Annotated in this window: 112 protein-coding genes, 1 pseudogene and 1 riboswitch (2 of these 114 only partly in view); of the genes and pseudogenes, 51 read left to right on the top strand and 62 right to left on the bottom strand. The window is 69.5% G+C overall.

Annotated elements, in window-relative coordinates; all coding sequences use genetic code 11:
- The 3 genes from AORI_RS56385 to AORI_RS56375 form a co-directional block, all read left to right on the top strand.
- Positions 1-472, top strand: partial view of an MFS transporter gene (locus tag AORI_RS56385; protein ID WP_016333434.1) — the 3' end only. 788 nt of this gene lie to the left of the window's left edge; the window shows 472 of its 1260 coding nt (coding positions 789-1260); the start codon falls outside the window, past its left edge; it ends in the stop codon at positions 470-472.
- A 338-nt stretch (positions 473-810) separates the two neighbouring features.
- Positions 811-2109 (top strand): GGDEF domain-containing protein, encoded by a 1299-nt coding sequence (locus AORI_RS56380; protein ID WP_420806978.1) that lies wholly within the window; start codon positions 811-813, stop codon positions 2107-2109.
- Between the two features lie 639 nt (positions 2110-2748).
- Positions 2749-3966: an HNH endonuclease signature motif containing protein gene (locus AORI_RS56375; RefSeq protein WP_167337793.1), complete on the top strand. Its 1218-nt coding sequence runs from the start codon at positions 2749-2751 to the stop codon at positions 3964-3966.
- Between the two features lie 373 nt (positions 3967-4339).
- Here AORI_RS56375 and AORI_RS56370 read toward each other — a convergent pair whose 3' ends face one another.
- The 10 genes from AORI_RS56370 to AORI_RS83880 all read right to left on the bottom strand — a co-directional run bounded on the left by AORI_RS56370 (position 4340) and on the right by AORI_RS83880 (position 13231).
- The gene (locus AORI_RS56370; protein ID WP_043848765.1) at positions 4340-5167 is read right to left on the bottom strand and encodes a carbohydrate ABC transporter permease; all 828 of its coding nucleotides are present in this window, start codon (positions 5165-5167) and stop codon (positions 4340-4342) included.
- 2 nt (positions 5168-5169) lie between these two features.
- The gene (locus AORI_RS56365) at positions 5170-6063 is read right to left on the bottom strand and encodes a carbohydrate ABC transporter permease (RefSeq protein WP_016333430.1); all 894 of its coding nucleotides are present in this window, start codon (positions 6061-6063) and stop codon (positions 5170-5172) included.
- The gene (locus tag AORI_RS56360; protein WP_016333429.1) at positions 6060-6821 is read right to left on the bottom strand and encodes a DeoR/GlpR family DNA-binding transcription regulator; all 762 of its coding nucleotides are present in this window, start codon (positions 6819-6821) and stop codon (positions 6060-6062) included. The genes AORI_RS56365 and AORI_RS56360 overlap by 4 nt, the downstream gene beginning before the upstream one ends.
- Before the next feature lie 110 nt (positions 6822-6931).
- Positions 6932-8116 carry an RNA polymerase sigma factor gene (locus AORI_RS56355; RefSeq protein ID WP_016333428.1) on the bottom strand — a complete coding sequence of 395 codons (1185 nt, stop codon included), beginning with the start codon at positions 8114-8116 and terminating at the stop codon, positions 6932-6934.
- The gene (locus AORI_RS56350; protein WP_016333427.1) at positions 8113-8472 is read right to left on the bottom strand and encodes a YciI family protein; all 360 of its coding nucleotides are present in this window, start codon (positions 8470-8472) and stop codon (positions 8113-8115) included. Before AORI_RS56350 ends, AORI_RS56355 begins: the two co-directional genes overlap by 4 nt.
- Positions 8473-8503: 31 nt before the next feature.
- The gene (gene glmS / locus AORI_RS56345) at positions 8504-10324 is read right to left on the bottom strand and encodes a glutamine--fructose-6-phosphate transaminase (isomerizing) (RefSeq protein ID WP_016333426.1); all 1821 of its coding nucleotides are present in this window, start codon (positions 10322-10324) and stop codon (positions 8504-8506) included.
- 42 nt (positions 10325-10366) lie between these two features.
- Positions 10367-10639, bottom strand: a complete 273-nt coding sequence (locus AORI_RS56340) for a hypothetical protein (protein ID WP_038522954.1) — start codon at positions 10637-10639, stop codon at positions 10367-10369.
- A 65-nt stretch (positions 10640-10704) separates the two neighbouring features.
- Positions 10705-11781 carry a M20 family metallopeptidase gene (locus tag AORI_RS56335; protein ID WP_016333424.1) on the bottom strand — a complete coding sequence of 359 codons (1077 nt, stop codon included), beginning with the start codon at positions 11779-11781 and terminating at the stop codon, positions 10705-10707.
- Positions 11778-13076, bottom strand: coding sequence for a glycosyltransferase family 2 protein (locus AORI_RS56330; protein WP_016333423.1), 1299 nt, complete (start codon positions 13074-13076; stop codon positions 11778-11780). The genes AORI_RS56335 and AORI_RS56330 overlap by 4 nt, the downstream gene beginning before the upstream one ends.
- The gene (locus AORI_RS83880; RefSeq protein WP_162836908.1) at positions 13076-13231 is read right to left on the bottom strand and encodes a hypothetical protein; all 156 of its coding nucleotides are present in this window, start codon (positions 13229-13231) and stop codon (positions 13076-13078) included. The genes AORI_RS56330 and AORI_RS83880 overlap by 1 nt, the downstream gene beginning before the upstream one ends.
- A 253-nt stretch (positions 13232-13484) precedes the next feature.
- Here AORI_RS83880 and wecB point away from each other — a divergent pair, with 253 nt between their 5' ends.
- The 4 genes from wecB (at position 13485) to AORI_RS56310 (ending at position 18390) form a co-directional block, all read left to right on the top strand.
- Positions 13485-14699, top strand: a complete 1215-nt coding sequence (wecB, locus tag AORI_RS56325) for a non-hydrolyzing UDP-N-acetylglucosamine 2-epimerase (RefSeq protein ID WP_016333422.1) — start codon at positions 13485-13487, stop codon at positions 14697-14699.
- A 4-nt stretch (positions 14700-14703) separates the two neighbouring features.
- Positions 14704-16419 carry a DUF2334 domain-containing protein gene (locus tag AORI_RS56320; RefSeq protein ID WP_016333421.1) on the top strand — a complete coding sequence of 572 codons (1716 nt, stop codon included), beginning with the start codon at positions 14704-14706 and terminating at the stop codon, positions 16417-16419.
- Between the two features lie 148 nt (positions 16420-16567).
- Positions 16568-17389, top strand: a complete 822-nt coding sequence (locus AORI_RS56315; protein ID WP_016333420.1) for a cytochrome P450 — start codon at positions 16568-16570, stop codon at positions 17387-17389.
- Positions 17390-17475: 86 nt separating this feature from the next.
- Positions 17476-18390: a helix-turn-helix domain-containing protein gene (locus tag AORI_RS56310; protein WP_016333419.1), complete on the top strand. Its 915-nt coding sequence runs from the start codon at positions 17476-17478 to the stop codon at positions 18388-18390.
- Here AORI_RS56310 and AORI_RS56305 read toward each other — a convergent pair.
- The 4 genes from AORI_RS56305 to AORI_RS56290 all read right to left on the bottom strand — a co-directional run bounded on the left by AORI_RS56305 (position 18377) and on the right by AORI_RS56290 (position 22422).
- Positions 18377-19150, bottom strand: a complete 774-nt coding sequence (locus AORI_RS56305) for a hypothetical protein (protein WP_016333418.1) — start codon at positions 19148-19150, stop codon at positions 18377-18379. The genes AORI_RS56310 and AORI_RS56305 overlap by 14 nt on opposite strands.
- A 9-nt stretch (positions 19151-19159) precedes the next feature.
- Positions 19160-19828, bottom strand: a complete 669-nt coding sequence (locus AORI_RS56300; protein WP_016333417.1) for a papain-like cysteine protease family protein — start codon at positions 19826-19828, stop codon at positions 19160-19162.
- A gap of 151 nt (positions 19829-19979) precedes the next feature.
- Positions 19980-21557 (bottom strand): adenylate/guanylate cyclase domain-containing protein, encoded by a 1578-nt coding sequence (locus AORI_RS56295; RefSeq protein WP_016333416.1) that lies wholly within the window; start codon positions 21555-21557, stop codon positions 19980-19982.
- Positions 21558-21618: 61 nt separating this feature from the next.
- Entirely contained in the window at positions 21619-22422 is an 804-nt protein-coding gene (locus AORI_RS56290) for a class I SAM-dependent methyltransferase (protein WP_043848049.1), read from the bottom strand.
- A 77-nt stretch (positions 22423-22499) separates the two neighbouring features.
- Here AORI_RS56290 and AORI_RS56285 point away from each other — a divergent pair, with 77 nt between their 5' ends.
- Positions 22500-22961: a peroxiredoxin gene (locus tag AORI_RS56285; RefSeq protein ID WP_016333414.1), complete on the top strand. Its 462-nt coding sequence runs from the start codon at positions 22500-22502 to the stop codon at positions 22959-22961.
- A 160-nt stretch (positions 22962-23121) separates the two neighbouring features.
- On the opposite strand, the gene AORI_RS56280 is transcribed toward AORI_RS56285, so the two are convergent.
- Complete coding sequence (locus AORI_RS56280) at positions 23122-23817, bottom strand: MerR family transcriptional regulator (protein ID WP_016333413.1); 696 nt, start codon at positions 23815-23817, stop codon at positions 23122-23124.
- A gap of 80 nt (positions 23818-23897) precedes the next feature.
- On the opposite strand from AORI_RS56280, the gene AORI_RS56275 reads away from it, so the two are divergent.
- From AORI_RS56275 to AORI_RS56265, 3 genes are all read left to right on the top strand, one after another.
- Positions 23898-24347: a DUF6194 family protein gene (locus tag AORI_RS56275; protein ID WP_016333412.1), complete on the top strand. Its 450-nt coding sequence runs from the start codon at positions 23898-23900 to the stop codon at positions 24345-24347.
- An 18-nt stretch (positions 24348-24365) separates the two neighbouring features.
- Positions 24366-25100: a TioE family transcriptional regulator gene (locus AORI_RS56270; RefSeq protein WP_016333411.1), complete on the top strand. Its 735-nt coding sequence runs from the start codon at positions 24366-24368 to the stop codon at positions 25098-25100.
- Between the two features lie 188 nt (positions 25101-25288).
- Positions 25289-26446, top strand: a complete 1158-nt coding sequence (locus tag AORI_RS56265; RefSeq protein ID WP_016333410.1) for a S1 family peptidase — start codon at positions 25289-25291, stop codon at positions 26444-26446.
- 51 nt (positions 26447-26497) lie between these two features.
- Here AORI_RS56265 and AORI_RS56260 read toward each other — a convergent pair whose 3' ends face one another.
- Positions 26498-26977, bottom strand: coding sequence for a DinB family protein (locus AORI_RS56260; protein WP_016333409.1), 480 nt, complete (start codon positions 26975-26977; stop codon positions 26498-26500).
- A 36-nt stretch (positions 26978-27013) separates the two neighbouring features.
- On the bottom strand, positions 27014-27952 hold the full coding sequence (locus AORI_RS56255; protein ID WP_016333408.1) for an alpha/beta fold hydrolase: 939 nt from the start codon (positions 27950-27952) through the stop codon (positions 27014-27016).
- Between the two features lie 108 nt (positions 27953-28060).
- Between AORI_RS56255 and AORI_RS56250 the strand changes: the two genes are divergently transcribed.
- Positions 28061-28630 carry a helix-turn-helix domain-containing protein gene (locus AORI_RS56250; protein WP_016333407.1) on the top strand — a complete coding sequence of 190 codons (570 nt, stop codon included), beginning with the start codon at positions 28061-28063 and terminating at the stop codon, positions 28628-28630.
- Here the strand turns inward: AORI_RS56250 and AORI_RS56245 are convergent.
- Complete coding sequence (locus tag AORI_RS56245) at positions 28627-29229, bottom strand: response regulator transcription factor (protein WP_016333406.1); 603 nt, start codon at positions 29227-29229, stop codon at positions 28627-28629. The genes AORI_RS56250 and AORI_RS56245 overlap by 4 nt on opposite strands.
- Positions 29226-30329 (bottom strand): sensor histidine kinase, encoded by a 1104-nt coding sequence (locus AORI_RS56240; RefSeq protein ID WP_016333405.1) that lies wholly within the window; start codon positions 30327-30329, stop codon positions 29226-29228. The genes AORI_RS56245 and AORI_RS56240 overlap by 4 nt, the downstream gene beginning before the upstream one ends.
- A gap of 118 nt (positions 30330-30447) precedes the next feature.
- Between AORI_RS56240 and AORI_RS56235 the strand changes: the two genes are divergently transcribed.
- From AORI_RS56235 to AORI_RS56225, 3 genes are read left to right on the top strand one after another with little or no spacing between them, the layout of a single operon-like run.
- Entirely contained in the window at positions 30448-31323 is an 876-nt protein-coding gene (locus AORI_RS56235) for an ABC transporter ATP-binding protein (RefSeq protein WP_016333404.1), read from the top strand.
- A 14-nt stretch (positions 31324-31337) separates the two neighbouring features.
- Positions 31338-32057 (top strand): ABC transporter permease, encoded by a 720-nt coding sequence (locus tag AORI_RS56230; RefSeq protein WP_016333403.1) that lies wholly within the window; start codon positions 31338-31340, stop codon positions 32055-32057.
- On the top strand, positions 32054-33487 hold the full coding sequence (locus AORI_RS56225) for an alpha/beta hydrolase (protein ID WP_016333402.1): 1434 nt from the start codon (positions 32054-32056) through the stop codon (positions 33485-33487). Before AORI_RS56230 ends, AORI_RS56225 begins: the two co-directional genes overlap by 4 nt.
- Before the next feature lie 7 nt (positions 33488-33494).
- On the opposite strand, the gene AORI_RS56220 is transcribed toward AORI_RS56225, so the two are convergent.
- The 6 genes from AORI_RS56220 to AORI_RS56195 form a co-directional block, all read right to left on the bottom strand.
- Complete coding sequence (locus AORI_RS56220) at positions 33495-34952, bottom strand: alpha/beta hydrolase (RefSeq protein WP_043848047.1); 1458 nt, start codon at positions 34950-34952, stop codon at positions 33495-33497.
- A 251-nt stretch (positions 34953-35203) separates the two neighbouring features.
- Positions 35204-36457 (bottom strand): HNH endonuclease signature motif containing protein, encoded by a 1254-nt coding sequence (locus AORI_RS56215; RefSeq protein WP_016333400.1) that lies wholly within the window; start codon positions 36455-36457, stop codon positions 35204-35206.
- A gap of 204 nt (positions 36458-36661) precedes the next feature.
- Positions 36662-37450: an ABC transporter permease gene (locus tag AORI_RS56210; protein WP_016333399.1), complete on the bottom strand. Its 789-nt coding sequence runs from the start codon at positions 37448-37450 to the stop codon at positions 36662-36664.
- The gene (locus tag AORI_RS56205; protein ID WP_016333398.1) at positions 37447-38397 is read right to left on the bottom strand and encodes a daunorubicin resistance protein DrrA family ABC transporter ATP-binding protein; all 951 of its coding nucleotides are present in this window, start codon (positions 38395-38397) and stop codon (positions 37447-37449) included. Before AORI_RS56205 ends, AORI_RS56210 begins: the two co-directional genes overlap by 4 nt.
- A gap of 11 nt (positions 38398-38408) precedes the next feature.
- Positions 38409-39254, bottom strand: coding sequence for a DUF4097 family beta strand repeat-containing protein (locus AORI_RS56200; RefSeq protein WP_016333397.1), 846 nt, complete (start codon positions 39252-39254; stop codon positions 38409-38411).
- A gap of 51 nt (positions 39255-39305) precedes the next feature.
- The gene (locus tag AORI_RS56195; RefSeq protein WP_043848046.1) at positions 39306-39821 is read right to left on the bottom strand and encodes an Arc family DNA-binding protein; all 516 of its coding nucleotides are present in this window, start codon (positions 39819-39821) and stop codon (positions 39306-39308) included.
- Positions 39822-40169: 348 nt separating this feature from the next.
- Here AORI_RS56195 and AORI_RS56190 point away from each other — a divergent pair, with 348 nt between their 5' ends.
- The gene (locus tag AORI_RS56190) at positions 40170-40793 is read left to right on the top strand and encodes a helix-turn-helix transcriptional regulator (protein ID WP_043848045.1); all 624 of its coding nucleotides are present in this window, start codon (positions 40170-40172) and stop codon (positions 40791-40793) included.
- A gap of 6 nt (positions 40794-40799) precedes the next feature.
- On the opposite strand, the gene AORI_RS56185 is transcribed toward AORI_RS56190, so the two are convergent.
- Positions 40800-41390, bottom strand: coding sequence for a response regulator transcription factor (locus AORI_RS56185; protein ID WP_016333394.1), 591 nt, complete (start codon positions 41388-41390; stop codon positions 40800-40802).
- Positions 41391-41483: 93 nt separating this feature from the next.
- Here AORI_RS56185 and AORI_RS56180 point away from each other — a divergent pair, with 93 nt between their 5' ends.
- From AORI_RS56180 to AORI_RS56165, 4 genes are all read left to right on the top strand, one after another.
- Entirely contained in the window at positions 41484-43739 is a 2256-nt protein-coding gene (locus tag AORI_RS56180; RefSeq protein WP_016333393.1) for an ATP-binding protein, read from the top strand.
- The gene (locus AORI_RS56175) at positions 43736-44383 is read left to right on the top strand and encodes a TetR/AcrR family transcriptional regulator (RefSeq protein WP_016333392.1); all 648 of its coding nucleotides are present in this window, start codon (positions 43736-43738) and stop codon (positions 44381-44383) included. Before AORI_RS56180 ends, AORI_RS56175 begins: the two co-directional genes overlap by 4 nt.
- 156 nt (positions 44384-44539) lie before the next feature.
- Positions 44540-45205 (top strand): helix-turn-helix transcriptional regulator, encoded by a 666-nt coding sequence (locus tag AORI_RS56170; RefSeq protein WP_016333391.1) that lies wholly within the window; start codon positions 44540-44542, stop codon positions 45203-45205.
- A gap of 134 nt (positions 45206-45339) precedes the next feature.
- Entirely contained in the window at positions 45340-46560 is a 1221-nt protein-coding gene (locus AORI_RS56165; protein WP_043848044.1) for a glycosyltransferase, read from the top strand.
- Between the two features lie 278 nt (positions 46561-46838).
- On the opposite strand, the gene AORI_RS56160 is transcribed toward AORI_RS56165, so the two are convergent.
- A complete protein-coding gene (locus tag AORI_RS56160; protein ID WP_016333389.1) occupies positions 46839-47708 on the bottom strand; it encodes an NAD(P)H-binding protein in 870 nt (289 codons plus the stop codon).
- 101 nt (positions 47709-47809) lie between these two features.
- Between AORI_RS56160 and AORI_RS56155 the strand changes: the two genes are divergently transcribed.
- Positions 47810-48700, top strand: a complete 891-nt coding sequence (locus AORI_RS56155; protein ID WP_016333388.1) for a LysR family transcriptional regulator — start codon at positions 47810-47812, stop codon at positions 48698-48700.
- Here AORI_RS56155 and AORI_RS56150 read toward each other — a convergent pair.
- Positions 48688-49269, bottom strand: a complete 582-nt coding sequence (locus AORI_RS56150; protein WP_016333387.1) for a TetR/AcrR family transcriptional regulator — start codon at positions 49267-49269, stop codon at positions 48688-48690. The two genes, AORI_RS56155 and AORI_RS56150, sit on opposite strands and share 13 nt — an antisense overlap.
- Before the next feature lie 80 nt (positions 49270-49349).
- Between AORI_RS56150 and AORI_RS56145 the strand changes: the two genes are divergently transcribed.
- Together AORI_RS56145 and AORI_RS56140 are read left to right on the top strand one after the other, a co-directional pair.
- Positions 49350-50900: an MDR family MFS transporter gene (locus AORI_RS56145; RefSeq protein WP_016333386.1), complete on the top strand. Its 1551-nt coding sequence runs from the start codon at positions 49350-49352 to the stop codon at positions 50898-50900.
- Positions 50897-51358 carry a universal stress protein gene (locus tag AORI_RS56140; protein WP_016333385.1) on the top strand — a complete coding sequence of 154 codons (462 nt, stop codon included), beginning with the start codon at positions 50897-50899 and terminating at the stop codon, positions 51356-51358. The genes AORI_RS56145 and AORI_RS56140 overlap by 4 nt, the downstream gene beginning before the upstream one ends.
- A gap of 57 nt (positions 51359-51415) precedes the next feature.
- On the opposite strand, the gene AORI_RS56135 is transcribed toward AORI_RS56140, so the two are convergent.
- A complete protein-coding gene (locus AORI_RS56135) occupies positions 51416-52573 on the bottom strand; it encodes a serine hydrolase domain-containing protein (RefSeq protein ID WP_046199782.1) in 1158 nt (385 codons plus the stop codon).
- 93 nt (positions 52574-52666) lie between these two features.
- Entirely contained in the window at positions 52667-53026 is a 360-nt protein-coding gene (locus AORI_RS56130; protein WP_016333383.1) for a nitroreductase family deazaflavin-dependent oxidoreductase, read from the bottom strand.
- A 62-nt stretch (positions 53027-53088) separates the two neighbouring features.
- On the opposite strand from AORI_RS56130, the gene AORI_RS56125 reads away from it, so the two are divergent.
- Positions 53089-53730 carry a TetR/AcrR family transcriptional regulator gene (locus tag AORI_RS56125; protein ID WP_043848043.1) on the top strand — a complete coding sequence of 214 codons (642 nt, stop codon included), beginning with the start codon at positions 53089-53091 and terminating at the stop codon, positions 53728-53730.
- A 1-nt stretch (position 53731) separates the two neighbouring features.
- Here AORI_RS56125 and AORI_RS56120 read toward each other — a convergent pair whose 3' ends face one another.
- Complete coding sequence (locus AORI_RS56120; RefSeq protein ID WP_016333381.1) at positions 53732-54367, bottom strand: TetR/AcrR family transcriptional regulator; 636 nt, start codon at positions 54365-54367, stop codon at positions 53732-53734.
- A 78-nt stretch (positions 54368-54445) separates the two neighbouring features.
- Between AORI_RS56120 and AORI_RS56115 the strand changes: the two genes are divergently transcribed.
- The 4 genes from AORI_RS56115 to AORI_RS56100 all read left to right on the top strand — a co-directional run bounded on the left by AORI_RS56115 (position 54446) and on the right by AORI_RS56100 (position 59254).
- Positions 54446-55402: a zinc-binding dehydrogenase gene (locus tag AORI_RS56115; protein ID WP_043848762.1), complete on the top strand. Its 957-nt coding sequence runs from the start codon at positions 54446-54448 to the stop codon at positions 55400-55402.
- Positions 55403-55484: 82 nt separating this feature from the next.
- A complete protein-coding gene (locus AORI_RS56110) occupies positions 55485-56552 on the top strand; it encodes a hypothetical protein (protein ID WP_016333379.1) in 1068 nt (355 codons plus the stop codon).
- A 45-nt stretch (positions 56553-56597) separates the two neighbouring features.
- The gene (locus AORI_RS56105) at positions 56598-58181 is read left to right on the top strand and encodes a phytoene desaturase family protein (RefSeq protein ID WP_016333378.1); all 1584 of its coding nucleotides are present in this window, start codon (positions 56598-56600) and stop codon (positions 58179-58181) included.
- 11 nt (positions 58182-58192) lie between these two features.
- Entirely contained in the window at positions 58193-59254 is a 1062-nt protein-coding gene (locus AORI_RS56100) for an NAD-dependent epimerase/dehydratase family protein (protein WP_016333377.1), read from the top strand.
- Positions 59255-59448: 194 nt separating this feature from the next.
- On the opposite strand, the gene AORI_RS56095 is transcribed toward AORI_RS56100, so the two are convergent.
- The 3 genes from AORI_RS56095 to AORI_RS56085 all read right to left on the bottom strand — a co-directional run bounded on the left by AORI_RS56095 (position 59449) and on the right by AORI_RS56085 (position 61974).
- Positions 59449-59892: an SRPBCC family protein gene (locus AORI_RS56095; RefSeq protein WP_016333376.1), complete on the bottom strand. Its 444-nt coding sequence runs from the start codon at positions 59890-59892 to the stop codon at positions 59449-59451.
- Between the two features lie 84 nt (positions 59893-59976).
- Positions 59977-61026 (bottom strand): tartrate dehydrogenase, encoded by a 1050-nt coding sequence (locus AORI_RS56090; protein WP_016333375.1) that lies wholly within the window; start codon positions 61024-61026, stop codon positions 59977-59979.
- 72 nt (positions 61027-61098) lie between these two features.
- Positions 61099-61974, bottom strand: coding sequence for a LysR family transcriptional regulator (locus AORI_RS56085; RefSeq protein WP_016333374.1), 876 nt, complete (start codon positions 61972-61974; stop codon positions 61099-61101).
- A 144-nt stretch (positions 61975-62118) separates the two neighbouring features.
- Here AORI_RS56085 and AORI_RS56080 point away from each other — a divergent pair, with 144 nt between their 5' ends.
- Positions 62119-63456 (top strand): GntP family permease, encoded by a 1338-nt coding sequence (locus AORI_RS56080; RefSeq protein WP_016333373.1) that lies wholly within the window; start codon positions 62119-62121, stop codon positions 63454-63456.
- A 10-nt stretch (positions 63457-63466) separates the two neighbouring features.
- On the opposite strand, the gene AORI_RS56075 is transcribed toward AORI_RS56080, so the two are convergent.
- From AORI_RS56075 to AORI_RS56055, 5 genes are read right to left on the bottom strand one after another with little or no spacing between them, the layout of a single operon-like run.
- Positions 63467-63868 carry a hypothetical protein gene (locus AORI_RS56075; protein WP_016333372.1) on the bottom strand — a complete coding sequence of 134 codons (402 nt, stop codon included), beginning with the start codon at positions 63866-63868 and terminating at the stop codon, positions 63467-63469.
- Between the two features lie 20 nt (positions 63869-63888).
- Entirely contained in the window at positions 63889-66825 is a 2937-nt protein-coding gene (locus AORI_RS56070; RefSeq protein ID WP_016333371.1) for a WXG100 family type VII secretion target, read from the bottom strand.
- Positions 66825-67136 carry a hypothetical protein gene (locus AORI_RS56065; protein ID WP_016333370.1) on the bottom strand — a complete coding sequence of 104 codons (312 nt, stop codon included), beginning with the start codon at positions 67134-67136 and terminating at the stop codon, positions 66825-66827. Before AORI_RS56065 ends, AORI_RS56070 begins: the two co-directional genes overlap by 1 nt.
- Positions 67137-67141: 5 nt before the next feature.
- Positions 67142-67405 (bottom strand): acyl carrier protein, encoded by a 264-nt coding sequence (locus AORI_RS56060; RefSeq protein ID WP_016333369.1) that lies wholly within the window; start codon positions 67403-67405, stop codon positions 67142-67144.
- A complete protein-coding gene (locus tag AORI_RS56055) occupies positions 67398-69047 on the bottom strand; it encodes a fatty acyl-AMP ligase (RefSeq protein ID WP_016333368.1) in 1650 nt (549 codons plus the stop codon). Before AORI_RS56055 ends, AORI_RS56060 begins: the two co-directional genes overlap by 8 nt.
- 187 nt (positions 69048-69234) lie before the next feature.
- On the opposite strand from AORI_RS56055, the gene AORI_RS56050 reads away from it, so the two are divergent.
- A complete protein-coding gene (locus AORI_RS56050; RefSeq protein WP_016333367.1) occupies positions 69235-70359 on the top strand; it encodes a S1 family peptidase in 1125 nt (374 codons plus the stop codon).
- 70 nt (positions 70360-70429) lie between these two features.
- On the opposite strand, the gene AORI_RS56045 is transcribed toward AORI_RS56050, so the two are convergent.
- The 4 genes from AORI_RS56045 to AORI_RS56030 all read right to left on the bottom strand — a co-directional run bounded on the left by AORI_RS56045 (position 70430) and on the right by AORI_RS56030 (position 72949).
- Positions 70430-71131 (bottom strand): hypothetical protein, encoded by a 702-nt coding sequence (locus AORI_RS56045; RefSeq protein WP_016333366.1) that lies wholly within the window; start codon positions 71129-71131, stop codon positions 70430-70432.
- Between the two features lie 22 nt (positions 71132-71153).
- The gene (locus AORI_RS56040; RefSeq protein WP_016333365.1) at positions 71154-71525 is read right to left on the bottom strand and encodes a hypothetical protein; all 372 of its coding nucleotides are present in this window, start codon (positions 71523-71525) and stop codon (positions 71154-71156) included.
- A gap of 25 nt (positions 71526-71550) precedes the next feature.
- Positions 71551-71919: a roadblock/LC7 domain-containing protein gene (locus AORI_RS56035; protein WP_016333364.1), complete on the bottom strand. Its 369-nt coding sequence runs from the start codon at positions 71917-71919 to the stop codon at positions 71551-71553.
- Positions 71920-72109: 190 nt separating this feature from the next.
- On the bottom strand, positions 72110-72949 hold the full coding sequence (locus tag AORI_RS56030) for a helix-turn-helix transcriptional regulator (protein WP_016333363.1): 840 nt from the start codon (positions 72947-72949) through the stop codon (positions 72110-72112).
- A 117-nt stretch (positions 72950-73066) separates the two neighbouring features.
- Here AORI_RS56030 and AORI_RS56025 point away from each other — a divergent pair, with 117 nt between their 5' ends.
- Positions 73067-74125, top strand: a complete 1059-nt coding sequence (locus AORI_RS56025; RefSeq protein WP_016333362.1) for an aldo/keto reductase — start codon at positions 73067-73069, stop codon at positions 74123-74125.
- A gap of 12 nt (positions 74126-74137) precedes the next feature.
- Here AORI_RS56025 and AORI_RS56020 read toward each other — a convergent pair whose 3' ends face one another.
- Together AORI_RS56020 and AORI_RS56015 are read right to left on the bottom strand one after the other, a co-directional pair.
- Complete coding sequence (locus tag AORI_RS56020) at positions 74138-74764, bottom strand: response regulator (RefSeq protein WP_016333361.1); 627 nt, start codon at positions 74762-74764, stop codon at positions 74138-74140.
- Positions 74761-75930, bottom strand: coding sequence for a sensor histidine kinase (locus AORI_RS56015; RefSeq protein WP_016333360.1), 1170 nt, complete (start codon positions 75928-75930; stop codon positions 74761-74763). The genes AORI_RS56020 and AORI_RS56015 overlap by 4 nt, the downstream gene beginning before the upstream one ends.
- Before the next feature lie 186 nt (positions 75931-76116).
- Between AORI_RS56015 and AORI_RS56010 the strand changes: the two genes are divergently transcribed.
- The 3 genes from AORI_RS56010 (at position 76117) to sigJ (ending at position 78562) form a co-directional block, all read left to right on the top strand.
- Positions 76117-76668, top strand: coding sequence for a GlcG/HbpS family heme-binding protein (locus AORI_RS56010; RefSeq protein WP_016333359.1), 552 nt, complete (start codon positions 76117-76119; stop codon positions 76666-76668).
- Positions 76669-76817: 149 nt separating this feature from the next.
- Positions 76818-77393, top strand: coding sequence for an ankyrin repeat domain-containing protein (locus tag AORI_RS56005; protein WP_016333358.1), 576 nt, complete (start codon positions 76818-76820; stop codon positions 77391-77393).
- 257 nt (positions 77394-77650) lie between these two features.
- Positions 77651-78562 (top strand): RNA polymerase sigma factor SigJ, encoded by a 912-nt coding sequence (gene sigJ / locus AORI_RS56000; RefSeq protein ID WP_016333357.1) that lies wholly within the window; start codon positions 77651-77653, stop codon positions 78560-78562.
- Between the two features lie 3 nt (positions 78563-78565).
- Here sigJ and AORI_RS55995 read toward each other — a convergent pair whose 3' ends face one another.
- From AORI_RS55995 to AORI_RS55970, 6 genes are all read right to left on the bottom strand, one after another.
- On the bottom strand, positions 78566-79000 hold the full coding sequence (locus tag AORI_RS55995) for an ester cyclase (RefSeq protein WP_016333356.1): 435 nt from the start codon (positions 78998-79000) through the stop codon (positions 78566-78568).
- Positions 78997-79467, bottom strand: a complete 471-nt coding sequence (locus tag AORI_RS55990) for a carboxymuconolactone decarboxylase family protein (RefSeq protein ID WP_016333355.1) — start codon at positions 79465-79467, stop codon at positions 78997-78999. The genes AORI_RS55995 and AORI_RS55990 overlap by 4 nt, the downstream gene beginning before the upstream one ends.
- 74 nt (positions 79468-79541) lie before the next feature.
- Positions 79542-80849 carry an MFS transporter gene (locus AORI_RS55985; RefSeq protein WP_043848761.1) on the bottom strand — a complete coding sequence of 436 codons (1308 nt, stop codon included), beginning with the start codon at positions 80847-80849 and terminating at the stop codon, positions 79542-79544.
- 5 nt (positions 80850-80854) lie between these two features.
- On the bottom strand, positions 80855-82003 hold the full coding sequence (gene dgoD, locus AORI_RS55980; protein WP_016333353.1) for a galactonate dehydratase: 1149 nt from the start codon (positions 82001-82003) through the stop codon (positions 80855-80857).
- Positions 82004-82013: 10 nt separating this feature from the next.
- Positions 82014-82610, bottom strand: coding sequence for a 2-dehydro-3-deoxy-6-phosphogalactonate aldolase (locus AORI_RS55975; RefSeq protein WP_016333352.1), 597 nt, complete (start codon positions 82608-82610; stop codon positions 82014-82016).
- Entirely contained in the window at positions 82607-83587 is a 981-nt protein-coding gene (locus tag AORI_RS55970) for a 2-dehydro-3-deoxygalactonokinase (RefSeq protein WP_016333351.1), read from the bottom strand. The genes AORI_RS55975 and AORI_RS55970 overlap by 4 nt, the downstream gene beginning before the upstream one ends.
- A gap of 55 nt (positions 83588-83642) precedes the next feature.
- Here AORI_RS55970 and AORI_RS55965 point away from each other — a divergent pair, with 55 nt between their 5' ends.
- Entirely contained in the window at positions 83643-84404 is a 762-nt protein-coding gene (locus AORI_RS55965) for an IclR family transcriptional regulator (protein ID WP_016333350.1), read from the top strand.
- 12 nt (positions 84405-84416) lie between these two features.
- Here the strand turns inward: AORI_RS55965 and AORI_RS55960 are convergent, their stop codons facing one another.
- The gene (locus tag AORI_RS55960) at positions 84417-85580 is read right to left on the bottom strand and encodes a TetR/AcrR family transcriptional regulator (RefSeq protein ID WP_016333349.1); all 1164 of its coding nucleotides are present in this window, start codon (positions 85578-85580) and stop codon (positions 84417-84419) included.
- Positions 85581-85736: 156 nt separating this feature from the next.
- Between AORI_RS55960 and AORI_RS55955 the strand changes: the two genes are divergently transcribed.
- The 3 genes and pseudogenes from AORI_RS55955 (at position 85737) to AORI_RS55945 (ending at position 89553) form a co-directional block, all read left to right on the top strand.
- The gene (locus AORI_RS55955; protein ID WP_016333348.1) at positions 85737-87305 is read left to right on the top strand and encodes a long-chain-fatty-acid--CoA ligase; all 1569 of its coding nucleotides are present in this window, start codon (positions 85737-85739) and stop codon (positions 87303-87305) included.
- Between the two features lie 8 nt (positions 87306-87313).
- A pseudogene (locus AORI_RS82180) lies at positions 87314-88504 on the top strand (oxygenase MpaB family protein).
- Between the two features lie 188 nt (positions 88505-88692).
- Complete coding sequence (locus tag AORI_RS55945) at positions 88693-89553, top strand: poly(ethylene terephthalate) hydrolase family protein (protein WP_016333347.1); 861 nt, start codon at positions 88693-88695, stop codon at positions 89551-89553.
- A 34-nt stretch (positions 89554-89587) separates the two neighbouring features.
- Here the strand turns inward: AORI_RS55945 and AORI_RS84675 are convergent, their stop codons facing one another.
- Positions 89588-91864 (bottom strand): ATP-binding protein, encoded by a 2277-nt coding sequence (locus tag AORI_RS84675; RefSeq protein WP_016333346.1) that lies wholly within the window; start codon positions 91862-91864, stop codon positions 89588-89590.
- A 77-nt stretch (positions 91865-91941) separates the two neighbouring features.
- On the opposite strand from AORI_RS84675, the gene AORI_RS55935 reads away from it, so the two are divergent.
- Complete coding sequence (locus AORI_RS55935; RefSeq protein ID WP_016333345.1) at positions 91942-92493, top strand: RDD family protein; 552 nt, start codon at positions 91942-91944, stop codon at positions 92491-92493.
- Here AORI_RS55935 and AORI_RS55930 read toward each other — a convergent pair.
- Positions 92448-92912: a cupin domain-containing protein gene (locus tag AORI_RS55930; RefSeq protein WP_043848041.1), complete on the bottom strand. Its 465-nt coding sequence runs from the start codon at positions 92910-92912 to the stop codon at positions 92448-92450. The genes AORI_RS55935 and AORI_RS55930 overlap by 46 nt on opposite strands.
- A 79-nt stretch (positions 92913-92991) precedes the next feature.
- Between AORI_RS55930 and AORI_RS55925 the strand changes: the two genes are divergently transcribed.
- The gene (locus AORI_RS55925) at positions 92992-93441 is read left to right on the top strand and encodes a MarR family winged helix-turn-helix transcriptional regulator (RefSeq protein WP_043848759.1); all 450 of its coding nucleotides are present in this window, start codon (positions 92992-92994) and stop codon (positions 93439-93441) included.
- Between the two features lie 46 nt (positions 93442-93487).
- Positions 93488-94102 carry a carbonic anhydrase gene (locus AORI_RS55920; protein ID WP_016333342.1) on the top strand — a complete coding sequence of 205 codons (615 nt, stop codon included), beginning with the start codon at positions 93488-93490 and terminating at the stop codon, positions 94100-94102.
- A 3-nt stretch (positions 94103-94105) separates the two neighbouring features.
- Here the strand turns inward: AORI_RS55920 and chrA are convergent, their stop codons facing one another.
- From chrA to AORI_RS55905, 3 genes are read right to left on the bottom strand one after another with little or no spacing between them, the layout of a single operon-like run.
- Positions 94106-95272, bottom strand: coding sequence for a chromate efflux transporter (gene chrA / locus AORI_RS55915; RefSeq protein WP_016333341.1), 1167 nt, complete (start codon positions 95270-95272; stop codon positions 94106-94108).
- Positions 95269-95652, bottom strand: coding sequence for a VOC family protein (locus tag AORI_RS55910; RefSeq protein WP_016333340.1), 384 nt, complete (start codon positions 95650-95652; stop codon positions 95269-95271). Before AORI_RS55910 ends, chrA begins: the two co-directional genes overlap by 4 nt.
- Positions 95649-96425, bottom strand: coding sequence for an arsenate reductase/protein-tyrosine-phosphatase family protein (locus tag AORI_RS55905; RefSeq protein WP_046199781.1), 777 nt, complete (start codon positions 96423-96425; stop codon positions 95649-95651). Before AORI_RS55905 ends, AORI_RS55910 begins: the two co-directional genes overlap by 4 nt.
- 84 nt (positions 96426-96509) lie before the next feature.
- On the opposite strand from AORI_RS55905, the gene AORI_RS55900 reads away from it, so the two are divergent.
- The gene (locus AORI_RS55900) at positions 96510-96731 is read left to right on the top strand and encodes a three-helix bundle dimerization domain-containing protein (RefSeq protein WP_016333338.1); all 222 of its coding nucleotides are present in this window, start codon (positions 96510-96512) and stop codon (positions 96729-96731) included.
- Here the strand turns inward: AORI_RS55900 and AORI_RS55895 are convergent.
- Positions 96716-97051, bottom strand: coding sequence for a DUF6223 family protein (locus tag AORI_RS55895; RefSeq protein WP_016333337.1), 336 nt, complete (start codon positions 97049-97051; stop codon positions 96716-96718). The two genes, AORI_RS55900 and AORI_RS55895, sit on opposite strands and share 16 nt — an antisense overlap.
- Before the next feature lie 193 nt (positions 97052-97244).
- On the opposite strand from AORI_RS55895, the gene AORI_RS55890 reads away from it, so the two are divergent.
- The 6 genes from AORI_RS55890 to AORI_RS55865 all read left to right on the top strand — a co-directional run bounded on the left by AORI_RS55890 (position 97245) and on the right by AORI_RS55865 (position 103388).
- Positions 97245-98342 (top strand): sensor histidine kinase, encoded by a 1098-nt coding sequence (locus AORI_RS55890; RefSeq protein ID WP_016333336.1) that lies wholly within the window; start codon positions 97245-97247, stop codon positions 98340-98342.
- Positions 98339-98995 carry a response regulator gene (locus tag AORI_RS55885; RefSeq protein WP_016333335.1) on the top strand — a complete coding sequence of 219 codons (657 nt, stop codon included), beginning with the start codon at positions 98339-98341 and terminating at the stop codon, positions 98993-98995. Before AORI_RS55890 ends, AORI_RS55885 begins: the two co-directional genes overlap by 4 nt.
- Before the next feature lie 53 nt (positions 98996-99048).
- Complete coding sequence (locus AORI_RS55880) at positions 99049-101349, top strand: phosphoketolase family protein (protein ID WP_016333334.1); 2301 nt, start codon at positions 99049-99051, stop codon at positions 101347-101349.
- Positions 101346-102437, top strand: a complete 1092-nt coding sequence (locus AORI_RS55875) for an acetate/propionate family kinase (protein WP_228688354.1) — start codon at positions 101346-101348, stop codon at positions 102435-102437. Before AORI_RS55880 ends, AORI_RS55875 begins: the two co-directional genes overlap by 4 nt.
- Before the next feature lie 435 nt (positions 102438-102872).
- Positions 102873-103127 carry a hypothetical protein gene (locus tag AORI_RS55870; RefSeq protein WP_016333332.1) on the top strand — a complete coding sequence of 85 codons (255 nt, stop codon included), beginning with the start codon at positions 102873-102875 and terminating at the stop codon, positions 103125-103127.
- 78 nt (positions 103128-103205) lie between these two features.
- Positions 103206-103388, top strand: a complete 183-nt coding sequence (locus AORI_RS55865; RefSeq protein WP_016333331.1) for a hypothetical protein — start codon at positions 103206-103208, stop codon at positions 103386-103388.
- A gap of 5 nt (positions 103389-103393) precedes the next feature.
- On the opposite strand, the gene AORI_RS55860 is transcribed toward AORI_RS55865, so the two are convergent.
- Together AORI_RS55860 and AORI_RS55855 are read right to left on the bottom strand one after the other, a co-directional pair.
- Positions 103394-104491, bottom strand: coding sequence for an Rv2629 family ribosome hibernation factor (locus AORI_RS55860; RefSeq protein WP_043848758.1), 1098 nt, complete (start codon positions 104489-104491; stop codon positions 103394-103396).
- Positions 104492-104649: 158 nt separating this feature from the next.
- Positions 104650-105060 carry a hypothetical protein gene (locus AORI_RS55855; protein ID WP_043848040.1) on the bottom strand — a complete coding sequence of 137 codons (411 nt, stop codon included), beginning with the start codon at positions 105058-105060 and terminating at the stop codon, positions 104650-104652.
- Positions 105061-105265: 205 nt separating this feature from the next.
- Here AORI_RS55855 and AORI_RS55850 point away from each other — a divergent pair, with 205 nt between their 5' ends.
- Positions 105266-105844: a hypothetical protein gene (locus AORI_RS55850; RefSeq protein WP_016333328.1), complete on the top strand. Its 579-nt coding sequence runs from the start codon at positions 105266-105268 to the stop codon at positions 105842-105844.
- A 6-nt stretch (positions 105845-105850) separates the two neighbouring features.
- Here AORI_RS55850 and AORI_RS55845 read toward each other — a convergent pair whose 3' ends face one another.
- A complete protein-coding gene (locus tag AORI_RS55845) occupies positions 105851-107584 on the bottom strand; it encodes a cation:proton antiporter (RefSeq protein ID WP_043848757.1) in 1734 nt (577 codons plus the stop codon).
- A 369-nt stretch (positions 107585-107953) separates the two neighbouring features.
- Positions 107954-108697 carry a class I SAM-dependent methyltransferase gene (locus AORI_RS55840; RefSeq protein ID WP_016333326.1) on the bottom strand — a complete coding sequence of 248 codons (744 nt, stop codon included), beginning with the start codon at positions 108695-108697 and terminating at the stop codon, positions 107954-107956.
- A gap of 23 nt (positions 108698-108720) precedes the next feature.
- Positions 108721-108874: riboswitch (cobalamin riboswitch) on the top strand.
- An 80-nt stretch (positions 108875-108954) separates the two neighbouring features.
- Here AORI_RS55840 and AORI_RS55835 point away from each other — a divergent pair.
- The gene (locus tag AORI_RS55835) at positions 108955-110463 is read left to right on the top strand and encodes an ABC transporter substrate-binding protein (protein ID WP_016333324.1); all 1509 of its coding nucleotides are present in this window, start codon (positions 108955-108957) and stop codon (positions 110461-110463) included.
- A gap of 1 nt (position 110464) precedes the next feature.
- Positions 110465-111383, top strand: partial view of an ABC transporter permease gene (locus AORI_RS55830; protein ID WP_016333323.1) — the 5' portion only. Its footprint extends 23 nt past the window's final position; only the first 919 of its 942 coding nucleotides appear in the window; its start codon is at positions 110465-110467; its stop codon lies off the right edge, out of view.

Here is a 111383-nt window from a genome sequence, read left to right as displayed (position 1 = left end):
GGTGCTCGGCGGTCTCCTGCTGAGCCGGATCCCGCGCGAACGGCAGATCCGGGTGCTGGGCGCGCTGACGGTGGCGAGCAGCCTGGTGCTGATCCCGACCGGCTGGGCTCCGGGCCTGGTCACGATCGTCGTGCTGTGGACGATCTCGGGAGTGTTCTCCGCGCACGACATGATCACGCAGACGCAGTACAGCCTCGCCGCGCCGCCCGCCCATCGCGGCCAGGTGATCGGCGTCGCGATCGCGGCGTTGCGGGCGGCTCAGGCGGCGGGGATCGCGTTGGCCGGGCTGCTGGCCCAGGTCGTCGCGCCGACCACCGTGGTCACCGTCGCGGCGATCGCCGGCGTGGTGGTCGCGTTCGTCGCCGGAGCCGGCTGGTCACGGGCGGTGTCGTCCCGCCGCGGCCCTGAGGAACCCGAAGATCCCGTGGGTCCGGTCGGCGGGACGACACCCGTTGGCGAACACGGTTCCTGACACATCACGTCCAGTTGTTGTCACGACGGGTCGTCCAGTTGTTGTCACGCACTACGTTCACCTCCCTTCGCGAAGCCGCGCTCGTGGGCGAGATCACTCACGTCCAGTTGTTGTCACGCCGAGTGGTCCAGTTGTTGTCCCGCATGTAGTTCACCTCCCTCGAAATAGCGATCTATCCGGCAAAACACTCACCAGTTGTTGTCCTGCATCGGTGCACCTCCCTCGTTTTGGTTGGGCTGTCCGGGGGAATTCGGGGCCACGACTCTCATCGTCCGGACAACGACGGTCGTCGCAGTCCCGGTTCGATTACGGTGTAGATCACCGACGGAAGAGGGTGCGTGGACGGACGACTCGGCGGCGCGCGGCGGCGGCTCAGGGCCTGGCACCTGTGGAGCCTGCCGCGACCTGTGCGTTCCTACGTCCTGGTCGTGAATCTCATCGCAGTCCTCTCGACCGCCGCCACGGCCCGGCTGGTCCCGGTGACCGGTACCGATCTCGTCCGGTTCGGCGTCTTGACGCTGTGCGCGGCCATCGCGATCGAGGGCACCCGGCAGATCGAACGCCAACGGGAGTACGACAGAGCCCCGTCGGTCGCCTACGTCGACACCAAGGCGGTCTGGAGTGTCGCCGCCGTCATCGCGCTGCCGCCGGTGCTCGCCGCCGCGATGGTCGTGGTGACCTACACCATCGCATGGCTGCGGATCTGGCCACACCAACGGCCGGTTCTCCCCCATCGGTGGATCTTTTCCGCCGCGACGGTGCTTTGCGGGACGCAGGCCGCCGTCGTCGTGCTCAGCCTCGGCATGCGCCACTACCCAGGCGCGCCCGACTCCGGACTGCTTGCCGGGCTGGGCGACCTCGCCGTCATCATCGTGGCCGCGGCCCTGCGCTGGGCGATCAACACCGTGCTGGTGATGGTCGCGATCGCGCTCTCTTCACCACCGAAATCGATCGGCGAATTGTTCTCCGGGTTCGGCGACCAGATCCTCGAGGCGGGCGCGCTCGGCCTCGGCCTCGTGACAGCCGTCGTCCTCGTCCAGGCCAACCCGCTGGTGCTGGTCGGCGTCGTCATCGCGCTGGTCGCGCTGCACCGCGGACTGCTGCTGACGCAGTACCGGCGCGACGCGCACACCGACGCCACCACCGGTCTCGTCACGAAACGCCGCTGGCGTCAGCTGGCCGAAGAACAGCTGGGCCGCACGCGCGCCGGTCGCAAACTCGGCGTGCTGTTCCTCGACCTCGACAACTTCAAGACGATCAACGACACCTACGGCCATCCCAACGGCGACCTCGTCCTGCGCGCGGTCGGCGACGCCCTCCTCGCCGAGGTCCGTGAACAGGACATCTGCGGGCGGTGGGGCGGCGAGGAATTCGCGATCGTCATCCCGGACATCCACGGCGAGGAGACGCTGCGCCAGGTGGCCGAACGGATCCGGCACCAGGTGGCGGTGGTCTCGGTCGCGCTGCCCGATCGCGACACCGTGCTGACCGACCTCACCGTGTCGATCGGCGGGGCGCTGTACCCGGCGGCCAACATCACCAGCGTCGACGACCTCCTCGTCGCCACCGACACCGCGCTCTACCGGGCGAAGCAGGGGGGCCGCAACAGGGTCGAATTGGCACCGCCCGCGCAGTAGGATTCGCCGCGTCTGGGGAGGCGCGATGGAGCGATTCGCTCGGGGTCCGGTCGGTCTGGTGGTCGCGATCCAGGTCTTGGTGCTGACACTCGTGCCGGCCGCGCCGGCCTGATCTGGCAGGCGGCGCATGATTTCCCCGTTCCCTGGCGCTGGCTTATCCGGTGTCGGGCGTTCTTTTGTTGATATTGGGCGGAAAGCCGCACTGCTCGGCGCCATTCCTGTTGCTGCTCACGGCGGCGGGCGTCGCGCCGGGGCGGCGGCGCTGGCTTTGCCGGGTGCCTCGATCTCTCGACCGCCGTGATCTTTGCGCGGAACTACGGACAGGCTGGGGCTCTGGAGTGCTACGGGCTTCCCGGGGTATATGTCCTATGCGGACTAGGAGCCACCTCCTGCTATGGCTCCGGAACCCGTGGTCGTGGTGGGCCCGCACCTTCCAGCGTGGTTCACCGGCTGCCGCGAGGCGGCCGTGCACAAAAACGGGATTGAGGTAAAGAACGACGAGCAGGAAGTGCGGATTTCCTTGTGCGCGGGGACTTCCCGGCCTTGGCCGCACTTTGGAGCGAGTTGTGACATCACTACTGAACCGAAACTGTCGGTGGTCGGTCGTATGTTCTCCGTGTGGACACACTCAACGCCACTGTGGCGCTACTCAAGGAAATCACCTCATCGGAAGCTCTTCGGGAGGTCAATGCTTCACTGGATACATTGGGGGACAACGATGCCGTGGATGCCGCTGTCGCAGCTACGGAAGGAATCGCACGACTGGAGGCTGTCCGGTTCCGCGCCCTGGGCCGGTTGAGCCGTCATCGTGATGGCGCCTCCAGCGTGGCGCAGGAGGTCGCGCTCGCTCTGTCCGTTGTGGACGGACACGCTGCCGTGCTGGTCTCCACCGCCCAGGCGTTGACCACCCGCCTTCCCCGCACCCTCGGGTTGCTGGATGCCGGGAAGGTAGGCGGCTATGGGGCGATGAAAGTCGCCGCGGCCACGGCGTGGCTCTCCGACGACGACGCCCGCGCGGTGGACGCCGTTCTGGAGGACCGTCTGCCGGACCGGAACTCCGACCAGATCCGGAAAGCCGCCAACCACGCCGCGATGATGGCCGACCGCGACGGCGCGGCTCGCCGGGCCGAACGGAATCGCGGTGGCCGTCGTTTGTCGGTGCGGCACGGTGAGCCCGGGGTCGCCTCCATCGAAGTCGAAGACGGCCCCGTCGAGAAGGTCGCTGCCGCCTACACGCGGATCGACCGTGAAGCCCGAGCCCTGCGGGCCGGTGGAGAGACACGCACCCTGGATCAGCTTCGTGCCGATGTCGCGCTTGATCTCTTGCTGGGTGGACAGGGTGGAAAGAGCGAACGATCCGAAGTGTTCCTCTACATGGACCTGCACACCTACCTCGGACTGAACGACGACCCGGCGGAGATGGCGGGTCATGGGCACATCCCGGCGTCGCTGGCCCGAGAGATCGCTAGCGGGTCGAACACGGTGCTGCGGCGGATCATCACCGACCCACTCTCCGGACAAGTCCTCGACCTCGGCCGCGACCGCTACCGGCCCACCGCCGGACTCGACGAATTCGTCCGAGTGCGGGACCGGGAATGCCGAAGACCCGGCTGCCACCGCGTCGCCCAAGCCTGCGACCTCGACCACTCACTACCCTGGCAGTTCGGCGGCCACACCGCGGACACCGAACTGATCGATCTATGCCGCCGCGACCATCGCTTGAAAGACGAACCCGGCTGGAACGACCGCCTAGCGTCCGACGGAACCCTCACGATCACCACACCCACCGGACAGAGCTACGACAGCACGCCACCACCGCTGCACGAACCCCGCGACGAGGAACCACCACCGTTCTGACCCGTCGCCGGAAACCGGTGACGGCTCGATCCGGCCCTCTCCACGAATGCCGTACGACGCCCGTCCCTGCCCGAGCCCCAGTGGCCCTCGTCGCCGAAAAACGACCACAGTGCCGCGAACCCGGCCACGTCCCTCCCCAAGCCGTCGCCGAAAAACGACGACAGCGCCGAATGCGGTCAAGTTGCCGAAATACGGCAATGCCCCGGCCTGAAGTCCCCGCGCCGCTCGCCGAAGCCGCCCAAGACGAGCGAGCCCCCCAGCCGTCGCCGAAAAACGACCACAATGCCGCACACCACCACACTGCGACCCCAGCCACCGCTGCCAAGCCCCGTCAGCCGCCGTTGCCGAAACCGGCAACCAAAGAAACCAAACCTCAGGCCCGCGGAGCCCCCCGCATAACCCCATCGACCACCTTCCGCGCCAACAAGATGAACAGCACGATCACCGGCAGCACCCCGATAGTCGCCGCGGTCAGCATCAGCGAGTAATCCGTGAAGTACCCACTGGCCAGCCGCGACAGCGCCACCTGGACGGTCGGGTGCGCGTTCGGGTCGAGCACGATCAAGGGCCAGAAGAAGTCGTTCCACGCGGTCATGAACGTCAGCATCCCGAGCACGGCGGCCTGCGGGCGGATGGCGGGCATCGCGACGTTCCAGAACAACCGCGCCGTCGAGCAGCCGTCGACGCGTCCGGCGTCCAGCAGTTCGCCCGGGATCGCCTCCTCGCATGCCTGCCGCATCCAGAACACGCTGAACGCGCCGACCAGTCCCGGCACGATCACCGCCTCCAGCCGTCCGTACCAGCCGAGTTCGCCGACCACCAGGTACAGCGGGATGACACCGAGCTGCGCGGGCACCATGGCGGTGCCGATGACGACCAGGAACAGCGAGTCGCGGCCGGGGAACCGCAGCCGCGCGAACGCGAATCCGGCCATACTGGAGAGCAGCACGTTCGAGACGGTCACCGTGCCGGCGACGATCAGCGAGTTCTGCATCGCCAGCCAGAAGTCGACGGTCCCGAAGACCCGCTCGACGTTCTCGATCAGGTTGCCGCCGGGCACCAGCGGCGGTGTCGTCTCCCCGAGGGCCGAATTGTCCTTCGAGGACACCACGAACGACCAGTACAGCGGGAAGATCGACGCGACGACGACCGCGAGCAGCAGCCCGTAGACGACGAAACCGGTCCGTTCTCTCGCCGCCACGGTCACTCACCGCCCCGCATCCGGCGCACGAGCGAGAAATTGACCAGCGCGAACACCGCCGAGAGCAGGAACAGCAGCCACGCGATGGCCGCCGCGTATCCGGCGTCGAACTCGCCGAATCCCTTCTCGTACAAGTACATGGCCAATGTCTGGAACTGCCGGTCGGCGCCGCCGGTGCCGTTGACGCCGGTCTCGTCGAGCAGTTGCGGCTCGGCGAACAACTGCAGCCCGCCGATGGTCGAGACGACGACGGTGAAGGCGATGGTCGGGCGGATCGCGGGCACCGTGATCGACCAGAAACTCCGCCAGCGCGAGGCACCGTCGAGCATCGCGGCGTCGTAACGCTCCTGCGGCACGGACTGCATGGCCGCGAGGTAGAGCAGCGCGTTATAACCGGTCCAGCGCCACATCACCATCGCGCTCACCGCGATGTGCGACGCGAACCGGTCCGACCGCCAGTCCACCGGATCGATCCCCACCAGGCCCAGCACCCAGTTCACGACGCCGTAGTCCTCCGCGAACAGCTGGCTGAACACCAGCGCCACCGCGACCACCGAGACGACGTTGGGCAACAGCACACTGGCCCGCCACAGCGTCCGCGCCCGCAACGGACGGTCGAGCAGCGCGGCGAGCCCGAGCGCGGCGAACAGTTGCGGGACGGTCGAAAGGACGAAGATGCTGACCGTGTTGAAAAGCGCGTTGTAGAAATGCGGATCCTGGAGCAGGACACCGAAGTTGCCGAGCCCGGCGAACCCGGTGTCGCCGTTGACCAGATGCCAGTGATGCAGCGCCACCCACGCGGTGTAGAGCAGCGGGAAAAGACCGAACACGCCGAAGAGGACGTAGAACGGCGCTGTCATCAGGTATCCGGCGAGCCGCTCGCCCGTACGCTTCAAACGATGATCACCTTGACGCCCGCCCGGCCGATCTCGTCGAGTTCCCGCGGTTCGGCGCCGCGGTCGGTGATCAGGGTGTCGACATCGCAGAGGTCCCCGAACCGGGCGAAGTGGTCGTCGCCGATCTTGGTGTGATCGGCCAGCAGCACCGTCCGCCGCGCGGACGCGATGGCCGCGCGCTTCACCATCGCCTCGGCGGTGTCCGGGGTGGTGAGCCCCCGCTCGACGGAAAGACCGCTGGTGCTGAGAAAAGCGACCTCGACGTAGGTGTCCTTGAGCGCGTCGAGCGCCCAGCCGTCGACCGACGCCATGGTGTGGCCGCGCAGCCTTCCGCCGACCACCATCAGCGTGACGCCGGGCCGGTTCGCGAGCGCGCACGCGTTCGGCAGCGAAGGGGTGACCACGGTCAGTTCGCGATCCGAGGGGACGAGGTTCGCCAGCCTGCCCACCGTGGTGCCCGCGTCCAACAGGATCGCGCCCCCGTCGGGGATCTGCTCCAGCGCCGCGGCGGCGATACGGTCCTTCTCCGCGGACATCACCGCGTCGCGGGCGTCGAGCCCCGGCTCGATACCCTGCCGTTCGACGGGGATCGCGCCGCCGTGCACCCGTCGCACCACGCCGCTGCGTTCCAGCGCCGTAAGATCACGGCGGACGGTCTCGCTGGTGATCTCGAAGGCCGCCGCGAGCGTCGCCACGTCGACACGGCCGTTCCGCCTGGCCTGCTTGAGGATGGCGCGCTGCCGCTCTTCGGCGTACAACGGTCACCTCCTGCCATGGCGGACGAGCGGTCATGGCGACAATAGTTGGTTTCCCGCCGGTCCGACAACGGAACCCCCTCCGTCCATTGAGGACAGAGTGCTGCCCGAAACTACGGCAGGACTGCCCGTTTGGCCCGCAGGAACGCCCGTTCGGTGTCGTTGGTGGCCAAGGCGATCGCCTCGTCGTAGGCGGCGATGGCTTCCGCGGTCCGGCCCAGACGGGACAGCAGATTCGCCCGCGTGGCGGGCAGATGGTGATACCCGGGCAGGTCCAGTTCCTCGATACCGGCCAGCGCCGCGGCCGGGCCGTGCACCTCGGCGACGGCGACCGCGCGGTTGAGCGCGACGACCGGCGACGGCGCGAGCCGCCACAGCTGATCGTAGAGCGCCAGCACCTGCGTCCAGTCGGTCGCTTCGCCGTCCGTGTGCACGGCGTTGATCGCGGCCTGCACCTGATACGGACCAGGCCGGCCGAGACGCAGACATCGCCGCACCAGCTCGTGGCCTTCGGCGATCAGTTCCCGGTTCCACAACGACCGGTCCTGCTCCGCCAGCACCACCAGCTCACCGGACGGCCCCACCCGCGCCGGCCGCCGCGCTTCGGTGAGCAGGAGCAGCGCCAGCAGCCCGGTCACCTCCGGCTCGCCGGGCATCAGCTCGGCGAGCGCCCTCGCGAGCCGGATCGCCTCCAGGCAGAGGTCCGTCCGCAGCAGCTCACCCGAGGTGGAGGTGTACCCCTCGTTGAACACGAGGTAGAGCACGGTGAGGACGGAGTCCAGCCGTTGGGGAAGTTCGCCGTCGCCCGGCACCCGGTACGGGATGCCCGCGTCGCGGATCTTCTTCTTCGCGCGGACGATCCGCTGGGAGACGGTCGTTTCCGGGACGAGGTACGCCCGCGCGATCTCGTCCACCTCCAGCCCGCCGAGCAGGCGCAGGGTGAGCGCCGCCCGCGCGGGCGGGGAAAGCGCCGGATGGCAGCAGGTGAAGATCATGCGGAGCTGGTCGTCGCGGACCGGCCCCACGTCCCGCGGCTCGTCCGGCGTCTGCAGGAGCAACGCCTGGGCGTGCCGTGCCTCGCGGGTGGATTCCCGGCGCAGGCGGTCGATCGCGCGGTTGCGGGCGGTGGTCACGATCCACCCGCCCGGGTTGGGCGGCGCCTTGTCCCACTTCTCGACCGCGGTCGCGAACGCGTCCTGAACCGCCTCCTCGGCGAGCGAGATGTCGCCGAGGAGGCGGGTCAGGGTGGCCACGCACCGGCCGTACTCCGCCCGGTAGATCCCGTCGAAGTCCGTCACTGCCGGAGCGACGGGTCGCCGAACGGCCGCACCTCGATCGGCTGCCCGCAGGCCAGCGCGCACTTCCGCGCCCACGCGAGCGCCTGGTCGAGGTCCTCGACCTGGATCACCCAGAACCCGCCGAGCTGTTCCTTCGTCTCGGCGAACGGGCCGTCGGTGATCGTGGTCGCGCCGCCGGCGGGCCGGACGACCGTGGAGACGTCCGAATGCTCGAGCCCGCCGACGAAGACCCACGACCCGGCGGCCTTCATCTCGTCGGTGACCTTGCCCGTCCTGGCGAGCATGGCCCGGACCTCGTCCTCGGGCGCGTCCCGCTCGCTTTCGTCGAGCTGGACGGCGAGCAGGTACTGCCTCATCGCGGACTCCCTCGATCGCTGAGGGCGGAAATCATTCCACGGTGACGGACTTCGCCAGGTTCCGGGGCTTGTCGATGTCGTGGCCGAGGAGCAGCGCGGCGTGGTAGGCCAGCAGCTGCAGCGGGATCGTGAGCAGGATCGGGTCGAGCTCCGGCTCCGAACGCGGCACCACGAACCGGGGCACGTCGAGGTCGCCGAAGTCCACGTCGTCGTGCGTGATCGCCAGGACCTGCCCCTTGCGCGCCTTGATCTGCTGCATCGCGGCCAGGTTGCGGTCGGCGAGGTCGTCGGACGGCACGATCGCGACCGTCGGCAGCTCCTCGTCGATCAGCGCGAGCGGGCCGTGCTTGAGTTCCGAGGTCTGGTAGGCCTCCGCGTGCCGGTACGAGATCTCCTTGAACTTCTGCGCGCCCTCCCGCGCCACCGGGAAGCCCCGGACCCGGCCGATGAAGAACAGGCTGCGCGCGTCGGCGCAGATCTTGGCGTGCTCGGCGATCTGCGCTTCGTTCTCGACGATGGCCGCGACCTGCTTCGGCAGCGCCCGCAGGGCCGCCACGATGCGCTGCCCGTCCGCGTTGGACAGGTCGCGGACGCGACCGAGGGCCAGCGCGATCATCGCGAAGCCGACGGCCATGTTGGTGAGCGCCTTGGTCGAAGCGACCGCGATCTCCGGGCCGGCGTGCAGGTACAGGCCGCCGTCGCAGGCCCGCGCGATCGTCGAGCCGACGACGTTCACCAGGCCGACCACCCGGCCGCCCTTGCGCTTGACCTCTTCGACGGCGAACGCGGTGTCCGCGGTCTCGCCGGACTGGCTGACCGCGATGTAGAGGGTGTCCGCTTCGATGATGGGGTTGCGATAGCGGAATTCGGACGCCGCTTCCGCGTCGGCCGGAACCCGCGCCAGGTCCTCGATCATGGTGGCGCCGATCTGGCCCGCGTAGTACGCCGAGCCGCAGCCGAGGATCTTCACCCGCGCGAAACCGCGCAGATCACGGGGAGTCAGGTTCAGACCGTCCAAACGGGACACTCCGAACCGGTCGTCGAGACGGCCCCGGATCATGCGCTCCAGGCATTCCGGCTGCTCCTGGATCTCCTTGTACATGTAGTGCTGGTGCCCACCGAGGTCGAGGTCGTCGGCCTGGATGTCGATCGCGGTCGCGGCCTTGCCGGTGTCGCTCTCGTCGACGGTGAAGGTGCGGTAGCCGGTGGCCGAGACGCTGGCGAACTCGCCGTCGTCGAGGTGCACCACCTGCGAGGTGTGCCGGACCAGCGCGGACAGGTCGCTGGCGACGAACATCTCCCGGTCGCCGACACCGATGATCAGCGGCGAGCCGTTCCGCGCGACCACGACGCGGTCGGGGTGCTCGGTGTCGGTCACGGCGATCGCGTAGGTGCCGGTGACGCGGGAGACGGCCTCGACGACCGCGTCTTCCAGCGTCTTCGCACCCGAGCGCGCGATCAGGTGGGCGAGCACCTCGGTGTCGGTCTCCGATGACAGCGTCACCCCCGCCTGGGTGAGCTGCTCCCGCAGCGCGTCGGCGTTGTCGATGATCCCGTTGTGCACCACGGAGATCCGGCCGTCTTCGGAGACGTGCGGATGGGCGTTCGCCTCGGTCGCCGGACCGTGCGTCGCCCACCTCGTGTGCCCGATGCCGACCTTGCCCGCGAGCCGCTTGGGCAGCGCCGCCGTCAGGTTCCGCACCCGCCCCACGATCCGGTGCACCTGGGCGCCCTTACCGCCGAGGACCGAGATCCCGGCCGAGTCGTAGCCGCGGTACTCCAGCCGCGTCAGCCCCTCGATCAGGATCGGAGCGGCGTTCTGGCCGCCGATGTAGCCGACGATTCCGCACATGACGAGTCAACCTCACAAAAGAAAACGGACGGGCGTGGTCCGTCAGCCGTAGACGATGCGGCGCAGTTGCCGCTCGGACAGGTCGGGAGGCGCGACGAGACGGCGGCTCAGTTCACCGGCGATCAGGGGGAAGATCTCGGGGTTCTTCCGGCCCTCCGCCTGCAACTGGGCATGCCGCGACCGGACGTACTGCTCGGCGGGCTGCCGGTAGAACGCCAGGACGTCCTCGACGACACGGGCGGCGATGGCCGTCGACAAACCTGTCGACAAGGCCACCTGCTCGACGATGTCCGCGTCCTCCACGGAGCTCATCATGCACATCCGGGTTCCAAAACGCCAGTTCTTGCCCGAAATCGGGCAAGAACTGGCGTGCGGGTCGGTCAGAACCCTCGGATCGCCTTCACCAGCCCGGTGACCAGCCCCGCCCGTTCCACCATCGACTCGACCAGCAGGTATTCGTGATCGGCGTGGGCGCCGCCGCCGACGGCGCCGAGCCCGTCGAGGGTCGGGACGCCGATCGCGGCCGTGAGGTTGCCGTCACTCCCGCCGCCGACGGCCACCCCGGCGACCCCGGGCAGTAGCCGCTCGGCGACGGCGAAGAGGTCCGCGGCGGCCGATTCGGGCATCGGCGGCCGGTGGATCCCGCCCCGCACCTCGACTTCCGCCCCTTCGAGACGCGGTGCGAGCGCGGCGAACCCGGCCTCGACCCGCGCCTTCTCCTCGGCGGACTCGACGCGGACGTCGACCACGACGGTCGCGGACGCGGGCACCACGTTGCTCGCCGTTCCCGCCGAAGCGACCGTCGGCGTGACGCTGGTCCCGGAGCCCGGCCGGTCGAGCGCGGCGATCGCCAGCACCTGATGCGCGGCCTCGGTCAGCGCGTTCACGCCCGACTCGGGTTCGAGGCCGGCGTGCGACGCCCGGCCGGTGATGACGACCTCGAAGGTTCCGCAGCCCTTGCGGCCGATCTTGAGACCTCCGCCGTCGGCCGCGCCTTCGAAGACGAGGACAGCGCCGCACGCGCGGGCGCGGTCCTCGATGAGCGCGCGGGATTCGTGCGAGCCTGTTTCCTCGTCGGCGGTCACGAGGATCTCGACCCCGGACAGATCGTCGAGTGCGGCGAGACCGTGGATCGCCTGCACCAGTCCGCCGAGCATGTCGAACACACCCGGCCCGGTCACGCGGCCGCCGCCGACCGCGAACGGGCGGCGCGCCAGGGTGCCGACGGGGAACACGGTGTCGTGGTGGCCCAGGATCAGCACGCGGGGTTCACCACCGCCGGACCAGCGGACATGCGGCCCCGCCGCGCTCTCGATCAGCGTCGCGGTCCCACCGAGACGTGCCTCGATGAGAGCGGCGACAGCCTCGGCCGAAGTCGTCAAGGCCTCGACGTCCCCCGAAGGCGACTCGATCTCGACGAGGGTCCGGAGGTCTTCGATCATCGCGTCGGCAGTCATACGGACACCTTCTCAGGCGGCTCCTCGCTCAACCGTTCCGTCTTGGTCCAGCTGTTGCGGCGCGCGACCACCCGGAACAGCGCCCGCCAGGTCGCGACGACACCGAGCACCAGGAATCCCGGATAGAGCAGGCCCGCGAGCAGACAGCGGTGCAGCGGTTCCTCACCGAGCCGCAGCCGGTGCACGATCGCCCACACCACCCCCGGCACCAGCAACACGGCCACACCGATCAAGGCGGCACCGGGCAACGCCGAGGGCGGCGCGATCAGCCCGCCCAGCGTGACCCCCGACCAGGAAGCGACGAGCGTGCCCACGAACAACAAGGAAACGACCAACGACAACGGCACGGTCAACCACGGGGTCACGAGATAGGCGAGGAAATCCAGGAGACCGATACTGCCCACATGCCGTGAAGCCAGCAATTCCCGCAAATGTCTCGCACATTGCAAATTGCCTTGTGCCCATCGCGTGCGTTGCCGGAGCAACCGGCGCAGATCGACCAGACCCTGTTGCGTGACCCACGCCGATTTCACGTAACGCATCCGGATACCGGCGACGTGCAGCCGAAGCCCGAGTTCGAGATCCTCGACCAGACAGTCCGACCACGGGGCCGGATCGAAGCGGCGCAGCACGCCGAGTCTCGTGAATTGCCCGTTTCCGCCCATTCCGACACTGCCCGCGAGATCGCGCAGGCTTTGGGACGCGTCGGCGACCGCGCCGAACTCCAGATCCTGCAGCAGGGCGAGCACACTGCGCCGATTGTGGATCCGCACCCGGCATTGCACGGCGCCGACCCCGCGGTCGCCGAACACGTCGGCCACCTCACGCAGCATTCCCGGGCTGCCCCGCCCGTCACCGTCGATGATGCCGACGATCGTGCGCGCCACACTCCCTTCGGCTTCGCACAGCCGGAGGATGTAGCGGTAGCCGGCGTTCAACGCCTCGCCTTTACCCTTCCGCGCATGCGGGAGCTCACGGCGCAGCACGTGCAGACGCGGGTCGGTCACCTCGCGGAGGACGGCGGGCGTGCCGTCGTCCGAGCCGTCGTCGATCACCAAGACCCGTACCGGATTCCGTTCCGTGCCAAGCGAAAGCGCGTTCCGGACGGTGTTGCCGACCACGCGTTCCTCGTTGAGCGCCGGGATGACGATCCAGAACTCCAGCCCCTCGCCACGCTCCGCGACGGACCGGCGCGGACGCCCGGTGCGCCACGCGAACGCCGCGAGCAGGAGATTGTGCGCCGGCCACCACAGGAGCAAAAGCATCATGGTCGCGGCGAAGGCCGGGTTCGCCATCAGTCCTTCAGGCGAAGATGCAGCGACCGCGCCATGAGGAGCACCGCGACCACCCCGATCACGAGCGCGAGCACGGTGCTCACCGTCGCGCCCGCCATGGTCGCGCCGATTCCGAGCGCGGAAACCTTGACCGGGCCCACCGGCACCATCGACATGTCTTTTCCTCCGGGCGGCGGGCACCACAAACATCTACTCACAGTTTTCAAACGGCGAGTCGAGGGTCACCCTGGTAAGCGATATTCAGCCTTTCGAGTGGGTACATTACCCCGTCTGTGTTAACGTTCGGGAGCGACGGATCCCCCGTAAAGGTGACCATCAGTTAGTGATCCTCGCCTCACCCACCACTCTCTCGTGACTTCGCTGACGAATTCACGCCGTACCAAAGCGCGACCCCGGAAGAAGGACCAGGTGCGTAACGCACAGAACGAGACCGACGTCATGCCCGAAATCTGGCTCGTCGTGGGAACCCGGCCGGAGGCCGTGAAGCTGGCTCCGGTGGCCAGGGCATTGGCTTCCGGCGGGCGGATGCGGCCCGTACTCGTCGCCACCGGCCAGCATCCGGAAATGGTCGGCCAGGCCTTGGCGACCTTCGGATTGACGGCGGATGAAAATCTGACCTTGAATCGGCGAACGGGTTCCCAGCCGGAACTCCTTTCCGGGCTTCTCACCGGTCTGGAAGAAGTGGCCGATCGGCGGCCGCCCGCCGCCGTGATCGTCCAGGGCGACACGACGACCACCTTGGCCGGGGCGCTCATCGCGTTCTGGCGCCGCGTCCCCGTGGTGCATCTGGAAGCCGGCCTCCGCTCGTTCGACCTCGGCGCCCCGTTCCCCGAGGAGCTCAACCGGAAACTGGTGACCCAGGCGGCCGCGCTCCACCTCGCCCCGACTCCCGACGCGGCCGCGAACCTGCTGGCCGAAGGGGTGCCCGAGGAGAACGTGCTCGTCGCCGGGAACACCGTCGTCGACGCGATCCTCACGGTGACGGACGGTTCCACCACCGTGCGCGATCCGGAATTGGCGACACTCCTGGAAAACGCGACCCGCGGCGCGGTCAAACTGATGCTGGTCACCCTCCACCGCCGCGAATCCTGGGGCGAGCCGATGCGCCGGGTCCTGCGCGCGGTGGCCCACTTGACGGCCACGGATCCGGAACTGCGGGTGGTGCTTCCCGCGCATCCGAACCCGGAGGTGCGCGATCTCGTCCGTGCGGAGCTGGCGGACACGCCGGGCGCGCTGATCACCGGTTCGCTGCCGTATCCCGAACTGGCGGCGACCTTGGCCGCCAGCACGCTCGTGCTCTCGGATTCCGGCGGCATCCAGGAAGAGGCCCCGACCTTCGGCGTCCCGGTCCTGGTGCTGCGCGACGTCACCGAGCGCATGGAGGCCGTGAACGCGGGCTGCGCCCTGCTCGTCGGGACGGATTACGACAAGATCGTGTCGACCGCGAAGCAGCTGCTGAACGACCCCGCGGCGCGCACGCGGATGATGAGCAGCGGCAACCCGTTCGGCGACGGCGCCGCCGCCGAACGGACGGAACGGGCCCTCGCGCATCTCCTCGGCCTGGCCGCCGATCCGCCCGCCCCGTTCCGGCCCGCCGCCGAGAACGAACCGGCCGAGGTCTGACCCGATGACGAAGGACAACGGCGGGCAGCGCTTTCGCCTGCCCGCTTGGCTCCGGCTGGCCGTCGTCGCGGTCGTCGCGGTCGTCGCGGTCACCGTCGCCGTGGTCGTCCTGGTGCAGGTCACGAAGGCGGATCCGATCACGGCGTCGCCTGCCGCGCCTCCGGTGTCCCTCGCCGATCGCCTTCCCGGAGCGGGCAAGGCGGGGCTGCCCGGTCCCGGCGGGGATCCGGACAGGAAGACCCTCGTGCTCTACGACGACGGGCGCAAGAAGGACGGGAGCGTGTCCCCGCCCGAAGAGGTCCGGACGGCCGAGGCGTACGCGATGTTCACCGCGAACCTGGTTTCCCGTGGCACCGCTTGGGAACTGCGGCCCGCCGCCGACTACCGGCCACGGCAGGCGGACACGTTCCAGGCGGTCGTGTACGTCGGTTCGGTCTCCGACGCGGCACTGCCGAAGGCGTTCCTGAACGACGTCGCGGCCGCGCGTGTCCCCGTGGTCTGGATCGGTGCCAACATCTGGCAGCTGCGCGCCGACGCGGGCTGGCGCGCGGAGGGCTACCGCGGCGACAACCCCACCACCGTCACCTACAAAGGCACTCCGCTGCGCCGCGATCCCCGTTCGGGCACGGGGGTCGTCGCGATCGACGTCCGTGATCGGGCACGGGTCCAGATCCTGGCCGAGGCGAGCGTTCCCGGCGGCAAGCCGTCGCCCTGGGCCGTCCGATCAGGACAGTTGACGTACGTGGCCGAGGTGCCGTACGCCTACGCCGGAGCGCAGGACCGTTACCTCGCCGCGGCCGACATCCTGCTCGGTGTCCTGTCGCCCCAGGCGCCGGACCGGCACCGCGCACTGATCCGGCTCGAAGACGTCGGGCCGCGGACGAAACCGGAAGAGCTGCGCCGGGTCACGGATTTCCTCGTCCAGGAGAAGATCCCGTTCTCCCTCGCGGTGTATCCGTACTATTCGGATCCCCAAGGCCGGGCCAACGACGGTGTCCCGGCGTCCGCGCGGCTGGTGGACTCGCCGGAGCTCGTCGCCGTGCTCAAGGAGGCCGTCCAGGCGGGCGCGACGCTTGTCATGCACGGCTACAGTCATCAAAGCGACAGCGGCCCGAACCCGTACGACGCGGTCAGCGCGAGCGATTTCGAGTTCTACAAGTCCAGTGTGGACGGTGCCGGGGCGGTACGGCTGGACGGCCCGATGCCCGAGGATTCCGCCCAATGGTTCGACGACCGCATCGCGACCGGGCTCGGCGAGTTCCGGCGCGTGGGCCTCCCGGAGCCGACGATGTTCGAGTTCCCGCACTACGGCGGTTCGGCCGTGGACTATCAGCGGGTCACCGAGATCTTCCAGGCACGCTACGACCGCGGCAGTTACTACGCGGGCTTCTGCCCCGGCGGGCGATGCGGTTCGACGGCCACCGCCACCGCGGAACAGGTGTACGGCCAGTTCTTCCCGTACCCGGTGCGCGACGTCTACGGCGCGAACGTCGTCCCCGAGAACATCGGCAACGTGGCGCCCGTCGCGTTCAACCAGCACGACTCCCGCACCGCAGTCGACATGCTCGCCGACGCGCAGAGCGCGCTCGTCGTCCGCGACAACGTCGCGAGCTTCTTCTACCACCCGTTCCTCGGCGAGGGTGGCCTGCGGGATCTGGTGAACTCGTTGCGGGCGCTCGGGTACCGCTTCGCGAAACCCACGGAGATCCTCGACGGCTGAGCCCGTCCGGCTTCGGCCCGGTAGACGTAACTCGCGTGTCTGGAGCCGGATCACACGTGATTCGGGCCGGATCACCTCCAATCACGCGAGTTCCGCTTCCAATCACGCGAGTTCCGGCTCCAATCACGCGAGTTCGCTCGAAGTGTCCATGGACCTCCACGCCGACCTGATGACCGCGATCGCGAAGCCGCTGCCGGTCGTCGTCATCAGCGAGATGCTCGGGGTGCCCCTCGCCGACCGCGAGCGGTTCGAGGGGTGGTCGCACGACATGGGGCGCGCACTCGACCCGTCCTTCCTGATCGCGAAAGAGACCGTCGCGGCGGCGGTCGCGGCCCGGCGTGAGTTCGTCGCCTACTTCCGTGAGCTGGCGAAGGAACGACGGAAGCGGCCGACCGGCGACCTGTTCTCCGATCTGGTGTCGGTCTCCGACGAGGGCGACAGGCTCAGCGAAGGCGAGCTGGTGATCACCGCGATGCTCCTGCTGGTCGCCGGGCACGAGACGACGACCAACCTGATCGGCAACGGGATCCTCGCGCTGCTGAACCATCCGGAGCAGCACCGGAAACTGACCGAGGACCGCTCGAAGATCCCGAACGCGGTCGAGGAGATGCTCCGGTACGACTCCCCCGTCCAGCTCACGACCCGGCTCGCCCTGCGGGACACGACGATCGGTGACGAGTCCGTCGGCAAAGGCGCCCAGGCGGTCGTCCTGCTGGGAGCGGCCAACCGCGACCCGCGCACGCACGAGAACCCGGACCGCTTCGACGTGGATCGCCCCTCGCCGAGGCATCTCGCGCTGGGACAGGGCATCCACTTCTGTCTCGGCGCCCCGCTCGCGCGCTTGGAGGGCCGGACCGTGTTCGAGGCACTGCTCGGTGCCGGCCGCGCCTTCCATCGGACCGCCGATCCGGTCTGGGTGAAGCAGGTGACGCTGCGGGGCCTCGAAAGCCTGCGGCTCGAATTCGCCTGAAAGTCCGGTTTTCGACCTTAGGCGGTTGCCGACCGGCGCCGGACTGCGCATGCTTTGCGCCAATTCCGGCGTCGGTGGGGGTGCCCATGTACCAGGAACGCGAGGTCAGATCCGGCTCGTTCCATCGCGCGCTTTCCGAGGCGGTGGAGCATCGCGGCCTTTCGCTGTCGCGTATCCGCGCGCATCTGGCGGCCCGGGGCGTTTCCGTGGCCGAATCGACCTTGAGCTACTGGCAGCGCGGGCTCCGGCATCCCTCGACACCTCGCTCGCTCGACGTCGTCCGCGCGCTCGAAGCGGTGCTGGGCCTGCCGCCGGACAGCCTCATCGTCCTGATCGGCCCTCAGCGGCGGTCACCCGGCGACGACCGCAGGCCCTCGGTGGCCGAACTGCGGCAAAGCTGGGCCGAGACCTGTTCACTGCTGGACGAGCTGAGCGCGTCGCCCGGCACCGAGGGCAACGCGAAGCTCGACGTCGTGACCGTCGTCGACGTGCTGACCATGTCCGGCGAAGGGCGGATCTCGGAGATCACCTCGACCATGGTGGTGCGGGCGCGGGAGCCCGGCGCGGACGGTTTCGTGGTGACCCATCAGGACGAGCCCGGCACGGACATGGAGGCCACGACGGTCTTCGCCACCGACGGCTGCCGAAGAGGCAGAGTGCGCCGAAGCGCCACGTCGCCGGGGATGGTGTTCGAGCTCCTCTTCGATCGCGGCCTGGCCGAAGGGGAAACGCACACCTTCGCGTTCACTTTGCGGCTGGCCGCGTCGGTCCGTTCGACCTGCTTCCACCGGACGGTGCGCTCGCGCATGTCGGCGTACCTGCTCCGCATGCGTTTCGACGGCGGCGCGCTCCCCGCGCGGTGCGTCAAAACCGTGCGGGAGCGCGAAGAACTCGCCCCCGTGGTCAGCGAGCCGCTGCATCCCGGTCCGGGTGCCACGGTCAGTGCCTACTTCGAGGAACTCGACGTCGGCATCGCGGGGATCGATCTCATCTGGGAGTGAGCCGGCGCCGCCGCCACACCACGACCAGCACGACACCCACTCCGGCGACCCCGGCGGTGATCAGGCCGGCCACGATCCCGGCCGGAATTCCGGTGTCGGCGGGTGGAGGCGTGGCCTGGGTGAAGCCGATCCCGCCGCCGCGCTGGTAGTCCGATCCCGGCAGCTTGTCGGCGTAGCGGCCGTGCACTTCCCGCTGATAGTCGGAAAGCGGGACGAACTTCCCCACCGGCGTCTGCGGCAGGCTCGCCTGCAGCAGCACCACACCGTCGGGCCCCAGTTCGTACCAGCCGTTGATCTGGGGCTCGTTGAGCAGGACCGCACCGGGCTTCAACCGCGCGCTCAAGGTTTCTTCGTCGTTTCCGGAGAACACGCTCGCGGCGATCCACTTCCCCGGCCCCTCGGGCATCGCCTGCAGCGTGGCCTTCTGCCCGGAATCCGCGGTGGCCGTCACGGCGACGGATCTGAGCACGCCCGCCGGTGCGCCCTCGACGCCCCTGACGAAGTCGGGGTTGAGGGTGTAGACGGGGATTCCCTTCTCCCCCATGGTGATCCGCCGCGGTTCGATGTGGGCGACCTGCCGGAAGTTCGATCTCGCGAGTCCGATCGCGTCCGGCTGCCCGGCGACACGCACGGCCGCCGCGAGGTCGCCGTCCGAGGGCTGGACGACTCCTTCGCTCGCCGAGGCGGGCAGCGTGGCGGGCAGCAGCGTCGCGACGGCCACCGCGAGACAACCGGCGAACTTCCGGCAGATCGTGGTCATATCCGCGCCTCAGCCCTTCCGGATGTTGACGATGGTGTCGTTCCAGCGGAACTGGGCGTTGCTGCGGTACTGGTTGTAGTTCCAGGTCTGGTAGCGCTGGTAGGTGGGCCACGGGTCGCCGACCATGATCGACTGGTTCGCCGAGTCGTAGCCGTAGATCACCTCGGCGTGGCCACCGCCGGAGGTCCAGTAGATACCCGTCAGGTTCAGGATCCCGGCGTCGATCTGGCTGACGACCGAGCTGAAACCGATCGGGCCGCCCGCGTCCTGCGCGGAGAAGCCGGTGCCGCGGAACCCGCGGACGATCTCGTAGATCTGGGCGGGCTGATTCGGGCAGTACCCGGCAGAGGTTCCCTTGCCCGCGGCGCAGAACTGGGCCTGGGTCGCGGCGCCGCCCATCGAACGCTCGATGCTGGAACCGTCCGCGGCCCAGCACCATTGGTCGTACTGCTGCACCTGCTGGGTGTAGTTCAGCTGCTTGGACGCGGCCGTCGCGGCGACCGTCATCGCGGTCCCGGCCACCGGCGCGATCTCCCGCACCTGGGTGTGGGTCTGCGTCTTGATCAGGCCGCTGGGCCGGTCCCCGTCGCCGGACTGCGCCAACGCGGTGGCGGGCAGCATGCTCAGCGCGAAGACGGCGGCTCCGGTCGCCAGCGCGGCCCTCGAAAGGCTCTTCACAGATGTCTCCTTCGACACGGGGATGGGGAGATCACCGTGCGCCGCCCCGGCTTCGGGAACAACGCCCTCACCAGGTGCGAAGGAGGACCTGTGATCGTTCACGGTCCGCCACCGGCGGAGTACGAGCCGCCGCGCAAGATTCACGACGCCTTCACAAAGGCTGTGAATCCGCCACGGGTGTCGCGAGCGTGGTGGGCCGGGACCGGCCCCGCAAGGTGACGTCCTCCGTCGCCTTCCACTGCGCGGCCTCGGCTTCGGCGGCCGACTCGATCGCCGTCCACGAAGCGAGCAGCCGGGCTTCGACGTTCTTCGCCAGCTCGGTGAGCCGGGCCGCTTCGTTCACCGGATCGCCGATCACCGTGTACTCGAACCGCCGCGGGTCGCCGACGTTCCCGGCGACCACCTCACCCGTCGCCACGCCGATCCCGGCCGGGCATTCCGGCACCTCCGCGGCCAGCCTGCGCGCGATCGCCCGGCCGGCGGAAAGCGCGAGGGTCGCGTGGTCCTCCAGCCGTACCGGCGCGCCGAAGATGGCGAGCGCGGCATCGCCGACGAACTTGTTGACCAGCCCGTGGTTGCGGTCGACCTCGTCGACCACCACCGCGAAGAACCGGTTGAGCAGGCCGACGACCTCCTCGGGCGGACGGCTCGCGGCCAGCGCGGTCGAGCCGATCAGGTCGACGAACAGCACCGACACCGTCCGCACCGTGCCACCGAGTTCGGCCGACGTGCGCATCGCCTCGCTCGCGACGTCCTCGCCGACATGCCTGCCGAAGAGGTCCCGCAGACGTTCGCGTTCGGCCAGGCCGGCGGCCATCCCGTTGAAACCCGCTTGCAGCAGGCCGAGTTCGGTACCGTCGTAGACCGGGATCCCCACGGTGAAGTCACCGGCACGGACCCGGCCCAGCGCGTGCTGCACCGACCGGATCGGGTTCACCACGGCGCGCGCGGTGAACACCGTCACCAGCAGCCCGAAGACCAGCACCACCAGCCCGAGGGCGATCACCGAGATGGCGAGCTTCGTCGTCGACACGTCGCCGCGCGCCCACGCCAGCACCGCCGTGACCACCAGTCCCGCCACCGGCACCCCGGTGCCGAGGCACCAGAACAGCAGCATCCGCAGGTTCACGCCGCCGCTGAGCGGCCGCGACGGCAAGGTGCCGGACAACGCCAGCGCCGCGTACGGCCGCAGGATGAATTCCCCGGCCAGGTAGGCGATCGCGCAGACGACCACCCCCGCGAACGCGACGACGAGCAGTTCGGTGAGCACGACCCGCGGCTGCACCAGCGCGGCCAGCACGCCGAACACCACGGTCGCGATTCCCCACAACACCGCCTGGACCAGCGTCAGGCGCAGCGGGACCCGAAGGCTCGACACGCGCTCTTCTTCGGTGGGCGTCCGGCCCTCGGCCGCCCACCGCAACGTCCGCAGCGCACCGCGGGTGCCCCACAGCGCACCCACCACCACGGCGGAGACCACGTAGACCGGTACCGCGATCGCGGTCACCCGGATGAGGTCACCGGACATGCCGGGAGCGGGCATGAGCAGGGCCGCCAGCCCGACCACGACCAGCGCGCCGATGACGTTGGTCGCGATCAGCGTCCCGGTGAGCAGCCCTTGGACGCGACGGCGCAACACGGCCGGGTCCTGGTCGAGCGGGCCCAGCAGCCAGGAGCCGAACGGCCCCTGCCCGCGGCCCCGAACAGAGGAGTCGTTGTCTGATCGCACCCGTGTCCCGCCGTTCACCCCGGTTTGAGTGAACGACTGTACACCGAAAGGGCCGTGGCCGTCAGTGGACGGTGCCGGAGCCGATCAGGGTGGTGGCGTCGAGTTCGGTCACTCCGTCGGCGCGCAAGGACTCGAGATAGCGCTCGCGCACGCGCTCGACGACGTCGGGCTCCAGGCCGTCGAGCAGTCCCCGGAACCCGGAGCCGACGACGACCAGCCAGGCGATCTCCGGCGTCATGGTCAGCCGCAGTTCGTTGACCGTGACGTCCACATCGGACAGATTCCGCTCGGAAAGCCAATCGGCATAAGGGCCGGCCTGATCGATGCGATCGATCAGGCTCGGTTCGCGCTCCGACGGCGGCCCGGACTCGGTCACCGCCGCGACCGCGCGGCCGAGATGACGGCCCGCGGCCACCATGGACCCGCCGCGCCAGATCGTGAACACGACCCGGCCGCCGGAGCGGGCCCTGGCGATCAGCCGCTCGGTCCCGTCCGTCATGTCGGGGAAGAAGAAGATGCCGAGCGCGGACTGCACGACGTCGTAGCCGCCGGTGTCCCACGCCGTCGCGTCGGCTTCGTGCGCGCGCAACTGCGGCAAGCCGGCCGAAAGACGGCGCAACTCGCCGATCATCGGACCGGAGAGGTCGATGGCGTCCACCACCCCCTCGGCACCGACCGCGTGCGCCGCCGGAATCGCCGAAGCCCCGGTGCCGCAGCAGGCGTCGAGGACACGGTCTCCCTCGGCGAGCCCGGCGGCGGCCACCGTGGCCGCGCCGATCGGCTCCCACAGATACCGCCCGAGCGCGGCGAAGTCGGCGGCGGCCGCGTCGAAGGCGCGCCGGGTTCCCACTTTGCGAGAAGACATGCCGCGACGATATCCATTTCACGGATCGAGCTCGCGCCGAGACCGATCCGGTGCGCCCTCGGCTCCGAATACCGGGCATGGATCAAGGAGACCTCGCCCCGGACTTCACCCTGCCCGACGACGCCGGCCAGGACCGCACGCTGTCGGAGTTCCTGTCCACCGGCCCGGTCGTGCTGTTCTTCTACCCCGCCGCGATGACCGGGGGCTGCACCGCCGAGAGCTGCCACTTCCGCGACCTGGCCGGGGAGTTCCGCGAGGTCGGCGCCCACCGCGTCGGGATCAGCCCGGACGGGATCACCAAGCAGCGGGAATTCTCCACCCTGCACGGCTTCGACTACCCACTCCTGTCCGATGTGGATGGGGAAGTGGCCAGACTCTTCGGTGTCTGGCGCCGGTTCAGCCCGCTGCACGCCAAGCGGCACACCTTCGTGATCGACACCGATCGCCGGATCCTCGCGGTGATCAAGAGCGAGCTGAAATTCGACGTCCACGCCGACAAGGCGCTCACGACCCTGCGGGAGCGGACTCCCCGCGCCTGAGTCCGGCCCTCGTGAGTGGCGAGGACGGTTCTAGTGAGGGGTGGGGCAAAAGTGTCGTGGTCGGTGGTGGGGCGAAGGCTCCCTTCGCCGCGTCCAATGCGGTGAAGGGAGCCTTCATCCCGGTCACCCACCCCTCAACACGCCACCTTTGCCTTACCGCTCAATAACCGTCCTTGCCACTCACGAGGAGGGAAAGCGCGGCCGTGCCGTCGAAAAGCGCCCGCGAGCGAGCCGTGATCCCGGCGTCCCTGACGGAAAGCGCGGAAGCGACATCCTCCAGCCGCCTGGATCGCCGCAGTTCCGGCATCAGCGCGCGCAGGGGCGCGACGCGGTAGCCGGCCAGCCGCAGCTGATGCACGATCCGCGCGTCCCGCACCTGGGACGGCGTGTACCGCCGCATCCCCCGCTGATCGCGGCTGGGCACGACGAGCCGTTCCGTGTCCCAGTGCCGCAGGGTCGACGGGCGCACGCCGAGCGCCGACGCGAGTTCGGAGACGCTCATCGAGTCCGAGCCGCGCACGTCTGCGATCGGTTCCCCGGAGATCACCCGGACCGCTTCCCTGGCGTCCCGGAGATCCGCGCGTTCGGCATCGAGTCCGGCGTGGGCCGCGTCCAGGAGCGCGAGGACCTCGGGGAGCGGATCCCGGTGCACGGCGCGGACGATCTTCTTGGCCTCGACCGGCCCCACCGCGGCGGCGAGCGCGCGGTAGGCCAGCGCGGACCGGAGGTGGATCTCGCCGTAGCTCCGGTAACCCGAAGCCGTCCTCGACGCCGACGGGAGCACGCCGTCACGTTCGAGGTTGCGCACCTGCTGGACGGAGTACCCCGCCTGGCGGGCGACCTCCGCCGTGCGCATCGATTTGAGACTTGGCACCTTCGCTCCGCCTAAAACGCGCTCGAACCCTCCACAAGCACTTTAATGCCACGCTTGAGCACATGACCATCGAAGAGATCATCGGCCTCGTCTCGGGCCTCGACGGCGTCCTGACCCTCACCCCGGGGCCGGGTGACGAATGGCCGGAGCTCAGCTGGGGCGACGCGTTCTTCTACTACTCCCCCGACGGCGTCGTCCCGACCAACGTCCAGCCCTTCGCGACGATCGTGACCAAGAACTACCCCGGCGACGAGACCTCGCAACTGGACCGCCCGGACACGTTCCGCGTGAACATCCACGCCGGCAAGAAGGAGTTCGCCCGCGGTCTCGGCCGGAACCCCGCCGACGCCGACACCCTGATCGCCCATCCCGTGTACGGGAACGCGGGCTGGCTGGCGGTCGTGAACCCGGCGTCGAACACCGAAACGGCCACCCGCGAGCTGCTCGAGACGGCTTATCGGCTGGCTCGCGCCCGTTACGAGCGGCGGGCGGAGTCCTCGCGCGACCGGTAGACCGAATATCGTGGGGCGGTGGGCCGGAACCTTCGAACCCGTGAGCGGCTCAGGCCGGTCGACCTCGCGCGCGAGCACGGCCTGTCCGCTCAGGCGGTCCGCAATTACGAGGCGGACGGCATCCTCCCCACCGCCGAACGCGGCCCGCAGGGCTATCGCACGTACACGCCAGTGCACGCGCAAGCCCTGCGCGCGTTCCTCGCCCTCGTGCCGGGGCACGGCCACGCGACGGCGGCGTCGATCATGCGGGCGGTCAATCAGAACCAGGTCGAGGAGGCGCTCCGGCTCATCGACGAAAGCCACGCGCAACTGCTCGACGACCGCCGCACCCTCCAGGCCGTCACGGCCGCGCTCCGCGATCTCGAACCCGTGCCGCAGGAGCGGGGCGACCTGTTCGTCGGCCCGCTGTCCCGGAAACTCGGCGTCCGGCCCGCCACCTTGCGCGAGTGGGAGCGCGCGGGCCTCCTCCGCCCCGAACGCGATCCGAGGACGGGTTACCGCGTCTACAACGCGGCCGACGTACGCGACGCGAAGCTGACCCATCAGCTCAGGCGGGGCGGCTATCTCCTGGAGCGGATCGCGCCGGTGCTCGACCAGGTCCGCTCGGCGGGCGGCGTCGTTCCGCTCGAGTCGACGCTGCGCGACTGGCACGCCCGGCTCGCGACGAGAGGACGCGCCCTGCTCTCCGGTGCCGCCGCGCTGGACGCCTACCTCGCTGACACTTTTGGGACAATGACACTCCCACGCAATTGAATACGCAGGCAATTCGCGTTTTCCGCATACGAAAGTAGGTCCGTGATCACGGATCCTACTTTCGGCGCTACGACATGCCGTGCGGCCGCTCGTACTGTGCGTCACGTCGAGATGAACCGCCCGGTCCCCTGCGCTTTCCGAACATATTCCGGCGGTTCGTCGTTCCCTCCTTATCGAAGGAAATTCGCATGCGAATTCGCGGACCCGTCATGCTCACCCTGTTCAGCGTCTGTGCCGGAATCGGCGCGCTCGCCGTCCCGGCGACCGCCGCGCCGGTCACCGCCTACGACCAGACGATGCTCGAGACGCTCGCCGCCCAGCTCAAGGTCAGCCCCCTTCAGGCCGCCCAGAAGCTGGACCACGAGAAGAATCTGATCGCCTCGCTGGACAACGTCAGAAATCGTGGCCTCCACACCGACGGCGCGTACTTCGACAACGCGGGCGCCCTCGTGGTGAACGCCGACGCCGGTTCCGCGAAGGAGCTTCGTTCGGCCGGGCTGACCCCGCGCACCGGCGCCCGCGGCGAGAACGCGCTGAACGCCCTGTCCGCCAAGGTCGGCACGGTGATCGGCAAGGACGTCACCCAGGTCCAGTCCTGGGGTCCGGAACTCGCGGCCGACCAGGTCGTCGTCACCGTGCAGCCGGGTGCCGACAGCGCCCTCGTCCGCCGGCTCACCGCCATCCCGGGTGTCGCGGTCCAGACCGGGGTCGCCAACGGGAACACCACGCAGGCCGACGTCATCCCCGGCCAGATCATGGACCTCGTTCCCGGCACCAACTGCTCGCTCGGCTTCCCCGGCACCACCAGCAGCGGCAACAACGTGCTGCTCACCGCCGGACACTGCGTCGAAGGCAACCCGGACATCCTGAACCGCAGCGGCGTCCACATCGGCCGCGGCGTGGCCACCCAGTTCCCGTCGGCCGACATGGGCCTGATGGACATCGACGCCGAGGACACCGGCCGCGGCTACGTGGACACCCGTATGGGCACCACGGTGCGGATCACCGGCAGCTCGAAGGCGCCGGTCGGCACCACGCTGTGCAAGGCGGGCAACACCACCGGCTGGACCTGCGGCAAGATCACCGCGTACAACCAGACCGTGCGCTACAGCGGCGAAAGCGTCGCCACCACCGGGCTCGCGAAGTCGACCGTCTGCACCGAGGGCGGTGACAGCGGCGGCGCCTACATCGCGGGCAACACCGCGCAGGGCATGACCTCCGGCGGCCCCGCCGACGGCCACGACTGCGGCTGGAACCAGGGTGCCAACGCCACCGGTTCGTACTCCTACTACCAGCCCGTCGTGGACGCGGCGAACAAGTACGGCGTCACGCTGACCCGTTCCTGACGAACGAAACGACGATGCCGGGGAGCCACCGCTCCCCGGCATCGTCGTTCGCTAGGAACTCAGGATCTGCTCGCGCAGGATGTCCGCGTGGCCGCCGTGCTGGGCGAGCTCCCGCAGCATGTGCAGGTACACCCAGCGCAGCGGGAGCGGGCCGCGCCGGTTCCCGTGGAGCAGGTCGTCCAGATCGAGGGCGGCCGCCGCCTCGCGGGACACCTCGCAGGCTTCGCGGTACGCCTGCCGCACGGAGGCGATCGTGTCCTCCTCGGTGAGGATGAACGATTCGTCGGGCGTCTCGGGGAGGCCGAGCTCGGTCCGCGGGCGGCAGGTGATGCCTTCGACGAACCACACCTTTTCCACGAAGGTCGCGTGCTTCACCAGGCCGAGCAGGGTCGTGCGGGACGGGACGAGCGAGCGGCGGGCCTGCTCCTCGGTCAACCCTTCCAAGGACTCGTCGAGAACACGGCGGTGCTCGTCGAGGAAGGCCTCGAACTGCTCGCGGAACGGATGGTTGAGCACTTCCAGCGTGGACATGCGCGAAGCATCGCAAAGGTTCTCGATCTTGGGCAACTACTTCAGGAAACCGATCAGCTCGGCGCTCACGAACGCCGGATTCTCCTCGGCGAGCCAATGTCCCGCCTTCGGCACCTCGACCGCCCGGGCCAGGTTCGCGACGCGGGGCGCCAAAGTGGCCTTCTGCGGTTCGAGCAGTCCCTCGGCGGTCATCAGCAGAGTCGGGGTGCTGATGGGTTTCGCGCCGGCGTTCGCGGTCGCGTCCTGTCCGAGCGTCCGGTAGAGCTCGAAGCCACCGTGCAGGACCTCCGGCTTGGTGTAGGTGCGGGCGTACTCGTCGATCTCCGCGTCGTCGAACGGCGGCGGCGCGCCGGGGCCGCCGAAGGCCGTCCCCGAGTAGGCGACCTGGGGATAGAACAGGGACAGGTACTCGCGCACGTCGTCGCCCACGACGGCTTCGGGAACCGTCTTCTGCGAGTGGAACGCGATATGCCAGCTCAGGTTCCGGTAGGCCGTCGCGTCGAGCGCGGGCCCCGGCAGCGGCAGATCGAGATAGGCGAGTTTGGTGAGATCGCCGGGGAATTGCGCGGCGTACTGGAAGGCGACGGCGGCGCCGAGGTCGTGACCGGCGATCCGGGCGTCGCGCAGGCCCAGCCGTCCGGCGACGAGGCCGTGCACGTAACGCGCGAGGGTCGCCTTGTCGTAGCTGGGTGGCGAGCCGTCGCTGTCGCCGAGACCGGGCAGGTCGAGGGCGTACACCGTGAAGTGTTCGGCCAGCGCGGGCATGACCCGGCGCCAGCCGTACCAGGTCTGCGGCCAGCCGTGCAGCAGCACGAGCGGGGCGCCCTCGCCGCCGGTGACGTAATGCATCTTCACCCCGTCGACGTCGGCGAACTCGTGCCGGAAGCCAGGGGGCGGGGCGGCGGCGGCCGGGGGTGAACCACAGGCCGTCAGCAGGACGAGGGCCGCGACGAACGCGGCGGCTCGGTGGAACATGGGGATCTCCGTTCCAGCGCCCGGTGGCGCCATCGATCATGATCGCCACCTTCGCCGCCCTGCCGCCGGTTTGGCACGAAAACTTGCCGACCTGGCAAGATCGAGGGCATGGACGAGACGGACGAGGTGCTCGACGCGGTCGGCCCCCGGCTGCGCGCGCTGCGCAAACACCGCGGCCTGACCCTCGCCGAGCTGTCGGCGGCGACCGGGATCTCGGAAAGCACCTTGTCACGCTTGGAAAGCGGCGGGCGGCGGCCGACGCTCGAACTGCTGCTCCCGCTCGCCCGGGTGCACGGCGTACCGCTCGACGATCTCGTCGGCGCTCCCCGGACGGGTGATCCGCGGATCCATCTCCAGCCGATTCACCGCCACGGTATGACGTTCCTGCCGCTCACCCGGCGCGCGGGCGGGGTGCAGGCGTTCAAGATGCTCATCCCCGGCCGGGACACGCCGGCGGAGCCCACGCCGAAGACCCACGGCGGCTACGAATGGGTGTATGTCCTCAATGGACGGTTGCGGCTGGTGGTCGGCGACCGTGACCTGGTCCTCCCGCCGGGCGAGGCCGCCGAATTCGACACCGCGCTGCCGCATTGGCTCGGCTCGGCCGACGGGCACGCCGTCGAAACCCTCGTCCTGTTCGGGCCGCAGGGCGAACGCGCGCACGTGCGGGCGCGTTAAAGCCAGTCGTGTTCCCGGGCGTACCTGGCGGCCTCGTGCCGGGTCTGCGTCTGGGTCTTCTGCATGGCGTTCGAGAGATAGTTGCGCACGGTGCCCTGCGCGAGGTGGAGCCGTCCGGCGATCTCGGCGACCGAATAGCCCTCGCCGGTCACCCGCAACACCTCCAGCTCCCGCTCGGTGAGCGGACAGTCGTCGACGACGGCGAGCGCGGAGACGTCCGGGTCGATCCAGCGTTTGCCCTGGTGCAGCGTGTCGATGACGAACGTGATGTGCGACGGGTCGGCGGCCTTGCTGACGAAGCCCTGCACGCCGAGTTTGAGGGCCTTGCGGAGCACACCCGGTTTCGCGTGCCGGGTCAGCATGAGGATGACCTGTTCCGGCCTGGTGCGCCGGATCTCCGCGACCGCGCCGAGCCCGTCCACGCCGGGCATTTCGAGATCGATGACGAGGACGTCGGGCTCGTGCCGCAAGGTGGCCTCGACGGCTTCTTCGCCGTTCTCCGCCTCGGCCAGGACGGTGATCTCGCCTTCGAGCGGGAGCAACGCGGCCATCGCCTTGCGCAGCAGGGCTTCGTCGTCGGCGAGCACCACCGTGGTCATCGTTCCTCCAGGGCCGGGAAGGACGCCGCCGTCACGAACCGGCCGTCTTCCTGTTCCACCGTCAGCTCCCCGCCGTCGGCGACGACGCGTTGTTCGAGCGCGGCCAGCCCGCGGAGTTCGGGCAGCGGCGTTCGCTGGGCGCCGTCGTTGACGATACTGATGCTCCATTCCGACAGGGTGATCCGCACGCGGGTCGCCTGCGCGTGGCGCAGGATGTTGGTCGTGGTCTCGCGCAGGACCTGGCCGAGCAGCCTGCCCGCCGCCGGATCGACGTCCGCCTCCCGGTCGACGCGCACGCGGATCCCCGCTGCCTCGAAGAGGTTCCTCGCGTTCTCCAGTTCGGCGGAGAGGTTGAGCCGGCGCTGGGCGTAGGCGAGTTCCTTCGTCTGGGTGATCGTGTCGGCCACGAGCGCGTGGATCTCCCCCAGCTCCTGTTTGGCCCGCTCGGCGTCGATGTCCACCAGCTTCCTGGCCAGCGCGGTCTTGAGCTTCACCACGTGCAGCGTGTGGCCCTGGATGTCGTGCAGATCGCTCGCGAACCGGACGCGTTCCCTGATCACCGCCAGCTCCGCTTCCCGCTCGCGCGACTCCTCGAGTTCCTTGACGACGTCGTAGAACCGCTTGTTGGGGAACATCAGGCCTAGCACGACGGCGGTGATCGCGGCGGGCACGAACACGAAACTGACCAGCTCACCGGAAACATCCTCATGCGAGACCAGCAGTCTCGACGCGCCCACCGCGGCGATGTAGACGACGAGCGCGACTGCCGCCGCGATCCGATGCCGTGGCAATTGCGGGACGACCAGCGAGCCGACGAGGAAGACGCCGAAGAACGCCGAACTGCCGCCGACGAGCAGCACCGAAAACGGCCACACGGCCGCCGTGATCACCAGGCACGGGATCGCGACCCGCAGGACCTCGCCCGCCGCCCAGCGCACGAAGGCGACCAAGGCCGCCAGCACCCCCACGCTCAGGACCACCGCGTGCCACCAGGTCCGCGAGTCCGAGGCGACCACGATCACCCCGCCGACGACGAGCAGCGGGACGAACATCGTGAGGTTCAGCTTGCGCAGCTGCCCCTTCGCCGGCTCGGTGTCCACATCAGACATGAGTCCAGTATCGGCGCTCCGTCGGCGGGACGACAGTGACACCACGTCATGGTTTCCTCGTGACGTGGCCGCACTGGCCGGGCCGCGTCCCGGCGGGTGGGATCGAGGTATGACAGCGATCGACGTTGACCGTCTGAACGTGAAATACGGCGACTTCCACGCCGTGAAGGATCTGTCCTTCCAGGTCCGGCAAGGCGAGTTCTACGCCCTGCTGGGCACGAACGGGGCCGGGAAGACCTCGACCTTGGAAACCCTGGAAGGACACCGGAATCCGACGTCGGGCACCGTCCGGGTGCTCGGGAAGAGCCCGCGGGACCGCGCCGCCGTCCGCCCTGAGATGGGGGTCATGTTGCAGGAGAGCGGTTTCTCACCGGATCTGACGGTGAAGGAATCGATTCGCCTGATCGGGGCCCTGACCCGGCGCACGGACCGGCTCGAACGCGTGCTCGGCATCGTGGACCTGACCCGCAAGGCGGACACGAAGGTGTCACAGCTTTCCGGCGGCGAGAAGCGGCGGCTCGATTTCGCGACCGCGGTGTACGGCTCGCCGCGGTTGGTGTTCCTGGACGAGCCCACCACCGGCCTGGACATCCAGTCGCGGGACGCGCTGTGGGACGCGGTCGACAATCTGCGTGAGGACGGCTCGACGATCGTGCTCACCACGCACTACCTGGAAGAGGCACAGCAGCGCGCCGACCGCATCGGCCTGATGCACCGGGGCACGTTCCACCGGGAGGGCACGGTCGCCGAACTGACGCGGACGCTGCCGTCGGTGATCCGGTTCTCGCTTCCGCCGTCGGCCCCGGCGCTGCCGGTGCAGGGCAAACGCGAGCACGACGGGAAGTTCGTCATCGAGACCTTCGGGCTGCAGAAGGACCTGCACACCCTGCTCCGGTGGGCCCAGGATCACGCGATCGAGCTACCTGACCTCGAAGCCGGACCGACCCGGCTCGACGACGTCTTCCGCGCCATCGAAAACGACTGAAGGACTGAGTTGTCATGCTCTCGATAGCCCGCAGCGAATTGATCCAGATCTTCCGGAACCGGTCGGTCCTGATCACCAGCTTCGTGATGCCCCTCGCGATCTCCGCGTTCTTCGTCTACCAGCACGAGGTCTTCGCCGAGATCGGCAGTCTCGGCTACATCGCGGCGATCGTGATGTTCACCGTCTGCGCGTTCGGTCTCTACACCAGCGCGGTGACCACGCTGGCCTCGCGACGGCAGAACCTGTTCCTGAAGCGACTGCGCTCCACCGCGGCCGGCGACGCGTCCATCCTGGCCGGGCTGGTGCTGCCGGTCACCGTCATCTCCCTCGTCCAGGTGGCCGTGATCATGACCGTGCTGGGCGTGGTCACGGACACGCCCGCCAACGTCGGCCTGCTGGTGGCGGCGGTGCTGGCCAGCGTCGCCATGATGATCGGCCTCGGCCTGGCCACCGCGGGTCTGACCAACTCCCCCGAACACGCGCAGGTGACCACCCTGCCGGTCAGCCTCGGCGTGATCGCCGTGGCCAGCTGGGTCGGCATCTCCGGGACCGGCGAGCTGACGCTGCTCAAGCGGCTGCTGCCCGGTGGTTCGGCCACCGAACTCGCCGTCAACGCCTGGAACGGCGGCGTGGCTCTCACCGATTCGCTGCTCCTGCTCGCCCCGACCCTCGCTTGGGTCGTCGTCGCCGTCGTGCTCGCCACGCGGCTCTTCCGCTGGGAGCCGCGCCGATGACCGTCCGAAGTGGAGCGAAACTCGTTCTCGTCCTCGTCGCCGCCCTGGTGACCACGGCGACTCCGGCGATCGCGTCGGCGGCACCACCGCCGAAATGGGGACCGTGCCCTAAAGAGGCGGCCGGCCTCGGTCTGGAATGCGGCACCATCCAGGTCCCGCTGGACTACCGGAACCCGGACGGGAAGACCATCGAGATCGCGATCTCGCGCCTGGCGAGCGCGCGGCCGGAGAAGCGCCGCGGTGTGCTGCTGACCAACACCGGTGGCCCCGGCGGCGAAGGGCTCGCCTATCCCGCCACCCTCAAGAAGCTGAACATCCCGCAGGAGGTGCTGGACGGTTACGACGTCATCGGGATGGACCCGCGAGGTGTCCACAACAGCACTCCGGTGACCTGCGGACTGTCACCCGCCGAGCATCCGACCAACATCCCGAGGTACGCCCGGGACTCGGCCGACGTCACGACCGAGGCCCAGCGGGTCGCCGCCGTCGCCGCGAAATGCGGTTCCTCCGCCACCGCGCCGCTCCTTCCGTACATGACCACCGCCAACACCGCCCGCGACATGGACCGCGTGCGCGAGGCGCTCGGCGAGCGGAAGGTGAACTACTTCGGCATCTCGTACGGCACCTACCTCGGCTCGGTGTACACCTCGCTGTTCCCCGAGCGCAGTGACCGGTTCCTGATCGACAGCGCGACCGGCCCCGGCGGCTGGGACGCGGCCTTCTCGCGGCTGTTCGGCCAGGGCGTCGAAGACCGCTTCCCGGACTTCGCCAAGTTCGCCGCTTCGAAGCCCGAGTACGGCTTGGGCAGGACCCCGGCCCAGGTGACGGCGAAGTACTTCGAGCTGGCCGCGCGGCTGGACAGGACGCCGAGTCCGGACGGCTACAACGGCCAGGTGTTCCGCCACGTCACGTTCGCCGATCTCTACTACGACAAGAGCCTGCCGCATCTGGCCGAGACGTGGCGCGCGCTCGACACCGGGAAACCCGTGCCGGCTTCGGCCGTCGCGGGCTATCCGTCGGACAACTACATCGCGAGCCAGCTGCACGTGATCTGCAACGACTCCGACTGGCCCGAGGACGTCGGCACTTATCGGCGCAACGTCGCGATCGACCGGTTCCGGCACCCGCTGTTCGGCGCGGCGGCGGCGAACGTCACGCCATGCGCTTTCTGGCCGTCCGAACCGATCGAACCGCCGGTGAAGATCACCGATCGTGGCCCGTCGAACGTGCTGATCGTGCAGAACCTCCGCGACCCGGCGACACCGCTGGCGGGGGCACGGAAGCTGCGGGCGGCCTTCGGCGAGCGCGCCAGGATGGTCACCGTCGACCAAGGCGGTCATCTGGCGTACCTGTTCAAGGACAACAAATGTGCGAACGACCTCGCGACGGAGTTCCTGGTGCGCGGGACGCGGCACGATTTCGCCTGCTGATCCGGTGTCACGGGCGGCAGGTCCGATCGGCGGGGAGCCGTCCGCTCAGCAGGTAGTCCCGCACCGCCGTGTCGACACACGCGTCACCCTTCAAGAAGACGGAGTGGCGGTAGGCGCCTTCCACCGTCACCAGGCTCGATCCGGCGAGCGCCCTGCGCATGGCGAGCTGTCCCGCGTAGGGTGTCGCCGGGTCGCCGGTCGAGCCGAGGAGCAGCGCCGGCGCGGTGTTGCGGATCCGGGTGGCGGGTTCGGCGGGAGCCACCGGCCAGAACGCGCACGGGGTGATGTTGCGGGCCAGCGGGCCGAAGAGGGGCTCGGCGGCGCGATGCTCCTGGATGTCCCGGTAGTAGGTCACCGGCTCGCGGTCGGCCGCGCGATCGGCACAGACGACCGGTGTCCCGGCCCGGTCGGTCGCGGAACCGGACCCCGTCGTCAAGCCGTCGAGAAGCGCGCTCAACGCGGGCGACGGCGTGGTGGGCAGACCGGCCGCGGCGGCGCGGAGAGTCCTCACGGTGGCGGTGAACTCGGCCTGCGCAGCGGGCCGGTCGTCATAGAGGTGCGCGAAGAACACATACGGCACCGTGTGACCGTCCACTGTGTACTTCCCGACCGCGAACGGCCTCCGCTCGGCCGAGCGCGCGATGTCCCGCACGGTCGCCAGGACCTGGTCGGCGGTCTCTCCCAGGCCTTGGGCGGTCCGTGCCCAGTTCCGCAGCGCGGCGTCGAGCGAGGGCGCGGTCGGGCGGAGCAGGCCGGGCCCGTACGCCTCGGGATCCACCGCCGAGTCGAGCACGAACCGGTCGGCCCGCGAGCCGAACATCTGGAGGTACACCGCGCCGAGGTAGGTCCCGTAGGAGGCGCCGATGTAGGAGATCTTCCGCTCGCCGAGTGCTTCGCGGACCAGGTCCATGTCCCGTGCGGTGTTGCGGGTCGACGCTGCCCGCAACAACGCGGGGTCGTTGCCCGCACAACCGCGCGCCAGCTCTTTCGCGAGGGCCACGCTCTCGCCGAACGTCTTCAGGTCGGGCCCGGCCGAGCGGGTGAACGTGTCGGTCTTCCAGTCGCGCCGCAGCGGCGAACTGCGCCCGACGAACCGGGGATCCATGCCGACGAGGTCGTACCGCGCGGCTATCTCCGGCATCAGCGTGCCCGCCAGAACGAGTTCCCTCGCCGGACCGCCCGGCCCTCCGGGATTGAGCAGCACCACGCCGCGGCGACGCGCGGGATCGGTGGCCTTCATCCGCGCCAACGCGAGGGTGATCCGGCGCCCGTGCGGATGGCGGTAGTCGACCGGCACGGCGACGTCGGCGCACTGCGCGCCCGCCTTGTCCAGCTCGACGCCCACGCTGTCGCCGGGACCGGTCGCGCACCCGTGCCAGGTGATCGACGGGGCCGCGGCGGCGGTCGCCGGTGTCAACGCGGCGGTGACGAGCAGTGCCACCAGGACGGCTGTTCTCCTTGGCAACGCGAACTCCCTTGTGTCGAAGGAAAACTCCTCGGGTTCAGGTTAGGGAGCCGGGTTGTGCGGGGGCGTCCGGCTGCGGTTGGAGGTGGCTAGCCCGCTGGGGGGCTTTTTCTTGCGGCAGGTCCTGACGTTCGCGACCGACTGTGTGGATTTTGGTGCGTTGGATGACCCGAAATCCACACGGTCGTGCGTGATCGATCCGGGCATGACGAGGGGCCCGTCGCCTGGGTGGCTGGCGGGCTCCTCGGGGTTCAGACGTGATGCAGCGTGTTACGCCGGGGATGTCGGAGCGGATCCCGGTATTGGGGTGGGATGAACTCCGGTAACCCATCGGCGGCCATGCGTACTTCCCAGTCACCGTGGTGAATCAGCCGATGATGAAAACCGCACAGCAGCACGAGGTTTCGGAGGTCGGTGGGTCCGCCGTCTGCCCAGTGCTCAATATGATGAGCGTGGCAGTTCTTCGGCTTCCGATGACATCCTGGGAAGGCGCAGCCACCGTCGCGGAGGTTCAGTGCGCGTCTCTGGCCGGGCGTGACGAACCGTCTCAGTCGCCCCATATCCAAGGGTTCACCCGAGCCGCTCATCACGACCGGCAACATCAGGCAGTCGCAGGCGGCCAGCCGCGCCTCGCGGGCGGTCATCGTCCCCACGAAGTCCAAGCACGCGGTCCCAAGACCGGACTTCAGTTCCTCAAGTCCGATCGTGACATGGACGAGGGTCCGGTAGCCGCTGGTTCCGGGCTGGTCCGGGCACGCGATCGCCAGGTCGAGAAGTTCGGCCCAGGCGTCTCCCATGCGTTCGCACTTCATCCGCAGATCCGCCTGCCCGAATTCGTCGACCGGGCGTGGCTGGGCGTGTGCCTCCAGCGCGGCGGCGGTGCGGGCGCCGGTCTCGTCGTCGAGGAGGCCGGTGAGTTTCCAGAAGCCGTCTTTCCGGCGTTCCAGGGTGATTTCCCGGCGCGGCTCCTTGGGCTCAGGATCCTTCGGCTCGTTGCCGTCGGGGTTGAGCCAACCCATCAGTTTCGCCTCAGCCTTGGAGAGTTGCCGGGGTCCGGCGTTCGGGGCGAGGTTCGCGAGGATCTTCTCCGCGGCCGCCCGATCCTCAGCAGACGTGTCGGCAGGGAGCCGTTTCAAGATCTCCAGGATCTGATCGATCCGCTCATCCCCGACCAACCCCTCCGCGGCAACCGCGGCAGTGCAGGGAGCAACAGGCGGAACCTCGGTGCCATCCAAGGCCCGGGTGGGGTTCAAGGCGAGAGCCCGCTTCACCACCGCGCCCGCTTCGCCGCGCGACAAGCCCGCCATCTCCGCGAACCAGCTCGCCGTACTGCCATGCCCGTACAAGTCTTTGACGCCACGATTCTCGATCTCCGCCAGAAACTGCCCCAACCCGGCAGTGGCCATGCGAATCACCTGCAAGAACTGCTGCACGCCATGGGCAAGCTCCAGCTTGCCGGCGCGCCACAGCTCCTGCGGCAGTTCGGGAAGGAAGGTCTCGGACACCCCTCAATAATACCGCAAACCCGTCGAACATGTGTTCGTAATTTTAAGCAACAAGCCAACGTGCACCGACAACACTGAAGGGTGAAACAGGCGCCAACGTCGAATCACCCTAAGCGACTCGCATTTAGTCGACTAAATGCGTAAACCAAGCGCCCCGGACCGAAGAAACCCGGCCCGGGGCGACCCCCAGTATCAACCCCAAGATCAGCGATCGCGTTCCTTGGCGAACAAGGACTTCGACCACACATACCCGACCACCGAGAGCACAACGCACCAGCCGATCGCGAGCCAGCCGCTATTGCCGATCGGAGTCCCGAGCAGCAGGCCGCGAATGGTCTCGATGACCGGAGTGAACGGCTGGTAGTCGGCGAACCAGCGCAGCCAAGCGGGCATCGAATCCGTGGGCACGAAGCCGCTGCCGAGGAACGGCAGCAACATGAAGATCATGGGCGTGTTGCTCGCCGTTTCCACGCTCTTGGCCGCCAGGCCCAGCGCCACCGAAAGCCAGGTGAGCGCGATGGTCAGCAGCAACAGCACGCCGACGACGGCGAACCATTCGCCGACACCCGCCGTCGGGGAGAACCCGATGAGCAGCGTGACCCCGAAGACCACGGCGAGCGCGAACGCCGTCTGGATGAGCGCGCCGACGACGTGCCCGGTCAGTACCGACGCCTTGCTGATCGCCATCGTGCGGAACCGCGCGATGATGCCCTCGGTCATGTCCGTCGCCACTGAGATCGCGGTGCCGAGAGCGGCGCTGCACACGGTGACGAGCAGGATGGCGGGCGTGACGTAGCCGACGTATTCGGCTCTGCCGCCTCCGCCGCCGAGACCGTTCCCGAGCGTGCCGCCGAAAACGTAGACGAACAGCAGCAGGAACACGATCGGCTGGCCGATCAGCATGATGGTGAGCGACGGATACCGTTGCATATGCCGGATGTTGCGGCGCAGCATGGTCGTCGAGTCACGCACCGAAAGGGAAAGGGTGCTCATCGGGCCATCTCCTTGGTCGCTTCGGTCCGGTGACCGGTGAGGCTGAGGAACACGTCGTCGAGGTCCGGCGTGTGCACGGTCAGGCTGTCGACGGCGACGGCCTCGTCGTCGAGCCGGTCCAGGACGGCGCGCAGGGCGGCGACGGTGCCGTCGGTCGGCACGCGGAGCGCCAGAGCTTCGTCGTCCGAAGTGGACACTCGAAGCACACGCGTCGCGTCACGCAACGAGACCGCGTCGGGGAACTTCAGTTGCATGTGCCCGCCGGGCACGCGCCGCTTCAGTTCGTCGGGCGTGCCGAGTGCGACGATCCGGCCGCCGTCGAGTACGGCGACCCGGTCGGCGAGCTGATCCGCCTCCTCCAGGTACTGCGTGGTGAGGAAGATCGTCACACCGCCGTCGACGAGGTCGCGGATGATCTGCCACATCGTGCGGCGGCTGCGCGGGTCGAGGCCGGTGGTCGGTTCGTCGAGGAAGATGACCTTGGGGTCGCCGATCAGGGTCATCGCCAGGTCGAGTTTGCGGCGCATGCCACCCGAGAAGGTGGACGGCGTCTTCTTCGCGGCATCGGTCAGCTCGAAGCGTTCCAGGAGTTCGGCGGCCCGCCTGCGGCCCTCGCGGCGCGGCAGATGGTGCAGATCCGCCATCAGGAACAGGTTCTCCTCACCGGTGAGCAGATTGTCCACCGCGGAGAACTGTCCGGTGAGCCCGATCGAGGCACGGACACCGTCCGGGTCGGTGGCCAGATCGGCTCCGGCGATGGTCGCCGCACCGGCGTCCGGAGTGACCAAAGTGGACAGAATGTTGACCGTGGTGGTCTTGCCCGCGCCGTTGGGGCCGAGCAACGAGAAAACAGTGCCCGCCGGGACATGCAGGTCGATACCGTCCAGGACGACCTTGTCGCCGTAGGACTTGCGCAGTCCGGTCGCGGAAATGGCCGGGTTTCGCATGAGGATTCCCTTCAGGAACGGTGGACGAGGATGTCGCCGACGGAAGTGCCGGCGTGGACTTCGACCTTGTCGGTCGTCTCGCCGGGCGCGGTGGCGGCGGTCATGTCGTTGACGACGCGGCCGAAGCCGGTGTTCACGTCGAGCCAGGCGGCGCTGCCCTCACGGATGCCGATCTCGACGTCCCCCAGCGATGTTTCGAGGGTGAGCGTGCCCCTGGCCGCGTCGAGCACGCGGACGGAACCGTTGGCGGTCTTGGCTTCGACGCCGCTTTCGGCCTTGTCGACGGTGATGTCGCCGTTGGCCGAGCGGAGGCGGATCGAGCCGGTGGCGGCCCCGATGGTGGTGGCCCCGTTGGAGTTCTTGACCACCGCGGTGCCCTCGATCACGCCGACGTGCACGCGGCCGGAGCTCGTACTGATGTCGGCGTTGCCTTCGGCGTGCTCGACGACGATGTTCCCCGACGCTGTGTGCAGTTTCAGCTCACCGGCCCGGTCCAGCCGGATGTGCCCGGTGCCGGATTTGTAGCGGCAGGCGCCGATCCGCCCGGTCGCGGTCAGGTCGCCGAGGCCGGTGCTCCCCTGCACCCGGGAGCCGGCGGGCAGTTCGATGGTCACGTCGATCGACCTCGTCCGCCTGGAGAAGTCGAGCAGCCGCATCTTCGGCGCGCGGACGGTCAAGGTGCCGCCGGAGAATTCGACGACGGTGCGCTTCGCGGCGTCGACGTCGGAGTCGTTGTCCTTGTCGAGCGGGGCGACCTCGACGACCGTGTCGGTGCGGTCTCCGGCGACGATCCGGACGTTGCCGACGACCGGATCGAGGTCCGCGAGAATGGGTTCCGGGGTGGCGAAAGAAGGCATGGTTGTCCCCTCAGAGGTGGTGTGTTCGGTGTTTGTGCTGGTCTAGGAGGTCTAGCTGACCCAGCCGGTGTAGCGCTGAGCGCCGCGATGGCCGCTCGTCGGAGCGGGCGGCGTGGCCCACTCCGACGGCTGCAACGCCGCGGACGCGGCTCGCACGAGCCACGCGTTGACCGAACGGCCTTGCGCGGCCGCGGCCTCCTCCACGCGTGTCTTGAGGTTTTCCGGGAGCCGGAAGTTGATGCGGGCCGTGGCCCCTTCCTCGTCCGGCACCGGCGGCTCCGGCGCGGCAGGCGGGGCGGGCGCGGCAGGTGCGGCCTGGTCGACCGCGGGAAGCGTGACGGCGAAGCTGGCTTCCCCGGCACGCAGCCGGACCTCGACCGAACCCGGCGCGAGGTCACGGGTGATCTCGTCCGACGCGGCGGACAACGCGTCCAGCAGCGCGAGACGAATGGCCGACGCGAGCGGCGCGGTCAGGCGTTCGGCGAGCGCACTCGCCTCGGCTCCCCCCGCCTCGGCGGCGACGGCGAGTTCCCGGCGAACGTTGTCCACAAAGGGCGTCAAATCCATGATGCCATCATGGCACCATGATGGCGCCAACGCAAGGCCAACTTGGCACCACATGGCGCCAAAGTGGCGTCAGCGCAGGTCAAGGCCGATTTTGCCCCTTCGGCCAGTCTCGGCTGGCGGGGGAAGCAGGACACGGCGGAACGCGTTGCCGGGGTCGTTCACGGCGGGCGAGAATCGCCACGAGCCGCGCGGAAAGGAAGCGGCCCGCCGTCGAGTGTGGGGGTCACCAGAGGCGGGCCGCTACCCGGTTCCCACCGTACAAGAGGTCCGCTCGCGTATGCGGGCAACGCTTTTTGTCCTTGCGGCCCTTGACAAACCGAAGATCCACAGTGGACGGAAGACGGACACATGCGAGCAGTTCGGGTGCGTGTCTGCGCCCTGGACCCCATCACGAAGGCCGGCCTGGTCGATCTCCTCGGGACACGCGCGTCCTTGGTCGTGACCGAAAGCCGGGCACGGGCCGAAACCGATGTCGTCGTCGCCGCTTTCGACCGGCTTTCGGCCGACGCGGTCACCGCGTTGCGTGCCGTCGCCGCCGAGTTCGGCAAGCCGATCGTGCTGGTGACCGACCGGATCGAGGAGGGCGGCCTCACGGCGGCGGTGATGTGCAAGGTGGTCGCGATCCTGCCGAGGTCGGCGATGACCGACTCCCGGGTGGCCGACAGCGTCCGTGCCGCCGCGTCGAGCGCCGTGGATCCACCGCGGGATCTCCTCGGCAGGCTGGCCGACCAGGCCGAGCGGCTCCACCGGGAGATGCTCGCGCCGAACGGTCCGGCGGACGCCGCGCTCTCCTCGCGGGAGATCGAAGTCCTCCGCCTGATGGCCGACGGGTTCGACACCCAGGAGATCGCGGCCGAACTCGCCTATTCGGAACGAACGGTGAAGAACGTCATCTACGCGGTCACCGACCGGCTGAGGCTGCGGAACCGGTCGCACGCGGTGGCCTACGCGATCCGGGAAGGGGTCATCTGAGAGCGCTCAGATGAGACCTTCGCGAAGCGCGTACGCCACGACGTGGGTGCGGTTGCGCAGATTGAACCGGCTGAGCAGGCCGTGCAGGATGTTCTTCACCGTCCGGTCGGAGTAGGCCACCCGCCGGGCGATCTCGCCGGTGTCGAACCCCTCCGCGAGCAACCGGAGCACCTCGGTCTCACGGGGTGACAGACCGCTGAGCGTGAGCTCGCGCGGTTTGGCGGGCAAATCGCCCCGGCCGGCGTGGGCGTCGGCGACCGCGCGCAGCAACCGCCCCGGCGTCGCCTCGGAACGCGCGACGACGACGGCGAGCCCGCGCTCCACCGCGGCCCACAGCTCGGCCTGGTTGGGGTGCTCGGCCACCAGCACCAGCCGCGCCGATCCGGCCGGGATACGCCGCGGGTCGTCGCCCGCGACCGCGACGAGGACGTCGGCCTTCGCCGGGTCGTCGCGCAAGGTGATGCCGGGGCCGCCGCCGAGCGCGCTGCGCAGCCCCGCCAGGACGAGCGGATCACCGGCGTGCACGGCGACCCGGATCTCCCGCCGCTCCCCGGTCCGGACGACCGGGCGGACGGGCGGCGTCATGATCGTCGACATGCCTTCCAGGTAACCGGCCCCGGAGAAGGCGGGACAAGCGGAAGCAGGGGGCAGCTTTCCGTCAGCGCAAGCCTGCCGGTTGAATGGACCGCGGTGGAGGCGAACGAGACGCGGTCGGTGTTCGGCAAGCTCCTGCTCGAACACCGGCGGGCCGCTGGATGGACACAGGGGCGGCTGGCCGAGGCCTCCGGGATCAGTGTCCGCGCCCTGCGCGAGCTGGAGCGCGGCCGCGCGCGGGCCGCTCAGCAACGCTCCGCCGAGGTGCTGGCCGACGCGCTCGGCCTGACCGGCGGTGACCGTGAATTCTTCCTGACCGTCGCGAAACAGGGGCGGCGCCGCAATCCGGCGCTGGCCGCCCAGGTCGCGGCGACCTGCGCGCTGCCCGCGCCCACGGCGGATCTGTCCGGCCGCGAAAGCGAGCTGGAACAGCTTTCCGCGAAGGTCGCCGAGGGCGGTGGCGTGGTCGCGATCGTCGGGCAGGCCGGGGTCGGGAAGACCGCGCTCGCGGCGACCGCGGCGGATCTGTGGCGCGCGGAGTTCCCGGACGGCGGCTACGCGGTAGACCTGCGCGGGATGGACGAGGAACCGTTGAGCGCCCGGGCCGCGCTCGACCGGCTGCTGCGCGCGCTGGACGTCGCGCCGGGACAGGTGCCCGCCTCCGAAGCCGAACGGTCGGCGTTGCTGCGGATGCTGCTCGACGGACGGAAGGTCCTGCTGCTGCTCGACAACGCCGCGGACGAGGCGCAGATCCGCCCGCTGCTGGTCGCCGGGCCAGGCTCCCTCACCCTGATCACCTGCCGACGCACGCTCGCCGGACTCGAAGGCGCCCGTTGGCTGGGGCTCGAACCGCTGTCGGACGACGGCGCGACCGGCCTGCTCGCCAGGATCATCGGCGCCGACCGGATCCACGCGGAGCCCGCCGCTGCCCGCGAGCTCGCCGCACTGTGCGGATACCTGCCGCTCGCGGTCCGGATCGCGGGCAACCGGCTCGCCACCCGGCCGCAGTGGTCCCTGGCCCAGCTCGCCGACCGGCTGCGCGACGAAAGCACCCGGCTGCGGGCGTTCGCGGCGGGCGACCTGCAACTGCGCTCGGCCTTCGACCTGTCGTATCGCGCGGTCTCGGCCGAGGCACGACGGCTGTTCCGCCTGCTGGCGACCGTCCCCGGCGCCGACTTCGGCCTGGAGCTGGCGATCGTCGTCTCCGGTGCGGCCCCCTCCGACGTCCGCGATCATCTCGACGAACTCGTCGACGCCAGTCTCCTTCAGACGACGGCGGAACCGGAACGCCATCAGTTCCACGACCTGATCCGCTTGTTCGCGGAGGAGCGGTTCGAGGCGGAGGAGGAGCCCGCCGCGCGCGACATCGTGCTCGCCCATCTGCTCGGCAAGGCGGCCGAGGCGGCCAGGTTGTTCTATCCCAAGGCATCCGAGACCGGCCGGTTCGGCTCGCGGGACGAGGCCGCCCGCTGGCTGGACGTCGAAAGCGGGAACTGGGTCGCCGCGCACCGGCTGGGGGCGCGGCGGGGGCGGCATCAGGAGGTCCGCGACCTCGCGATCGCGCTGCACTGGTACTCCGACGGACGGAGTGCCCAGCAGCCGTGGTGGGAGATCTTCTCGCTCGGCGCGGCCGCGGCGAGCGAGCTCGGTGACGCCGCGGCCGAGGCGAAACTGCTCAACTTCGTCGGCTGGGCCGCCAGTATCTGTCTCGGTGACGAGAAGGAGGCCGTGGCGCGGCATCGCCGCGCGCTGGACATCGCCGTCCGGATCGGCGATCAGGTCGAGCAGACCTGGGCGTCCATCTATCTCGGCCAGGTGCTGCGGCTGACCGGGCAGGGCGACGAAGCGTTCGAGTTCGCGAAGCGCGGGTACGAGCTGGCGCACGAACTGCCGTTCTGGGACGGGCAGACCACCGCGCGGAACATGTACGGGCGCGCGCTGCTCAACGCCGGACGGCATGCCGAGGCGCTCGCCGTGCACCGGGCCGTGCTCTCCGACGCCGAACGGCTGGCGGGCGACACGTATCCCGATTTCCATCGGCTGCTGAAGACCCTGACCGTGCGCGCCATCGGCGACGTGCTCGGCGATCTCGCCGAATGGCGGGAGGCGGCGATCCAGTACCGCGCCAGCCGGTGGCTCGCATGGGAAGGCGGTTTCGGTGGCCTGGAAGTGGTCAGCGCGATCCGGGAAGGACGCGCCTGGCGGGAGGCAGGCGCCTTCGACGAGGCGAGGGAATGCCTGACGCTGGCCGTGGAACTCTCCCCCGGACCGTCGTTCGCCGCGTGGCGGGAACAGGCTTCGGCCGAATTGGCGCTGCTACCCTTCGGGCCGACGGAGCGGGAGGGCCGATGACCAACGCGGACGGGCAGAGCCCGCGGGAGCGCTATCGCGACCAGGTGCGCGCGGAGATCAAGCAGCACGCGTGGGAGCAGATCGCCACCGCCGGGGTGCCCGCGCTGTCGCTCAACGCGATCGCCAAACAGGTGGGGATGAGCGGTCCCGCCCTGTACCGGTATTTCGCCAGCCGCGACGACCTCGTCACCGCGCTCATCCGCGACGCGTACCGGAGCCTCGCCGACACCGTCCGGGCGGCGTTCGACGGCGGTGCCGATCTGGCCGGGCTCGCCGTCACCATCCGGGACTGGGCCCGGAGCGACCCGCAACGCTACTTCCTCATCTACGGCACGCCCGTCCCCGGCTACCACGCACCCGACGACACCACCGCCATTTCGAGCGAGGTCATGGCCGTGCTGCTCGAAGCGTGCCGCGCGATCCCCGTGGACGGCCCGGCAACCCCGTTCGACGAACATCTGGACAGTCACCGCGACTGGGCGGGCGACGATCCGGCCCCGTCCGCGACCCTCCACCGCGCGCTCGCCTTCTGGACCCGCTTGCACGGCGTGCTCTCGCTCGAACTCGCCGGCCATTTCACCGGCATGAAATTCGACCCCGATCTGTTGATCTCGGACGAACTGGACGACCTCACGAACCGGTGACCGGCCGATCGCCGTCGCAGTGAACCTTTCCCGCCTCTCGGGCGTCTTGCCCTGTGACGTTGCCACGATGGACATGCAACGTTGTAACGTTATAGCTTCTAAGTACCGCAAGAGCTACTAACATCGTTATCCGGGCGCTTCGGGGGGACTTCGATCATGATTCACGGGGAGAAGATCAACAGGAGGACCGAGCGCGTCAGAGTCGCCGTACACGCCCCGGATCTGCTGGCCGGGCTGGGCACGACGAGCATCCTCGGCGCCGACGAGCGGCTGGACGTGCTGCCCGACACCGACCTCGGGGCCGCCGAGGTCGTCGTGACCGTCGGCGACTCGATCGGCGACGGGGTTTTCGCCTTCCTGCGCCAGGTTCGCGCCGCGTCGTCCCTCCCGGCACCACCGAGATGCGTGATCGTCACCGACCATTTCCCGGTCCAGGTCCTGATGACGGCCATCGAATGCGGCATGGCCGCCCTGCTGCCGCGACGCGACCTCGACGGCGAACATCTCGTGCGGACGATCCTCGCGGTCAGCCAGGGCGCGGGCGCGCTGCCGCCGCGGCTGCAGGGCAGCCTGCTCTCCCAGCTCGAACGGATCCAGGAGGACCTGCTGGTCCCCAACGGCCTCGCGTTGTCCGGGCTGTCCGACCGGGAACGTGAGGTGCTCCGCCTGCTGGCCGACGGCCATGGCACGGAGGAGATCGCGGCCAAACTCGCCTATTCGGAGAGCACGGTGAAGAACGTCCTCCACCGGGTGATGTCGCGATACGGCCTGCACAACCGCACGCATGCCGTCGCCTTCGCGCTGCGCACCGGCTCGATCTGACGAAGCGTCCGAAGTGGACGCATTTCCCCGCCCCCTTCAACTTATAGCGGACATGGGGGCTTGCGGCAAGGCCCCGGTCATCCCCCAGAATTGCCCGCCGAAGGCCGGAAGCAGCGGGAAAAGGGAGTCGCGAAGTGCGTTTTTTGCTTACGTCATGGGGGTCGCGCGGGGATGTCGAACCCTTGCTGGGGCTCGCGATCGCCGTGCGGGAACTCGGCGCGGAGGCGGCGGTGTGCGCGCCCCCCGACGAGGAATTCGTGAAACTGTTGAAGCAGGCTGATGTGCCCTTGGTGCCGCTCGGCCCGACGGTGCACTCGGTGGTCGCCGGACCGAAACCGCCGACGGGGGAAGACGCGCTGAAGCTCGCCCCGGCGCTGGTGGCCGCCCGGTTCGAAACGCTTTCCACCGCGGCGGAAGGAGGGTGCGACGCGATCCTCGCGACCGGCCTGCTGCCCGCCGGCGCGCGGGACGTCGCCGAGAAACTCGGGATTCCCTACGTGTACGCGTGTTTCCACACCTTCGGGCTGCCGTCGCGGCATTTCGCCCCGGGGGTGCGGCCGGGCACGCCGTCGCCGGAGGGCGAGACCGACAACCGGGTGTTGTGGCGGCAGGACGCCGAACGTGTCAACGCCTTGTACGGCGGGGCGCTCAACAGCCGGCGGGCGGCGATCGGGCTGCCGCCGGTGGACAACGTCCGCGATCACGTCTTCACCGGCTCGCCGTGGCTGGCGGCGGACCCGGTGCTGTGCCCGTCGGAGGGGATGACGGATCTCGACCTCGTCCCGACGGGAGCGTGGATCCGGCGCGACGACCGACCGCTCCCGGCCGAACTCGAGGAATTCCTCGATTCCGGTGAGCCGCCGGTGTACGTGGGCTTCGGCAGCATGGCCGCGTACGCGCCGAAGGACATCGCCCGGGTGGCCATCGAGTCCGCTCGCGCCTTGGGCCGTCGGATCCTGCTCGCCCGTGGCTGGGCGGGTCTGTCGTCGATCGACGACGCCGACGACTGTTTCGTCGTCGGCGAGGTCAACCAGCAGGCGCTCTTCCGCCGGGTGGCCGCCGTCGTGCACCACGGTGGCGCGGGCACCACGACGACGGCCTCCCGGGCGGGCGCGCCCCAGGTGGTCGTCCCCCGGATCGCGGACCAGCCGTTCTGGGCCGGACGGGTGGCGGAGCTGGGAATCGGTGTGGCACACCAGGATCCGCTGCCGACCGTCGAATCCCTGACCGCCGCGCTCACCACGGCCCTCTCCCCCGGAACCGGCGCGCGGGCGAAGGCCGTGGCGGACACGATCCGGACCGACGGGGCGACGGTGGCCGCGAAACTGCTCGTGAGTGTCAAGGACGGTTATTGAGGGGTAAGTCAAATGTGGCGCGTTGTGCCGCCTGGGCCTTTTGGTGTCCAGAGTGGTCACTTCTGGGTGGCATGCGCCTGTGTTGTGCCTGTATGTCCGGTTTCGCGGGGAGTCGTGAGTGGCGAAAAGGGTTAGAACGAGCATCGCCACTCACGACCCCGGGCCGAAGGCTCCCTTGGCCGCGTCGGACGCGGCCAAGGGAGCCTTCACCCCGGCGGAGGCCTCGATCACGAACACGACACGTTTGACTTGCCCCTCAATAGAACCGTCATTACCACTCACGAGGTCTTGAGTACCTCCTCGCACCACTGACGGAAGGTGGTCGGCGTGGTGGCCTCCGGGGTCCGCGGTTCGGCGTTGTCGATACCCGCCTCCTTCGCGGCCATCATGTCGACCATGCCCTGGGCCATCGCCTCGGACCAGCCGTGTTCGAGCTGCGTCGCGCGGAAGGCGTCCATCGAGACCCGCTGATAGCGGACCGGCCGCCCGAGGACTTCGGACATGATCTCCGCGAGATCGTTCTGGGACAGGTCTTCCGGGCCCAGCACCGGAACGTCGGCCACCCCCTGCCACGACCGGTCGAGCAGCCATTTCGCCGCCACGTCGGCGATGTCGCGGGTGGCGCAGGTCGGTGCCTTGAGGTCGCCGGGAAGCGGACCGAAGAAGACACCGTCTCCGCCGATCGATCCGGCCTGCCACAGGATGTTGTCCATGAACGTGGGCATCGTCAGCGCGCGGTAGGCCACGCCCATGCCCGCGATCAGGTCGTCCATGGCGTGCGAAGCCGACAGGTATCCGGTGTTCTCCGCGAAGCCGCGGCCGAGCGCCGAGACGCCGACCACTCGCGACACGCCGTGTTTCCCGATGGCCGCGCAAGCCGGCCGGGTGAAGTCCAGATAGGCGGCTTCGAGGCTTTCGGCACGGCGGTCCGCGGCGACCAGCCAGAAAACGGTGTCGGCGCCGGCGAAGGCTTCGTCGACGACGGCGGCGTCGCTGTGCGAGCCCTTGACGACCTCGACGCGCTCGCGCACATGGTCGGGCAGGCGGGTGGGATCGCGGGCGATCACGCGGATCGGTTCACCACTTCCGAGAAGGGTGGCGAGCACCCGGCTGCCGATCTGTCCGGTCGGCGCGGTGACGACGATCATGAAGACTCCGAGGTGCTAGAGGATTTCCTACGTCGCCCAGTCAAGCCACGACGGCCGTCGAGCTGAAGGACCGCCTCGATCCCCATTGATACCCTGGCGATATGAGTGACCTGGAGACGCGGCAGCTCAGGTACTTCGTCGCGGTCGCGGAGGAGCTGCATTTCGGCCGGGCCGCCGAACGGCTTTCGATGGCGCAGCCGCCGCTTTCCCGAGCGATCCGGGACCTCGAACGACGGCTGGAGGTCCGGTTGCTCGAACGCACCACCCGGCAGGTCACGCTGACGAGCGCGGGCGAGGTCTTCCTGCGGGACGCGAAGACCGCACTCGAGGCGGTCGCCGCGGCGGAACGGCGGGCACGGCAGGCGGGCCGCCCCGACCCTCGGCTGCGGCTGGCGCTGAAGGCCGACCACGACGCCGGCTTGCTGCCGAAGATCATCGAGGCCTACGAAGCCGAAGAAGGTGCCCTGCCGATCGAGCTGGTCCTCGGCGGCCGGGGCGAACAACCGTCGCAACTGCGTGACGGGCGGGCGGATGTGGCGCTCGTGCCGTCCCCGTTCGACGCGCGCCGCCTGGACTTCGAGCCGCTGCTGACCGAACCCCGGCTCGTGGCGCTGGCGGCGAACGATCCGCTCGCGGCCAGGTCGCGGCTGAGCCTGGCGGATCTCGAAGGCCGGCTCCTCCCTGACGGCGCGCCCGCCGGTCAGGGTCCTTCGGCCGGTCCGCCCGCCACCGCGGCACCCCACGGTCCCGTCTCGGATCTGACGCAGATCTTCAAACTGGTCGAACTCGGGGTCATCGTCTGTTTCTTGCCGGTCTCGGTGGCGGATCGCTACCGCCGGGCGGGCATCACGTACCTGCCCGTCGACGATCTGGAGCCCACGACCCTCGCCGTGCTGTGGCCGCGGGACTCCCGCTCACCGGCCGTCGCCGCCTTCGTCCGCGCGGCCACCACGGTGGCGACGACCGCGTACGCCCTCGGTCACCGCAGCTGAACGCGGCCCAGCAACCGATCGACCAGTTCGGGCAGCGGCTGCTCCTCGGGGCCTTCCAGCCACAACACGTTCCCCGTCCGGAGCGTGGCGAGGAAGGTCGCCGCGGTGAGCCTGGCCAGCTCCTGGTCGAGGCCGTGCCCCCTGGCGAGCAGTACCGCGATCAGGTCGCGTTCGAGGGTGAACTGGTCACCCGCCTGCCGCGCGAGCAGCGACGGATGCCGCCGCAGCAGCCGCAGCTGCGCCACCCACTCGCGGTCGGGGACGGGATGCGCCCGGTACAGCTCCCGGCACGCCGCGCGCAGCGCCTGCCAGGGCTTCTCTCCGGGCGGCCTGCCTTCGACCAGGGACACCAGCAGCCCGGTGCGCTCGCGGTCGGCGTGCAGGATCGCGTCCTCTTTGTTCGCGAAGTAGTTCGAAAACGTCCGGCGGGACACGCCCACCGCGTCGGCGATGTCCTCGACGGTCACACCGTCGAGACCGTGCTCCATCGCCAGCCGGAGCGCGGCCTCGTGCAGTGATTGCCGCGTCGCCGCCTTCTTGCGGGTGCGGAGCGTGTCGAGGGTGTCCACCAGGACAGCGTAGCGACGGGAATAAAGTTCCCACTGTGCAAGTTTGCACAATGAGCAACAAAGTCGCTCGAAAGGACGCCATGAAGACCGAGGCACCGTCAGAGGCGATGGGACACCGCCAGGTGCTCGAATCGCTGTCCGGTCTGCTGCTCGCGCTGCTCGTGGCGATGATCAGCTCGACGGTCGTGTCGACCGCCCTGCCCTTGATCATCGGCTCGCTGAACGGCACGCAGACGCAGTACACGTGGGTGGTCACCGCCACCCTGCTGGCGGCGACGGCCACCACGCCGATCTGGGGCAAACTCGCCGACCTGTTCAACAAGAAGACGCTGGTGCAGATCGCGATCGTGATCTTCGTGATCGGCTCGACGATCAGCGGGTTCAGCCAGAACACCGGACAGCTGATCGCCGCCCGCGCGTTCCAGGGCATCGGCGTCGGCGGCCTGCAGGCCTTGGTCCAGGTCGTGATCGCGGCGATCATCCCGCCGCGTGAACGCGGCCGCTACAACGGTTACCTCGGCGCGGTCATGGCGGTCGCCACGGTCGGCGGACCGCTGCTCGGCGGCCTGATCGTGGACGTGCCGTGGCTCGGCTGGCGCTGGTGCTTCTTCGTCGGCGTGCCGATCGCGGTGGCGGCGTTCATCGTGCTGCAGCGGACCCTGAAGCTGGAGACCGTGCGCCGCGAGAACGTCCAGGTCGATTACCTCGGCGCCGGGCTCATCGCCGCGGGCGTGAGTGTGCTGCTGATCTGGGTCTCGTTCGTGGGCAACGGCTTCGGCTGGCTGTCCTGGCAGACGGCCGTCATGGTGGCGGGCGGCGTCGTGCTCCTCCTCCTCGCCGTGTTGGTGGAACGGAAGGTCCGCGAACCCGTCGTCCCGCTGCACATCATCACGCAGCGCACCCCGGCGCTGGCGATCGTCGCGAGCCTCGCGGTCGGGATGGCGATGTTCGGCGGCGCGGTGTTCCTCGGCCAGTACTTCCAGGTCGGCCGCGGCTACTCCCCCACCGAAGCCGGTCTGCTGACCATTCCGCTGATGGGCGGCGTGCTCGTCTCCTCGACCGTGTCCGGACGCCTGATCAGCCGCACCGGACGGATGAAGCCGTACATCGTGGCCGGCACGATCACCCTGGTGATCGGCTTCCTCGGGCTGGGCACCGTCGACCACGCTTCGCCGTTGTGGCTCGTGGGCATCGCGATGGCGGTGGTCGGCGTCGGTGTCGGCATGACGATGCAGAACCTCGTCCTCGCCGTGCAGAACACCGTGCCACTGCGGGATCTGGGCGCGGCGAGCGCGTCGGTGACCTTCTTCCGGTCGCTCGGCGGCACCATCGGCGTCTCGGTGCTGGGCGCGGTGCTCGCGAACCGGGTCACCGCCGATCTGTCCGCCGCGCTGCACGTGCCGGCGGGCCAGGCGTCGACCGGCAGCGTCAGCGCGCTGAACCTCAAGGCGCTGCCGCCGGAGATCCAGACGATCGTGCACACCGTGTACGGCGACGCGACCGCGCACATCTTCCTGATCTCCGCGGCGGTGGGCGTCGTCGGGGTGATCGCGGCCCTGCTGCTCAAGCCGCTCACCCTGCGCACCACGCTCGACGTGGAGACGGAGCCGGAAGTCCCGGTCGCGCGATGAACGGGGCCTTCGAGTCCACTGTGGAGCGTTTCGGCCCGCCCCGGCACCACACGGGGCGGGCCATCCTGGCCGGCGTCGACGGCTCCGACACGGCGATGCGGGCGGCCGCCTTCGCCTTCGGCATGGCCCGGCGCGAGGGCGGCAGGCTGATCGTCGCCTTCGTGTGCCGTCCGTCGCTCGGTCCCGCGGTCGCGGCGACGGTGGAACTCGACACCGCGGCGCGGCTCTACGAAGAGCTCCGCGAACAGATCCGCGCGGCGGCCGAAGAGCTGGAAGTGCCGGTCAGTTTCCTGAAGACGTTCGGCGATCCGTACACCGCGCTCCGCGACACCGCCGACCGCAGCCAGGTCGACACCGTCGTGGTCGGCGCCTCACAGCAGGCCGGCCACCGGTTCGCGGGGTCGGTCGCGACCAAGCTCATCAGGACCGGGCACTGGCCGGTGCTGGTCGTTCCCTGACGAGCGGCCGCCGAGGAAAGTCCGCCACGCTCGAATCGCCTGGCCCGGGTGGGCTGATCAGCCGCGGCCGCAGAGCGCGTGGTCGATCACCGGCTCGATCGGATGCACCTCCGGCAGCGGGGCACCGGGGTTGTACGGCGTGAGCGTGTTCAGCGAGACCATCACGCTGCGCTTGCCGTCCTCGGTCACGCCGTTCCCCGTCAGGTACCCGGGCAGCGCGCCACCGTGGCCCCAGTAAACGCCGCAGGAGCTGGTCGTCTTCTGGAGGCCGAGCCCGTATTCGCCGAGCCCCGGCGCGGGCACGGTCTTCTTCATTTCGGCCAGCAGCGCGGGTTTGAGCACCTTGCCGCCCAGCAGCGCCCGCAGGAACTTGTTGCCGTCCTCGGTGGTGCTGTTGATCGAGCCGTCCGCTCCCCCGCCGATCGACGGGTTCATCAGCGTCACGTCCACCCGCCGTCCGAGCTGCGGCGGGTTCGAGCCTTCGACGACGAACCGGTCGTAGCCCCGCGCGTGCGGCGCCGGGATGAACGGCGACGTGTGGGGCAGCGTGGTCTCGCGCAGGTCCAGCGGGCGGACGATCCGGTCGATGATCGCCTGCCGCCAGTCCCGGCCGGTCACCTTTTCGGTCACCAGGCCGGCGAGCACGTAGTTGGTGTTGGAATAGCCCCAGCTCGTCCCCGGCGCGAACTCCGGCGGCTTGCCGACCGCCAGTTTCACCGCCTCGGACGCGCTGAGCTCGTCGAACCGGTGACGCAGGAAGCCCTTCTCGGTGAAGAGGTCGAGTTCCGCCATGTAGTCGTGCAGGCCGCTGGTGTGCTGCAGCAGCTGCCGGATGGTGATGGCCTTGCCGTCGTTGCCGTTCCCGCTCACCATCCCGGGCAGCCAGTGGTCCACGGTGTCGTCCAGGGAAAGCCGTCCCTCACCGACGAGCTGGAGCATCGTCGCGCACAGGAAGGTCTTGCTGAAACTGGCGATCCGGAAGTGGCCGTTCCACGGCATCGGGGTCCTGGTCCGCAGATCGCCGTGACCGCTGCGTACCTTGACGCTTCCCTTGTCCGTGCTCACTTCCACGAGCGCACCGGGCGAACCGTTCGCCACCAGCGTGTCGGCGTCGCGTTGCAGGATCCGGTGCAGCGGTGGCGCCGCGGACGCGACGGCCGGGGAAACGAGCGTTGCCGCGCAGAGTACGGCGATGACCACTGAAGTTCGTTTCATACCGGCAAAACTACGAAGCCGCGGGCGCACCGGGCATCGGCTTGGAGGACGATGTCGCCTCCCTCCCTGGTACTAATGGAGCACAGGGGATCCTCAGGGTTCGAGGTCCATCCGGAGGAACACGGCGAGGCGGAGGAACTTCGGCGGCCTGGTCACGCCGTCGGGGAATTCGTCCGCTCCGACCAGCCTGGGGCCGACGAGATCCACTTCCCGCCCGTCGATCCGGAGCCGCGCTTCGCCCGCGGCCATGATGTTGCGCACCCAGTCCGCGTCCGGGCCGTACACCGGCACGAACAGGTAGCCGCCGTCGACGGGATGCGCGTCGAGCGGCGTGTGGCGGGTCTTTCCCGAGGTGCGGCCGGTGTGGATCAGCACCGGGTACTTCCCGCCGGCGATCGCGCGGGGGTTGAAGACCCGTTTGTTGACGTGTCCCCACCATCTCGGCATCGGCATCGTGCTCTCCTTTCGGTGGCCTTACACCCGTAAGGCTGACTTACACCTGTAAGGTTGTCAACGTGCCGCCTCGCCGATCACTGACCAGGGAACGTGTGCTGGAAGCCGCGATCGAAGTCGCCGATCGTGGCGGCGTGGAGGCGATGACGATGCGCCGCGTCGCGCAGCACCTCGGCGTCGAGGCCATGTCGCTGTATCACCACGTGCCGAACAAGGACGCGATCCTCGACGGCGTCGTCGACGCGGTGTTCGCGGCGATCGAGCTGCCGGACACCGAATCCGGGGACTGGCGTGAGGCGATCCGCGTACGCGCTTCGTCCGCACGCACGGTGCTGTCGCGGCACAGCTGGGCACTCGGTCTCGTGGACTCCCGCCGGAATCCCGGTCCGGCGACGTTGCGTCACCACGATGCCGTCTTGGGCGTGCTTCGACGGGCGGGCTTCACGCTCCCGATGGCGGTGCACGCGGTCTCGCTCATCGACAGCTACGTCGGCGGTTTCGTGCTGCAGGAGGCGAATCTCCCGGCGAGCGAGGAGGTCGCGGAGGTGGCGGACGACATCCTGGAGCACCTGCCGCCGGGCGAATTCCCTTATCTGGCCGAGGTGATCACCGGCCACGCCCAGCGGCCGGGCTACGACCACACGAGCGAATTCGACTACGGCCTCGACCTCATCCTGGAAGGCCTCGAAGCCCGCCGGAAATGACTCAGCGGGTCAAGCCCGGCATCACGAGGGCCAGCCGCGCCACCGGCGGCAGCGGTGACGGCTCGGGCACGGCCCGGAAGGCCTGGATCGCGAGCGCGGCGAACCGCCGGGACGCCGCGACCTGCGCGGCCGCCGAAGCGGCCTGGATCCCGTTGTTGGCCATGAGCATGAGGATCAGATCGTCGAGGACGAAGTCGGGACGCAGTTTCCCGGTGTCCTTGGCCCGGCCCGCCAGCTCGGCGATCGCCTTGAGGGCGTAGTCGCGGTCCGCGGTGAAGTCCACCGCCTTCGGAAAGGCCGAGACGAAGGCGGCCGTGAAACCACGGTCGCGCGAGTGCAGCTCGCAGATCTTCTCGATCACGGAACAGAAGCCATGCCACGGATCGGGGTCGGCGAGCCCGTCGTCGACGACGGCGTGACACGCGCGCATCTGATCGGCGAAGGCCTCCGTCGCCAGGATCTCCTTGGTCGGGAAATGGCGATACAGCGTGGCGGGGCCGACTCCGGCGCGGCGCGCGACCTCCCGCAACGGCACGTTCAGCCCTTCGGTGGCGAACAGCGCGCGAGCCGCCTCGAGGATGCGTTCGCGGTTGTCCAGGGCGTCGGAGCGCGGGATCCGAGGCAAACGATCGGTCACCACTCTCACTTTAGCCAAAACGGACGGGGGCGTCCGTTAACGTCCGCCGCATCAGTGATCGACGACCAGGAGACGAAAATGCGTGCAGTCGAGATCCGGACGTTCGGCGCCCCCGAGGGCCTCGCCGTGATCGATCTCCCCTCCCCCGTCCCCGCCGAGGGGGAAGTGCTGATCGGCGTGGAAGCGATCGGCGTCGGCGGCGTCGACACCGTGATCCGGAGCGGCGCCCTCGCCGGTTTCGGTTTCCAGGAGGGGCACATCCCCGGCAACGAGGTCGCGGGCACCGTGACCTCGGTCGGCGGTGGCGTCGATCCGGCCTGGATCGGGCGGCGCGTCTGGGCGTTCACCGGCGAGGGCGGCGGCTACGTCGAACAGGTCGCCATCCCGGCCGGGAAGGTTCTGCCCCTCCCCGAAAACCTGGCCGCGGCCGACGCGGTGGCGCTCGGGACCTCGGGCATGGTGGCACGTTTCGCGCTCGCCCACGCCCATTTCGCGGCGGGTGAATCGGTGCTGGTGCGCGGGGCGGCTGGCAGTATCGGGATCATGGCCGTGCAGCTCGCCGCGAGTGGTGGCGCGAGCGCCGTGGCGGTGACGACGTCGTCGGCCGGACGCGGCGACCGCCTGCGCGAATTGGGCGCGACCCACGTCCTCGACCGCTCCGGCGCGGGGGACGGCCCGGCGGGTTACGACGTGATCATCGACATCGTGTCCGGTGTGGACATGCCGTCCTTCTTCGACCGGCTGAACCCGAACGGCCGTCTGGTCGTCGTCGGCGTGGTCGCGGGAATGCCGCCGTCGGACTTCGGCGCGCAGCTCATGGCGTCGTTCCGGAAGTCCCTGTCGTTCGCCGCCTTCAGCGCGGACTCGATCCCCGAGCCGGATCGGCTGGCGGCGAGTGCGGACCAGTTCGCCGCGGCGGCGCGCGGTGAACTGCGTTCCGTGGTGCAGGAGCTCCTACCGCTGGAGAAAGCCGTTCTGGCGCACCGGAAGATGGACGATGGCGAGGTGTTCGGCAGGATAGTGCTGACGCCGTAGGCAGGTCCATTGTGGAGCGCTCTGTCACCCGGTCAGTGCAAGTTTCCCCATCGCGTGCGCGCTCGCACTAGGCTGCCCACTCGTGCCCGATCCGATGCCAGAGGGACCCGGCTTCACGGCGGTCGACCTGCGGCCGCTCTCCGAGGGCGAGGGCACCGGCGCGTACTGCGTGAACGACGCGGGGACGATCGTGGGCGAGTCGGGTTCGCGTCCGGTGTGGTGGGACGGTGACGGTGCGCCCACCTCCCTTCCGGTCCTCGACGGCTGTTCCGGCGGCCGCGCGGTCAGCGTCAACGCCGCGGGGCTCGCCGCCGGCTCGCTCTATGTCGGCGAGCATCTCCGGCCGGTGTGCTGGCTGCCCGACGGCCGGGTGCGCGCGCTCGAACTCCCCGACGGCGCGATCTCCGGCACGGCCGGCCGGGTGAACGCCCGCGGATCGGTGCTGGGCAACGTGATGTGGCCGGGCTACCGCTGGCGGGCGCTGCGCTGGGGACCCGGCGGCGAGGCCGTCGAACTCGGCGCCCTTCCCGGCGACGGCGAGACGCAAGGGCACGACCTGAACGAACTGGACGAGGTCGTCGGATCGGCCAAGAACGGCACGGGCACTCGAACGGCGGTGCGCTGGACGGCCGCCGGGAAGATCGGCAAACTGCCGCCGCCGCGCCGCGCGATGGCGTGCGGGATCACCGACTCCGGCGCCATTCTCGGCGACGGCGTGGTGTGGAACCGCGACGGCGGAACAGTCCTGCTGACCGGTGAACCGGAATTCTCCGCGGGACAGCTCGTCCGGATCAGCGGACGCGGTGTCGCGATCGGCTGGGGCGTGACCCCGGACCGGCGGAGCACCTGCGCGCGCTGGGATCCCGGCGGGCGTCCCACCGTGCTCCGGCCCTTGCCCTCGGACGACGCCAGCACGTGTTTCGACATCGACGACGCCGGGACGGTGGTCGGCGAATCCGCCGGACAGGGCACGGTGCGCCCGGTCTGCTGGGACGCGGACACGGACGCGACGCCGCGCCCGCTTCCGTCGCCTCGCGGGCTCACGGCGATCGTGGCCCAGCACATCAACGCCGGCGGCACCGTCATCGCCGGCTACGGCTTCGCCGCGGACAGCTCCACCTATCGAGGGATCGCCTGGCGCCGCTCGTGATCATCCGAAGGGATTGAACCCGCTCTTCCGGGGTATGCCCTGACCATGGAAGTCGACGCCGTCGTGGTCGGATCGGGGCCGAACGGCCTGGTCGCGGCCAACCTGCTGGCCGACGCGGGCTGGGAAACGCTGGTCATCGAGGCGACGCCGAAGCCCGGCGGCGCGGTCCGCACCGAAGAACTCACCGCGCCGGGCTTCCGGAACGACGTCTACAGTGCCTTCTACCCGCTCGGAGCGGCGTCACGGGTGCTCACCGGGCTGGGCCTCGAAGACCACGGCCTGCGGTGGCGGCACGCCCCGGCGGTGCTGGCGCATGTGCTGCCCGACGACCGGTACGTCCTGCAGTCCCGTGATCTCGAACGCACCGCGCGCTCCGTCGCGGAGTTCGACGAGCGTGACGCGGACAACCTGCGGGCCGAGCACGCGAGCTGGCAGCGGCTCCGCGAGCCGCTGCTGGACGCGATCGTGCGCCCCTTTCCGCCGGTGCGGCCGGGGGCGCGGCTGCTCAAGACGCTCGGCACCGCGGAGTCGCTCCGGCTGGCGAGGATGCTGACGCTGACCGCCCGCGGCCTCGGCAAGGAGAAATTCGACGGTGCGGGCGCGCGGCTGCTGCTCGCGGGCAACGCCATGCACACCGACCTCGGCCCGGACCAGGCCGGGAGCGGCGTGTTCGGCTGGCTGCTGACCATGCTCGGCCAGGACGTCGGTTTCCCGGTCCCGGAAGGCGGGGCGGGGCGGCTGACCGACGCGCTGGTGAACCGTCTGACCGCCAAGGGCGGCGAGATCGTCTGCGGCACGCCGGTCACCGAGGTGACACTCTCGGACGGCCGGGCGGTGGGTGTCCGAGACGCGGACGGACGACGGGTCCGCGCCCGCCGGGCCGTGCTCGCCGATGTCCCCGCTCCGGTGCTGTACCGGGACCTCGTCGGCGCCGAGCATCTGCCCGCGCGGCTGGTGTCGGATCTGGACCGGTTCGTCTGGGACGACGCCACGATCAAGGTGGACTGGGCGTTGTCTGCACCCATTCCTTGGAACGCGAGCGAAGTCGGACAGGCGGGGACCGTCCACATCGGAGCGGACCTCGACGGGCTCGCCGGAATCGCGAACGATCTCGCGTGCGGGCGGGTACCCCGTGATCCCTTCCTGCTGCTCGGGCAGATGACCACCGCGGACCCGACCCGCTCCCCCGCCGGTACCGAATCGGCTTGGGCCTACACCCACGTGCCGAGGGGCGAATCCTGGCCGGATTCCCGGTTGCGGCGCCACGCCGACCGGATGGAAGAGGTCATCGAGAAGCACGCGCCCGGTTTCCGCAGCCTGATCGCGGGCCGCGCCGTCGCCGGCCCCGCCCAATTGCAGGAAGGAAACCACAGCCTGGTGGAAGGCTCGATCAACGCCGGAACCGCGGCGATCCAGCAGCAGCTCTTCTTCCGGCCCGTCCCCGGTCTCGGCCGGGCCGACACCCCGATCGACCGGCTCTTCCTGGCCTCCGCGTCGGCGCATCCCGGCGGGGCGGTGCACGGTGCGCCCGGATCGAACGCCGCCAGGGCCGCCCTCGCCAGGGACGGCTGGGCCGGTTCCGTCTACCGGGCGACGGTGCGTGCCGCGCACCGCGCCGTCTACCGATGAGGACGCAGCGGATGAAGATCGTCGTCACCGGCGCGAGCGGGAACATCGGGACCGCCTTGCTCCGGGTTCTGAGCGGTGAAGGCCACGACGTGATCGGGGTGGCACGCCACCGGCCCGATACGACCGTGGCGCCCTATTCGTCGGCCCACTGGGTTCAGCAGGACGTCGGCGCGAGCGACGCCTGGGAGAACCTGACCGGGATTTTCCGCGGGGCGGACGCGGTGGTGCACCTCGCCTGGGCGATCCACCCACGCACGGACGATCCGGCCATGCGCCGCACCAACATGGCGGGCAGCGCGAACGTCCTGCGCGCGGCCGCCGACGCCGGCGTGGACCACATCGTGTGCGCGTCTTCGGTCGCCGCCTACACCCCGGCCGACCGCTGGCAGGAGGTCGACGAGGACTGGCCCTGCGGCGGGCTCGCCGAAAGTGCCTACAGCGTGGGAAAAGCGGCCTTCGAGACGCAGCTGGACGAGTTCTGCCGTCGTTACCCGGACATCGGGGTGGCACGGATCCGCCCGTGCGGCGTCGTGCAGCCGGACGCGGCGGCCGAGTTCTCCGGCTGGCTGCTCAGCCCGCTCGCGCCGCCGTTGCCGCTCGGCGGCGACTGGCTCCCGGTGCCCTTGTGGCCGGGACTGCGGATGCAGGTGGTGCACGCCGACGACGTGGCGCTCGCGATCCGCGCGATCCTCGACCGCCACGCGACCGGGGCGTTCAACCTCGCCGGGGAGCCGGTGCTGAAAAGCCGCGACCTCGCACGGCTGACCGGCGGGATCAGGATTTCGGTACCGCTGAAACTGCTGACCGGACTGGCTTGGCCGAGCTGGCGGCTGGGGCTGCAACCGCTGCATCCGTCCTGGTTGCGCCTGGCCGATCGAGCGTCCCTTGTGGACACTCGGCGCGCGCGGGAGGAACTCGGCTGGCGGCCGCGGCACGGTCCGGCGGCCACCGTCACCGATCTCCTCGCCGCCATCCGCGCCGGACGCCGCGGCGGCAGCCGTCCCCTCGACCCGCCGCGGGACCGGATCCGGCTCGGGCGGCCGAGCCACCAGGACCAGTCGGCCGGTCAGTGAGGGAAAGGCAAAGGTGGTGTGTTGCGAAAGCCACTTTCGCAACGTTAGAAGCTGGGAAAGTGGCTTTCGCAACGGGAGCTGAAATGGTCGCCCGCTCCGACGCAGGCTCGATGCGCCCCCATAGCCTGGCCACACGTCGCGAAAGCCACTTTCGGGACGTGTGATGTCCCGAAAGTGGCTTTCGCGACACGATCTCAGACCGCCGCGCGCCCCTTCGCGAGATCCGCGAGCCGCCGCAAGGATTCGCGGTTCCGAGGCACCAGGAAGAGCGCCTGCGCCGCCTCCGGCAGCACCCGGCCCGGCCCGCGGGTCGCGTGCTCGGACATCAGGATCTCCGTGGTCCCCGGCTCGGCTTCGCGCAGTTCCAGCCGGATCCGGGCGGTGCCGAACGGCCAGGCCCGCGCCTCGAGTTCCAGCAGCCGTGGCGGATCGGCGACGAGCACCTTGGTGATGTCGTCGAGCAGCACGGGCCAGGACCCGACGCGGTGATGGATCCGCGTTCCCCGCGCCGGCCAGCCCTCGTCCACGTCACGGATATGGGAGGCGCCCACCACCCAGGCGGCGTAGGTCCACCCGTCGGCGAGCACCTCGAACACGCGCTCGGGAGAAGTGTCTACCGTCATCTTCACGTCGACCATGAACCATCCCGCCCTGCATCCGGCCAGCCTCGCCTCACCCGAGCCGGATACCCTGCGGCGGCAAGGGCAAACCCGGACGCGCGCTCAGCCCACCCGGTCCAGCACCGCCCGCGTGTACCCGGCGGTGCCGGCCGTCCCGCCGAGGTCGGCGGTGCGGATGCCGTCGGCCAGCGCACCGAAAGCGGCGGTCAGCAGCTCTTCACCCGCTTCGGGGTGCCCCAGATGGTCGAGCATCATGGCCGCGGACCACAAGGCACCCAACGGGTTCGCCTTGCCCTGTCCGGCGATGTCGGGGGCGGAGCCGTGCACCGGTTCGAACATCGACGGGAACTCCCGCTCCGGGTTGAGATTCGCCGCCGGGGCGACCCCGATGCTCCCGGCCACCGCGGCCGCGAGGTCGCTCAGGATGTCGCCGAAGAGGTTGGAACCGACGATCACATCGAACCGTTCCGGCGCCAGGACGAGTTTCGCGGCGAGCGCGTCGATGTGCTCCTTCCCGGTACGCACGTCCTGATGCCGCCCCGCCACCTCGTCCACCAGTTCGTCCCAGAACGGCATCGTGTGGACGATCCCGTTGCTCTTCGTCGCCGAAGTCACGTGGTTCCGGCGGGTCTTGGCCAGTTCGTAGGCGTACTCGACGACACGCGTGACCCCCTTCCGGGTGAACACCGCCTCCTGCACGGCCAGTTCGTCTTCGGTGCCCCGGCCGAGCCGGCCGCCGATCTCGGAGTACTCGCCCTCGACGTTCTCGCGGACCACGACGAGGTCGACGTCCCCCGCGCCGCGCAACGGGCTCGGCACCCCGTCGAGCACCTTGACCGGCCGCAGGTTGACGTACTGCCGGAAACCGCGCCGGATGGGGATCAGCAGTCCCCACAGCGACACGTGGTCCGGCACCCCCGGCCAGCCGACCGCGCCCAGCAGGATGGCGTCGTGCCGCCGGATCCGGTCGAGCCCGTCGGACGGCATCATCGCGCCCTCGGCGAGGTAGCGCTCGCAAGACCAGTCGAAGGAGTCGTAACGGAATTCGATCCCGTGCCGTTCGCCGACGGCGGTGAGCACCGCCTGGGTGGGCGGCAGCACTTCGGCACCGATGCCGTCGCCGGGGATGAGCGCGATGCGATAACTGGTCATGGGTCCAGTTGACGGTGAAGCGGGCCCGCGCGTCCAAGACCCAGTTGCTGCCGGGTTGAGAGGCTGCGCCTATCAGCCGGCCGCCAGATCGCGGAAGGCCGCCGCCGCGGGACTCAGCCGCCCCGGCCGATGCATCAACGACACCGCCAGCGAATCGGGACAGTCGAGCGCCCGGACGCAGGCGCCCGCCGCTTTCGCCAGCGCGCGCCAGGAGTCGCTGACCACCGCGATGCCGACCCCGGCGAGGACGAGCGGCAGCACGGCTTCCCGATGTTCCACTTCGACGGCGAACCGGCTGCCGGGTGCTTCACGGAGCACGGCGTCCGCCACGCGGCGCATCCCCGTGCCCTGCTGGCCGACGATGAGCGCGGCACCGGCGAGGTCGGCGGGCCGGACCGGGTCCGCGGCGGGAAGCGCCGCCTCGTCGCGGGCCAGCAAGGCGAAGCGCTGGGTCTCCAGGTGCGACGCCTCGAGTCCGGGCAACTCCTCGGCCGTCGGCGACGCTGCCACCACGCCGAGTTCGGCGTCGCCGGTGGTGAGCATCTTCCCGACGTCGGCGGGGGTGCTCGCCGCGCGGACGGAGATCCGCACCAGCGGGTTGGCGGCGGCGAAGGCGGCGATCAGGTCGGTGAGCGGGCTGACCGACTGCGACGGCATCGAGGCGATGACCAGTTCCCCGCCGAGAAGACCGTCGACGGCCTCGACCGTCGCCCTGGCGAGCTCCAGCCCGCGCATGACCTCCCGCGCGGGCGCCACGAGCGCGTGCCCCGCCGCGGTCAGCACCAGGCGACGGCCGGTCCGGTGGAACAGGAGACTCCCGAGGTCCCGTTCGAGCGTGCGCAAGGACTGGGAGACCGACGGCTGGGCGACGAAAAGCTGCTCAGCGGCCCGGTGCACGCTTCCGGCGTCGACGACGGCCAGGAAGTACTTCAGCTGACGGGCATCCACTCCGGTCTCCTCACGGTCGATAGCCGAGGCCTATCAGCCTGCCAGTTACCCGGTCTTGGACCGGCGAGGCACCCGAAGGGCTTACTGGGTCGCTACGAGGGTCGGCACCGGCGCCGTCCCGCCGCGAGTTCCGAGGAGGGCGCCGTGTCCGATGCCTGGCTCCTTGCCCACACCGGTATCGCCATCGTGGGCATCGTCGTGATGATCACCTGGCTCAAGACGCCCCCGATCTTCGGCCTGCTGATCGGCGCCACTTATCTGGGGCTCGCCACGGGGCTCGGAGTGGACGGCACGACCGAAGCCCTCGCCACCGGATTCGGTGACGTGATGGCCGAGATCGGCATGCTCATCACCTTCGGGGTCGTCATCGGTTCGCTGCTCACGGCCACGAACACCCTGCATCGCGTCCTCGAACGGCTCTTGGCTGTCTTCGGGGAGAAGCGGGTGCCGACGGTGTTCGCGGTCTCCCTGTCGACCGTGTTCACGTCGATCTACTCCGACGTGGTCCTGGTGCTCACCGCGCCGCTGGCCCGGCGCCTCGGCGGCAGGCTGGGTCCGCGCGGTGTCGCGCTCATGGGCGGCGCGCTGACCGCAGGGATCGAGGTCGGGCTCGTGTTCGTCGTCCCCGGTGTGGCCGCGCTGGCCGTCGCGGGACTTCTCCGGGTGCCGCTCGGCGAGATGTTCCTGTTCGGGCTGGCGGTCGGCCTCCCGACCGCGGTGCTCACGACCCTCGTCTTCACCGTGCTGCTGCGCCGGGCGCTCCGGTGGAATCCGGCCGCCGACGAGCTCAAGGCCGATATCGGCGGCGAAACAGCGGTCACCGTCACCGCTTCCCGGCGACTTCCCCTGTCGCTGTCCGTCTCGCCGGTACTGCTGACCTTGTCGTTGATCGCCCTCGGCGCGCTCGCGGACGCCTTCCGCTTCCCGCTCGGGTCCGTATCGCTGTTGAGCGAGCCGGTGATCGCGATGGCGATCGGCGCCGGCCTCGCGCAGTTGCTCGCCCGGCGCGTCCTTCCCTCGGCCGAAGTCAACGCGGCCGTCGGCAAGGCGCTCGCGCTGGCCGGCCCCATCCTCGTGCTGTCCGGGCTTTCCGGTTCGGTCGCCGAAGTGATCGGCAAATCAGGACTGCGCGACGTGCTGGCGAGTTCGTTCGGCACCGGTTTCCTGCCGCCCTTGGTACTCGTCTGGCTGATCGCCGCCGTCCTGCACATCGCGATGGGATCCATCTCGATCTCCGCGATCACCGCGGCGGGCATCCTCGCGCCGATCGCGGGCTCACTCGGTGTCCCGGTGGTGCTGGTCGCCCTCGCCGCCTGCTCCGGCGCGCTGTTCCTCCCCCACGTGAGCAGCAACTTCTTCTGGATGTTCCAGTCCCTGCTCGGGCTGAGCACCCGGGGCACGTTCAAGACCCACACCGTCGCCATGTCACTGGCGTCGGTGATCTCGCTCCCGCTCGTGCTGGTGCTCGGCCTCGTCGTCTGACGGCGCGAAGTCAGTCACGCCAACGGTTGTTGAGGAAGGCGTCGTCCTCGTCGTCGGCCGGTGCCGGGCGGGCGCGAGGAGCACGCCGGGGCGTGTCCCGTCCGCTGGGGACGGGAGGCGGCTCCGAGCCGAACGGAGCCGCCATGTCCACGGAGTCGTCTTCGAACGCCGACGTGTTCCCCGGCTGCGCGTGCGACCGGTCGGTGCTCCAACCGGACTTCGTCTTGCGCTGCCCCAGTTCCCGCCGATGCTCGACGTACCGCTGGGCGGTCTGGACCTGTTTGGTCATGAACTCCTGCGAGCTGGCCTTGATCTCGTCGGCACGCTGATCCCGCAGCGCCCGGCGCTCAGACTGCTCACGGACGAGACCGTCCAGGGTCGCCCTCATGGCGGCGGTGTCCTCGGCGCTCATCTGTTCTCCCCTGCCCCGGCTCACCGCTTGCGGGTGACCGACTGATCCTCATCGTCCAGCAACGAACCGGTGATCCGGCCGGTGGGTTCGTTGATCCGGTCGAACACCTCGCCCTCGATCCGGTACGCGCGGTTGGTCCGTTCCTGGTCGCCGCCCTGGCCACCCGCGCCGCCAGCACCCATGCCCATCGGGGGCATCGCGCCGCCGAACGACTGGCCCGTCGTGCCGCTCATCGGAGCGGACGGGGCGCTCGCGGCCACGTGCTGCGGCTGCTGTGTCCCGCCACCGGTGTGCACACCTTCGGTCAGCGGCTGGCCGGCCGCCGGGCTCGCGGATTCGAAGGGCATCGACGGTGCCGACGCACCTCCGCCGCCGAAACCACCGCCGCCGCCACCGGAACCGCCGATGTCGCCACCGCGGACCCCGTCGGGGACGGTCCCGCCACCACCGTGATGCGGGGTGAACGCCGGCTTGGCGTCTGGTTGCACCGTCCCGGTGACGGGAGTCGCCGGATGCGATGCCTTGTCCGTGGCCGGTTTGTCCTCGCCGAGGGTGTACGTGGTCGGCTTGCCGGTGCCGTCGTCGACGGTGACGACCGTCGGCCCGGACGGACCGTCGGGGCGCTCGGCGGTGATCTTCACATCGCCGTCCTGGATGTGGATCTTGCCGTCCGGCCCCGGACGATGGACGCCGTCCTTGTCCGGCTTCCCGTCTTCCGAACCGGGAGTGGAGCCCAGCTTGGACTCGTCGCCGTCGTCGGTCCAGTCGAGTTTGAAGTCCTTGGCGGGCCCGGAACCGTCCCCGACCTTGATCTCCATCTCGCCGTCTTTGTCCGGCTCGGTCATCTCGAAGGTCTTGTCGCCCTGCTTGACCTTGAGGGTTTCGCGTTCGCCGTCCTCTGCCTTGTCGCCGTCCTCACCGGGTTTGTCACCGGTCAGCTTGTCGCCGCCTTCACCGGGCAGCTCTTCGCCGAGCTTGTCCAAGGCGTCCGAAGCCTTCTTCTTCGCCTCGTCCGCGGACTTCTCGGCATCCTTCGAGTCGCCGTCCTTGGCATCGCCGTCGCCCATGCCGCCAGGGGCGTCACCCAGCTTGTTCAGCGCGTCGGAGGCCTGCTTCTTCGCTTCTTCAGTGGCCTTCTCGGCCGCTGCCTTGGCCTCGGCCGCCGCGTCCGTGTTGCCGCTACCGCCAGGACTACCGCCGCCCGGACCGGAACCGCCGGAACCACCGAGATCACCACCGGTCGGACCGTCGCCGAGTTTGCCCAGCGCCTCGGAAGCCTGCTTCTTCGCGTTCTCGGCGGCGGCCGCCGCCTGCTTCTTCGCTTCTTCGGCGGCGGCCTTCTGCTCGTCGCCGTTCGACGGCGGCGGGACCGAGCCCGAGGGCGACGTCTGGTCCTTCTTCTCGTCCGGTCCACCACCGGGACCGCCGCCGGGCGATCCTCCGCTCTCGGGGATGTTCACGTCCGGGACCGGCGGAGGCTTCTGCGCCGACGGGCCGGTGCCACCGCCCGGACCGGAACCACCCGATCCGGGACCGCCGCCCGTGCCACCCTCCGCACCGCCGCCCGGCCCACCACCGGTGCCGCCGGTGAAGTCCGGACCCTTGCCCGGACCACCTGGCCCGCCACCGGTCTCACCGCCGGGTCCACCGGTTCCCGAACCACCGGGGCCACCGCCGGAACCACCCTGACCACCGGTGAAGTCCGGCCCTTGGCCACCGGGTCCGCCACCAGTGCCGCCAGGCCCGCCGCCCGTGCCGCCGGGTCCGCCCGCGCCGCCGGCGCCGCCCTGGTCGCCCGCGCCTTCGAACTCGTTCTTGACCTTGCCCATCACCTTGTCGAGTTCGTCGTAGGCCTGGTCGACGAACTCCTTGGTGTCCTTGCAGGACTTGACGAAGCCCTCGTAGATGATGGTCCACATCTCGGGGATGAACTGCCGCTGGATCCACTGCTTGGCGAGGTTCTGGCCCTGCTTCTTGAACTCGTCGTCGTCGCAGCAGCCGTCGTTGTTCAACTGCTGGACCAGGTTGGAGCCGAAGTTGACGTCCATCCAGCCCGCGATCGCGCCGAGGTCCTCCTTGCCGCTCTTCTCACCGGCGGCGATGGCGACGACCTTCTGCGCCATCGGGAAGTCCGCCTTGCCGACGATCTCCTTGTAGAGATCGATGACCGTGTCGGCCTTTCCCTTGCACAGCTTGAAAACCGTCGCGCTGGTGTGCAGCGTCGCTTCGCTCGCGTTGTTCAGCGTCTGCGAGAGTTTCGTGGCCTTGGGGAGGATCTTCTCGTTGTAGTTGTCCGACGAGGCGTCCGCGGCCTTGCCGGTCCACGTCCCGTAGAGGGTGTTCAGCTGGGAACCGGTGTCGTCGATGGTCTTCTGGACGGTCTTCGAGCCGGTCCTGAAGTGGGCGGCGTCGTCGACGAAGTTCTGGAAGTTGATGCCGCGCTGCTCGTCGAACGGCTTCTTGATGTCCTTCTCGAAATCGAGCGCGCGGGTGGTGCCCCGGCAGTCTTCCGGGAGCTTCCCCAGCAGGGAGCCGAAGGTTTCGAAGACCTTGAGCGCCGGTGCGGCGGCGTCGAAGATCTCGTCCGACGTCTTGGTCCCCGCGCCCTCGGCGGTGGGTTCCTTGGTGGCGTCGAGTTTCTTGTTGCCCTCGTCGACGGCCTTCGTCTCCGCCTTCCGGTTGAAGCTGGCCTGATCGCCCGCGCCCTTCGCGCTGTTGTAGACCTTGTCGAGGTCGTCGTCGTAGGGCAGGAACGGAAGGGCGTTGTAGGAGGCCGCGTACTTCTCGGCTTCCTTGCGCTTCTGCTTGATCTCCTCCGGCTCCTGGTCCGCCGTCCACGGCGGGGGCGCCGGATGCGTCCGCATCCACGAGCCGATGAGCTTGGTCTTCTGCTCGGCGGGAACGGCCGGGTCGTCGAGGACGGCCTTGACGTCGGTCCAGGTGGTTTCGGTCGCCACTAGCGCATCCCCGTCTTGGTGATCTTGTTCTTCTGCTCGTCCTCGTTGGTGCCGTACGCGGTGCCCGCGGTGCCGAGGTTCGTGCCGAAGGAGCCGAGCGTGGTGCTGTAACCCTGGACCGAGGCCCACAACGCCGCCACCCCGTCGGTGTACTTCTTCGCGTGGTCGCCGTGCGCCTGGCCGAAACCGGCCGCGTTCACCGGAGTGCTCGACAGATCCGGATTGTCTTCGAGCAACTGCTCCGTCAGCTTTCCGATGTTCTTCGACGCCGATGAAAGCGCATCGGTCGCCGCGGTGAAGCCCCCGCTCATTCTTTTCAGCGCCTTTCGTCGGATCCGTCGGCTTTACCGCCGAGTGCCTCTTCGAGCACTTCGGCCACCGACCCGATGTCGGTGAACCGGTCCAGCTGGTCCAGATCGATCCTCACGTCGTGGTAGATCTCCAGCGCCGACAGGAGTCTTATCCGTCCCTTGGAGTCGATACCCAGCTCTTCGAGCGGCGCGTCGGACTCGATTTCGGCGGGATCAAGCCGAAAAGTCTCACTGACGACCTTCACGACCTCCGCGCGGTGATCACCCACGGGGCCGACTATAACGCGCCCTCGCCGCGCCTCGCGCCACCTTGCCACTGGAAGTGCGCGGAAGGTCACCGGAGGGAACCAGACGGACAGATCGCAACGTCAGATCATGTTCCCGTGAAACGGCGCGCAGTACCGCTCTCGTCACTTCTTTGACATGCGCGTCGGCGTTCTTTGCCCATTCGGCCACCAACATCGCTCCTTCGCCCCTTTCGTCCGAGACGCCGAATGCGGCGACGCGGTCGCGGCGGATCGCCGGATGCGCCTCACCCGCCACCGCTTCGATGTCCTGCGGGTGGAAGTTGCGGCCGTCGATGACGATGAGGTCCTTGAGCCTGCCGGTGATGTAGAGATCGCCGCGGTGGAAAACGCCGAGGTCACCCGTACGCAGCCAACCACCGACGCCGTCGAGTTCGCCACCGAACGCGGCGGCGTCACCACGGCCCCAGTATCCCGACGCGACGTTCGGCCCGTGGATCCAGATCTCCCCGACGACGTCGTCCGGCTGTGCCACGCCGTCGCCGACGATGCGGACCCGCTGGCCGAGCGGGCGCCCCACCGAGACGAGTTCCTGGCCGTCCGGCACCTCGATCGCCTGGCCCTGTGCCAGGGTTTCCCTGTCGAACACCGCGCTGCGCGGCCCTTCCGCGCCCGCGCTCGCGACGTACACAGTGGCCTCGGCCAGACCGTAGGACGGACGGTGCGCTTCGGCGCGGAATCCTCGCGGCCCGAAGGTTTCCAGGAAGCGCGCGACCGTCCGCGGCCGGACCGGCTCGGCACCGTTGAGCGCGACCCGGACGTCGGAGAGATCGAGGTCTTCCCCCGCTTCTTCGGCGGCTTCGACGGCCAGGTCGAACGCGAAATTCGGCGCCGCGGTGAACACGGCCGGGTGATCGGCGAGCTGACGCAGCCAGCGCACGGGACGATGCACGAATTCGGCGGGCGACATGAACACCGATCGCGCTCCCGCGTGGACCGGCAGGCACAGCAGCTGGATCAGGCCCATGTCATGGAAGAACGGGATCCATCCGGCGCAGGTCGTACCCTCGTCGACGGCGTAGGCCCGGCTCGCCTGCCAGCAGGCGGCGGCCACCGCCCGATGCGGGATCACGGCACCGGCGGGTTCGCGGGTCGACCCGGACGTGTACTGCAGATACGCGGGGCTTTCCGGCGCGACAGGCAGCGGATCGATCCCCGGTCCGGAAAGTTCGTCCACCACGATCAGGTGATCCGGCTCGCCGGCTTCGCGCACTTTCGCGACGACGGCCGAAGAAGTCAGCCAAACCCTTGCGCCGCAGTCCGCCAGCACGCCGGTGAGCCTGCCTCGCTGGGAAGCGCTGCCCGGCGCCATCAACGGGACGGCCACCAGACCGGCGGCGAGGGCACCGAAGAAGGCCAAGGGGTAGTTCAGGTCCTGGCCGGTGAGCACGGCGACGCGATCACCCGGGCGTGTGACCAGGCGCAGCGCGCCCGCGACCACTCGCACCCGGGCGACGAACTCCGTCCAGGTGACCGTGCTGTCCACACCGGCGCTGTGGTCCTGGTGCGTGAACAGCGGGCGCGGGTCGGCCTCACGGGCGAACAGCCGCTCGACGATCGAGGTGCGCAGCACCTGCTCCGGCACATCCTCCGGCGACGCGGTCATGTCCCGCAACGTACTGGAACCGGCGCGGGTGCGCGCGGAGGGCCCATTCGATCGACTGTCCTAAGTAGACGGCATTCGCTCTTGGGAATTGTGGACAGAAGACCGGACATTCCTCGCTCTTTCCCCGGCCACGGCCCCACACTCGGCGGGCAGTGTGTTTCTTTCCCCCGGCCTTGGAGGAGTAACCATGCGTCGAAGAATCGCCCTGGCACTCGGCGGCGCCGCCGTCCTGACCGCGAGTCTCACTTCCGCCGCCCTCGCCCCGGTCGCGCAGGCGTCCCCCAGATTGCTCGCCGCGATGCAGCGGGACCTGGGGCTCACCGCCGCGCAGGCCTCGGCCCGGCTCACCCAGGAAATGACCGCCTCGCGGGTGCTGCCCGACGCGCAGCGGGCCGCCGGCGCGGCGTTCGGCGGCGCCTGGTTCGATCCGGCGCGCGGCACACTCGTCGTCGGCGTGACCGATCCCGCGGCGGCGTCCGCCGTCCGGGCGGCGGGCGCCGAACCCACCGCGGTCGCGGTCAGCGCGGCCCGGCTCGACGCGGCCAAGGCCGAAATCGACTCGTCGGCCAAGACCCGGCCCGCCCCCGCCGCCGTCAGCGGCTGGCGCGCCGATCCGCGCAGCGGCAGCGTCGTGATCGCGCTGCGGCCGGGCGCGCACGGTTCCGACGTCGACGACTTCCTGGCCAGGGCAAGGAAGTCCGGTCCTGTCACGGTGGTCACCGCGCCCAAGGCCGAGCCGTTCGCCGCCGGCACCGTCGGCGGCGACCCGTACTACATCAACGGGAACACCCGCTGTTCGATCGGGTTCAGCGTCCACGGTGGATTCGTCAGCGCCGGCCACTGCGGCGGCACCGGCAGCTCGGTCGTCGGCTGGGACGGCTCGGCGATGGGCAGCTTCGCCGGATCTTCCTTCCCCGGCAACGATTACGCGTTCATCCGGATCGGAAACGGCTGGTGGACCGCACCGGTCGTCCTCGGCTGGGGCACCGTGAGCGACGCGCTCGTCCGGGGTTCGTGGGTCGCGCCGGTCGGCACCTCGGTGTGCCGGTCCGGCTCGACGACGCACTGGCACTGCGGCACCGTGCTGGGGCACAACGAGACGGTCAACTACTCGCAGGGCGCCGTCCACCAGATGACCCGCACCAACGTATGCGCCGAACCCGGCGACTCGGGCGGCTCCTTCATCACCGGCGACCAGGCGCAGGGAGTCACCTCCGGCGGCTGGGGCAACTGCGGTTCCGGCGGGGAGACCTGGTTCCAGCCGGTGAACGAGATCCTGCAGAACTACGGTCTGTCGCTCGTCACCGCCTGACGCGGGACGTGAAGGCCTCCTTCACTACCTTCAGGGTAGGCAAGGAGGCCTTCACGGACACGCGATCGGCCTAGCGCCAGGGCCTCGGCGGGAGTACCACCTCGACTCCCATGATCGTCGCGGCCGGCCTGCGGCGAAGCCACCGGCCCCGGTGCCTGACGCCCATCAGGTCACCGGTGAAGGCCTTGCGCTGCGCGGGTGTCACCGCATGCCAGCGCACCTTGAACACCGGCCGGACCGGTGCGATGAACGGCCGGACCGGCTCGTGGGCGCGAGCGAACGCGGCCTCGAAGTCCCGGACGGGCACGTACCCCAGTTCCAGGTCGATCAGTGGCTCCGGTCCCCCGGCCCGATGACGGCATCGCACGAGGATTCGCGCGAACTCGTCCACCGCGAGCCGCACGGCACCGGGCACCTGGTTCTGCCAGCGGCCGAGGAACGGCGCGTTGATCGCCCCCGCCGTCAGCTCGCCCGGCAGCACGATCACCGCCCGGACCGCGAATCCGGCGAACTCCACGTGCAGCCGCGTCCACCTGCCGTCGGTGTCGAGGAAGAACCGCGGCGGTGGCATCCCGGTATCGACCTGCCGGATTCGCTCTTTCACCGCGACGAACGGTTCGATGTCCACCACGCGGCGGCCATCCGGCAGGACGAACACGAATTCGAGCCGATCGCCGATGAGCTTCAACCCCGCCGGGAACAACGAGCCGAGACCGCCGATGAGCGCCGAGCCGGCGACGAGTGCGTGGTGACTGGACGCGCCTCCGGTCATCGCCGGCTTCCCCCGTTCGTCTTCAGACCTGCAGCTCCGTCTCGACGCGCTTGAGATAGTGCCGGGCCAGTGCGAGATTCGCCTGGTCTCGGTCCAGCACCAGGTACAGGAAGAGGGAGCTCCTGGCGTTCACGGAATCCAGCAGCCGGATCAGATGGTATTGGCGGTGCAACGTGATGAGGATGTCCTCGATACTGTCGTTGAGCGCCAGCGCGGACATGACCCGCATCTTCGATCTGACGACATCGGTGTTCCCCGCCGCCGCGACCTCGAGATTGAGCCAATCACCTCCCCCGCTGGTGCCGAGCGACATCCCGCTGTCGTAATCGACCAGCGCGACACCGACCGCACCGGCGATCGACATGCATTCCTTGAGCGCGTTTTCGATGTTCATCGAACTCACTTTCCTGGTTTGCCGGCTAAGCGGCCAGTATCGAGCTGATCCGATCGATGACGGGACGGCATTCGAAAAGAAGGCGGCCGACATTCAGCCGCCTGTCCCCCATGATGACCATGAGTGCCATCCGGTCGATGGCGTAAACGGCCATGTAGCCGTCACTGCTGAACACGACGGTCTGCCGGAGGGTGCCCTTGCCCGTCACTTCGGCCGCCTGGCGCGCGATCCCGAGATTCGCGGCGGCGAGCGCGGAAACCTCCGCGGGGTCGATGTCCTTCGCCGCGTCGGCGACGATCGGTATTCCGTCGACAGCGGCTATCACCGTGTCGGTCACTCCGGCGACATTTTCCCGCAGGGTCCGCAATTCGGCGATCAGTGCGTCGAAATCCACTACCCGTACTCTCTTTTTGAAAGGTTTTTCGACCGCGATGGACCGTACCACCGAAATCAGCGGTCACCTATGCGCGGGAGAGCTCTTTTACGGGCATCACGCGATCGGCTCAAACACCTTCCGTGTACACACCAGGTCATGGGTTTCTTCGTACCGTCGACACCTGCAATCGGCGCGGTACGCGAATCGCCTACTGCCGGGGGAGGGCGAACAACCGGTCCAGCGCCGAGCGGCTTTCCTCGGTCATGGCGCGGTAGATCACCAGGCGCTGGTCCTGATCCTCGAGCGGCGTGAGCACCTCGTAGTCCAGTTCGACCACACCCGCCTCGGGATGCCGCATCACCTTGCGCCCGCGGCCGTTGACCTTGACGTCACGTTTCGCCCACAGCCGCGCGAATTCCTCGTCGGCGGTGAATTCGGTGATGAGCTCGGTCAGGGCCTGATCGTCCGGATGCGCGGCCCAGGCGGCGCGCAGATGCGCGATGCCCTCCCGCACGACACGTTCGCGATCCGCGTAGAACTCGCGGATCTCGGGATGCTTGAGGCACAACCACATCGAGTTTCGCTGAGCAGGCGGCAAAGTGCCGAAATCCACCAGCAGTCTCGCCATTTCGTCGTTCCAGGCCAGGATGTCGTAGCGGTGGTTCATCAGCATGACGGGCAGCGGCGACAGATCCGCGACCAACCGGGCCAGCGGCGGAGCCGCGGTGGTGGCGAGCTTGTCGGCGTTGCGGGGACGCTGCCTGGCCAGATCGAAGAGGTAGGCGCGTTCGTCGGGAGCCAAACGCAGCGCCTTGGCCAGCGCCTCCACGACATCGGCCGAGGGCCGCAGCCCACGCGCCTGCTCCAGCCGCACGATGTAGTCGACGCTGACCGCCGCAAGCTCGGCGACCTCTTCGCGGCGCAGCCCCGGGGTCCGCCGGGACCGGCGGCGCGACGGCAGGCCGAATTCCGCCGGGTCCAGGCGTTCACGCCGGGTCCGCAGGAACGCGGCCAGCTCCTGTGTCGTGTCCACGGTGGAGGTCGTCATGCCCGGTCCAACAGCCAGGGTGGGACCCGTGTTCCCAGGAAGAGTCCTCCCTTATCCCCTGCTCGCGGCGGTCGCAGACTCGGCTTCGACAACGGAACACGAGCACAGGAGGACCCGATGTCGCTCACCCTCGACACCTATCGGCTGCTGGGCCGGTCCGGGCTGCGGGTCTCCCCGCTGGCACTGGGCGCGGCGACCTTCGGCACGGACTGGGGCTGGGGCGCCGAGCAGGACGAGGCACGCAAGCTGTTCGACCGCTACGTCGAACGCGGCGGCAACTTCATCGACACGGCCAACACCTACACGAACGGCAGCTCCGAGCGGCTGCTGGGCGAATTCACCCGCGACCGTCGCGAAAGCCTCGTGCTGGCGACGAAGTACACGACCCTGCGCCGCCCCGGCGACCCGAATTCCGGGGGCGGCCAGCGGAAGAGCCTGTTCGCGTCGGTGGAAGCCAGTCTGCGGCGACTGGGCACGGACTACATCGATCTGCTTTACCTGCACGTATGGGATTTCACGACGCCAGTCGAGGAGATTCTCCGTGGGATGGACGACCTGGTCCGGCAGGGCAAGGTCCTGTACGTCGGGATCTCCAACACTCCGGCCTGGGAGGTGTCCCGGATGCAGGCGATCGCCGACCTGCGCGGCTGGTCGCCACTGATCGCGCTGCAGATCGAGTACAACCTGATCGAGCGCACCGGGGAACGTGACCTGATCCCCATGGCCCGCGAGATGGGCTTGGGCGTGGTCCCGTGGTCGCCGCTGGCCGGCGGGGTGCTCACCGGGAAGTACAGCCGAGCCGACATGGCCACGACACCGTCCGAAGACGGCACCCGCAAGGACTTCAACCTCGCTTTGGGCACGGTCACCGAGCGCAACTTCGCCATCGTGGACGTCGTGAAGGAGGTCGCCGCCGAACTTGGCCGCACCCCCGCCCAGGTCGGGCTGGCATGGGCCCTGCGGAACCCGGGTGTGACGGCTCCTATCATCGGCGCCCGCACCACCGGGCAGCTGGAGGACAACCTCGGCGCTCTGGAAGTCGAGCCAACTGCGTCGCATTTGGCTCGCCTCGACGCGGCCTCCGCGATCGAACTCGGCTTCCCGCACGAGATTCTCGCCAGGGAATCGATCCTCGCGCTGACCCGCGGCGACATGACGATCGAACCACGCCGCTGACCCTCGTCGCGGTCAGTTGCGGATGATCCTCCGTTCCGTGGCGACGGCCACCGCACCGGCACGGCTGTCGACGCCGAGTTTGTCGTAGATGTGGACGAGGTGTGTCTTCACCGTGGCTTCGGAGATGAACAGGCGTGCGGCGATCTGCCGGTTGATCAACCCTTCCGCCACCAACTGCACGATCTCGGTCTCACGAGGGCTCAACGCGGGTGCCGGGGCCCGCATGTGCCCGAAGAGCCGGGCCGCGACCTGCGGCGCCAGCGCGGTCTCTCCACGCGCGGCCGCGTGAATGCCCTTGAAGAGGTCTTCGGGCGGCCCCGCCTTGAGCAGGTAGCCGGTGGCGCCGGCCGCCACCGCCCTGGTGATGTCCAGTTCGGCGTCGTAGGTGGTGAGCACCAGCACCTTCGGCGGATCCGGCAGGGCGGTCAGGCGTTCGGTGGCGCTCACGCCGTCCGGGCCATCGCCGAGCTGCAGGTCCATCAGCACGACGTCCGGCTTCCGGGCGGACGCGAACCGCACGGCCTCCTCGGCGCTCGCGCACTCGCCGATCACCTCGAAGCCGGGCTCGCCGGCCAGCAACGCGGCGATACCCGCCCGCACCACCGGATGGTCGTCGACGATCAGCACCTGGACGGTCATCGAACCTCCCTGATGGGCACCGCGACGGCGAGCGCGGTGCCCTCTCCCGGCGCGCTCTCGACGACCATCTCACCACCGAGTTCGGCGACCCGCTCACCGATCATCCGCAACCCGTTCCCCCGCAAGCCGCTCGCGCGGGTCGAATCCGGGGCGAAGCCGACTCCGTCGTCCCGGATGTCGAGGACGACCTTGTCGGCCAGATAGGTCAGCGTGACGGCGGCCTTCGTCGCCCTGGCGTGCTCGCTGACGTTCGCCAACGCGCTCTGCGCGACCCGGAGCAGACATGCCTCCACCTCGGATTCCAGGGGATACGGATCTCCGCTGATCTCGAAGCGCACCGGATGCGTGACGGCGAACCCGACCTGCTCGGCGAGTGCCCGCAGGGTCTCGTCGAGGTCGGTGCTCTCCAGCCGCGGCGATCCGAGGCCTTTGACGAACCGGCGCGCTTCGTCGAGGTTGTCCCCCGCCGCTTCGACGGCACGGGACACGTGGGCCTTGGCCAGTTCCGGATCGGTTTCCCACGACCGCTGCGCCGCTTGCAGCAGGATCCGCAAACTCGAAAGCCCCTGCGCGAGGACGTCGTGGATCTCTCGCGCCAGTCGCTCCCGTTCCTCCACCATCCCGGCCACTCGCTGGCTCTCGGCGAGGTCGATCCTGGTGCGCAGGAGCTCCCCGACGGTCTGACCCAGTTCGAGCCGGTCCCGGTCGAGTTGCAGGAACGTCATCGTGGCCATCAGCGCGACCGCGATGGGCGCGAGCACGATGCTCGGGTCGAATCCGTCCGCGATCCTCAGCTGGGCGAGGATGGTCGCGACGGTGAGGACCACGACCACCGCGATCATCATCCGCGGGCGCAGCATCTGCAGGCAGACGAAGAACAAGGGCACGGCGCACCAGGCGAAACTCGGCGCGGCCACCACCAGGGCCAGCCAGACCGCGATCACCGCCGTCAGCCACAACGGACGCCACCGGTCGAGCGCCTCCCAGCTCAGCACACCCGCCACGTAGACCAGCGCGAGCGCGCCGGTGAGCACGAGGATCAGCGGGGTGGCACCGCTCAATCCGTGCCCCGCGACGAACCGTGCCACGGAGGCGGCGAGCAGCAGGAAGAACCCGGCGTGCATCGCGGCGTTCAGCCCGGTGGTCTCGCCCAGATGCGGTTTCATTCCGGCCCTCCCTTCCTCGCCGATGATCGTATGCGGGGAGGCGGGGTGCTCCGCATCAATCGTTCGGTTGATGCCCGCACCGACCGCTTGGCGCCCGATGGATATCCGCTCGCCCGATTCGCCCCGGCCCGCCGGACGGGAAAGTCGAGGGAGAACGGAACACCCCCTCACCGCAAAGGAAATCCGATGAACGCCAAGCTCCCCCGCACTCGTCTCGTCCTGGGTATGACGGCCGGCCTCGCGACCGTCGCGCTGGCCACCGGTGTGGGCGCGGCGCAGGCACAGCAGGACCGCAAGCCGCAGCAGCCCGCCGCCGCGCAGGCCGTCTTGCAGACCAGCGTGCTCGGCGTCGACGCCGCCACCCGTGCCGCGCAGGCCGCGCTGGACGCCGCCGAGAAGGAGGGTCAGCGGGTCACCGTCGCCGTGATCGACCGGTCGGGAGACGTCCGCGTCCTGCTCAAGGGCGATGGCGCCGGGCCGCAGACCGAAGAGTCCGCCAAGCGGAAGGCCTTCACCGCGGTCTCCTTCGGACAGCCGACCTCCGCGCTGGCCAAGAACGCCCAGGGCGACGGTCCGACCATCCGCGACATCCCGGGCACGCTCTTCCTCGGCGGTGGTGTGCCGGTCGCCGCGAACGGCGGCCCGATCGCCGGGATCGGCGTCGGCGGCGCGCCCAGCGGCGACCTCGACGAGAAGTTCGCCGCGGCCGGGCTGCGCGCCATCGGGGAACTTCGCTGATGATCGGTGGGCGGGCGATCGTGGCTCTGCTCGCCGCCCTTGTGCTCGGTGCCTGCTCCCCGCAGGCACCGAGCGCACCACCCCCGACGGCACCGAGCACCCCGACCACGCCACCCGCTTCGTCCCAGCCGCCCCGACAAGGAGTCGCCGTGAGCCAACTCTTCGAAGCCGACCCGAACCGGGTCCGCCAGGCCGTCGAAGCCGGCGCCGACCTGGAGACCCGTGACGATCGCGGCCGGACCCCGCTGCTCGTCGCCGTCACCGAAGACCGGCTCGAAGTGGCCGAGATCCTCGTCAAGGCGGGCGCCGACCCGAACGCGCTCGACGGGCGGCACGACACACCGTGGCTGGTCACCGGGGTCACCGGCAGTGTCCCGATGGCGAAGCTGCTGCTCCAGGCCAAGCCGGACCTGACCATCACCAACCGGTACGGCGGTGTCTCGCTGATCCCCGCCTCCGAACGCGGGCACGCCGAGTACGTGCGGCTGGTGGCCGGCAGCGGGATCGACGTCGACCACGTGAACGACCTCGGCTGGACCGCGCTGCTGGAGGCGGTCGTCCTCGGCGACGGCGGGCCGCGCCACCAGGAAGTGGTCCGCGCCCTCGTCGCCGCGGGCGCCGACGTGAACCTCGCCGACAAGCAGGGCGTCACTCCCCTCGCTCACGCCCGGAGCAAGGGACAGACGGCCGTCGCCCGGATCCTCGGCGAAGCCGGGGCGCACTGACTCCGGAGCGCAAGGCCGACGCCATGAGCGGGCCGGTGGGTGGGGGGTGTGTGGAAATAGGGACATTGAGTGTCCCTATTTCCACACACCTGTCACGCTCGGTCACATCGTCGGCGTAACTGGGCGGCGGACAGCGAGACAGTTTTCACTCAGCGAGGATGCAAAGGGATCATGGCCATGGACGGAGGTGACCTCACATCCGGCGCCGGTGTCTCGTCGTACCCGGGACACCACACGCGACCAGGGGGGCGAAACCCATGAACGAACCAACGCTCGACCCGGGACTCAAGGCGATCGTGAGTGAGCGGCGTCAGCTGATCGGGCTCGCGTATCGCTTGATCGGTTCCCTTTCCGAGGCCGAGGACGTGGTGCAGGAGACCTACACCCGTTGGTACGCCTTGTCCCCCGCGCAGCGGGAAGCGATCGAGTCCCCGGGAGCCTGGCTGACGACGGTCGCCAGCCGGATCTGCCTGGACCTCCTCGGGTCGGCACGCGCACGGAGGGAACGCTACGTCGGCGAGTGGCTTCCCGAGCCGCTGCCGGGACACGTCGAGTGGGCGACCGGGCGGCCGTCCGCCGTCGACCCGGCCGATCGGATCACTCTCGACGAGTCGATCAACATGGCGTTCCTCGTCGTGCTCGAGTCGCTGACCCCGGCCGAGCGGGTCGCGTTCGTCCTGCACGACGTGTTCCGTTACGCCTTCGCCGAGGTCGCGGAGATCGTCGGCCGGAGCCCGGCCGCCTGCCGCCAGCTGGCGTCCTCGGCGCGCCGCCGTATCCGTGCGACGCGCGTCGTGCCCGCCCCGGTCGCCACCCAGGCCGATCTCGTCAGGGAATTCAAGAAAGCTTGGGAAGCCAAGGACATCCAAGCGCTCATCGGTCTGCTCGATCCCGATGTGAAGGCGGCCAGCGACGGCGGCGGCGTCGTCAGGGCGGCACTGCATCCGTTCGAAGGGAGCGACGAGGTCGCCTCCTATCTCATCACGTTGGCGCAGTGGACGTCCGGCCTCGATCTGGTGGAGCGGGACGTCAACGGCCTGCCCGGCCTCGTGCTCGAGCAGGCAGGACAGACCGTCGCCGTCTTCGCGTTCCACGTCTCCGGAGACCGCATCCAGCACATCTGGGGGATGCGGAATCCGGAGAAGCTCCGTCCCTGGTCCGGAGCCTGACCGCTACGCCGCGAGGGCGCCGAGTTGCCGCAGCTGGGTGAGCACGTCCACCACACCCCAGATCTCGGCGACCCGCCCTCCGGCGAAGCGGAGGATGAAGATCTCGTTGTAGGAAACGGTCTTCCCGGTGGCGGGCAGTCCGCGGTACTCACCTCGGTGGGTGCCGGTGACGACGTTCCGGCAGACGATCCTGTCCCCGTCGGCGAGCACGTCCTCGGCCGTGACCCGCACGTCGGGGAACGCGCGAAGCAGCACCGTCCACACCTGTTTCAGTGCCTGCGCTCCGGTCGTCTCCATCGGGACCGGTGCGTGGAACACCACGTCCGGCGCGACGACCTCGTCGATCGTCTTCTCGATGAGGGCCAAGTCGCCGGTGTTGGTCGCCTCGTGGAAGCGGCTGAACGCCGCCCGGTTGCGTGCCGTCTCGGTGACGGTCATGCGAACTGCCCCACCTGGTAGTCGCCGCCGGGGTTCTGGACGATGGCGTTCACCCGGTTGAAGGCGTTGATCAGCGAGATCACCCCCACCAGCGCGGCGAGCTGGTCCTCGTCGAAATGCTTGGCGGCGTTCGCCCACGCCTCATCGGTGACTCCGCCGCCGTCGGCCATGCGGCAGGCCTGCTCGGTCACCTCCAGCGCGGCGCGTTCGGCCTCGCTGAAGACGGACGCCTCACGCCAGACGGCGACCAGGTTGATCCGCACGTCCGTTTCGCCCGCGGCGGCGGCTTCCTTGGTGTGGATGTCCAGGCATACCGCGCAGCCGTTGATCTGGCTCGCGCGCATCCGGACCAGCTCCTGGATCGTGAGCGACAGGGGCGAGTCGGCCAGCCCCCTTCCTGCCGAGATCAGAGGCCTCATGAATTTTCCGCCGACCGGGTTGGCGAAGTAGTCGAGCCGGGCGTTCATCGCGTTCTCCTTGCGGTAGTGGATGTTTCTGCCCTACCGACGACGCGGCCGCGCGAAATGTGAGGCGTCGTCCGTCACACTCGCGCGGATGCCGCCGGTATCCGCTCGGCCACGCGCTCGACCTTGCCGACCAGGAAGACGTAGGACAGGATCCCGGCGACCGTGATCACGGTCATGTAGGCGAAACCGGGCGCGAAACTGTCGTCGGTGACGATCAGGCCGATGACGATCGGCGTGGCGATCGACGACAGGTTCCCGATGAAGTTGAACATCCCGCCGGTCAGCCCGAGCAGCCGCCGCGGCGCCAGCGCGGACACCAGCGACCAGGTGATCGACGCGAGCCCGTTGCCGAAGAAGGCGACGGACAGGATCACGATGACCATCGCGGTCGAGTCGGTGAACCCGGCTGTGACCATCACGGTGCTCAGCAGCAGCCCGGCGATGATCGGGCCCTTCCGCGCCACCCCGAGCGAAGCTCCGCGCCGCACCAGGAAGTCCGAAAGGACACCGGAAACCAGCACGCCGACCAAAGCCGCGATGAACGGGAGCGACGCCAGGAAGCCGGACTTGATGTAGTCCATTTCCCGGTACTCGACGAGATACGTCGGGAACCAGGTGAGGAAGAACCAGAGCGTGGAGGTCAGGCAGAACTGTCCGAAGTAGATTCCCCACAGCTTCCGGCTGCCCAGCACGGTCGCCAGATCCGCACGCGTGATCCGCGCCCGCTCCGGCCGCTCGCGCGGCAGGTCCACCAGGCCGCCGCCGGAACTGATCAGCTCCACCTCGGCCTCGTTGGCCCGCGAGTCACGCGGTTCGCGGTACTTCGCGTACCAGAGCACGGCCCAGAGGATGCCGACCAGACCGGTGGCGATGAACACCCAGTGCCACGAAAGCACGGTCTGCAACCACGACAGCACGGGCGTCAGCAGGGCGAGGCCGATGAACTGGCCCGAGGTGTAGAAGCCGATCGCCGTGGCGCGTTCGCGTTCCGGGAACCAGACGGTCGCGATCTTGCTGTTGATCGGATAGGCGGGCGCCTCGAAGACGCCGACCATCAGCCGCAACGCGATCAGCGCCACGAACCCGCCGATGATCCCCATGAAGAACGTCGCGAGCGACCACAGGATCAAGCAGGCCGGATAGAGCAGCCGCGGCGGGATCTTGTCGACGAGCCAGCCGCCGGGCAGTTGCAGCGCGGCGTAGGTCCAGCCGAAGGCCGACAGGAGGATGCCCTGTTCCGCTTTGGACAGGTCGAGTTCGCCGGCGATCGCGGGCATCGCGATCGACAGGTTCGACCGGTCGAGGTAGTTGATGACGACGGTGATGAACAGCATCACCGCGATGAGCACCCGGAACCTGGTGGGACGCACGGCAGTGGTCATCACGCTCACCATTCCGCGAACGAGCCGTCGGCGTGCCGCCACACCGGATTCCGCCAGCGATGCCCCTCGGCCGCCCGTTCGGCGACGTACTCCTCGTTGATCTCGATGCCCAGCCCCGGCCCGCGGGGGATGACGACCTGTCCCCCGTCGTAGGCGAACACCGACGGATCCGCCAGATAGTCGAGGAGATCGTTGCTCGTGTTGTAGTGGATGCCGAGGCTCTGCTCCTGGATCGTCGCGTTGTAGCAGCCCGCCTCGATCTGCAGGCAGGCCGCCAGCGCGATCGGGCCGAGCGGGCAGTGCAGCGCCAAGCCGACGTCGTACGCCTCGGCCATGTGCGCGATCTTGCGTGCCTCGGTGATGCCGCCGCAGTGCGACGGGTCCGGCTGGATGATGTCGACGGCGCCCGACGCCAGCACGGTTTTGAAATCCCACCGCGAGAACAGCCGCTCGCCGAGCGCGATCGGGATCGGCGAGTTGCGGAGGACGTCGGCGAATCCGTCGACGTGCTCGGAGAGCACCGGTTCCTCGACGAACATCAGCCGGTACGGCTCCAGTTCGCGCAGCAGGACCTTGGCCATCGGCTTGTGCACGCGGCCGTGGAAGTCCACCCCGATACCGACGTTCGGGCCCACGGCCTGGCGCACCGCGTCCACATTGGCCACACAGCGGTCGACCTTGTCCCAGGTGTCCAGATAGGACAGTTCCTCGGTCCCGTTCATCTTCACCGCGCTGAACCCGCGGTCCACCACCTCACGGGCGGCGCGGGCGGTCTCGGCGGGCCGGTCGCCGCCGATCCACGAGTACACCTTGATCGCCTCGCGCACCCGGCCGCCGAGCAGTTCGTGCACCGGGACGCCGAGCGCCTTGCCCTTGATGTCCCACAGGGCCTGGTCGATCCCGGCCAGCGCGCTCATGTGGAGACCGCCGCCCCGGTAGAACCCGCCGCGGTACAGCACGGTCCACAGATCCTCGATCTGCGAGGGGTCTTTGCCGATCAGGTAGTCGGAGAGCTCCTCGACGGTCGCGGCCACCGAAGCGGCCCGGCCCTCCAGGACCGGTTCGCCCCAGCCGGTGACGCCCTCGTCCGTTTCGATCTTCAGGAACGACCAGCGCGGCGGCACCTGATATGTCGTCATTGACACGATCTTCATGGTTCTTTTCCTATTCCTGGTGCCAGATCTCGGAAAGTGCGCGGGCACGGACGCCGACCGCGTCGGCGGTGTCACCCGGCCGGTAGAGGCAGGAACCCAGCCCCGCCCCGGCCGCCCCGGCGGCGGCCCAGGCCGCCAGGTTCGTTTCGTCGACCCCGCCGACCGGCAGCAGCCCGGCTTCGCGCGGCAGCACGGCGCGCCACGCCTTCATGCCCCCGATCCCGACCGCGTCGGCGGGGAACAGCTTGAGATACCGGGCGCCCGCGGCCAGCGCGGTGATCGCCTCGGTCGGTGTGGCGACACCGGGGTACGGCGTCATCCCCTCGGCCACGGCGGCGGAGATCACCGCGGGATCGGTGTTGGGCGCCACGATCAGCCGCGCCCCGGCCGCCTTCGCCCGGCCGACGTCTTCGGTGGTGAGCACGGTGCCCGCGCCGATCTCACACCGGTCCCCGAACGCGTCGGCGAGCAGGCGGACGCTCGCGAACGGTTCCGGCGAGTTCAGTGGCACCTCGATGCCGGGGAATCCGGCGTCGACGAGCGCCCGGCCGACGCCGACGACCTCGGCCGGGGTCACCCCGCGCAGGATCGCGATCAATCCGGTCACGGTTTCAGTGTCCTTTCGAGACGGTCTTCGAGCAGTCCGGCGGCCGTCGCGATCCGCCACAGCCCCCGGGCGGTGACCTCTTCGGACAGCACGATGGCCTCCACTCCCCTGTCGGCGAGGGCGGTGGCGTAGCGACGGCAGAGTTCGTCCGCGCCGCACAGCACCACGCGGATGTCGTTGTCATGCAACAGATGCGAGACCTCGTCGGCGATCAGGACGCCGGAGAGGTAGTCGGGCAGCGATGCCGGTTTCAGGACGCCGTCGAGCACGAGCGGGCGGGCACCGAACGCCTCCGTGGCGAGTCCTCGCGAACGCCGTCCCGCGGTCAGCCCCCGGGAGAAGGCCTCGTCGTCGGCGACCGGATCGGCGGCCGTGCGGGCGAGGATGCCGTTCGTGATCAGCAATCCGTACAGTTCGCCGGTCATCGCGGTGGTGAAACCGGTGACGATCCCGTCCTCGACGCGGACCCATTTGCTGTGCGTGCCGGGGAGAACCACGGTGAGCGATCCGCCGGGGCCGCCAAACGTTTCGAGCACGCCGACCAACTGTGTTTCCTCACCGCGGATCACGTCGCCGGGATGCGCGCCGGACGGGATCCGCAGCCCGGGTACGAGATGCAGCACGCCGTCGCGGTGGGTCACGGGGACGAGCGACGAGAAGTCGAGCCTCGCCGGGACGGTGCGGTAGCCGGAGTCGGCCCAGCCCTGCGCGCTGCCCACCATCCCGGCGGCGAGGGCGGGCAGCCCGGGGAATTCCGTGAGCCAGTCTCCGCAGGTCTTCCGGAAGGCGGACTCGTAGGCGGCCTCCCTGGCTCCCGGGTCATTCAGGTCCACGTCCTCGGTCGTGGTCAGCAGTCCACGCCCGGCGCTGCGGGCGGCCAGGATCCCGCCGTCCGCGCCGAGCAGCCAGGCACGCTGACCGGAGGTTCCCCAGTCGAGCGCGATCAAGGCGGGTTCGGTGTCGGTCACGAGCGACATCGTGCGGGCGCGTTCCCGATAATGCGATCGTCGTCCCTATATGTAGGATTCGGGCATGTCCGATACGGCACCGCCCGGCACCCAGACCCTCGCCCGCGGCCTCGCGCTGATCCGCGCGGTCGCCGGCGGCGCGACCGACCTCCGCGGCCTGGTCGAGGGCACCGGGCTGGGCCGCAGTACCGCGCACCGGCTGGTCCAGCTGCTGGTCAGCGAGGGGTACCTGCGCAGCGGACGGGACGGCTACGCGCTCGGGCCCACCTTGATCGAGCTGGGTTTCCAGGCGCTGCACGGCAGTCCGCTGCCGGTGGTCGCCCGGCCGGTGCTGGAGGAGCTGGCGGAGCAGTTGCGCGACACGGTGCACCTGGCCGTCCGCGACGGGGATTCGGTGCTGTACCTGGACAAGCTGCCCGGTTCACGAGGTGCGGAGATGCGCTCCCGGATCGGGCACCGGATGCCGTTGACCCGCACTGGTGTCGGCATGGCACTACTGCTGGACTCCGCGCCGGAATGGCGGGAGCTGTACCTGGCCGAGACGCCCGTGGAACCCGGCAGGGTGCGCCCGGAGGACGTCGACGCGTTCCTGGCGCGTATGCGCGAGTACGCGGAGTCCGGGGTGGCGATGGATCTGGAAGACAACGAACCGGGGATCCGCTGTGTCGCGGCGCCGATCCGGGACGCCACCGGTGCGATCGCCGGGGCCATCAGCGTTTCGGCGACCCGGCCGTACATGCCCGCCGCCCGGATGCGCGGCCTGAACCGCGTCGTCGGCCGCGCGGCCCGGCAGGTCTCGGCCGGCCTCGGCCACCGCGAGCACTGAGCCGTCGGCGCGTCAGATCCCCAACGCGCCTACGAGCAAGGCGCTGACGGCGTCACGGTTGGCGGGGAGGTCCTCCCAGCGCAACCTCCGGCCCGCTTCGACCACCACCCCGAAACCGGCGTGCACGAGCACCCTCGCCTGCCGCTGGCCGAGCTCCGGCCGCGCCGACCGCAAATGCTGTTCCCAGACGGCGATGTGCTCACGCTGCGCGCCGACCAAAGGACGCTGCAGGGCCGCGGGCAGGCCCGCGAGTTCGGCGTTGGCGACACTGGTGAGCGCGGTGTGCTCGAAGCTGTAAGCCACGTAGGTCCGCGCCAGCACGAGTAGCGCGTCGCTCGGCCCTTCGACGCCGCGTAGGTTCCGTTCCACCGCCTGGGCCAGGATTCCCGCGGCCTGCAGACAGGCGGCGGCGAGAATATCGGCCTTGCCGGGGAAATACCGGTAGAGCGCGGACGGCACCAGCCCGACGGCTTCGGCGATCCGGCCGTTCGTGACGTTGGCGAACCCGTCCCGTTCGAACAGCGGGATGGCCGCCGCGAGGATCTCCGAACGCCGGGTGCGCGGCTCCGTGCCGGACGGCAGCTCGACGGCGTGCGTGCCAGGGACGCCCGTCGTCGGATCGGTCGCGGCCACGCGCAGAGCGGACTCGACCAGCACCTCTTCGACCCGGCGCTGGGCGATCGAGGTGCGGTGCATCGTGATCGACCCGATCACGCCGAGGGCGGCCACCGCTCGCAAGCCCTCGTCGGGCAGCGGGTACTCCCGCCGCACCGCCTCGGCCACCCGGTCCACGACCTGCCCGAACTTCAACGCGAGCGACTGCCGGTCCTCGCGTTCGAGGTACCGGGATTCCCAGCGGTACAGGCCACTCGACGCACGATGGACGACCGTCCCCTGCGTGACGGCGGCGAGCACGTCCGCCAGCGGGGCACCGGGCGCCACCTCGTCGAGCGTGGCGACGAGCCGGTCGGCCATGACGTTCGCGCACGCGGCGAACAAGGCGTACTTGTTCGGGAAGTGCCGGTACAGGGCCGCCGCCGTGATGCCCACGTCGGCGGCGATCTCCTCCATCGACGCCGCGTGGTAGCCGTGCTCGCTGAAGATCCGCCCGGCCGCGTCGACGATCTGCTGCTTGCGGTTGCGCGGCCGGGTGGCCGCACGCGGGGACAGGACCATGCGGGAAGTCAACCACGAACCGGATCACCACCAGGGGGAACGGAGGGCACGGTCGGCGTCGCGATGTGATTTTCGATTAACTTATCGCTTCTCAACCGGCCACTTGGCAGGCATACTGGCCTCGCGACCAGTCCCGCTCCGACACTGAGGATGGCCATGTCGACCGCTTCGGCTCCCGCCTCGTCCTTCCGGCACCACTGGCTGGCGCACGCGGCCACGCACGCGATGATGCGACCGGACAAGCCCGCGCTGCGGTACCTCGGCGAGACGACCACCTGGGCGGACCTGTCGCGACGGTCGTTGAGCCTGGCCGCCGGCCTCGCCGCCCGCGGTGTCACCGAAGGCGATCGCGTGGCGACGCTGACCTTGAACCATCCGTGGTTCGTGGAGACCGTGTTCGCGGCGAACAGCCTGGGCGCCATGGCCGTCCCGCTCAGTTTCCGGCTAGCGCCTGCGGAGCTCGACCACATCCTGGCCGACTGCACGCCGTCCGCCGTCGTCGTCGACGCGCGGTTACTCCCCCTGCTCGACGCCGCGCCGAACGCCGCTTCGATCTCGACTGTGCTCGTCATCGGCGAGCCGGACGACGCCGAAGGCCGCACGGGGTACGAGGAATTCCTGACCGCGCGCGAACCGCTGGAACTGCCCGACGTCAGCGAGGAATCGACGGCGCTGATCATGTACACCTCGGGCACCACCGGCACACCGAAAGGGGTGATGCTGTCCCATCGAAACCTGCAGATACAGGCGCTCACCTGCATCCGGGCGATGAAGATCTTCGACGACACCGACGTCGCCTTCCTGACCGCCCCCTTCTTCCACATCGCCGGCCTGGGATCGATCGTGGCGAACTTCCTGGTCGGCGGGGTGGTCGTGATCCACCCGCTGGGCGCCTTCGATCCGCGCGCGGTGCTCGACGCCTACGAGCGCGAGGGCGCCACCGTGGTGTTCAACGTCCCCCAGCAGTGGGATCTGATCTGCGCCCAGCCGGATATCGCCGAACGGGAACTGAAACTGCGGATCATCAGCTGGGGCGCGGCTCCCGCGTCGAAGGCGACGCTGCTCGCCATGGCCGAGAAGTTCCCCGGCGCCCTGAACGTGGCCGTGTTCGGCCAGACCGAGACCTCACCGATCACCTGCGTGCTCAGCGGCGAGGACTCGATGCGCAAACTCGGCTCGGTCGGCAAACCGATCCCGACCCTTCAATACCGCGTCGTGGACGACGAAATGAACGACGTCCCGCCGGGCGAAGTGGGCGAGATCGTCTATCGCGGGCCCATGGTGACCAAGGGCTACTGGCGGAAACCGCGGGAGACCGCGGAAGCCTTCGCCGGCGGCTGGTTCCATTCCGGCGATCTGGTCTCACAGGACGAAGACGGTTTCATCTGGGTGGTCGACCGCAAAAAGGACATGATCATCAGCGGCGGCGAGAACATCTACTGCGCCGAACTGGAAAACGCGATCTCGGCGCATCCGTCGGTGCGAGAGGTCGCCGTGATCGGACGGCCCGACGAGCGCTGGGGGCAGGTGCCGGTCGCCTTCATCGCCGCGACGGATACCGAACCGTCTTTGGCCGAACTCGTCGAATTCCTCGACGGCAGGCTCGCTTCGTTCAAATTGCCCAAGGATCTCGTGGTGCTTCCCGAACTCCCGCGCAACGCGGGCGGGAAAGTGGTCAAGGGTGCGCTTCGCGAACTGGACGGAAAAACCTACCAAGGAAGTTAGGTAAGTAAATGAGCGATCTCAGCAGGAGGAACGTCCTGTCCCTCGGCGTCGCACTGGGCCTGGTGGGCGCGGCGAGCGTCGCCCCCGCCTGGGGCGCGACGCGGACCGGTTCCGCGGCCGATCCCTGGTGGGTCTGGGACGACGAGATCGACCGCATCATGGCGGGGATCCTCGAAACGGGCCAGGTGCCCGCGGTCAACACCGCGATGCGGTCCTGGGTGGACAACAACGACCCGCTCCCCGGCGGCCTTCCCGCCGATCTGGCGGGCTACCTCCAGCGCGTCAACCGGTTGCCGTCCTGGGCCGACCCCGCGAAACTGCGCCGCGCGGCCGATTTCAACCGGCGCAAGGACACCTATCTGTTCATGCTGTACGGGCTCGGCAGCGGCATCATGAGCACGGTCATCCCGCGTGAGGCCAAATCGGTCTACTGGTCCGCGGGCGGGGCCGACATGCAGGACCGCGCGGCCAAGACGTTCACCTTCGGCTACGACCTTAGCGATCTGAACGCCTTCGAGCCCGACGGCCAGTTCGTGGTCACCGCCAACAAGACGCGGCTGGTGCACGCCGCGGTGCGGCATCTGCTGCCGCAGTCGCCGTACTGGAAGGCCGTCGCGGACGAGCGGATCCCGATCAGCAACGGCGACATCCTGGTCACCTTCCACAGTCTCGGCACCTATGTGCACCGGAAGCTGCGCGAATGGAAGGTCCCGATGTCGGCCGCCGACGAGGACGCCTTCCTCCACATGTGGCAGGTCGCCATCCACCTGCTCGGCGTGCGGGAGGAGTTCATCCCGAAGACGTGGGCCGCCGCCTACGCGCAGTCGGCGCAGGTGCTCACCCCGATCCTTTCCCCTTCGCACGAAGGATAAGAGCTCGCGGAAGACCTGCTGGGGCTGACCGCGCAGGTCGATCTGGGCGTCACCCGGGGATTCCTGAACGAATTCGTGCGCTACGTGCTGAGCGACGCGATCGGCGACTGGCTCGGGCTGCGCCGCGATTACGCGTCCGCGGCCCTCATCCGCACCGCGTGGCCCGCCTACATCGCGTTCCGCGAGGGGCTGATCCCGGTCATGCCCGCCGGGTTCTACATGTTCGACCAGATGGTGCGGGCGCTGGCGATGTTGTTCCTCAACAAGGGCACTTCACCGACCACGACGCTGATCACCATCCCCACCGGGAACCGGGCGGGTACCTGACCACCCCGTCGCCTCGTGAGTGGTAAGGACGGTTCTAACCGTCCTTACCACTCACGAGGCCGAAAACCTTACCCACGTGACAGTTTTTCGTTTCTCAGTAGTTTCCACGACGCGCGTCCGGCCGGGCTCCCGCTATATCTGGGAAACCGTTCCGGCTCCGGAACGGTTCTTCCGAGAGGACATGCGCGATGAAGCGTGGATCACGATGGGGCGCCGCGGTGCTCAGTGCGGTGACCGCACTGCTCGTGGCGGCGGTACCGGCTGACGCCGAAGAGAATCCCTATGCCCGGGGCCCGGCTCCGACGAACGCCAGTATCGAGGCGGACCGCGGATCGTTCCAGACCGCCACCGAGAAGGTCCCCGCCGGACAAGGGTTCGGCGGCGGGACGATCCATTACCCGACCGCAACCGGCCAGGGCACCTTCGGCGCGATCGCGATCGCGCCCGGCTTCTTCGAAACGGAGAGCGCGATCGCCTGGTACGGCCCGCGTTTGGCCTCCCAGGGATTCGTCGTCATCACGTTCTCCACCAAGAGCACCTGGGACACCCCGGACCTCCGGTCCGATCAGTTGCTCGCGGCTCTGCGCTACGTGACGGACAAGAGCCAGGCCAAGGACCGCGTCGACCCGGGCAGGCTCGCCGTCATGGGCCATTCGATGGGCGGCGGCGGGTCGTTGATCGCCGCGCAGAAGGCCCCCACGCTGAAGGCCGCCATCCCGCTGACGGGCTGGAATCCGAACACGACGTTCTCCGACCTGAAGGTCCCCACGTTCGTCGTCAGTGCCCAGAACGATTTCATCGCCCCGGACGGCTCGCATTCCCGGCCGTTCTACCAAAGCCTTCCCGAATCCTTGGACAAGGCGTACCTGCTGCTGGCCGGCGCCGGTCACATGGCGCCGACGAAGCCGAACGTGACCATCGCGAAGTACAGCCTCTCGTGGCTGAAACGCTTCGTCGACGAAGACACCAGGTACGACCAGTTCCTGTGCCCGCTCCCGGCGAAAGACCCGAAGATCGCCGTGTACCGGGGAACCTGCCCGCTCGGCTGACACCGGCGGCTCGCGGCCGCTGTGACCTCCGGGGTCACAGCGGTCCGCGGCCTGCCTGCTCGACCCAGACGGCCAGCTGCGTCCGGTTGGCGAAGTCGAGCTTGTGCGAGATGTGCTGCAGATGCGTCTCGACCGTGCGCCGGGCGATGACCAGTCTCGCCGCGATGTCCCGGTTGCTCAGCCCGGCCGCGACCAGCCGAGCGATCTCCGACTCACGCGGCGTCAGCGGCGGGAGGTCGGCGGGCTCGCCGGCGGAAAGAGCCTCGGGCCCGGCCAACGCGTCGTGCGGGTTCCGTCGCCGGCCGTCGGCGAAGGCCAAGTCGAACCTCTTGGGCCCCAGGGCATTCCAGGTGGCGTCGTGGAACATCCGGTGGGCCGCGGTGACGGCCACGTCGGGCTCGGCGTTGCAGCGCTCCCAGAGCGTGGCCGCGGTCCCGAACAGTTCCGCCGCGCGCACCCACTCCTCGCGTCGCGCCGACACCCAGGCCAGACCGTCCACCCGGTAGGCCGCGGACAGCACGTCCGAGGCGCGGAGGTCGATCTCCAGTGCGGAGCGGATGAACCGCTCGCCGTCGTCGAGATCGCCGCCGAAGCAGACTTCGGCGACTCCCAACCCGAACAGGGCCATGGAGCGATACCGCTCCTCCCCCGTCTCCTCGCACCGACGGCGCATCGAGCCCAGCAACTCCCGCGCTCCCGGCAGGTCTCCTCGGTAAGCCAGCGCGACCCCTTGCAGGAACATCGGGTGCATCTGGCGCCGGACGTCGCCGCGCTCGCCGAAGAGCCGCACGGCCTCCGCCGCGTCCACCATCGAATTCGGCTCGGTCGCCAGCATTTTCACGAAGGCCCGTGCGTGAGCGACGTAGGGAGTGGCCTCGTCGTCCTCGATCGCTTCGGCGGCGGCCAGCCGTTGCCTGGCTCGTGGCAGATCCGCGTGCAGCGCGGCGCACAGGGCCGCGATCGCCAGGCCGCGAGCCCGTCCCCGGGTCTCCGGTGGCAGCGACTCGAGCGCGCGATCGATCCAGTCCCGCAGTTCCCACGCCGCGCCGCGCGCCACCCAGTATTCGATCATGCCGGTGGCCATCTCCAGCGCCACCGCGCCTTCACCGGGCGTGCGGAGCGACCACGACAGCGCCTCCCGGATGTCGGCGTGCGCCGCCGTCAGGCGCTCGTACGCCTCGTCCTGCCCCGGCCCGAACCACGTGGCGGCCGCCTGGTCGATCAGCCGGGCGTAGTGGTCACGATGCTTCCTCGCCACGGCGAGCTCGTCACCGGATTCGGTGAGCCGGTGCCCGCCGAATTCGCGGAGCAGCCGGAGCATCCGGTAGTGGACGCGGTCCGCGCCGTCGATGCGCGCCAGCACCGACTTGTCGACCAAGCCGTCCACCGCGTCGAGCACGGCGAGCGTATCCAGCCCGTCCCCGGCGCAGACGTCCTCCGCGGCGGACAGGTCGAACTGCCCGGCGAACACCGAACAGCGCGCCCAGACGATCCGCTCGGTGTCCGTGCACAGGGAATGGCTCCACTCGATGGTGGCGCGCAGCGTCCGATGCCGCTCGACCGGCATCCGGAGACCGGTGGCCAGTACCTCCGAATTCTTCTCGACGCGGTCCGCGATCTGCGACGGCGACAGGACCCGGATCCTGGCCGCGGCGAGTTCGATCGCCAGCGGCAGGCCGTCCAGCCGTCGGCAGAGGCGGACCACGTCCGCGACATTGCTCTCGCCGACTTCGAACGCGGGCAGCACGCTGGCGGCACGCTCCGCGAACAGCCGCACCGCGCCGAACGTGAGCGCCTCTCCCGGTGTCTCGACCTCTTCGCCGGGCACGGCCAGGGGCGGGATCGCCAGCACGTGCTCCCCGGCCAGCCCCAGGGAGCAGCGGCTGGTGGCCAGGACGACGAGATCCTGGCAGTCCCGCAGCAACGCCGTCACCAGGTCCGCGCTGCCGTCGAGGACATGTTCGCAGTTGTCCAGCAGCAGCAACGACCGCCGTGGCCGCAGATACGAAACGACGGCCTCCAGGTCGGTGCGGCCCGCCGTGTCGTGCAGGCCCAAGGCGTCGGCGACCGTGCGCGCGACGAGACGTTCGTCCCGCAGTTCACCCAGCCCGGCAACCGCGACGCCGCCGGGGAAGGCCCGGGTGAGCGAACTGGCCACCTGGGCGGCCAGCCGGGTCTTGCCCACACCACCCGCTCCGGTCAGGGTGACCAGACGGCCCGCGCCGAGCAGCCGGCGAACCTCGTCCTCGTCGTCCGCACGGCCGACGTAGCTCGTCAGGGGCCGCCGCCCGACCTCGCTGTCGTTCGTCATGATCCCCCATCGAAGCATGCTCGCCGGACGATGTGGGCTGTTCGCACCACAGCCTGGGGTTTCGCGCATAATGCCCCATGACCGGTCGGCTGGACATCGCCAAGGAGCAAGTCGAACGAGCCTTCGGGCCGAAGGTCGCGAAACGGCTCGGCGCCTTCGACGACGGGACGCTGTACGTCTCGGCGGGCGGGTGGGCGGAGCTGGCGGCCTGGCTCGTGGACTTCGTCGTCTACCTGCTGTGCGCGGGGATCGGTTTCGTCGTGTTCGCGGTCGCCACCCGGAACAGCGCGATCCCCGACAGTGCGCCCTTGCTGACCCTGCTCGGCCTGCTGCTCGGCGTTCCGGTGCTTTACGGCCTGTTCTTCGGCGACGGCCGTGTTCTAGGTGCCGCGCTCACCGGGACCCGGCTCGTCCGGGTCAAGGACGGCGGACGGATCGGCTCGTCGGCCTGCTGGGCCATGTTCGTGCGGACGGTGCTGTTCCCTCTTCTTCTCGTCGCGATGGTGCTTTCCGGTTCGGGCGGCGTCGGCTCGGTCCGGCGGCTCAGCATCGACGACGAGGCCACCCGGCGGGTGCGCGAGCGTTACGGCGTGTCCCATTCGGGCGCGTCGACGAAGTGCACGTCGTAGCGCTCGTGAAGGCGCTCGACCTCTTCCGGTGCGACGTTCCCGCGCAGGATCTCGGGCAGGACCCGGAAATAGCCGAACCGGTCGACGCCGGGCGCCAGCGTGATGAGGACGTCCGCGCCGCTCTCCGGCGGCGCGGCGAACGCGTGCCGGACGCCCGGCGGGATCACCACGTACCCACCGCGCTCGACCGTGATCGTTTCGTCGCCCACCAGCATCCGAAGCGCCCCGTCGAGCACATAGAACGCCTCCGCGGATTTCCGGTGATAGTGCGGTTTCGTCCCGGGCTCCCCCGGCTGTAACGACAACCGGTTCGCGCCGAGGAGCCCACCGGTGTGCTCGCCGTCGGCCAGCAGCCGCAACGCGGGCCGCTCGACGACCTCCGCGTCCTTCTCCTGCATAACCCAGGCTTCGTTCGTCATCGTGCTCCCTATCTAGTTGAAGGCTTCAACCAAAGCTAGCCCGAAGTAGTTGAAGGCGTCAACTGTTACTGTGAGCGCCGTGACCGACTGGCTCGACCCGGATCAGCAGCGCGACTGGCGGGCGTTCATCGAAGGATCCGTGCGTTTCGTGGACCTGCTCGACCGGCGGTTACGCGAGGAGCACGGGCTTTCCCTGGCCGAGTTCGAACTCCTGGTACGGCTTTCCGAAGCCACCGGCCGGTCGATGCGCATGGCGGACCTCGCGAAATCGGCGTACTACTCGCGCAGCCGCCTTTCCCACCGCATCAACGGGCTGGAGACACGCGGACTGGTGCGGCGGGAATCGACGGCCGACGACGGTCGCGGCGTGCGGGCCCGGCTCACCGACGAGGGCTACGAGACCTTGCGCCGCGCGGCGCCGGACAATCTCCGCACGGTCCGCGAACACTTCGTCGACGTGATCGCGCCGGAAGACCTCCAGGCGGTCGGCCGCGCCATGCGTGCCGTCGCCGGAAAACTCGATCAGTGACGCGGCCCACCTGCCGGAGCCGGTGGCAGCCGGTAATGTCCGCTCCATGAGCGACGCGCCGACCCCTTCCGAGGCCTTCGACCTTCTGCTCGCCGGCAACCGGCGGTTCGTGGCCGGTACTCCGGAGCACCCGAACCAGGACGCCGTCCGCCGCACGGAAACCGCCCCCGAGCAGAGCCCCTTCGCGGTCCTTTTCGGCTGCTCCGACTCACGGCTGGCCGCCGAGATCATCTTCGACCGCGGGCTCGGCGACCTGTTCGTCGTCCGCACCGCGGGCCACGTCGCCGGTTCGGAGGTGCTGGGCAGCATCGAGTACGCCGTCAGCATCCTCGACTGCCCCTTGGTCGTCGTCCTCGGTCACGACTCCTGCGGCGCCGTCGCCGCGACCCGCGAAGCGCTGAAGGACGGGCTCGGTACCAACGGCTTCGTCCGCGATGTCATCGAGCGGGTCACCCCGAGCGTCCTCGCGGCCCGCGCCGCCGGGCTCACCAGCAACGACGACATCATCGACGAGCACATCCGCCACACCGTCGACCTCCTGGTCGACCGCTCCCGGCTGCTCTCCGAGCAGATCGACGCCGGGAAGACCGCCGTGGTCGGGCTGTCCTACCACCTGTCCGACGGCAACGCGCGGGTCGTCACCACGCGGGGACTGGGCTGAACCTCAGCTCGGCAGGAGCGCTCCGGCGAGCGCGAGCACGGTTCCGGCCGCCGCCGCGGCCAGGATCGTGGTCACCACTCCACGCCGGAACACGAACAGCAGGATCCCGGCACCGGCGAGTACGGCGTACTGCCATCCCTGGGTCAAGCTGAGCGCGAGCGGGATCGCCGAGCCGAGGATGGCGCCGACCGCGGCCGGACCGGCGCCGTCGAGGAACGCCCGGACGTTCGGGTTTCCGCGCAGCCGGTTGAAATGCTTGGCACCGAACAGGATGAACAGGAACGACGGTGCGAAGGCGACCAGCGAGGCCAGTAGGCCGCCGGTGAGCCCGGCCGCGGCATAGCCGACGACGGCGACGGTCTGCACCACCGGGCCGGGGGTGACCTGGCCGAGCGCGACCGCGTTCAGGAACTCCCCCGCACTCATCCAGTGGTAGGTGTTCACCGCGTCGTCCTGCATGAGCGGGATGATCACGAAACCGCCGCCGTAGGACAGCATCCCGACCTTGAGCGCCACCCACGCGACGGACGCGAACACACCGGCGCCCGCGACCGCGGCGGCCCAGGATTGGACGGGAACGGCGAACAACGCGGCACTGGACTCGCCGCGGCGTGCGCGGTTCACGGTCAGTTCGACCACGCCGCAGCCCAGGAGGACGAGCACCAGCCACGGGCCGAGCAGGGCGGCCGACACGACACCCGCCAGGACGTACAGGGCCCAGCGCACGCGGCCCGTGGCGGCCGCGCGCCGCCAGCCTGCCGGGATCAGGCCGACCCCCGCGTGCACCGCGACGGCGGCGACCGCCGCACCCGCGCCCGCCCCGGCCCCGCGCACCCAGGCGGGCGGGGAACCCGTGAGGAACAGCGCGGCCAGCGCCAGGATCACGATGAGGCCGGGCACGATGAACGCCGCGCCCCCGACGAGGGCCCCCGCCCGGCCGCGTACCCGCCACGCGGTGAAGATCGCGAGCTGCGTCGACGCCGGGCCGGGAAGCAGGTTGCACGCGGCGATCGCGTCCTCGAATTCCTGATCCGACAGCCATTCCCGGCGCTGCACGCACAACTTGCGCAGCAGGGCGATGTGGGTGGGCGGCCCGCCGAACCCGATGCAGCCGATCCGGCCCCATTCCCGCAGGACGGTCCCCAGGCTCGGCTCGTGGTGCGGCGTCAACGGGCCGCGGGCTGGAACAGTTCGACCGGGTTGCCAGCCGGGTCGTCGAACACGATCTGGCGGCCACCCGGCCCGGTCACGACGTCACTGCGGAACGGGACACCGTTTTCGCGCAGCCTCGCGACTTCGGCGTCGATGTCGTCGACGATGAGATGGATGCGGTTCCACCCACCCGGCGCCGGTTTCGTGCCGTCCGGCATCGCACGCCCGGCCGAACTCGCCGGACCGCTGAGCAGCAGCCGGAGATTCCCGCGCACCACGTCGGCGAACGCGGGCAGCACGCTGGATCGCACGGCGAAACCCAGGTGCCCGGTGTAGAACTCGACGGCGGCCGCGACGTCGTCGACCAGGTAACGCACACTCACCAAATCCGAAGTCATGTCCTGTTCACCTCATCATCGCGATACTCCACGCCGAACCGGGCGGTCAGGAACCCGATCCGGCGGTCCAGCTCGTCGGCGAGCCGTCGGAACGCCGGATAGCTCTCGGGTTCCTTGGCCGGATCCGGCAGACTCCAATGGACGACGCGCGGATGTCCGGGGAACTCCGGGCAGACCTCGCGGACCCGGTCGCAAAGGCTGATCACCCAATGGAATCGCCTGCGCCGGTGATCGTCCACATGGGACGGTTCGTGGGTCAGGGCGATGCCGCGCTCGGCGAGGACGCGTACGGCGTCGGGGTGCACCGGCTTCGGGTGGCTGCCCGCGCTGGACACCTCGACCCTCGAACCGGCACGGTGCCGCAGCAGCGCCTCGGCCATCGGCGACCGCCCGCTGTTCCCGGTGCACACGAACAGCACCTTGAGCCTGGATTCGGCTTGCTTCACTTCCACCCCGATCGGCGCCAGGGCGGGATGCAGCGAACTTCCCGCCGCGGCGAGCGCGTCCGCGCACCGCTCCAGATCGAGGTGGTAGTAGGTGTCCCGGCCGTCGAAGCTGCTCCTCCGCGCCGTGACCAGCTCCGCGGCCCGCAGCTTGCGCAGGTGATAGGACACCAGGTTCTGCGGCTGCCCGACCAGGCCGACCAGCTCCCGCACCCGGCGGTCGCCGTGCGACAACTCGCGCAGCAGCCGCCAGCGCAGCGGATCGCTCGCCAGCCGTACGAACGGCGGCGGATCGGCCGTCTCGGAGGTCCCCACCGCCCGAAGATACATCAACCCAGGTTGATATATCTAGACCTCGGTGCCCGGGGACCGTTATCGTCACCGGGTGCCGTCTCCCGAGAACGTGGAGTTGTCATGACCGCAGATCCGCCGCACCTGCCGCCTAGCGACGAAAACCTCGAGAAACTGGTCGATACGCTGACCGAGCGCTTCCCCGCCGGCCGCGAAGAGGTCGGGGCGATCGTCCACCGGAACTTCACCGAACTCAGTTCCCATGCCCCGGTGGACGCCTACCTGCTCCAATTGACCGAAGGAAAGGCCGCGGACGAACTCCGCGCTCGTTACCCGGCGCGATAAGAGGCGCGACGGGAACGCGAAAGCGCCAGCCCGCCCAGTGCCGCGGCGATCAGCCCGATCACCAAGGCGACGAAACCGCCGACGATTCCGTACCCCGTGCCAGGCCCGCCCTTCGCCGCGGCCACCACGTAAACGCCGCCCGCCGCCCCGAGCAGCCCCGCCGTCAGTGCCACGACGGCTCCTCGCCGGGTGTCTCCGGACCGGCTCCGAGCGACGGCCAGTCCGCCGACGACCACCCCGATCACCCCCACCAGCGCGGCGATCAGGGACCAGAGGCGCCCAGGGGTCAGGTACGGCTCGGCCAGCAAGTGGACGGTCATGGGGTGCTCCTTCGCTCGATGACTGATGTCCGCAGATGGTGTCCGCCGGACCCGTCCCGCGTCGTCCGGCGTACGCAGGCATTCCGGACTGCCGCCGACGTCGTGGAAACGCCGGGACTACCGCGTGCGTGGTAGTCGAGGGATCGTCTGTGCGGAGGAGTCGCCCGTGAGGACGGCTGGTTAGGGTTCTCGCATGAACAGGGTCTGGGACTGGGCGATCGCCGCCGGGGTGACGGTGGTCCTGCTCGTCACGGCACTGTCCAGTGAGGACACCACCACGAACCCACTGGGTTACGTGGCACTGGTCGCCGGTGGCCTGGCGCTCGCCGCGCATCGCCGGGCGCCCCTCACGGTCCTGGCCGTGACCGCGGTGTGCGCGCTGGGATACCAGGCCGTGGGTTTCACCGTGCCCGCCGTCGCCTATCTGGTCGCGGTCCACGCGGCGGTCCGGGCCGGACACCGGATCGCCACCGTCGCGGGGTCGGTGCTCCTGATCGTCGCGCTCCCGCTCGTGCTCCTGGCCTCCGCCAACGCCACTTCCGTCGGCGACGCGTTCGCCCAGAGCCGAGACGCTCTTCAGCTGGCCTGGCTGATCGCCGCCGGCGCGGCGGGCGAAGCGCTGCGGCAGGCGGAGCGGCGGGCCGACGAGGCCGAGCGCACCCGTGAGGAGACCGCGCGGCGCCGGGCCGACGAGGAGCGGCTGCACATCGCGCGGGAACTGCACGATTCGCTCACCCATCAGATCTCCGTCATCAAGGTTCAGGCGGAGGTCGCCGTCCATCTGGCCACCAAACGGGGCGAGGCGGTGCCGGAATCGCTGCTGGCGATCCGCGAGGCCGGTCGTGAGGCGACCAGGGAGCTGCGAGCGACCCTGGAAGCCCTGCGCGACGACGACACGAATCCGCCGCGCGGACTCGACCGGATCCCCGACCTGGTGGACCGGGCCCGGACGGCCGGACTGGACGCGACGCTCACCGTCGAAGGGCGGCGACTCGATCTGCCCTCGGCCGTGGACCGCACCGCGTACCGGATCGTCCAGGAGTCCTTGACCAACATCGCCCGGCACGCCGCGGCGAAGACCGCGTCGGTGCGGATCGACCACCGTCCCGGGGCCCTGGCGATCCAGGTCGAGGACGACGGCAAGGCCATTCCCGGCGCCGCACCGATCCCCGGTGTCGGGCTGCTGGGGATGCGCGAACGGGTCACCGCGCTCGGCGGCCGTCTCGACGCCGGGCCGAAAGACACCGGCGGTTTCTCCGTCCGGGCCGAACTTCCCGTGGAGCGCCCGTGATCCGCGTCCTGCTGGTCGACGACCAGCCCCTCATCCGCAGCGGATTCCGCGCACTGCTCGACGTCGAGGACGACATCGAGGTCGTGGCCGAAGCCGCCGACGGAGGCGAAGGCGTGTTGCTCGCCGGAAAGCACTTGCCCGACATCGCGCTCATCGACATCCAGATGCCCGGGGTCGACGGCATCGAGGCGACCCGGCGCATCGCCGCCGATCCGACGCTGTCCGGCGTGCACGTCGTCATCCTGACCAACTACGGCTTGGACGAATACGTCTTCAACGCGCTGCGCGCGGGCGCGGCGGGCTTCCTCGTCAAGGACATCGAACCCGAAGACTTCCTGCACGCCGTCCGCGTCGCCGCACGTGGCGACGCGCTGCTCGCGCCGTCGATCACCCGCAAGCTGATCGACCGGTACGTCACCGTTCCGCTCGGTGGCGGCAGCGGTACCGGACTGCCGGAACTGACCAACCGCGAACGCGAAGCCGTGGTCCTGGTCGCGCGGGGCCTGTCCAACGACGAGATCGCCGGTCACATGGTGATCAGCCCTTCGACCGCGAAGACGCACGTCAACCGCGCCATGACCAAACTCCACGCCCGCGACCGCGCGCAACTGGTGGTCCTCGCCTACGAATCGGGCCTGGTCGCACCGGGTTAGCCGACCCGAGTCGCCGGGTACCCGCCGGAAAACCCCCTCGGAAAGGAGGACCGGTGCCTGGCGGAACAGAAGACGGGACGCTCCGGCGGTACCGGCGGGCGTGCGACTACCTCGCCGCGGCGATGATCCATCTCAAGGACAACGTCCTGCTCCGCGAGCCGCTACGGCCGGAACACCTGAAACCCAGGCCGCTCGGGCACTGGGGCACCTGCCCCGGCCTGACCCTCGTGTACGCCGGACTGAATCGTCTCGTCTCCGAAACCGGGCAAAGGACCCTGCTGGTCACCGGCCCCGGCCACGGCGCGCCCGCCATCCACGCCAACCTGTGGCTGGAGGGCACCCACGCCGAATACGATCCCCGGCTGTCGCTCGACGAGCGCGGGCTCGCGGACCTGGTCACACGGTTCTCCTGGCCCGGCGGCTTCCCCAGCCACCTCTCCCCCGAGGTGCCCGGCGTCATCCACGAGGGCGGGGAACTCGGTTACGCCCTCGCGACGGCTTTCGGTGCAGCGTTCGACGATCCCGGCCTGCTGGTCGCCTGCGTGATCGGTGACGGCGAAGCCGAGACAGGGCCGACCGCCGCCGCATGGCACAGCCCCAAATTCAGCGGCCCGGATGACGGCAGGGTGTTGCCCATCCTGCATCTCAACGGCTACAAGATCGCGTCACCGACAATCTATGAAGCGATGTCCGACGACGAACTCGTCGCCTATTTCACCGGCTGCGGCTGGCATCCGACCATTGTGGACGTCCGCGGCACCGACGATCCGGACACGCCACTGGCCGAAGCGCTGGCCCGGGCACATGAACACGACACGGGCCATCCGCCGATGATCGTCCTGCGGAACACCAAGGGGGCGGGTCTGCCGCCGGCCACGCCGGACGGGACTCCGCTCGAAGGCACCTTCCACGCCCATCAGGTCCCCCTGTCCGGCGCCGCGGACGATCCGCGTGAGCTGGCCGAACTCGAACGCTGGCTGCGGTCCTACCGGCCGGAGGAACTCTTCGACGAGAACGGGGTCCCGGCCGCGGACATCCTCACGGTCCCGCCCGCTCCCGAGTTGCGGCTCGGCCGCGTCCCGCAGGCCAACGGCGGCCTGCTGCGCCGTGACCTGCCCCTTCCCGAAGTGGCGAAGTACTCCGTTGCCGTCGACGAACCCGGCGCCACCGACGCCGGCGCCACCGAGGTGCTGGCCGAGTGGCTGGCGGAGATCGTCCGGCGCGCGCCGAGCACGTTCCGCGTCGTCTGCCCGGACGAACTGGAGTCCAACAAGCTGGGCGCGCTGCTCGAAGCGACACCGCGGCAATTCGACCGGGAGGTATCGGGGTACACCGAACACCTCGGCCCCCGCGGCCGCGTGCACGAAGTGCTTTCCGAGCACCTGTGCCAAGGCTGGCTGCAGGGCTACCTGCTCACCGGACGGCACGGCCTCTTCCCCTGCTACGAAGCCTTCGTGTCCATTGTGGACAGCATGGTGAACCAGTACGCCAAGTTCCTCAAGATGTCCGGCGAGGTCGACTGGCGCGCGCCGGTGGCGAGCCTGAACTATCTGCTCACCAGCGACGGCTGGCGGCAGGAGCACAACGGCTACAGCCATCAGGGGCCCGGGTTCATCAACCAGATGCTGACCAAGAAGGCCACCACGTCCCGGATCTATCTCCCGCCGGACGCGAACACGCTGCTGGAGACGATGCACCGCTGTCTCGGTTCGACCGGGCTGATCAACGTCGTCGTCGCCGGGAAACAGAGCGGCCCGCAATGGCTGTCACCCGACGAGGCGCGGGCGCACTGCCGCGCGGGCGCAGGCGTATGGCCGTGGGCGGGCAACACCGAAGACGCGGCCGACGTCGTCCTCGCCTGTGCCGGAACGACTCCCACCGTGGAAACCCTCGCCGCCGCTCGGTTGCTGCGGGAAACCGCGCCGGAACTGCGGGTGCGTGTGGTGAACGTGGTCGATCTGCTCTCCCTCTGCCCACCGGGCCGGCATCCGAACGGGATGTCCGATGAGGCGTTCGGCGACTGCTTCGGCGACGGGACCCCGGTGGTGTTCGCCTTCCACGGCTACCCGTCCGCGGTGCACGAAGTGCTGCACGGACGCCCGCGGACCGACCGCTTCCATGTCCACGGTTATCTGGAGGAAGGCACCACGACCACGCCGTTCGACCTGCTCGCGAGCAACCGGATGACCCGCCACGACCTCGCCGCCGACGCCGTCCGCCGGGCGGCGGGCTGGGCGTCGGCAGGCGGGGACCTCGCCCGCGAACTGTTGCGCCGACGGGACTCCATACTGCGACAGTCCTATCAGGACGGTGAAGACCCGGCCGAGATCACCGGCTGGCGGTGGCACCCGTGAGGACACTGACCGTCAATCCCGGATCGGGCAGTCTGCGGCTGCACGTGGTCGACGGCGAGGACGTCGCCGACTCGGTGGAGATCGGGAAACCACCGGCGGACGCCACCGAAGACGTGCGGTCGTTCGTCAAGGATGTGCGGGTGGACGCGGTCGCGCATCGGCTCGTGCACGGCGGGACGGCGCTCGTCGCGCCCGCCGTGGTCGATTCCCGGGTACGCGAGGCGATCACCCAGGCGAAATCACTGGCGCCGGAACATGTTCCGAACACCGAAGCCCTGCTGGAGCTGCTGACCGGGCTGCTGCCGGACGTGCCGCACGTCGTCTGCCCGGACACCGCCTTCCATCAGGGGCTGCCCGAGGTCGCGCGGACGTACCCGCTGCCCGCGCGCTGGCGCGAACGCTGGGACCTGCGCCGTTACGGGTTCCACGGGCACTCGTTCGCGTGGGCCGTCCGGCGCGCCGGCGAGCTGCTCGGCCGCCCGCCGGACGGGCTCGGCCTCCTCGTGGCGCATCTGTCCGGTGGCAGCTCGGTGTGCGCGGTCTCCGGCGGGCGCAGCGTCGACACGTCGATGGGCTTCACCCCGCTCGAAGGCGCGATGATGGCGAAGAGGTCCGGCAGTGTCGATCCCGGCATGCTGCTGTGGCTCCTGCGGGAAGGGCATGTCGGCTTGGACGAACTCGAAGACGGCCTCTATCACCATTCGGGTCTGCTGGGGTTGTCCGGTACCTCGGACGACACCCGGGAACTGGTCCGGGACAGCCGTTCCGGTGACGCCGGGGCCAGGTTCACCATGGCGGTGTTCGAACATCGCGTCCGCCGCGAACTCGCCGCCGTCGCGGCGAGCCTCGACCGTGTGGACGCGCTGGTGTTCACCGGCGACATCGGCTGGGACCAGCCCGAAGTCGCCGAGGCCGTCGCGCGCGGTCTGGGTGTGCTCGGAATACAGGGCGATCTTTCCACCGACCGCTCCCAGGACGCGATCATCAGCGGCCGGGACGCACGGATACCGGTGCTGACGGTGAGGTCACGGGAGGAACTGTCCCTGGCAGCGGCGGCCGCCACCGTGACGTCACGGCCAGCTGCCTGAGCCGCTTTTCCGGTGCCACGCGGGAAGCCGTGCTTGCCGAGCCGGACCACTCCCCGCTTCCTGACGCGAGATCAGCGCGGCCAGCAGGGCGCGGATCGGCGGACCCTGGTCGTCGGTACGCCAGGCGACGCGGATCTCCCGGTGCAGCACCGGGCGGGTGCGGACGAACCGGACGCCTGCACGAGCGGCCGACCATCACGCAGCTGGGCGGCTGCCTGCTGGTCGTCGTCAGTGTTTGGGCGGTGAGCCGGACTCCGCGGCGGGACCGTGTTTCCGCCGCCATGTGACGGCTAGGGGTACATGAAGGCCCCCTTCATGTACTGGGGAAGGTGTGAAGGTCGAGTTTCCTCGGCTGAGCCGAGGGAAGGGGGCCTTCACGCGCGGCCGCTGTGACTGCTGTGGTTGCCGACACCGTGCGCCGGGTAGCCCTCCGGTATGACGAACTGCGAAGTCTGCGGAAACGGCTACGAGAAGACGTTCGAGATCCACACCGTCGACGGGGCGAAGCACACCTTCGACTCCTTCGAATGCGCGATCCACCAGCTGGCGCCGATCTGCGAGCACTGCGGCTGCCGCGTGGTCGGACACGGCATCCAGGTGGAGGACCGCTTCTTCTGCTGCGCCCACTGCGCGAGGGAGAGCTCGGTCGCCGGCGGAGACCAAGCACGCGACGCCATCGCGACGTCCTGACTACACCATTCGGGTGACATGAAGCTTGGCGGAACGGGGCGGGGGTACCCCGCGGTCACCGCCCGCCAAGGAGTTCCCATGATCACCCGTATGGTCATCAGCCGCGACAGCACCACCCTCGAATGCGAACGGTGCGGTCACCCCGCGGTCCACGTGGCCCGGCTCGTCGCCGACAACGGCGGTGAGGTCGGGCAGACGCTCGTCTGCACGTTCTGCCGATCTCATCGCGCGGACCGGACCACCCGAGACGAGCGCGACTGATCCGGTCAGATCGCGAACCGCAGAACCGCGCCGACGCCCTCTGTCAGACCCTCGCCGCTGACGGGGACGATGTCCGCGCCTTCGGCCAGCACGGCCACCGGAAGCGCTTCGTCCGCGCGGCACTCGGTCAGGGTTTCCGTCCCGGAGAGTTGGAGATCCTCCTTCGCGGCCGCGACCTGCGTCGGTTCGCCGGACACCCAGACCAGGCGATCGGCCAAGGAATCGGCATCGATCAGTAACGTCTCGACGGCACCCGAACGCAGGGCCGCCGTCGTCCGCGCGAGCCCGTCCGCCGCCAGACCGCCCTCGCGACCCTGTTCGGCGCGGAAGCGGTCGATCACGTCCTGGCGACGGCGTTCGGCGTGCTCGGCCAGCACCCGGCGCACCTCGGCTTCGAGCGCCTCCGGGCCGCTCCCGTCCGCCCGGCCGCCTTCCTCCAGCTCGACGACCTTCTCCTTGCCGCGCGGGGCGAGCTCGTCACGCACCTGCGTACGCGCCTGCACCTCACCCGCGAGCACCAGCACCTCGGCGCCGACGGAATCGGCGAGCTTCACCGCCTCCTGCGCGACCTCCGCGGCGTTGCGTTCGGCCACGGCCTCCACCCGATGCTGGATGTTCCAGTAGGCCGAGCCGCCACCGCGCACCTTGTGCACGGGATGGTCCTCGCCTTGGACGGTCCGCTGTTCGGCGCCGTCCTCACCCACCGCGAACAGATCCGCGCCCGTCCGATCCGCGACCACGACGACGTGCGGCACGACGGCCGGGGTGAGCCGCAGGAGCGGGAGCAGGTACGGCTGTGGTGCGACGCGGGCGACCTCGCGGGGCGGCGGCTCCACGAGTTCTTCGTCGAGGACGACCTCGTTCCCCTCCGCGACCAGGGCCCGGCCCGCCTTGCCCTCCGAAGGCGGGGCGGCGGCCACAGCCGCGTCGAGAGCGGCGAGTGTCCGCTCCTCGGCGCCCTCGTCGGCCAGTTGCCTGCGGATCGACCGCCAGCGCAACTCCAGCTGCGCGGCGGCGTCCTCGGTGTCGTGCGAGTTGTCGAAGTAGACCGACGCGAAAGGTCCTTCGCGGACGGTGACGTCCCGGAGCGTTGAGCTTTGCACGATGCCTCCTGCCTCGTCGGTTCCGTTGTCGATCTTCGGGTACCCGGGAGAAGGCGGCTGAATCACCCTTTTGTCTGAGAAGGCGTCGAGGACTCGGCTCCACGCACGGGCGGGCACCCGAGCGGCCGTGTCCGCCGCCCGGGTGCCCGGTCACCGGGTCAGACCACGGCCTGGCGCCAGCGTTCGTTCGCGTCGACGACCTCGCCGTCGCTGATCTGCTCGAGCTTGTAGTTGATGGTCGTCCCCTCCGGGAATTGGTAGTCGCACTCCTTGGACCCGTTCTCCGAACCGTCGTAGTCCTTGCAGTACCCCTCGGTCTTCCCACTCGAATTCGGCAGCGAGCTGGTCCAGTGCAGCCGCGTGCCGTTCCCGTCCCAGGTGTCGTCCGCGACCTTCACGCGGTCTCCGGACGAGATCACACAGCCCCAGTCGTCATTGAGGTAGATCTTCGTCTTGGCGCAGGAGGCCCGATCGCCGTCCCGCGTCATATCCGACGCGCTCGCGGCGGTGACCCCCGCCGTGGCCATGGAACCGATCACCAACGCCGTCACGGCGGCGATTCGCTTCATCTCGCGCACTGTCGTTTCCCCCTCATTCCGCTTTCTCCTTGACGGTTTCCATCGTCATCAGCCGGACGGCCCGGCGGCAAGGCGAACTGCGGCGATTGGGACGCGGGAACGAAACACCGCCTTTCACCAGCGGGAACGCGCCGTCCCGGGATGGCGAGAGATGCTCGTCTTCCCCTTGCACCGCGACGATCCGTAACATGAATCCATGGCGGGGGAAGAGCGGAAGAAAGCCGATGACGAGCCGGACTACAAGAAATGGGGCGTCATCGTCGGCACCATCAGCGGCGTGTTCGCCATTCTCGCGGCCGTCAATACGCTGACCGGGTTCAATCCGTTGAAGGGACTCGCGCCGACCTCGGCGAGCCAGACCACGGCCTCCCGTCCCCTCGCGGTGACGAGCACACCGCGCGCGACCCGGACCACGGCGGAACGGGCGACCCGTGAACCAGCGCCGACCACCGAAGAAGCGGTCCGGACGACGCCACCCGCGCGGCCCGATTTCCAGGTGCGTTCTTCACAGTGGAACGGGCCGTGCAACGACAACGCCTGCTCGATGAGCGCGGTTTTCCGCAACAACGGCGGCACGGGTTCCGGATCCGCGACGTTCTTCGTGCTGTGGCCGGACAAATTCAGCTATCTCGCGCAATGTTCCGTCGTACTGCCGCGCACGGGCGAGAACGACTTCACCAGTGCCGGATGCATCGCGAGCAGCGCGCAACTCCAGGACTATTTCCGCACGCACCGCGGCGGATCCGTGCGGCTGTACGTCAAGACCGAGAGCTGACCGCGCTCAGGAGGCCGGCCGGTCGGCCAGCTGCTCGAGCCGGGCCATCTCGACGTCGAGGGCGGTCTGCGCCCGGCTCAGCGCCTCCGAGCTGTACGCGCCGCTCGACCGGGCGTGCTGGAGGCGTTCGGACTGTTCGGTCAGGACCCGCAGGCGCAGCCGCAGATACTGTTCGATCTGTTCCGGAGCCGGGCGGTCGCCCGGCGATGCGGGCGGGACGCGTACGTCCGAGCGTGCCCGGTCCAAGACCCTGTCGCCGAAAGGCCCGTTGCCCGGATCTTCCAGGGCTGGATCGTCCAAAAAGGACTTCGCCGCGTCGGCCAGCTCGGTCGTGAGCCGGACGTACTCGCGCCGCAACCGATCGGGATCTTCCGACGGCACCCGTGCCGCGCGGATCACCGCCGGCAGCGTCATTCCCTGCACCAGCAGCGTCGTGGTCGCCACCACGTAGGCGATCAGGACCAGCAGGGCGCGGTCCGGCGTGTCCTGCGGAAGGGTCTGCGCGGCCGCGAGGGTGATCGCGCCGCGCATCCCCGCCCAGCCGAGCACCACACCACCGCGCCAGCCCAATGTCTCGGTGAGCCGGAACTCGACGTCGGCGGCGGCCCGGTCGAGCCGTTTCCGGAAATGCGCCACCCGCCTCGGTGACGCCTTGTCCAGCCGTTCGGTGACGGCGGGATTCGACTCGTCGCCCCGCAGCACCGCCTGTGTCGTTTCCAGCCGGGGTTTGAACCGCGCGGCCTTCCGCTGCTCGCGGTACAGGCCGCCGACCAGCGGCCCGACGAAGACGATGCGCGCGACGATGACGAGCGCCGACGCGGCCAGGCCGATGGCGAGCGCACGCCACACGCTCGAACCGTCCTCGTGTACCTCGTCGATGAGGGTTTTGACGCTGAGTCCCATGAGCAGGAACATCGCGCTTTCCAGCAGGAAGGCCGCGGTGCGCCAGTTGACGGCCTCGGCGAGCCGGTCCGTCGCGCGCAGATGCCGCGGGGCCAGATGCCCGGTCACCAGTCCGGCGACGACGACCGCGAGCACGCCTGACGCTCCGGCCTCTTCCGCAGGCAGGAACGCGATGAACGGGACCACGAACGAGATCGCGGTGTTGAGCACCGCGTTGCCCAGCAACGCGCGCACCCGGACGTTGAGGATCCCGACGAGCAGCCCGATCCCGACCGCCACGACGACCGCGTAGACGAACTCCCCCACGATGCCCCAGACCGACACCGACCCGGCGACCGCGGCGACGGCCGACCGCAGCAGCACGAGCGCGGAGGCGTCGTTGACGAGCCCTTCGCCTTCGAGCACGGTCAGCAGCCGGGGCGGCAGGCCGAGCCGCCGTCCCACGGACGTCGCGGCGACGGCGTCGGTGGGGCTGATGACCGCGCCGAGCGCGAACGCGGCGGGCCAGCCGATGTCCGGGATCAGCTCGTGGAACAACCAGCCCGCGCCCAGGGTCGTCCCCACCACGAGCAGCACCGCGAGGCCGGTGATCGGCCGGATGTTCCGCCGGAAATCGACCACCGGCATGTTCACCGCCGCCGAATACAGCAGCGGCGGGAGCACCCCGGCGAGGATCAGCTCCGGTTCGACCTCGGGATGCGGGACGCCGGGCAGGAAGCTCAGGCCGATACCGGCCACCACGAGGCTCAGCGGAGCGGCCACGTTGAGCCGCTCGGAGAACGCGGCCACCAAGACGATGCTGACCACACCGAGGACGACGACGAGAGTCAGGTTCACCGGGTTCACATGTCCTCTCGCCGGTCAGTGGCTTGCCGTGTCCATTGGTGACACGAGGTCACCGGACCCGCAAGTCGGAGCGCACCGCGCGGTGTGTCGCGAAGCCACCTCGCCTGCCTCGCGAACCCCGCCCAGGTATCGAGGCCGCCGAACGCGTCGTGAGTGGCAAAGAGCGTTATCGAGTGTTAAGGCAAAGGTGGCGTGCTCGTCAGCTGGCCTGAAGGGGGCTTTCGCTGCGTCCGCTGCGGTGACGGGCCCGGGCGCCGTCGGCGAAGGTGGCCGGCGCGGATGAGCGACCGGGTGAAGGCTCCCTTCATCGCATTAGACGCGGCGAAGGGAGCCTTCACCCCACCATCGACCCGCCCGTGGTCAGCGCAGCGCCGCCAGGACGTAATCGTCGCCGGACTGCCAGACCGGGGCCACTTCCGCGAACCCCGCCTCCCGCAGCAGCCGGGTGTGCTCCTGCGGGCTGAGCCGGTTGCCGTAGCCGGTCGAGATGCCACGCAATTCTTCGGCCGTGAAGTGCTCCCGCAGCGCGGGATCCGCGGTCGCCGCCGCCCACCAGGTCTTCCAGTCCTCGTTGGCGTGGACCCCGGCGCGGGCCGCCCGGCGCTCCTTGACCACCTCGGCGAGCTCGCGGATGGCCGGTTGCTCGTCGTAGAGGTGGTCGCCGTTGACCAGCGCGCCGCCCGCCCTCAGTGCGACGGCGAGGTCACGGTAGACCTCGGCGAGCCGCTCGGGACGCAGCCAGTGCAACGCGGTCGTCGATACCGCGGCGTCCACGGGCCGCCACTTCAGCCAGCCGCTCTCGGCGAGGTCGGCCCGGACGTACTCGATGTCGCTCCGCTCCGGCCGGGTCGCGCGGGCGAGGGCGAGCAGGAACGGGTCGTCGTCGAGGCCGACGATCCGTGCGTGCGGTAACCGCTCGGCGAGCCTGGTGGTCAGCGAGCCCGGGCCGCAGCCGAGGTCCAGCACCAGCGGCTCGTCGACGTCGCGGCAGACGTGTTCGACGACGTCGATCACCACGGTGAACCGTTCTTCACGGTCGGCGACATAGCGTTCCTGCTGCACGTCCCATCGGCGCACCCAGTCCGCCGCGAGCTTCTCGTCCACCGGCCTCCCCTTCGTGATCTTGATCCTGTGTAGCACACGCCGGTCATGGGTTACCGTGTGCGCCACAACGTAAGAAGGTGCCCGTCGGGGGAAGCCGGTGTGAATCCGGCGCTGACCCGCAACCGTGAACGGCCGTACGCCGTGAGCCGGACTGCCCGCCGGACACCGCCAACCCCAACTGTCGTGGAGTGCGGAGCGGGGTCCCGTTCACGTGCGGTCGCGCGCCCGGGACAGTGCTCGATGTCCCGGAGGTTCCTATGACGCGTCATCCGCTCACCCGTCGGAGACTGCTGGCGCTGGCCGCGCTCACGCCCTTGGCCGCCTGCGGGACCGCACCGGCGGACACGGGCCGGCTGCGAGTGGCGTTCGCCGCGGGCGGCTCGAAGGAAACCCTCGACCCGGCCCAGGTTTCGCTCTTCGTCGATCAGGCGCGGGCCAAGGCGCTCTTCGACACGCTGGTCGCCTACAACGCCGACACCTCCTTGCGGCCGCGGCTGGCCGAGTCCTGGGAGAGCGACGCCTCCGGTACGCGCTGGCGGATCCGGCTGCGGCAGGCGGCGTTCCACGACGGGCGTCCGGTCACCGCGGACGACGTGCTCTACAGCTTCCGGCGGATCGCCGACCCGGCGCTGGCTTCCTCGTCGCGGCAGTACTTCGCGAAGGTGGACTTCGCCCGCAGCAAAGCGTTGTCCCCCAACGAAATCGAGCTGACGCTGACCGCGCCCGACTTCGAGTTCCCGTCGGGCTGGGGCGCTCCCGGCGCGGAGATCGTGCCCGCCGGGACGACGGACTTCACCGCGCCGGTCGGCTCGGGGCCGTTCCGTTTCGTCTCGTTCACCCCCGGCGGCCCGGCGGTGTTCCGCAAGAACGAGTCGCACTGGGACGGCGCGCCGAGCATCGACGAGCTCGAATTCGTGCCGGTCAACGAAGAGACCGCGCGCGTCAACGCGTTGCTGTCCGGGCAGGTCGACTACGCCCACGACCTCGCGGCCGGAACCGCGGCCCGGCTCGCCGGTGACGCACGCGTTTCCCTGCTCGAAGCCAAGGGAACGACGATGCAGGGCCTGATCCTGCGCCTGACCCAACCCCCGTTCTCCGACCCGAGGCTGGTGCGTGCCGTACTGTCCGGAGTGGACAGAGAGGCTTTGAACCGCGTGGCGCTGGCCGGGCGCGGGGAGATCGGCAACGACCTGTTCGGCAAGGGACTTCGCGGGTATGCCGCGGACATCCCCCAACGCCGTCGCGATGTGGACCTGGCCCGGTCGCTCGTCCGCGAGGCGGGCGCGGAGGGGCTGGCCTTCGCCGTCGAAACCAGCGACGTCGATCCGGGTTTCGCCACCGCGGCCACGGTGATTTCCCAGCAGCTCAAGGAGATCGGGCTCGCCGCCACGGCGAACACCCGCGCGTCGAGCACCTATTTCAGCGAGATCAAGACCAAGGGTGTCGCCGCGCTCACCCGCACGGCCACGCTGCCCGTCCCGACGTTCCTCAACCAGCGTTTCCGCACCCGCGGCTCGAACAACGTGAACGGCTTCGGCTCGCCGGAGTTCGACGCGCTCATGGATCGCGCCGCGGCCACCGCGGACGAACGGGCCAGGCTGGCGCTGTTCGGCGACGCGCAGCGGATCGTCCACGAATCCGGCGGGCTGCTCGCCTGGGGGTTCAGCACCTGGACGATCGCCGTGTCGAAGCGGGTTTCCGGGGTGGTGACCGCGCCACCGAACACCTTCGATTGGGCGCGGTTCGACCGCGCCCGGTTTTCCTGACGTGCGGGGGCACGCCGTCCGACGGCTGGGTTTCGCCGTGGTGCAGGCGCTGTTCGTACTGGTCGCGACGTTCGCCGTGACCGCGTTGCTGCCCGGCGACGCGGCCTCGGTCGTACTCGGCGAACAGGCCACCGACGAGCAGGTGGCGACCGTCCGCCACCAGCTCGGGCTCGATCAGCCGCTCCTCGACCGGTTCGGGAACTGGCTTTCGGGGCTGGTCAACGGTGATCTCGGCCGGTCGCTCGTGACCGGCGCCCCGGTGGCCGACGAGATCGTCCGCCGTTTCGCCGCCACCGCGGTGCTCGCCGGGGTGACGCTGCTCGTGCTCGTACCGCTCGCGCTCGTCGTCGGGGTGGTCTGCGGGCTACGCGAAGGATCGCGGACCGACCGCGTGCTCACCGCGGTCACGCTGTTCCTGCATTCGATCCCCGAGTTCGTCCTCGGGCTGCTGCTGGTCGCGGGTTTCGCCGTGCACACCGGCCTGCTTCCGGCCACCGCGGCCGGAACGGACCTGACCGCGCGTCCCGAAGTGCTGGTGCTGCCGGTGATCGTGCTGGTCGCCCGGCAGCTGTGCGACGTCGCCCGGCAGCTGCGGATCGGGATAGCCGAGCAGACCCGGGGGCCGGTGGCGGAGCATCTGCGCCTGCTCGGGCTGCCCGAACGCACCGTGGTGCTGCGGCACCTCCTGCCCGCCGCCGCGGCTCCCGCCGTGCAGCAGCTCGCCCGCGCCGTCGAAGGGCTGCTGACCGGCACGGTGATCGTCGAATCGCTGTTCGCGATCACCGGGCTCGGCACGGGTTTCGTCGAGGCCGTGCAGAACCGGGACATCCCGCAGGTGCAGGGCTACGTGCTGGTGTTCGCCGGCGTGGTCGTGCTCGGGAACCTCGCCGCCGATCTGGTCGCGCACCGGCTGACCCCGC

Origin of the sequence: Amycolatopsis keratiniphila (assembly GCF_000400635.2) — a bacterium.
GTDB classification, from domain to species: Bacteria; Actinomycetota; Actinomycetes; order Mycobacteriales; family Pseudonocardiaceae; genus Amycolatopsis; species Amycolatopsis keratiniphila.
This window is presented reverse-complemented; position numbering and strand designations above follow the sequence as displayed.

Bases quoted from the DNA above. Each gene is read 5' to 3' on its own strand.
- AORI_RS56350 (WP_016333427.1), bottom strand. From the start codon at position 8,472: ATGAGGCAGTACCTGCTCGCCGTCCAGCTCGACGAAAGCGAGCGGGAC.
- glmS (WP_016333426.1), bottom strand. From the start codon at position 10,324: ATGTGCGGAATCGTCGGCTACATCGGCGGCCAGAACGCCGCTCCGATC.
- AORI_RS56340 (WP_038522954.1), bottom strand. From the start codon at position 10,639: ATGATGAGCTCCGTGGAGGACGCGGACATCGTCGAGCAGGTGGCCTTG.
- AORI_RS56335 (WP_016333424.1), bottom strand. From the start codon at position 11,781: ATGACTGCCGACGCGATGATCGAAGACCTCCGGACCCTCGTCGAGATC.
- AORI_RS56330 (WP_016333423.1), bottom strand. From the start codon at position 13,076: ATGGCGAACCCGGCCTTCGCCGCGACCATGATGCTTTTGCTCCTGTGG.
- AORI_RS83880 (WP_162836908.1), bottom strand. From the start codon at position 13,231: ATGTCGATGGTGCCGGTGGGCCCGGTCAAGGTTTCCGCGCTCGGAATC.
- AORI_RS56320 (WP_016333421.1), top strand. From the start codon at position 14,704: ATGACGAAGGACAACGGCGGGCAGCGCTTTCGCCTGCCCGCTTGGCTC.
- AORI_RS56315 (WP_016333420.1), top strand. From the start codon at position 16,568: ATGGACCTCCACGCCGACCTGATGACCGCGATCGCGAAGCCGCTGCCG.
- AORI_RS56310 (WP_016333419.1), top strand. From the start codon at position 17,476: ATGTACCAGGAACGCGAGGTCAGATCCGGCTCGTTCCATCGCGCGCTT.
- AORI_RS56305 (WP_016333418.1), bottom strand. From the start codon at position 19,150: ATGACCACGATCTGCCGGAAGTTCGCCGGTTGTCTCGCGGTGGCCGTC.
- AORI_RS56290 (WP_043848049.1), bottom strand. From the start codon at position 22,422: ATGTCTTCTCGCAAAGTGGGAACCCGGCGCGCCTTCGACGCGGCCGCC.
- AORI_RS56285 (WP_016333414.1), top strand. From the start codon at position 22,500: ATGGATCAAGGAGACCTCGCCCCGGACTTCACCCTGCCCGACGACGCC.
- AORI_RS56280 (WP_016333413.1), bottom strand. From the start codon at position 23,817: ATGCGCACGGCGGAGGTCGCCCGCCAGGCGGGGTACTCCGTCCAGCAG.
- AORI_RS56275 (WP_016333412.1), top strand. From the start codon at position 23,898: ATGACCATCGAAGAGATCATCGGCCTCGTCTCGGGCCTCGACGGCGTC.
- AORI_RS56265 (WP_016333410.1), top strand. From the start codon at position 25,289: ATGCGAATTCGCGGACCCGTCATGCTCACCCTGTTCAGCGTCTGTGCC.
- AORI_RS56260 (WP_016333409.1), bottom strand. From the start codon at position 26,977: ATGTCCACGCTGGAAGTGCTCAACCATCCGTTCCGCGAGCAGTTCGAG.
- AORI_RS56255 (WP_016333408.1), bottom strand. From the start codon at position 27,952: ATGTTCCACCGAGCCGCCGCGTTCGTCGCGGCCCTCGTCCTGCTGACG.
- AORI_RS56250 (WP_016333407.1), top strand. From the start codon at position 28,061: ATGGACGAGACGGACGAGGTGCTCGACGCGGTCGGCCCCCGGCTGCGC.
- AORI_RS56245 (WP_016333406.1), bottom strand. From the start codon at position 29,229: ATGACCACGGTGGTGCTCGCCGACGACGAAGCCCTGCTGCGCAAGGCG.
- AORI_RS56235 (WP_016333404.1), top strand. From the start codon at position 30,448: ATGACAGCGATCGACGTTGACCGTCTGAACGTGAAATACGGCGACTTC.
- AORI_RS56230 (WP_016333403.1), top strand. From the start codon at position 31,338: ATGCTCTCGATAGCCCGCAGCGAATTGATCCAGATCTTCCGGAACCGG.
- AORI_RS56225 (WP_016333402.1), top strand. From the start codon at position 32,054: ATGACCGTCCGAAGTGGAGCGAAACTCGTTCTCGTCCTCGTCGCCGCC.
- AORI_RS56210 (WP_016333399.1), bottom strand. From the start codon at position 37,450: ATGAGCACCCTTTCCCTTTCGGTGCGTGACTCGACGACCATGCTGCGC.
- AORI_RS56205 (WP_016333398.1), bottom strand. From the start codon at position 38,397: ATGCGAAACCCGGCCATTTCCGCGACCGGACTGCGCAAGTCCTACGGC.
- AORI_RS56200 (WP_016333397.1), bottom strand. From the start codon at position 39,254: ATGCCTTCTTTCGCCACCCCGGAACCCATTCTCGCGGACCTCGATCCG.
- AORI_RS56195 (WP_043848046.1), bottom strand. From the start codon at position 39,821: ATGGATTTGACGCCCTTTGTGGACAACGTTCGCCGGGAACTCGCCGTC.
- AORI_RS56190 (WP_043848045.1), top strand. From the start codon at position 40,170: ATGCGAGCAGTTCGGGTGCGTGTCTGCGCCCTGGACCCCATCACGAAG.
- AORI_RS56185 (WP_016333394.1), bottom strand. From the start codon at position 41,390: ATGTCGACGATCATGACGCCGCCCGTCCGCCCGGTCGTCCGGACCGGG.
- AORI_RS56175 (WP_016333392.1), top strand. From the start codon at position 43,736: ATGACCAACGCGGACGGGCAGAGCCCGCGGGAGCGCTATCGCGACCAG.
- AORI_RS56170 (WP_016333391.1), top strand. From the start codon at position 44,540: ATGATTCACGGGGAGAAGATCAACAGGAGGACCGAGCGCGTCAGAGTC.
- AORI_RS56160 (WP_016333389.1), bottom strand. From the start codon at position 47,708: ATGATCGTCGTCACCGCGCCGACCGGACAGATCGGCAGCCGGGTGCTC.
- AORI_RS56155 (WP_016333388.1), top strand. From the start codon at position 47,810: ATGAGTGACCTGGAGACGCGGCAGCTCAGGTACTTCGTCGCGGTCGCG.
- AORI_RS56145 (WP_016333386.1), top strand. From the start codon at position 49,350: ATGAAGACCGAGGCACCGTCAGAGGCGATGGGACACCGCCAGGTGCTC.
- AORI_RS56140 (WP_016333385.1), top strand. From the start codon at position 50,897: ATGAACGGGGCCTTCGAGTCCACTGTGGAGCGTTTCGGCCCGCCCCGG.
- AORI_RS56135 (WP_046199782.1), bottom strand. From the start codon at position 52,573: ATGAAACGAACTTCAGTGGTCATCGCCGTACTCTGCGCGGCAACGCTC.
- AORI_RS56130 (WP_016333383.1), bottom strand. From the start codon at position 53,026: ATGCCGATGCCGAGATGGTGGGGACACGTCAACAAACGGGTCTTCAAC.
- AORI_RS56115 (WP_043848762.1), top strand. From the start codon at position 54,446: ATGCGTGCAGTCGAGATCCGGACGTTCGGCGCCCCCGAGGGCCTCGCC.
- AORI_RS56105 (WP_016333378.1), top strand. From the start codon at position 56,598: ATGGAAGTCGACGCCGTCGTGGTCGGATCGGGGCCGAACGGCCTGGTC.
- AORI_RS56100 (WP_016333377.1), top strand. From the start codon at position 58,193: ATGAAGATCGTCGTCACCGGCGCGAGCGGGAACATCGGGACCGCCTTG.
- AORI_RS56095 (WP_016333376.1), bottom strand. From the start codon at position 59,892: ATGGTCGACGTGAAGATGACGGTAGACACTTCTCCCGAGCGCGTGTTC.
- AORI_RS56090 (WP_016333375.1), bottom strand. From the start codon at position 61,026: ATGACCAGTTATCGCATCGCGCTCATCCCCGGCGACGGCATCGGTGCC.
- AORI_RS56075 (WP_016333372.1), bottom strand. From the start codon at position 63,868: ATGAGCGCCGAGGACACCGCCGCCATGAGGGCGACCCTGGACGGTCTC.
- AORI_RS56065 (WP_016333370.1), bottom strand. From the start codon at position 67,136: ATGAGCGGGGGCTTCACCGCGGCGACCGATGCGCTTTCATCGGCGTCG.
- AORI_RS56055 (WP_016333368.1), bottom strand. From the start codon at position 69,047: ATGACCGCGTCGCCGGAGGATGTGCCGGAGCAGGTGCTGCGCACCTCG.
- AORI_RS56050 (WP_016333367.1), top strand. From the start codon at position 69,235: ATGCGTCGAAGAATCGCCCTGGCACTCGGCGGCGCCGCCGTCCTGACC.
- AORI_RS56045 (WP_016333366.1), bottom strand. From the start codon at position 71,131: ATGACCGGAGGCGCGTCCAGTCACCACGCACTCGTCGCCGGCTCGGCG.
- AORI_RS56040 (WP_016333365.1), bottom strand. From the start codon at position 71,525: ATGAACATCGAAAACGCGCTCAAGGAATGCATGTCGATCGCCGGTGCG.
- AORI_RS56030 (WP_016333363.1), bottom strand. From the start codon at position 72,949: ATGACGACCTCCACCGTGGACACGACACAGGAGCTGGCCGCGTTCCTG.
- AORI_RS56025 (WP_016333362.1), top strand. From the start codon at position 73,067: ATGTCGCTCACCCTCGACACCTATCGGCTGCTGGGCCGGTCCGGGCTG.
- AORI_RS56020 (WP_016333361.1), bottom strand. From the start codon at position 74,764: ATGACCGTCCAGGTGCTGATCGTCGACGACCATCCGGTGGTGCGGGCG.
- AORI_RS56015 (WP_016333360.1), bottom strand. From the start codon at position 75,930: ATGAAACCGCATCTGGGCGAGACCACCGGGCTGAACGCCGCGATGCAC.
- AORI_RS56010 (WP_016333359.1), top strand. From the start codon at position 76,117: ATGAACGCCAAGCTCCCCCGCACTCGTCTCGTCCTGGGTATGACGGCC.
- sigJ (WP_016333357.1), top strand. From the start codon at position 77,651: ATGAACGAACCAACGCTCGACCCGGGACTCAAGGCGATCGTGAGTGAG.
- AORI_RS55995 (WP_016333356.1), bottom strand. From the start codon at position 79,000: ATGACCGTCACCGAGACGGCACGCAACCGGGCGGCGTTCAGCCGCTTC.
- AORI_RS55990 (WP_016333355.1), bottom strand. From the start codon at position 79,467: ATGAACGCCCGGCTCGACTACTTCGCCAACCCGGTCGGCGGAAAATTC.
- AORI_RS55985 (WP_043848761.1), bottom strand. From the start codon at position 80,849: ATGACCACTGCCGTGCGTCCCACCAGGTTCCGGGTGCTCATCGCGGTG.
- dgoD (WP_016333353.1), bottom strand. From the start codon at position 82,003: ATGAAGATCGTGTCAATGACGACATATCAGGTGCCGCCGCGCTGGTCG.
- AORI_RS55970 (WP_016333351.1), bottom strand. From the start codon at position 83,587: ATGTCGCTCGTGACCGACACCGAACCCGCCTTGATCGCGCTCGACTGG.
- AORI_RS55965 (WP_016333350.1), top strand. From the start codon at position 83,643: ATGTCCGATACGGCACCGCCCGGCACCCAGACCCTCGCCCGCGGCCTC.
- AORI_RS55960 (WP_016333349.1), bottom strand. From the start codon at position 85,580: ATGGTCCTGTCCCCGCGTGCGGCCACCCGGCCGCGCAACCGCAAGCAG.
- AORI_RS55955 (WP_016333348.1), top strand. From the start codon at position 85,737: ATGTCGACCGCTTCGGCTCCCGCCTCGTCCTTCCGGCACCACTGGCTG.
- AORI_RS55945 (WP_016333347.1), top strand. From the start codon at position 88,693: ATGAAGCGTGGATCACGATGGGGCGCCGCGGTGCTCAGTGCGGTGACC.
- AORI_RS84675 (WP_016333346.1), bottom strand. From the start codon at position 91,864: ATGACGAACGACAGCGAGGTCGGGCGGCGGCCCCTGACGAGCTACGTC.
- AORI_RS55935 (WP_016333345.1), top strand. From the start codon at position 91,942: ATGACCGGTCGGCTGGACATCGCCAAGGAGCAAGTCGAACGAGCCTTC.
- AORI_RS55930 (WP_043848041.1), bottom strand. From the start codon at position 92,912: ATGACGAACGAAGCCTGGGTTATGCAGGAGAAGGACGCGGAGGTCGTC.
- AORI_RS55920 (WP_016333342.1), top strand. From the start codon at position 93,488: ATGAGCGACGCGCCGACCCCTTCCGAGGCCTTCGACCTTCTGCTCGCC.
- AORI_RS55910 (WP_016333340.1), bottom strand. From the start codon at position 95,652: ATGACTTCGGATTTGGTGAGTGTGCGTTACCTGGTCGACGACGTCGCG.
- AORI_RS55905 (WP_046199781.1), bottom strand. From the start codon at position 96,425: ATGTATCTTCGGGCGGTGGGGACCTCCGAGACGGCCGATCCGCCGCCG.
- AORI_RS55900 (WP_016333338.1), top strand. From the start codon at position 96,510: ATGACCGCAGATCCGCCGCACCTGCCGCCTAGCGACGAAAACCTCGAG.
- AORI_RS55895 (WP_016333337.1), bottom strand. From the start codon at position 97,051: ATGACCGTCCACTTGCTGGCCGAGCCGTACCTGACCCCTGGGCGCCTC.
- AORI_RS55890 (WP_016333336.1), top strand. From the start codon at position 97,245: ATGAACAGGGTCTGGGACTGGGCGATCGCCGCCGGGGTGACGGTGGTC.
- AORI_RS55870 (WP_016333332.1), top strand. From the start codon at position 102,873: ATGACGAACTGCGAAGTCTGCGGAAACGGCTACGAGAAGACGTTCGAG.
- AORI_RS55865 (WP_016333331.1), top strand. From the start codon at position 103,206: ATGATCACCCGTATGGTCATCAGCCGCGACAGCACCACCCTCGAATGC.
- AORI_RS55855 (WP_043848040.1), bottom strand. From the start codon at position 105,060: ATGAAGCGAATCGCCGCCGTGACGGCGTTGGTGATCGGTTCCATGGCC.
- AORI_RS55850 (WP_016333328.1), top strand. From the start codon at position 105,266: ATGGCGGGGGAAGAGCGGAAGAAAGCCGATGACGAGCCGGACTACAAG.
- AORI_RS55835 (WP_016333324.1), top strand. From the start codon at position 108,955: ATGACGCGTCATCCGCTCACCCGTCGGAGACTGCTGGCGCTGGCCGCG.